100 protein-coding genes and 2 tRNA genes (2 of these 102 cut by a window edge) are annotated in these 115,343 nt (G+C 72.7%); 54 read left to right on the top strand and 48 right to left on the bottom strand.

What is annotated here, in order from left to right; all coding sequences use genetic code 11:
• A protein-coding gene (locus IRX98_RS23365) for a phosphodiester glycosidase family protein (RefSeq protein WP_224274815.1) crosses the window boundary here: on the bottom strand, positions 1–13 show its 5' end (the start). The gene continues 1,433 nt to the left of window position 1, outside the view; 13 of the gene's 1,446 nt are visible here — the first part of the coding sequence; its start codon is at positions 11–13; its stop codon lies beyond the left edge, outside the window.
• A gap of 91 nt (positions 14–104) precedes the next feature.
• Here IRX98_RS23365 and IRX98_RS06205 point away from each other — a divergent pair, with 91 nt between their 5' ends.
• On the top strand, positions 105–1,310 hold the full coding sequence (locus IRX98_RS06205; RefSeq protein ID WP_224274813.1) for a site-specific DNA-methyltransferase: 1,206 nt from the start codon (positions 105–107) through the stop codon (positions 1,308–1,310).
• A gap of 201 nt (positions 1,311–1,511) precedes the next feature.
• A complete protein-coding gene (locus tag IRX98_RS06200; protein ID WP_224274810.1) occupies positions 1,512–1,814 on the top strand; it encodes a GIY-YIG nuclease family protein in 303 nt (100 codons plus the stop codon).
• Positions 1,815–2,106: 292 nt separating this feature from the next.
• Here the strand turns inward: IRX98_RS06200 and IRX98_RS06195 are convergent, their stop codons facing one another.
• Together IRX98_RS06195 and IRX98_RS06190 are read right to left on the bottom strand one after the other, a co-directional pair.
• Positions 2,107–3,513 carry a WS/DGAT/MGAT family O-acyltransferase gene (locus IRX98_RS06195; protein ID WP_224274808.1) on the bottom strand — a complete coding sequence of 469 codons (1,407 nt, stop codon included), beginning with the start codon at positions 3,511–3,513 and terminating at the stop codon, positions 2,107–2,109.
• A gap of 124 nt (positions 3,514–3,637) precedes the next feature.
• Positions 3,638–4,771 carry a glutamate--cysteine ligase gene (locus IRX98_RS06190; protein WP_224274806.1) on the bottom strand — a complete coding sequence of 378 codons (1,134 nt, stop codon included), beginning with the start codon at positions 4,769–4,771 and terminating at the stop codon, positions 3,638–3,640.
• A gap of 79 nt (positions 4,772–4,850) precedes the next feature.
• Between IRX98_RS06190 and IRX98_RS06185 the strand changes: the two genes are divergently transcribed.
• The gene (locus IRX98_RS06185) at positions 4,851–6,266 is read left to right on the top strand and encodes a threonine/serine exporter family protein (protein WP_224274803.1); all 1,416 of its coding nucleotides are present in this window, start codon (positions 4,851–4,853) and stop codon (positions 6,264–6,266) included.
• Here IRX98_RS06185 and IRX98_RS06180 read toward each other — a convergent pair.
• The 5 genes from IRX98_RS06180 to IRX98_RS06160 form a co-directional block, all read right to left on the bottom strand.
• On the bottom strand, positions 6,244–6,813 hold the full coding sequence (locus IRX98_RS06180) for a ribonuclease FAU-1 family protein (RefSeq protein ID WP_224274801.1): 570 nt from the start codon (positions 6,811–6,813) through the stop codon (positions 6,244–6,246). The two genes, IRX98_RS06185 and IRX98_RS06180, sit on opposite strands and share 23 nt — an antisense overlap.
• Before the next feature lie 162 nt (positions 6,814–6,975).
• A complete protein-coding gene (locus IRX98_RS06175; protein ID WP_224274798.1) occupies positions 6,976–8,406 on the bottom strand; it encodes a sensor histidine kinase in 1,431 nt (476 codons plus the stop codon).
• A complete protein-coding gene (locus IRX98_RS06170) occupies positions 8,403–9,119 on the bottom strand; it encodes a response regulator transcription factor (protein ID WP_224274796.1) in 717 nt (238 codons plus the stop codon). The genes IRX98_RS06175 and IRX98_RS06170 overlap by 4 nt, the downstream gene beginning before the upstream one ends.
• Before the next feature lie 95 nt (positions 9,120–9,214).
• Positions 9,215–10,372 carry an RNA polymerase sigma factor gene (locus IRX98_RS06165; RefSeq protein WP_224274793.1) on the bottom strand — a complete coding sequence of 386 codons (1,158 nt, stop codon included), beginning with the start codon at positions 10,370–10,372 and terminating at the stop codon, positions 9,215–9,217.
• 12 nt (positions 10,373–10,384) lie between these two features.
• Positions 10,385–10,792, bottom strand: coding sequence for a YciI family protein (locus IRX98_RS06160; RefSeq protein WP_224274791.1), 408 nt, complete (start codon positions 10,790–10,792; stop codon positions 10,385–10,387).
• 159 nt (positions 10,793–10,951) lie between these two features.
• Here IRX98_RS06160 and IRX98_RS06155 point away from each other — a divergent pair, with 159 nt between their 5' ends.
• The 7 genes from IRX98_RS06155 to IRX98_RS06125 all read left to right on the top strand — a co-directional run bounded on the left by IRX98_RS06155 (position 10,952) and on the right by IRX98_RS06125 (position 19,744).
• Complete coding sequence (locus tag IRX98_RS06155; RefSeq protein WP_224274789.1) at positions 10,952–11,458, top strand: SigE family RNA polymerase sigma factor; 507 nt, start codon at positions 10,952–10,954, stop codon at positions 11,456–11,458.
• Positions 11,455–12,585 carry a hypothetical protein gene (locus tag IRX98_RS06150; protein ID WP_224274787.1) on the top strand — a complete coding sequence of 377 codons (1,131 nt, stop codon included), beginning with the start codon at positions 11,455–11,457 and terminating at the stop codon, positions 12,583–12,585. Before IRX98_RS06155 ends, IRX98_RS06150 begins: the two co-directional genes overlap by 4 nt.
• 67 nt (positions 12,586–12,652) lie before the next feature.
• Complete coding sequence (locus IRX98_RS06145) at positions 12,653–13,123, top strand: hypothetical protein (protein WP_224274785.1); 471 nt, start codon at positions 12,653–12,655, stop codon at positions 13,121–13,123.
• Positions 13,124–13,170: 47 nt separating this feature from the next.
• Entirely contained in the window at positions 13,171–17,067 is a 3,897-nt protein-coding gene (gene hrpA, locus IRX98_RS06140; protein ID WP_224274782.1) for an ATP-dependent RNA helicase HrpA, read from the top strand.
• Positions 17,068–17,093: 26 nt separating this feature from the next.
• Positions 17,094–17,687 carry a hypothetical protein gene (locus tag IRX98_RS06135; protein WP_224274780.1) on the top strand — a complete coding sequence of 198 codons (594 nt, stop codon included), beginning with the start codon at positions 17,094–17,096 and terminating at the stop codon, positions 17,685–17,687.
• A gap of 131 nt (positions 17,688–17,818) precedes the next feature.
• Positions 17,819–18,307 carry a type II toxin-antitoxin system PemK/MazF family toxin gene (locus tag IRX98_RS06130; protein ID WP_224274778.1) on the top strand — a complete coding sequence of 163 codons (489 nt, stop codon included), beginning with the start codon at positions 17,819–17,821 and terminating at the stop codon, positions 18,305–18,307.
• 9 nt (positions 18,308–18,316) lie between these two features.
• Entirely contained in the window at positions 18,317–19,744 is a 1,428-nt protein-coding gene (locus IRX98_RS06125; protein WP_224274775.1) for an extracellular solute-binding protein, read from the top strand.
• Positions 19,745–19,746: 2 nt separating this feature from the next.
• On the opposite strand, the gene IRX98_RS06120 is transcribed toward IRX98_RS06125, so the two are convergent.
• Positions 19,747–21,075, bottom strand: coding sequence for a ribonuclease D (locus IRX98_RS06120; protein ID WP_224274773.1), 1,329 nt, complete (start codon positions 21,073–21,075; stop codon positions 19,747–19,749).
• Positions 21,076–21,077: 2 nt separating this feature from the next.
• Positions 21,078–21,698, bottom strand: coding sequence for a DUF3000 domain-containing protein (locus IRX98_RS06115; protein WP_224274771.1), 621 nt, complete (start codon positions 21,696–21,698; stop codon positions 21,078–21,080).
• 71 nt (positions 21,699–21,769) lie between these two features.
• Between IRX98_RS06115 and hemE the strand changes: the two genes are divergently transcribed.
• Entirely contained in the window at positions 21,770–22,816 is a 1,047-nt protein-coding gene (gene hemE, locus IRX98_RS06110) for a uroporphyrinogen decarboxylase (protein WP_224274769.1), read from the top strand.
• A 15-nt stretch (positions 22,817–22,831) separates the two neighbouring features.
• On the opposite strand, the gene IRX98_RS06105 is transcribed toward hemE, so the two are convergent.
• Positions 22,832–23,911: an NYN domain-containing protein gene (locus IRX98_RS06105; RefSeq protein WP_224274766.1), complete on the bottom strand. Its 1,080-nt coding sequence runs from the start codon at positions 23,909–23,911 to the stop codon at positions 22,832–22,834.
• A gap of 40 nt (positions 23,912–23,951) precedes the next feature.
• On the opposite strand from IRX98_RS06105, the gene hemG reads away from it, so the two are divergent.
• Genes hemG through IRX98_RS06090 form a run of 3 tightly spaced genes read left to right on the top strand, consistent with a single transcriptional unit; the run spans position 23,952 to position 26,938 of the window.
• Positions 23,952–25,298 (top strand): protoporphyrinogen oxidase, encoded by a 1,347-nt coding sequence (gene hemG, locus IRX98_RS06100; protein ID WP_224274765.1) that lies wholly within the window; start codon positions 23,952–23,954, stop codon positions 25,296–25,298.
• A 4-nt stretch (positions 25,299–25,302) separates the two neighbouring features.
• Positions 25,303–26,022, top strand: coding sequence for a hydrogen peroxide-dependent heme synthase (gene hemQ, locus IRX98_RS06095; protein WP_224274764.1), 720 nt, complete (start codon positions 25,303–25,305; stop codon positions 26,020–26,022).
• Between the two features lie 52 nt (positions 26,023–26,074).
• Positions 26,075–26,938 (top strand): hypothetical protein, encoded by an 864-nt coding sequence (locus IRX98_RS06090; RefSeq protein ID WP_224274763.1) that lies wholly within the window; start codon positions 26,075–26,077, stop codon positions 26,936–26,938.
• Between the two features lie 6 nt (positions 26,939–26,944).
• On the opposite strand, the gene msrB is transcribed toward IRX98_RS06090, so the two are convergent.
• Positions 26,945–27,343, bottom strand: a complete 399-nt coding sequence (msrB, locus tag IRX98_RS06085) for a peptide-methionine (R)-S-oxide reductase MsrB (protein ID WP_056599125.1) — start codon at positions 27,341–27,343, stop codon at positions 26,945–26,947.
• A 59-nt stretch (positions 27,344–27,402) separates the two neighbouring features.
• On the opposite strand from msrB, the gene curA reads away from it, so the two are divergent.
• Complete coding sequence (gene curA / locus IRX98_RS06080; protein ID WP_224274762.1) at positions 27,403–28,419, top strand: NADPH-dependent curcumin/dihydrocurcumin reductase; 1,017 nt, start codon at positions 27,403–27,405, stop codon at positions 28,417–28,419.
• A 9-nt stretch (positions 28,420–28,428) separates the two neighbouring features.
• Positions 28,429–29,514, top strand: coding sequence for a DNA polymerase domain-containing protein (locus IRX98_RS06075; RefSeq protein ID WP_224274761.1), 1,086 nt, complete (start codon positions 28,429–28,431; stop codon positions 29,512–29,514).
• A gap of 45 nt (positions 29,515–29,559) precedes the next feature.
• On the opposite strand, the gene IRX98_RS06070 is transcribed toward IRX98_RS06075, so the two are convergent.
• On the bottom strand, positions 29,560–32,328 hold the full coding sequence (locus IRX98_RS06070; RefSeq protein ID WP_224274760.1) for a stealth family protein: 2,769 nt from the start codon (positions 32,326–32,328) through the stop codon (positions 29,560–29,562).
• A gap of 87 nt (positions 32,329–32,415) precedes the next feature.
• On the opposite strand from IRX98_RS06070, the gene IRX98_RS06065 reads away from it, so the two are divergent.
• The gene (locus IRX98_RS06065; RefSeq protein ID WP_224274759.1) at positions 32,416–33,546 is read left to right on the top strand and encodes a sulfotransferase family protein; all 1,131 of its coding nucleotides are present in this window, start codon (positions 32,416–32,418) and stop codon (positions 33,544–33,546) included.
• Positions 33,547–33,558: 12 nt separating this feature from the next.
• On the opposite strand, the gene IRX98_RS06060 is transcribed toward IRX98_RS06065, so the two are convergent.
• On the bottom strand, positions 33,559–34,152 hold the full coding sequence (locus tag IRX98_RS06060) for a hypothetical protein (protein ID WP_224274758.1): 594 nt from the start codon (positions 34,150–34,152) through the stop codon (positions 33,559–33,561).
• Positions 34,149–35,270: an ATP-dependent DNA ligase gene (locus IRX98_RS06055; RefSeq protein WP_224274757.1), complete on the bottom strand. Its 1,122-nt coding sequence runs from the start codon at positions 35,268–35,270 to the stop codon at positions 34,149–34,151. The genes IRX98_RS06060 and IRX98_RS06055 overlap by 4 nt, the downstream gene beginning before the upstream one ends.
• Positions 35,271–35,346: 76 nt before the next feature.
• Here IRX98_RS06055 and IRX98_RS06050 point away from each other — a divergent pair, with 76 nt between their 5' ends.
• Positions 35,347–36,084: a PH domain-containing protein gene (locus IRX98_RS06050; RefSeq protein ID WP_224274756.1), complete on the top strand. Its 738-nt coding sequence runs from the start codon at positions 35,347–35,349 to the stop codon at positions 36,082–36,084.
• Between the two features lie 88 nt (positions 36,085–36,172).
• On the opposite strand, the gene IRX98_RS23360 is transcribed toward IRX98_RS06050, so the two are convergent.
• The 8 genes from IRX98_RS23360 to IRX98_RS06010 all read right to left on the bottom strand — a co-directional run bounded on the left by IRX98_RS23360 (position 36,173) and on the right by IRX98_RS06010 (position 43,062).
• Positions 36,173–36,787, bottom strand: coding sequence for a response regulator (locus IRX98_RS23360; RefSeq protein WP_224274755.1), 615 nt, complete (start codon positions 36,785–36,787; stop codon positions 36,173–36,175).
• Complete coding sequence (locus tag IRX98_RS06040) at positions 36,784–38,487, bottom strand: sensor histidine kinase (RefSeq protein ID WP_224274754.1); 1,704 nt, start codon at positions 38,485–38,487, stop codon at positions 36,784–36,786. The genes IRX98_RS23360 and IRX98_RS06040 overlap by 4 nt, the downstream gene beginning before the upstream one ends.
• Before the next feature lie 12 nt (positions 38,488–38,499).
• Positions 38,500–39,207 carry a hypothetical protein gene (locus IRX98_RS06035; protein ID WP_224274753.1) on the bottom strand — a complete coding sequence of 236 codons (708 nt, stop codon included), beginning with the start codon at positions 39,205–39,207 and terminating at the stop codon, positions 38,500–38,502.
• Positions 39,208–39,298: 91 nt separating this feature from the next.
• A complete protein-coding gene (locus tag IRX98_RS06030) occupies positions 39,299–40,012 on the bottom strand; it encodes an ABC transporter permease (RefSeq protein WP_224274752.1) in 714 nt (237 codons plus the stop codon).
• A complete protein-coding gene (locus tag IRX98_RS06025; protein ID WP_224274751.1) occupies positions 40,009–40,920 on the bottom strand; it encodes an ABC transporter ATP-binding protein in 912 nt (303 codons plus the stop codon). The genes IRX98_RS06030 and IRX98_RS06025 overlap by 4 nt, the downstream gene beginning before the upstream one ends.
• Positions 40,917–41,810, bottom strand: coding sequence for an ABC transporter permease (locus tag IRX98_RS06020; RefSeq protein ID WP_224274750.1), 894 nt, complete (start codon positions 41,808–41,810; stop codon positions 40,917–40,919). Before IRX98_RS06020 ends, IRX98_RS06025 begins: the two co-directional genes overlap by 4 nt.
• On the bottom strand, positions 41,803–42,756 hold the full coding sequence (locus IRX98_RS06015; RefSeq protein ID WP_224274749.1) for an ABC transporter ATP-binding protein: 954 nt from the start codon (positions 42,754–42,756) through the stop codon (positions 41,803–41,805). The genes IRX98_RS06020 and IRX98_RS06015 overlap by 8 nt, the downstream gene beginning before the upstream one ends.
• Before the next feature lie 69 nt (positions 42,757–42,825).
• Positions 42,826–43,062: a hypothetical protein gene (locus IRX98_RS06010; protein ID WP_224274748.1), complete on the bottom strand. Its 237-nt coding sequence runs from the start codon at positions 43,060–43,062 to the stop codon at positions 42,826–42,828.
• A 198-nt stretch (positions 43,063–43,260) separates the two neighbouring features.
• On the opposite strand from IRX98_RS06010, the gene IRX98_RS06005 reads away from it, so the two are divergent.
• The 6 genes from IRX98_RS06005 (at position 43,261) to IRX98_RS05980 (ending at position 46,559) form a co-directional block, all read left to right on the top strand.
• Positions 43,261–43,342, top strand: a tRNA-Gln gene (locus tag IRX98_RS06005).
• 42 nt (positions 43,343–43,384) lie between these two features.
• Positions 43,385–43,762: a hypothetical protein gene (locus IRX98_RS06000; protein WP_224274747.1), complete on the top strand. Its 378-nt coding sequence runs from the start codon at positions 43,385–43,387 to the stop codon at positions 43,760–43,762.
• Positions 43,759–44,223, top strand: a complete 465-nt coding sequence (locus tag IRX98_RS05995) for a TspO/MBR family protein (protein ID WP_224274746.1) — start codon at positions 43,759–43,761, stop codon at positions 44,221–44,223. The genes IRX98_RS06000 and IRX98_RS05995 overlap by 4 nt, the downstream gene beginning before the upstream one ends.
• A gap of 12 nt (positions 44,224–44,235) precedes the next feature.
• Entirely contained in the window at positions 44,236–44,841 is a 606-nt protein-coding gene (locus tag IRX98_RS05990) for a nucleoside/nucleotide kinase family protein (RefSeq protein ID WP_224274743.1), read from the top strand.
• A 60-nt stretch (positions 44,842–44,901) separates the two neighbouring features.
• A complete protein-coding gene (locus IRX98_RS05985; RefSeq protein ID WP_224274742.1) occupies positions 44,902–45,186 on the top strand; it encodes a hypothetical protein in 285 nt (94 codons plus the stop codon).
• Positions 45,183–46,559 (top strand): glycosyltransferase, encoded by a 1,377-nt coding sequence (locus tag IRX98_RS05980; protein WP_224274741.1) that lies wholly within the window; start codon positions 45,183–45,185, stop codon positions 46,557–46,559. Before IRX98_RS05985 ends, IRX98_RS05980 begins: the two co-directional genes overlap by 4 nt.
• On the opposite strand, the gene IRX98_RS05975 is transcribed toward IRX98_RS05980, so the two are convergent.
• The 5 genes from IRX98_RS05975 to IRX98_RS05955 form a co-directional block, all read right to left on the bottom strand.
• Complete coding sequence (locus tag IRX98_RS05975) at positions 46,550–48,151, bottom strand: SulP family inorganic anion transporter (RefSeq protein WP_308044402.1); 1,602 nt, start codon at positions 48,149–48,151, stop codon at positions 46,550–46,552. The genes IRX98_RS05980 and IRX98_RS05975 overlap by 10 nt on opposite strands.
• Before the next feature lie 87 nt (positions 48,152–48,238).
• On the bottom strand, positions 48,239–49,147 hold the full coding sequence (locus IRX98_RS05970; RefSeq protein WP_224274739.1) for an alpha/beta fold hydrolase: 909 nt from the start codon (positions 49,145–49,147) through the stop codon (positions 48,239–48,241).
• Positions 49,144–49,983: an SDR family NAD(P)-dependent oxidoreductase gene (locus tag IRX98_RS05965; protein WP_224274738.1), complete on the bottom strand. Its 840-nt coding sequence runs from the start codon at positions 49,981–49,983 to the stop codon at positions 49,144–49,146. The genes IRX98_RS05970 and IRX98_RS05965 overlap by 4 nt, the downstream gene beginning before the upstream one ends.
• Entirely contained in the window at positions 49,980–51,473 is a 1,494-nt protein-coding gene (locus IRX98_RS05960; RefSeq protein WP_224274736.1) for a flavin-containing monooxygenase, read from the bottom strand. The genes IRX98_RS05965 and IRX98_RS05960 overlap by 4 nt, the downstream gene beginning before the upstream one ends.
• 52 nt (positions 51,474–51,525) lie before the next feature.
• Positions 51,526–52,164, bottom strand: coding sequence for a TetR/AcrR family transcriptional regulator (locus IRX98_RS05955; RefSeq protein WP_224274734.1), 639 nt, complete (start codon positions 52,162–52,164; stop codon positions 51,526–51,528).
• Between the two features lie 96 nt (positions 52,165–52,260).
• Here IRX98_RS05955 and glmU point away from each other — a divergent pair, with 96 nt between their 5' ends.
• A complete protein-coding gene (glmU, locus tag IRX98_RS05950) occupies positions 52,261–53,697 on the top strand; it encodes a bifunctional UDP-N-acetylglucosamine diphosphorylase/glucosamine-1-phosphate N-acetyltransferase GlmU (RefSeq protein WP_224274732.1) in 1,437 nt (478 codons plus the stop codon).
• Positions 53,698–53,809: 112 nt separating this feature from the next.
• On the top strand, positions 53,810–54,781 hold the full coding sequence (locus IRX98_RS05945) for a ribose-phosphate diphosphokinase (RefSeq protein ID WP_224274929.1): 972 nt from the start codon (positions 53,810–53,812) through the stop codon (positions 54,779–54,781).
• 191 nt (positions 54,782–54,972) lie between these two features.
• Here the strand turns inward: IRX98_RS05945 and pepN are convergent, their stop codons facing one another.
• Positions 54,973–57,408: an aminopeptidase N gene (gene pepN / locus IRX98_RS05940; protein ID WP_224274928.1), complete on the bottom strand. Its 2,436-nt coding sequence runs from the start codon at positions 57,406–57,408 to the stop codon at positions 54,973–54,975.
• Positions 57,409–57,661: 253 nt separating this feature from the next.
• On the opposite strand from pepN, the gene IRX98_RS05935 reads away from it, so the two are divergent.
• Positions 57,662–58,357 (top strand): 50S ribosomal protein L25/general stress protein Ctc, encoded by a 696-nt coding sequence (locus tag IRX98_RS05935; protein WP_224274730.1) that lies wholly within the window; start codon positions 57,662–57,664, stop codon positions 58,355–58,357.
• A 133-nt stretch (positions 58,358–58,490) separates the two neighbouring features.
• Positions 58,491–59,081, top strand: a complete 591-nt coding sequence (gene pth, locus IRX98_RS05930; RefSeq protein ID WP_372456029.1) for an aminoacyl-tRNA hydrolase — start codon at positions 58,491–58,493, stop codon at positions 59,079–59,081.
• A gap of 258 nt (positions 59,082–59,339) precedes the next feature.
• On the opposite strand, the gene IRX98_RS05925 is transcribed toward pth, so the two are convergent.
• The 3 genes from IRX98_RS05925 to IRX98_RS05910 are packed head-to-tail and all read right to left on the bottom strand — an operon-like array spanning position 59,340 to position 66,850.
• Positions 59,340–61,400: an RCC1 domain-containing protein gene (locus IRX98_RS05925; protein WP_224274725.1), complete on the bottom strand. Its 2,061-nt coding sequence runs from the start codon at positions 61,398–61,400 to the stop codon at positions 59,340–59,342.
• 1 nt (position 61,401) lies between these two features.
• On the bottom strand, positions 61,402–65,778 hold the full coding sequence (locus IRX98_RS23355) for a PKD domain-containing protein (RefSeq protein WP_308044401.1): 4,377 nt from the start codon (positions 65,776–65,778) through the stop codon (positions 61,402–61,404).
• A gap of 13 nt (positions 65,779–65,791) precedes the next feature.
• Positions 65,792–66,850, bottom strand: a complete 1,059-nt coding sequence (locus IRX98_RS05910; protein WP_224274723.1) for a sulfite exporter TauE/SafE family protein — start codon at positions 66,848–66,850, stop codon at positions 65,792–65,794.
• Positions 66,851–67,074: 224 nt separating this feature from the next.
• Between IRX98_RS05910 and IRX98_RS05905 the strand changes: the two genes are divergently transcribed.
• The 3 genes from IRX98_RS05905 to IRX98_RS05895 all read left to right on the top strand — a co-directional run bounded on the left by IRX98_RS05905 (position 67,075) and on the right by IRX98_RS05895 (position 76,362).
• Positions 67,075–73,503 (top strand): PKD domain-containing protein, encoded by a 6,429-nt coding sequence (locus tag IRX98_RS05905; protein ID WP_224274722.1) that lies wholly within the window; start codon positions 67,075–67,077, stop codon positions 73,501–73,503.
• A 266-nt stretch (positions 73,504–73,769) separates the two neighbouring features.
• Positions 73,770–74,942: a hypothetical protein gene (locus tag IRX98_RS05900; protein ID WP_224274721.1), complete on the top strand. Its 1,173-nt coding sequence runs from the start codon at positions 73,770–73,772 to the stop codon at positions 74,940–74,942.
• 247 nt (positions 74,943–75,189) lie between these two features.
• A complete protein-coding gene (locus IRX98_RS05895) occupies positions 75,190–76,362 on the top strand; it encodes a hypothetical protein (protein WP_224274720.1) in 1,173 nt (390 codons plus the stop codon).
• 9 nt (positions 76,363–76,371) lie between these two features.
• Here IRX98_RS05895 and IRX98_RS05890 read toward each other — a convergent pair whose 3' ends face one another.
• From IRX98_RS05890 to IRX98_RS05865, 6 genes are read right to left on the bottom strand one after another with little or no spacing between them, the layout of a single operon-like run.
• Positions 76,372–77,928 (bottom strand): lipopolysaccharide biosynthesis protein, encoded by a 1,557-nt coding sequence (locus IRX98_RS05890; RefSeq protein ID WP_224274719.1) that lies wholly within the window; start codon positions 77,926–77,928, stop codon positions 76,372–76,374.
• A gap of 5 nt (positions 77,929–77,933) precedes the next feature.
• Positions 77,934–79,496: a hypothetical protein gene (locus tag IRX98_RS05885; RefSeq protein WP_224274718.1), complete on the bottom strand. Its 1,563-nt coding sequence runs from the start codon at positions 79,494–79,496 to the stop codon at positions 77,934–77,936.
• 5 nt (positions 79,497–79,501) lie between these two features.
• Positions 79,502–80,350 carry a hypothetical protein gene (locus tag IRX98_RS05880; protein WP_224274717.1) on the bottom strand — a complete coding sequence of 283 codons (849 nt, stop codon included), beginning with the start codon at positions 80,348–80,350 and terminating at the stop codon, positions 79,502–79,504.
• Positions 80,338–81,207 (bottom strand): sulfotransferase family protein, encoded by an 870-nt coding sequence (locus tag IRX98_RS05875; RefSeq protein WP_224274715.1) that lies wholly within the window; start codon positions 81,205–81,207, stop codon positions 80,338–80,340. Before IRX98_RS05875 ends, IRX98_RS05880 begins: the two co-directional genes overlap by 13 nt.
• On the bottom strand, positions 81,204–82,448 hold the full coding sequence (locus IRX98_RS05870) for a hypothetical protein (RefSeq protein WP_224274713.1): 1,245 nt from the start codon (positions 82,446–82,448) through the stop codon (positions 81,204–81,206). The genes IRX98_RS05875 and IRX98_RS05870 overlap by 4 nt, the downstream gene beginning before the upstream one ends.
• Positions 82,445–83,794, bottom strand: coding sequence for an O-antigen ligase family protein (locus tag IRX98_RS05865; protein ID WP_224274711.1), 1,350 nt, complete (start codon positions 83,792–83,794; stop codon positions 82,445–82,447). The genes IRX98_RS05870 and IRX98_RS05865 overlap by 4 nt, the downstream gene beginning before the upstream one ends.
• Before the next feature lie 214 nt (positions 83,795–84,008).
• Here IRX98_RS05865 and IRX98_RS23350 point away from each other — a divergent pair, with 214 nt between their 5' ends.
• Positions 84,009–84,848, top strand: a complete 840-nt coding sequence (locus tag IRX98_RS23350) for a LamG-like jellyroll fold domain-containing protein (protein ID WP_224274709.1) — start codon at positions 84,009–84,011, stop codon at positions 84,846–84,848.
• Positions 84,849–84,851: 3 nt separating this feature from the next.
• Here the strand turns inward: IRX98_RS23350 and IRX98_RS05855 are convergent, their stop codons facing one another.
• Entirely contained in the window at positions 84,852–85,856 is a 1,005-nt protein-coding gene (locus IRX98_RS05855) for a hypothetical protein (protein ID WP_224274707.1), read from the bottom strand.
• 195 nt (positions 85,857–86,051) lie between these two features.
• On the opposite strand from IRX98_RS05855, the gene IRX98_RS05850 reads away from it, so the two are divergent.
• Genes IRX98_RS05850 through IRX98_RS05830 form a run of 5 tightly spaced genes read left to right on the top strand, consistent with a single transcriptional unit; the run spans position 86,052 to position 89,823 of the window.
• On the top strand, positions 86,052–86,486 hold the full coding sequence (locus IRX98_RS05850; protein ID WP_224274705.1) for a glycosyltransferase family protein: 435 nt from the start codon (positions 86,052–86,054) through the stop codon (positions 86,484–86,486).
• On the top strand, positions 86,483–87,040 hold the full coding sequence (locus IRX98_RS05845; protein WP_224274703.1) for a glycosyltransferase: 558 nt from the start codon (positions 86,483–86,485) through the stop codon (positions 87,038–87,040). The genes IRX98_RS05850 and IRX98_RS05845 overlap by 4 nt, the downstream gene beginning before the upstream one ends.
• 4 nt (positions 87,041–87,044) lie before the next feature.
• Positions 87,045–88,073: a sulfotransferase gene (locus IRX98_RS05840; protein ID WP_224274700.1), complete on the top strand. Its 1,029-nt coding sequence runs from the start codon at positions 87,045–87,047 to the stop codon at positions 88,071–88,073.
• Positions 88,070–88,993, top strand: coding sequence for a glycosyltransferase (locus IRX98_RS05835; RefSeq protein ID WP_224274698.1), 924 nt, complete (start codon positions 88,070–88,072; stop codon positions 88,991–88,993). The genes IRX98_RS05840 and IRX98_RS05835 overlap by 4 nt, the downstream gene beginning before the upstream one ends.
• Complete coding sequence (locus IRX98_RS05830; protein ID WP_224274696.1) at positions 88,990–89,823, top strand: sulfotransferase family protein; 834 nt, start codon at positions 88,990–88,992, stop codon at positions 89,821–89,823. Before IRX98_RS05835 ends, IRX98_RS05830 begins: the two co-directional genes overlap by 4 nt.
• Here IRX98_RS05830 and IRX98_RS05825 read toward each other — a convergent pair.
• The 5 genes from IRX98_RS05825 to IRX98_RS05805 form a co-directional block, all read right to left on the bottom strand.
• On the bottom strand, positions 89,795–90,595 hold the full coding sequence (locus tag IRX98_RS05825) for a hypothetical protein (RefSeq protein ID WP_224274694.1): 801 nt from the start codon (positions 90,593–90,595) through the stop codon (positions 89,795–89,797). The genes IRX98_RS05830 and IRX98_RS05825 overlap by 29 nt on opposite strands.
• A gap of 10 nt (positions 90,596–90,605) precedes the next feature.
• Positions 90,606–92,093: an exopolysaccharide biosynthesis polyprenyl glycosylphosphotransferase gene (locus IRX98_RS05820; RefSeq protein WP_224274926.1), complete on the bottom strand. Its 1,488-nt coding sequence runs from the start codon at positions 92,091–92,093 to the stop codon at positions 90,606–90,608.
• A gap of 352 nt (positions 92,094–92,445) precedes the next feature.
• Positions 92,446–94,224: an asparagine synthetase B family protein gene (locus tag IRX98_RS05815; RefSeq protein ID WP_224274692.1), complete on the bottom strand. Its 1,779-nt coding sequence runs from the start codon at positions 94,222–94,224 to the stop codon at positions 92,446–92,448.
• On the bottom strand, positions 94,221–94,904 hold the full coding sequence (locus IRX98_RS05810) for a response regulator transcription factor (protein ID WP_224274689.1): 684 nt from the start codon (positions 94,902–94,904) through the stop codon (positions 94,221–94,223). The genes IRX98_RS05815 and IRX98_RS05810 overlap by 4 nt, the downstream gene beginning before the upstream one ends.
• Complete coding sequence (locus IRX98_RS05805) at positions 94,888–96,366, bottom strand: sensor histidine kinase (protein WP_224274687.1); 1,479 nt, start codon at positions 96,364–96,366, stop codon at positions 94,888–94,890. The genes IRX98_RS05810 and IRX98_RS05805 overlap by 17 nt, the downstream gene beginning before the upstream one ends.
• A gap of 485 nt (positions 96,367–96,851) precedes the next feature.
• Here IRX98_RS05805 and IRX98_RS05800 point away from each other — a divergent pair, with 485 nt between their 5' ends.
• On the top strand, positions 96,852–97,637 hold the full coding sequence (locus IRX98_RS05800) for a helix-turn-helix transcriptional regulator (RefSeq protein WP_224274685.1): 786 nt from the start codon (positions 96,852–96,854) through the stop codon (positions 97,635–97,637).
• Positions 97,638–97,646: 9 nt separating this feature from the next.
• Positions 97,647–98,417: a 3'(2'),5'-bisphosphate nucleotidase CysQ gene (locus tag IRX98_RS05795; protein WP_224274682.1), complete on the top strand. Its 771-nt coding sequence runs from the start codon at positions 97,647–97,649 to the stop codon at positions 98,415–98,417.
• Between the two features lie 12 nt (positions 98,418–98,429).
• Here IRX98_RS05795 and IRX98_RS05790 read toward each other — a convergent pair whose 3' ends face one another.
• A complete protein-coding gene (locus tag IRX98_RS05790) occupies positions 98,430–98,825 on the bottom strand; it encodes a DMT family transporter (RefSeq protein ID WP_224274680.1) in 396 nt (131 codons plus the stop codon).
• A 70-nt stretch (positions 98,826–98,895) separates the two neighbouring features.
• Between IRX98_RS05790 and IRX98_RS05785 the strand changes: the two genes are divergently transcribed.
• Complete coding sequence (locus IRX98_RS05785; RefSeq protein ID WP_224274678.1) at positions 98,896–99,312, top strand: VOC family protein; 417 nt, start codon at positions 98,896–98,898, stop codon at positions 99,310–99,312.
• Positions 99,313–99,316: 4 nt separating this feature from the next.
• Here the strand turns inward: IRX98_RS05785 and IRX98_RS05780 are convergent, their stop codons facing one another.
• A complete protein-coding gene (locus IRX98_RS05780; protein ID WP_224274676.1) occupies positions 99,317–99,991 on the bottom strand; it encodes a hypothetical protein in 675 nt (224 codons plus the stop codon).
• 106 nt (positions 99,992–100,097) lie between these two features.
• On the bottom strand, positions 100,098–100,796 hold the full coding sequence (locus IRX98_RS05775) for a hypothetical protein (protein WP_224274675.1): 699 nt from the start codon (positions 100,794–100,796) through the stop codon (positions 100,098–100,100).
• 226 nt (positions 100,797–101,022) lie between these two features.
• Here IRX98_RS05775 and mfd point away from each other — a divergent pair, with 226 nt between their 5' ends.
• The 14 genes from mfd (at position 101,023) to IRX98_RS05705 (ending at position 114,946) form a co-directional block, all read left to right on the top strand.
• A complete protein-coding gene (mfd, locus tag IRX98_RS05770; RefSeq protein WP_224274674.1) occupies positions 101,023–104,580 on the top strand; it encodes a transcription-repair coupling factor in 3,558 nt (1,185 codons plus the stop codon).
• Positions 104,581–104,584: 4 nt separating this feature from the next.
• Complete coding sequence (locus IRX98_RS05765) at positions 104,585–105,277, top strand: hypothetical protein (protein WP_224274673.1); 693 nt, start codon at positions 104,585–104,587, stop codon at positions 105,275–105,277.
• Between the two features lie 13 nt (positions 105,278–105,290).
• Positions 105,291–105,731, top strand: coding sequence for a MazG nucleotide pyrophosphohydrolase domain-containing protein (locus IRX98_RS05760; RefSeq protein WP_224274672.1), 441 nt, complete (start codon positions 105,291–105,293; stop codon positions 105,729–105,731).
• 29 nt (positions 105,732–105,760) lie between these two features.
• Complete coding sequence (locus IRX98_RS05755; protein WP_224274671.1) at positions 105,761–107,077, top strand: zinc-dependent metalloprotease family protein; 1,317 nt, start codon at positions 105,761–105,763, stop codon at positions 107,075–107,077.
• Positions 107,078–107,157: 80 nt separating this feature from the next.
• On the top strand, positions 107,158–108,435 hold the full coding sequence (gene eno / locus IRX98_RS05750) for a phosphopyruvate hydratase (RefSeq protein WP_224274670.1): 1,278 nt from the start codon (positions 107,158–107,160) through the stop codon (positions 108,433–108,435).
• Between the two features lie 18 nt (positions 108,436–108,453).
• Positions 108,454–109,086, top strand: coding sequence for an FtsB family cell division protein (locus IRX98_RS05745; RefSeq protein ID WP_224274668.1), 633 nt, complete (start codon positions 108,454–108,456; stop codon positions 109,084–109,086).
• Positions 109,087–109,142: 56 nt separating this feature from the next.
• A complete protein-coding gene (locus IRX98_RS05740) occupies positions 109,143–109,658 on the top strand; it encodes a DUF501 domain-containing protein (protein ID WP_224274924.1) in 516 nt (171 codons plus the stop codon).
• A gap of 192 nt (positions 109,659–109,850) precedes the next feature.
• The gene (locus IRX98_RS05735) at positions 109,851–110,771 is read left to right on the top strand and encodes a Ppx/GppA phosphatase family protein (RefSeq protein WP_224274665.1); all 921 of its coding nucleotides are present in this window, start codon (positions 109,851–109,853) and stop codon (positions 110,769–110,771) included.
• Positions 110,768–111,580, top strand: a complete 813-nt coding sequence (locus IRX98_RS05730; protein WP_224274663.1) for a uracil-DNA glycosylase — start codon at positions 110,768–110,770, stop codon at positions 111,578–111,580. Before IRX98_RS05735 ends, IRX98_RS05730 begins: the two co-directional genes overlap by 4 nt.
• A 4-nt stretch (positions 111,581–111,584) precedes the next feature.
• The gene (locus tag IRX98_RS23345) at positions 111,585–112,103 is read left to right on the top strand and encodes a glycine cleavage system transcriptional repressor (protein ID WP_224274661.1); all 519 of its coding nucleotides are present in this window, start codon (positions 111,585–111,587) and stop codon (positions 112,101–112,103) included.
• 9 nt (positions 112,104–112,112) lie between these two features.
• Positions 112,113–112,670: a peptide deformylase gene (def, locus tag IRX98_RS05720; RefSeq protein ID WP_224274659.1), complete on the top strand. Its 558-nt coding sequence runs from the start codon at positions 112,113–112,115 to the stop codon at positions 112,668–112,670.
• An 18-nt stretch (positions 112,671–112,688) separates the two neighbouring features.
• A tRNA-Leu gene (locus IRX98_RS05715) sits at positions 112,689–112,762 on the top strand.
• 28 nt (positions 112,763–112,790) lie between these two features.
• Positions 112,791–113,513, top strand: a complete 723-nt coding sequence (locus tag IRX98_RS05710) for a transporter substrate-binding domain-containing protein (RefSeq protein WP_224274656.1) — start codon at positions 112,791–112,793, stop codon at positions 113,511–113,513.
• Between the two features lie 65 nt (positions 113,514–113,578).
• The gene (locus IRX98_RS05705) at positions 113,579–114,946 is read left to right on the top strand and encodes an HNH endonuclease (protein WP_224274654.1); all 1,368 of its coding nucleotides are present in this window, start codon (positions 113,579–113,581) and stop codon (positions 114,944–114,946) included.
• A gap of 6 nt (positions 114,947–114,952) precedes the next feature.
• On the opposite strand, the gene IRX98_RS05700 is transcribed toward IRX98_RS05705, so the two are convergent.
• Positions 114,953–115,343 carry the 3' end of an endonuclease/exonuclease/phosphatase family protein gene (locus IRX98_RS05700; RefSeq protein ID WP_224274652.1) on the bottom strand. The gene runs 506 nt beyond the window's last position, so the window shows 391 of its 897 coding nt (coding positions 507–897); its start codon lies off the right edge, out of view — the gene reads right to left on this strand; the stop codon is at positions 114,953–114,955.

The raw sequence follows: 115,343 nt of genomic DNA, 5'->3' as shown, positions 1-115,343 counted from the left end.
AGAAGACGGACACGCGTTCCAGAGTAAAGGACGTCGTGGGACTCGTGGGATTGTTGGGACGAAGCGTCCCGGAGCGGCGTACGTGTGCGCCTAGGCTGCGGCTCGTGCCCGTCGCGCCCGGACCCGTCGTGTGGAACACCCTCCACGCCGCCGACAACCTCGAGGTGCTGCCGCGGCTGGAGCCCGGTTCGGTCGACGTCGTCTACACCGACCCGCCCTACAACACCGGCAACGACTTCGCCTACGCCGACCGCTTCCGCGACGGCTCCCACGCCGATCCGTACGCCGGGCGCCACGCCGCGTGGACCGCGATGATGCGCCCGCGCCTCGAGGCCGTGCGCGAGGTCCTCGCCCCGCACGGCGCGGTCTTCGTCAGCATCGACGACAACGAGGCGGCGCACCTGCGGCTGCTGATGGACGAGGTGTTCGGCGAGGCCAACTTCCTCGCCCAGATCGTCGTCAACCTCAACCCCAAGGGCCGTCAGCTCGGCCGGGGCTTCGCGACCAGCCACGAGTACGTCCTGGCGTACGCCCGCCACCTGCCCGCGTGCGTCGTCGACGGCAGCACCACCGACTCGGTCGACGAGTCGGACTTCCCGCTCAGCACCGCCGACGGGCGGCGCTTCCGTTACCTGCCGCTGCGCAACACCAACAAGAAGTTCAACCCGATCACCGCGCCGACCCTGCACTTCGCGCTGTACGGCGATCCGACGACCGGTCGCGTGGCCACCACCGAGTTCCCCGGCAGCCTGGCGCTCACCCCCGTCTTCGGCGACGGCCGGCCGGCGGTGTGGCGGTGGTCGCGACCGCGCGTCGACGAGCGCCCCGACGACCTCGAGTGCCGGGTGATCCGCGGGCGCACCGGCGAACGGGCCGACATCTTCCAGCGCGACTGGCTGCACCGCGAGGGCGGACGGCGCAAGAAGCTGCGCACCATCTGGCTCGCCGAGGAGATCGGCTCCACCGACACCGCCGTCGCCGAGCTCAAGGCCCTCGTCGGCCACGTCTTCGAGTCACCGAAGCCCACCGGGCTCGTACGCCGCATCCTCGCCACCCTGCCGAGCGACGTCGTCGTGCTCGACCCCTTCGCCGGCAGCGGCACCACCGGCCACGCCGTCGCCCTCGCCAACGCCGCCGACGGCGGCACCCGCCGCTGCATCAGCATCAACTCCACCGAGCCGACCCGACCGGGGTCCAACGCCCACGTCGCGGGCCTGGCAACCGTCGCCGACATCACCCGCGCCCGCCTCACCGCTGTCGCCGAGCAGGTCGGCGGCGGCTTCTCGGTGGTCGAGCCTTTCGGTGGTTGAGGTGCGAGCGCAGCGAGCCTCGAAACCACGTGGCGGGTTCGCAGGTTTCGAGGCTCGTCGCTGGCGCTCCTCACACCTCAACCAGCGAGGGTGTCGCCCCTCCGGTGGTTGAGGTGCGAGCGCAGCGAGCCTCGAAACCGTGTTGTCCACAGATTGCGGGAGACCATCGAACGGGCGGTGCTCCGGCAGCATCATCAGAAGATGCCCTACGTCTACATGTTGCGCTGCGCGGACGGCTCCTACTACGTCGGCAGCACCCGCAACCTCGAGCTGCGGATGTTCCAGCACGACTCGGACCGGGACGGGGCCTCCTACACGCGGTCGCGCCGCCCCGTGACACTCGTCTGGCAAGCGGAGGTGGAACACGTGGGGGAGGCGTTCAGCCTCGAGAAGCAGATCCAGGGATGGGGTCGCAAGAAGCGCGAGGCGTTGATACGCGGCGACTTCGAGGTCCTGCCTGGATTGTCGTCCCGTCGCGGCGGCAAGCCCCCTTCCGGTGGTTGAGGTGCGAGCGCAGCGAGCCTCGAAACCACGTGGCGGGTTCGCAGGTTTCGAGGCTCGTCGCTGGCGCTCCTCGCACCTCAACCAGCGATGGGTTCGAGGCTCGTCGCTGGCGCTCCTCGCACCTCAACCAGCGATGGGTTCGAGGCTCGTCGCTGGCGCTCCTCGCACCTCAACCAGCGAGGGGTTTCGAGGCTCGTCGCTGGCGCTCCTCACACCTCAACCAGCGAGGGGTTTCGAGGCTCGTCGCTGGCGCTCGCGGGCTACTCGACCACCGATATGGAAGCGCTGGCTGTCAGCGGACGCCGGCAGCGCGCTCGAGGGCCTTCAGCTCGTCGTCGAGGTGGGTCAGCAGGACCTGCAGGTGCGGGACGGTGCGTCGGCAGCCCGTCAGGCCGAAGCACATCTTGCCGTCGTAGGAGGTGCAGGTGATGTTGAGCGCCATGCCGTTGATCGGGATGGACAGGGGATAGGTGCCGGTGAGCTTCGCGCCGTTCCAGTAGTGGGTGGTGCGCGGGCCGGGGACGTTGCTGACGATGAGGTTGTAGGGCGGGCGCACGATGCCCTGCATCCGGAAGACCGGGCCGAGGATCGCCGGCGCCTGGCCGAGCGCGCTCATCGCGAGGATCTGCGTCGGCGTCATCGCCGAGAGCCCGTCCTTGCCGTCCTTCATCGACCTGTTGATCGCCGTGAGCCGGTCGGCCGGGTCGGCGAGGTGGGTGCCGAGCTGCACCATCACCGCGCCCACGGCGTTGCCGCCGTCGGACGACGCGAGCTGTGACTGCTTGGCGTTCAGGCCCACCGGGACCATCGAGACGAGTGTCGTCTCGGGCAGCGCGTCCATGTCGAGCAGGTAGGTGCGCATCGCGCCGCTCACCATCGCGAGCACGACGTCGTTGATGGTGGTGCCGGTCGCCTTGCCGACGGCGCGCAGCCGCTCGACCGGCCAGTCCTGGGCAGCGAAGCGGCGCGAGCCGGTGATGTTCTGGTTGATCATCGTGCGGGGGGCGTAGAGCGAGAGCGCGGAGGTCTCGTTGCGCACGCTCTTGTTGAGGGTGCGCACCAGCGCGCCGGGCATCCCCGCCGCCTCGGACGCGATCGCGAGCGCCGTACGCACGGTGGCGGCCGAGACGTCGGCGAGCGACGCGCCGCCGTCGTCGCTCGGCTGCTGCTGGCGCGGCGCGCGCGGACGCATCGCCCACGGTGCGGGCATGTTGCGCTCGTCGGGGTCGGTCGAGAGCACGCTGGCCAGCAGGCGCATCGCGGAGACGCCGTCGACGAGTGCGTGGTGGGTCTTGGTGTACATCGCGACCCGGCCGTCACGCAGGCCCTCGATGATGGTCGCCTCCCACAGCGGGCGCTCCCACGCCAGCCTCGTGCTGTGCAGGCGCGAGCACAGCTCGAGCAGCTCGCGGATCCGGCCGGGCTTGGGCAGCGCGCTGTGGCGCACGTGGTGCTCGATGTCGAACTGCTCGTCGGGCTGCCACACCAGCTGGCCCGCCGTACGCACGGAGCGGTGCGGGTGCTTGAGGAAGAGGGGAGCGACCTGCTCGACGTCGCGCATCTGCTCGTACATCTCGCGGACGTAGCCGCGGCCCGCGCCCTCGGGCTTCTCGAAGAGCTGGAGCCCGCCGACGTGCATCGGCATGTTGCGGTTCTCCGCGAGCAGGAAGCCGGTCGCTGTCGGGTCGATCGGGTCCACCACTGGGTTCTCTCCTCCGCGTGCGCCTCGTCCCCCGGGCCGAGGTCGTCGGGGCATCCTCTCGTCCGGTGACGACAGCCACAAGGGCGCCGTCCAGCGACGGCTCGGTGCAGGGAGCTGCGGGTCAGGCCTCGAGCGAGTGGGCGAGCTCGGCGACCAGGGCGTCGACGACGGCGACCAGGTCGCCGCCGGACTCGTGCGCGACGGCCCGCTGACGCTGGTAGGACGCCCCGCGCCGCGGGATGTCGGCGACGGTGCGCAGCTCTGCCTCGCAGTCCAGGCGCTGCGCCACGGGTGTGAGCCGCTCGAGCAGGTCGTCGAGGTCGTCGGTGACCAGGCGCTCGCGGTTGGTGTCGTCGAGGATCACGATCGCGTCGAGGCCGTAGCGCGCGGCGCGCCACTTGTTCTCCTGGACCTGCCACGGCGGCAGCGTCGGGAGGGTCTCGCCGGCAGCGAGGCGGGTGTCGAGGTCGACGACGAGGCAGTGCATCAGGGCGGTGAGGGCGGCGACCTCGCCGAGGTCGGACATGCCGTCGCAGATGCGGTTCTCCAGCGTGCCGAGGTGCGGCGCGGGCCGCAGGTCCCAGCGCACGTCGGACATCGAGTCGATGATCCCGGTCGTCGTCTGGTCCGCGATGCAGGCCTCGAACTCGGCCCACGTGTCGAAGGTGAAGGGGAGCCCGGCGGTCGGCAGCTGCTGGAACATCAGCGCCCGGTTGGAGGCGTAGCCGGTGTCCTGCCCGGCCCAGATCGGCGAGCTGGCCGACAGCGCGAGGAGATGCGGGTACGTCGTCAGCAGCGAGGCGAGCACGGGCATCACCCGGTCGCGCTCGGGCATCCCCACGTGCACGTGCACGCCCCAGATGAGCATCTGGCGGCCCCACCACTGGGTCCGGTTGATGAGCTCGGCGTAGCGGTGGCCCTCGGTCAGCTGCTGGTCGGACCAGTCGGCGAAGGGGTGGGAGCCGGCGCCCAGCAGGTCCACGCCGAGCTCCGCGGCGGCGGGGACGACGACCGACAGGGTGTCGCGCAGGTCGACGACGGCCTCGCCGACCGTGTCGCAGATCCCGGTCACGACCTCGACGGTGTTGCGGAGCAGCTCCTTGTGCAGCCGGGTCGGGTCGTCGAGGCGCCCGCCGGCCAGCTCGTGGACCTCCGAGGCGACGCTGACCAGGTCGCGGGTGACCCGGTCGACGAGGGAGAGCTCCCACTCGACGCCGAGCGTGGGCCGCTGCGACGCGTGGAAGTCGATGCGCATGCGACCACTCTAGGGAGGGGGCCGCGGGCAGGGCTCACCCCTGTGACCGTGGGCCGGGCGGCGGTGCGAGCATGGCCCGGTGGACCAGCACGACCAGCTCTCCGGAGACAGCGAACCGACCGAGGAGGCCGAGGCCGCCGCGCGCGCCGACGCCACCCGCGAGGTGCACCTGACGATGGACCTGTGCCTGCGGATCGGGGAGATGCTGCTCTCCTCGGGAGCGGGCGCCGCCGACGTCACGGCGACGATGCGCTCGGTGGCCGACCACCTCGGGCTGCGTCAGGCCGAGATCGACGTGACCTTCACGGCGCTGTCGATGAGCTTCCAGCGCTCGCCCGACGACGTACCGATGCTGATGATGCGCCACGTCCAGCAGCGCGACATCGACTACGAGGACCTCACCGCCGTCGACCACCTCGTGCGCGACATCCTCACCGACCAGGCCGACCTCTACCTCGCGCGCTCGCGGATGGCCACGATCGTCTCGCTCGGTCACGCCTTCCCACGGTGGGCGGTGACCATCGCGTGGGCGGTGATGGCCGCGGCGGTCGGCGTCTTCCTCGGCGGCGGCCTGGTGGTGTCAGCGGTGGCGGCCGTCTCGGCCACGCTCATCGACCGGGTGCAGATCGTGCTGGCCCGACGCCGGCTGCCCTTCTTCTACCTCCAGGTCGCCGGTGGTGCGATCGCGACGCTGCTGGCCGCGGGGGTGGCCGCGACCCCGATCGAGGTCGATCCGTCGCTCGCGGTGACCGCCAACATCATCATGCTCCTCGCCGGCATCGGCCTGATGGGAGCGGTGCAGGACGCGCTCACCGGCTTCTACCTCACCTCGAGCGCGCGCCTCATCGAGGCGATGATGTCGACCGCGGGCATCATCGCCGGCGTCGCGCTGGGCATCTCGGTCGCCGACACGCTCGGCTTCGAGCTCGGCCGGCTGGTGCCCGGCAAGCTCGGCAGCATCTCCGAGCTCCCGTTCGTGCTGGCCGGCGCAGCGGTGTCGGCGGCTGCCTTCAGCGTCGCCTGCTACGCCCCGCGCCGTGCGGTGCTGCCGATCGCGGTGACCACCGCGCTGGCCGCGCTGGTCTCGCAGACCGTCGAGCTCAACGGCTTCGGCCGGGTGGCCGGCGCCGGGATGGCGGCGTTCTTCATCGGTCTCGTCGCCTATGCCGTCGCGGGCCGGGTGCGGGTGCCCCCGCTGGTCGTCGCGGTCCCCGCGATCGTGCCGTTCCTGCCCGGCCTGTCGATCTACCGCGGACTGACGTTCCTCGCCGACGGCGGCTACTTCGTCTCCCAGGGGATCCTGGCGCTGATGACCGCGATCTCGGTCGCGATCGCACTGGCGTCCGGCGTGATCCTGGGGGAGTACGTCGCCCAGCCGCTCAAGCGCGAGGCCCGCAAGCTCGAGAGCCGGCTCGCCGGGCCGCGCCTGGTCGGCCCGTTCCGGGCGATGACGCGCGCCGAGCGGCGGGCGCTCAGGAAGCAGTCAGACGGCTGAGCTCGGCGAGCCAGCGCTCGTGCATGCCGTCGTACGGCGCCTCGCCGGCGCGCACGGCCGCGAGGACCTCGTCGCAGCTGGCCTGCGCGGCCTCGATGACCTCGGCGGGATAGCCGAAGGCGACCTGGTGCTCGGCGAACTCGTCCTCGTCGTCGACGAAGATCTCCCCGGGGCCGGCCGAGAGGTTCTGCGGGGCCGAGCGACGGGAGACCGGTGGTTCCGACGACATCCGGATCACGTCGAGGTCGAGGTCGACCGCGCGGAGGACGTGGCCGTCCCACACGGCGGGGGTGGAGATGTCGACGTAGAGGTCGCACCAGATGCCCGGGGCGTGGAAGGTGGGCAGGCGCCAGCCGCCCTCGGGCACCAACGTCACGCACGCGGCCTCGGAGACGAGCTCGAGGCCGGGACGACGGTTGTGCGTGCCCACCGGGAACCCGATCCACTCACCGTGCTCGTCGGCGCCGAGGAAGATCCCTTCGAACTGCCAGTGCGGGCGCTCGCCCCACTTCGTCATCTCGCAGCGGATCTGGGTCCCGGGCTCCATGCCCGACAACCTAGCGACCGGGCGCTTCCTCGCGCTGAGGGTGGTGACCTCCCCCCTTCGTCGCGCTGGAGCTCGCGGCCCCGCGCAACGAAGTGCCCGCTCGGTGGGTTCCAGCGCAACGAAGTGCCCGCTCGGCGGGTTGCAGCGCGACGAAGCGCCCGGTCACCGGGGGAGGATGACGGTGACCGTCGTGTCGCCCGGCGCGCTCGTCAGCGCCACCGTCCCGCCGTGGGCGGCGACGATCGCCTCGACGAGGGAGAGCCCGAGACCGGCACCGCCGGCGCGCGTGCGGGCGACGTCGCCGCGCACGAAGCGCTCGAACGCGCGCGGGGCGAGCTCGGGGGAGAACCCCGGCCCGTCGTCGTGGACCGTGAAGCCGGACGGGTTCCCGGTGACGGTGACGGTGCTGCCGTCGGGGGTGTACTTCCGGGCGTTGGTGAGCAGGTTGGTGACCACCTGGTGCAGCCGGGCCGCATCCCCGGTGACGGTGAGCGGGGCGTCCGGCAGCGAGAGCCGCCACTGGTGGTCGGGGTCGACGACGCGGGCGTCGTTGACCGCCTCGAGCAGCAGCCGCGACAGGTCGACCGGCTCGCGCTCCAGCGGGCGACCGGAGTCGAGCCGGGCCAGCAGCAGCAGGTCCTCCACCAGGGCGGTCATCCGCGCGGACTCGGTCTCGACCTTGGCCAGCGCCGTGCCGGTGGTCTCGGGCCGGCGGCGGGCCAGCTCGGTGTAGCCGGCGATCGTCGCCAGCGGCGTACGCAGCTCGTGCGAGGCGTCCGCGACGAACTGCCGCACCTGCTGCTCGCTGCGGTGGCGCTGGGCGAGCGAGGACTCGACGTGGTCGAGCATCGCGTTGAGCGCGGAGCCGACCTGCCCGATCTCGGTGCGCTCGTCGGTGAGCCCGGCCGGCACCCGCTCGGCCATCTCGATCTCCCCGGACGCCAGCGGCAGCTCGGCGACGCGGTGTGCCGTGGCCGCGACCTCGCGCAGCGGCGCCAGTTGGCGGCGTACGACGACCACGGCGGCGACCGCCGCGAGCGCGATGCCGACGAGGGTGGCGAGCAGCTCGAGGCGCAGCAGGTCCGCGACGGTGTCCTCGACCTCGTCGAGCGGCAGCCCGGCGACGACCTGCCCGCCCTCGAGGTCGGCGACCGCCACGCGGTAGTCGCCGAGGCCGGGCAGCCGCACCGTGCGCAGGTCGCGGTCGGACTCCTCCAGCCCCGACAGCGCGGCGAGCTGCTCGTCGGTGAGGGCGGTGCCGGGGTCCCAGCCCCTGCCCCCGGACAGCACCATGCCCCGCGGGGTCGCGTCGTCGGGCAGCACGGCCGAGAGCGAGCCCAGCTCCTGGCCCGGACCGAAGTCGTCGTCGCGGGACCCGTCGGGCGCCTGGGGCCGGGGAGCGCTCGGGCCCTCCAGCGTGCGCGACAGCGCGGCGCGCACGTCCTGGTCGAGGCGTCGGTCGAGGTTCTCGCGCATCGCGATCGTGGTGGCCGTGCCGATCGCGAGGGCCGTGACCGCGACGAGCAGCACCACCACGGCGACGAGCCGGGTGGTGAGGGTCAGCGGCCGACCCGGGAGGCGGAGCTGCCTCACGGCGCCGGCTTGAGGACGTAGCCGGCGCCGCGCATGGTGTGAATCATCGGCTCGCGACCCGCGTCGACCTTCTTGCGGAGGTAGGAGATGTAGAGCTCGACGACGTTGGCCTGCCCGCCGAAGTCGTACTGCCAGACGCGGTCGAGGATCTGGGCCTTGCTCAGCACCCGGCGCGGGTTGCGCATGAGGAAGCGCAGCAGCTCGAACTCGGTCGCGGTCAGCGCGATCTCGTCGCCGCCGCGGTGCACCTCGTGGCTGTCCTCGTCGAGGGTGAGGTCGCCGACCACGAGCACGTTGCCCGCGTCGGCCTGCGCGGCAGTGCCGCCGCGACGGATCAGCCCGCGCAGCCTCGCCACGACCTCCTCCAGCGAGAACGGCTTGGTGACGTAGTCGTCGCCGCCGGCAGTCAGCCCGGCGACGCGGTCCTCGACGGCGTCCTTGGCGGTGAGGAAGAGGACCGGCACGTCGCTGCCGTCGGCGCGCATCCGGCGCAGCACCTCCAGGCCGTCGAAGTCCGGCAGCATGATGTCGAGGACGACCGCGTCGGGGCGGAAGTCGCGTGCCGCCGACACCGCGGCGGTGCCGGTGTGCGCCATCCGCAGGTCCCAGCCCTCGTAGCGCAGCGCCATCGCGAGGAGCTCGGCGATGTTGACCTCGTCGTCGACGACGAGCACGCGCACGGGGGAGCCGTCGGGTCGGGTGAGCTGCTGCATGGCAGCATCCTGCCGCCGATTCCTGTGTGGTTGCTGTGCGACTGCTGTCGAGTGCCGGTCAAGGTCTCGGTACGCCTCGCTCGTTCCCCGCTCGGCTACTCGACCACCGAGGAATGGCGCAGCCGGGCCGCCTGCTTGGTCAGGTGGGTCTTCTCGGCGACGTTCGTCGCGAGGGCGGCCGCCTCGGCGTACAGCCGCGCGGCCTCGGCGAGCGCACCGTCCTTCTCGTGGAGGTACGCCGCCACGGCCCGGTGGCGCGGCAGGGCGGGGTCGACCCCGGCGAGCGCCGCGAGGCCCGCGCGGGGGCCGTCCGCCTCGCCGACGGCGACGGCCCGGTTGAGGCGCACGACCGGGCTGCCGGTCAGCGCGAGCAGCTCGTCGTACCACTGCACGACCTGCACCCAGTCGGTCTCCGCCGCGGTCGCGGCGTCGGCGTGGAGGGCAGCGATCGCGGCCTGGAGCTGGAGCTCGCCGCGGCGCTCCTGCGCCAGTGCGGACTGCAGGACCGTCACGCCCTCCTCGATGAGCGCGCTGTCCCACAGCGAGCGGTCCTGCTCGGCGAGCGGGACCAGGGAACCGTCGGCACGGATCCGCGCCGGCCGCCGCGCGTGGTGGAGCAGCATCAGTGCCAGCAGTCCGTCGTTCTCGGGGTCGTCGACGAGCGCGGCCAGCTGCCGGGCCAGCCGGATCGCCTCGGCGGCGAGGTCGACGTCGCCGGAGTAGCCCTCGTTGAAGACGAGGTAGAGCACCCTGCGGACCGTGGCGGGGTCGCCCGGGCGGTCGAAGGACGCGTCAGCGACGGTGCGCTTGGCGCGGCTGATCCGCTGCCCCATCGTGGCCTCGGGCACGAGGTAGGCCTCGGCCACCTGCCGCGTCGTCAGGCCCGCGACCGCCCGCAGCGTCAGCGCCACGGCCGAAGCGGGAGTGAGCGCGGGGTGGGCGCAGAGGAAGAAGACCTCCAGCGTGTCGTCGGCGTCGCGGGCCGGGCCGGCGGCGGGCTCCACCTCGACGGCGACCTCGCGCCGCTCGCGCGCGGACTCGGAGCGCACGCCGTCGAGGAAGCGTCGCCAGGCGACCGTCACCAGCCAGCCCTTGGGGTCGCGGGGCGGGTCGGCGGGCCAGGTGCGCAGCGCCTCCACCAACGCCTCCTGAACCGCGTCCTCGGCCGCCGCGAAGCCTGCTCCGCGGCGGACGAGGACGCCGATGACCGCCGGGACCAGCTCCCGCAGCGGCACCTCATCGAACGGGTCCATCAGGTGCGGGCGTCAGTCCCCGGTGGCGGACGGGGCGCCGTAGAAGGGGCGCACCTCGAGCCACTCGTGGATCGGGCGGCCACCGGCGCCTGGCGCCAGCGACAGCTCGCCGGCCAGCTCGACCGCGCGGTCCCACCCGTCCACGTCGACGACGTACCACCCGGCGATCAGGTCCTTGGTCTCGGCGAAGGGACCGTCGGTGACCGGCCCACGGCCCTCGTCGTCGGCGCGCACGAAGGCGCCCTCGGGGGAGAGGGCCTGCGCGTCGACGAGCTCGCCGTCGGCCTCGAGGCGCTCGCCGAAGGCCTCCATGAAGGCCATGTGCGCGTCGACCTCCTCGGGGGTCCAGCGGTCCATCGGGACGTCGTTCACCGTCGCGGGGGTGCCGCGGTAGTGCTTGAGGATCAGGTACTTCGGCATCTCGTTCTCCTGGGTCAGGTGCAGCCCATCATGGCCGCGTCCACCCCGGGGTCGGAGCCGCCGGCGTGTTCTCGACATCGATCCGCAGGAAATCCCAACCGATCCGCTCCGGTCTCCGTCGGAGGAAGTGAGACTGGCCCATCGAGGGGGGACGCGCACATGGCTGATCACGACGCCGAGTTCACGGCGTACGTCGTGCAGCGGCGAGCGCAGCTCTACCGCCTCGCCTACCTGTTGTGCAGGGACACGCACCGCGCCGAGGGCATCGTGCAGATCGCACTCACCAAGCTCTACGCGGCCTGGGGCAGGGCCTCGCGCGTCGACGGGATCGACGCCTACGTGCGCCGGATCGTGGTCAACAGCCACCTCGACGACACCCGCCGGCCGTGGCGCCGGGAGCGGGTGCGCGAGACCGAGCACCTCGACGGTCCCGCTGCCACGCCCCTCGGCGTGGAGGAGGCTGACGCACTGTGGTCCGCGCTGCGCGACCTGCCCGTGGGTCAGCGCCGCGTGGTGGTGCTGCGCCACTACTGGGGCCTCTCGGTCGAGGAGACCGCCCGCGACCTGGGCATCAGCACCGGCACCGTCAAGAGCCAGAGCTCGCTCGCCGTCCACCAGCTCCGCCGGGTCCTCGACCCGGCCACCAGTACCGGAGAACGACCATGAGAGACCTCGAGGACCGTCTTCACGCGCTTGCCGCCTCGATCGACGTGCCGCCCACCTCGCCCCACGACGACCTCGTCCGCGGCCGCCGTCGCCGGCGTCGGCACCAGTGGACCGCCGCCGGCAGTGCCCTTGCCGCGGCCTCGGTGGTGGTGGCCCTGGCGTGGGGTGGTGGCGGCACGCGCGCGGAGCCGGTGGGGCCGGCCGACCGGTCGTCCAGCACGGAGGCCCCGACCGACCGAGCGCAGGACCCGGAGGTCGATGCCCTCTCGTCCGACAGGCAGTTGCACGACGTGCTCGTCGACCGGCTCGGGCTCGAGTCCACCTATCCCTACAGGTTCTCCTTCCAGCCGAGCTATGACCGGCTGGGGCGCGTCGACATGCTCGTGCCGACGGTGGTCGTCCGGGACGACCGCACCGGCGAGGTGGGGGAGGTCTCGGCGCGCGTGTCGCGCAGCTGGGGGGCGACGGAGTGGCGCGAGTTCTCCTGCCATCCCGGCTGCGCGACCTATGAGCTCGACGGCCGTGTCGTCGAGGTCGGCCGGTACGCCAACCAATGGGGCTGGGCCACCCAGCGCGAGGACGGGACCGTGGTCGTCCTCCTGCTGCCGCAGCCGGCCGCCGCGATGGGGATCGACCGGGTGCAGGTGGACGCCGTGCTCCGCGACGTCTGGCTGCCGGACGCGGTCGACGAGGACGCCGCGTGGCACGCTCGGATGCTCGAGCGCGGACTGTGGCACTTCATGGTGGGTCGTGACTCCGTGGTGACCGGAGACCTCGCCGACGCGACCGGGCCGACCGTCGTCGCGTCGTCGTCGATCGGCGGCATGGTCGCCGGCGAGGTGCGATGGGAGGGCGAGCTGCTCGCGACCGCCCCGACCGGCTGCCCGGCGGGATTCCGGTGCGAGGTCCGCGACATCGAGGACACGGCCTTCACCTTCAGGTGGATCGAGGGAGGCGAGCACGACGGCTGGGTGTGGGTCGAGCACGACGGGCCGCGGGTCCGCTCGCGCGTCCTTCTCGAGCCCTGGGGCGACGGTGTGTCCGTGCCCCTCGAGCGCGTGGCGGGCCTCCTGACGGACCCGTTCTGGCAGGACCTCGCGCCCTCCCAGAGCGTCACCACCGGCTGACCGGGGTCAGGGAGATCTCACGGCCCGCGCACAGGTCGCGCACAGCCTCGGCGCGCACGCTGCTCCCATGAGCGACGACGACCAGACCCAGCCCGTACGACCCGGCGCCCCGGCAGCGGCACCGACCCCTGCCCAGGCCCCGACCCCTGCCCAGGCCCCGACCCCTGCCCAGGCCCCGACCCCTGCCGCAGAGGTGCCGAGCGAGGCCGCGGACGAGCCCGTGGCCGCCTCGGCCGCCGAGCGCCGCGGTTTCCGGGAGCGGCTGCGGTCGCTGCGTCGCAGCGACGGGAACCGTACGTTCGGCCTGGCCGCACTGATCGCCTCGGCGCTGGCGGGGGTGATCGTGGGCGGCCTCGGGTTCGCTGCCGTTCACGCGGTGACCGACGACCGCGGGCGCGACGGTGACCGCGGCGCGTGGGTGGAGCGTCGCGGCGACGACGGCCCCGGCGACCGGGGCATGCACCGCGGCCCCCGCGGCGTACCCGGTCAGCTGCCCCCGACCACCGCGCCGGAGGACGACGACAGCTCCAGCTCCTGAGCCGGCGGGGCCGGTCGCCCGCAAACCCCTTGCCGCCGTGGGCGAGAATGTCGCCCGTTGTGAAGATCACCTATCCGCCGGAGCTCCCGGTCTCCGCGCGCCGCGACGACATCGCCGCGGCCATCCGCGACCACCAGGTCGTGATCGTGGCCGGCGAGACCGGCTCGGGCAAGACCACCCAGCTGCCGAAGATCTGCCTCGAGCTCGGCCGGGGCAAGGGTCGCGCCGACGGCGGCGGGCTGATCGGCCACACCCAGCCGCGCCGCATCGCCGCCCGCTCGGTGGCCGAGCGGATCGCCGAGGAGCTCGGCACCGAGCTCGGTGACGTCATCGGCTACCAGGTCCGCTTCACCGACCGCACGAGCAGGGCGAGCCGGGTCAAGCTGATGACCGACGGCATCCTGCTGGCCGAGCTGCAGCGCGACCGCGACCTGCGCAAGTACGACACGATCATCATCGACGAGGCCCACGAGCGCAGCCTCAACATCGACTTCCTGCTCGGCTACCTCAAGCGCCTGCTGCCGCGCCGGCCCGACCTCAAGGTGATCATCACCAGCGCCACGATCGACGTGGACCGCTTCGCCGAGCACTTCGGTGATGGGCAGAGTCGCGCGCCGGTGGTGGAGGTGTCGGGGCGCACGTATCCCGTCGAGGTCCGCTACCGCCCGCTGCTGGAGCTGCCGGAGGACGACGAGGAGGGCGAGCCGGTCCAGCGCGACCAGACCGAGGCGATCCTCGACGCCGTCCGCGAGCTGTCCGCGGAGGGGCCCGGCGACGTGCTGGTCTTCCTGCCCGGCGAGCGCGAGATCCGCGACACCGCCGACGCACTGGATGCCCTGCAGAGCGACCGGCTCGAGGTCGTGCCGCTCTACTCCCGCCTCAGCGCGGCCGACCAGCACAAGGTCTTCTCCAGCCATCCCTCGACCGTGCGCCGCGTCGTGCTCGCGACCAACGTCGCCGAGACCTCGCTGACCGTGCCCGGCATCCGCTACGTCATCGACACCGGCGTCGCGCGCATCAGCCGATACTCCGTGCGCACCAAGGTGCAGCGCCTGCCGATCGAGCCGATCAGCCAGGCCTCGGCCAACCAGCGCTCGGGCCGCTGCGGCCGCGTCGCGGAGGGCATCGCGATCCGCCTCTACTCGCAAGAAGACTTCGAGGCCCGCCCCGAGTTCACGGAACCGGAGATCCTGCGCACCAACCTCGCCAGCGTCATCCTCCAGATGGCCTCGCTGCGCCTGGGCGACATCGCGCGATTCCCCTTCGTCGAGCCGCCGGACCGCCGCAACATCAAGGCCGGCACCGACCTGCTCGAGGAGCTGGGCGCGATCCAGGCCGCAGGTTTCGAGGCTCGGCCGCAGGCGGCCTCGCACCTCAACCAGCGAGGGAAGGGCGTACGCCTCACGCAGGTCGGCAAGCGGCTCTCCCGCCTGCCGATCGACCCGCGGCTGGGGCGGATGATCCTCGAGGCCGAGCGGCTCGGCTGCGTGCGCGACGTGCTGGTCATCGCGGCCGCACTGTCCATCCAGGACCCGCGCGAGCGCCCGGAGGAGCAGCGCGCCCAGGCCGACCAGCTCCACGCCCGCTTCACCCACGAGTCCAGCGACTTCCTCACCTGGCTCAACCTCTGGCGCCACGTCAAGCAGCAGCAGAAGGAGCTGTCCTCGAGCGCCTTCCGCCGGATGTGCAAGCGCGAGCACCTCAACTACATGCGGATGCGCGAGTGGCAGGAGTACGAGTCCCAGCTGCGGCAGGTCGCCAAGGAGATGGGTCTCGAGATCGGCGGTTTCGAGGCTCGCTCCGCTCGCACCTCAACCACCGAAGGCGCTCCCTACGACGAGGACGGCATCCACCAGGCCCTGCTGTCCGGCCTGCTCAGCCACATCGGTGCGCTCGAGGAGCGCGACAAGGCCAAGCCGGGGGAGCGGCGTCCGATGCGGGAGTACGTCGGCGCCCGCAACGCGCGCTTCGCGATCTTCCCCGGCAGCGTGCTCAAGCGGCGCAACCCGGCCTTCCTGATGAGCGCCGAGCTCGTCGAGACCTCGCGGCTGTGGGCGCGGCAGAACGCCGCCATCCAGCCCGAGTGGGCCGAGCGGCTCGGTGCCCACCTGGTCAAGCGCACGTTCTCCGAGCCGCACTGGTCGCGCAAGCGCGCCGCGGTGATGGCGCGCGAGCGGGTCACGCTCTACGGCGTGCCGCTGGTGGCCGACCGCCTCGTGCAGTACGGCCGGATCGACGCGCCGCTCGCCCGCGAGCTCTTCATCCGCCACGCGCTGGTCCAGCGCGAGTGGGACTCCCGCCACACGTTCCTCGCCGAGAACGCCCGGCTGCTCGAGGAGGCCGAGGAGCTCGAGCACCGCGCCCGGCGCCGCGACATCGTCGTCGACGAGGAGACCCTCTTCGAGTTCTACGACGCCCGCGTGGGCGCCGACGTGGTCAGCGGCCAGCACTTCGACCAGTGGTGGAAGCGGGCGCGCCAGAAGCGGCCGGACCTGCTCACCTTCGACCCGGAGATGCTCACCCACGACACCGCCGACCAGGTGCGCGCGCACGACTTCCCGACCCAGTGGCTCTCGGAGGGACCCGGCACGCACGAGGCAGGGCTGACCTTCCCGATCAGCTACCACTTCGAGCCCGGGGCCGCCGATGACGGCCTCACCATCGACGTGCCCGTCGCCACCCTCAACCGGGTCGAGGCCGACGACTTCTCGTGGCTGGTCCCGGGCCTGCGCGAGGAGCTGGTCACCGAGCTGATCCGCTCGCTGCCGAAGAACCTGCGGGTCGCGATGGTGCCGGCCCCCAACACCGCGCGCGAGTTCCTCGCCGCCACCCCGCCCGGTGCCGAGCCGCTGCTCGACGCGCTCGAGCGCTTCGCCCGCAGCACCCGCAGCCTGGTGATCGACCGCGACGCGTGGGACTGGTCCAAGGTGCCCGAGCACCTGCGCCCGACCTACCGCGTCGTCACCGAGGAGGGCACCGAGGCCGGTCGCGGCAAGGACCTCGACGCCCTCAAGGAGCCGCTCCGGCCCACCTTCGAGCGGGCGATGGCCGACGTCGCCGCGGACTCCGGCGTCACGGCCACCGGTCAGGCGTCGTGGACCTTCGGCACGATCGAGGAGTCGTTCGTGCAGCGCCGCGCGGGCCACGAGGTGCGTGGCTTCCCCGCCCTGGTCGACGAGGGCGCCTCCGTCGGGCTCCGGGTGCTGGCCACGGCCGAGGAGGCCGCCGCCCACCACCGACTCGGCGTACGCCGCCTCGTGCTGCTCGCGCTCGGTCCCGCCGACCCGGTCGACGACGTGCTCGCCGCCGCGGGCCTCGACCAGCGCGCCAAGCTCGCGCTCGTCGGCTCGCCCTATCCGTCGGTCGCCGACCTCCTCGCGGACCTGCGCGCCGGGATCGTCGGCGAGGTCGTCGACTCCCGGCCGCCTGTGCGCGACGAGGCGGCGTACGACGCCCTGGTGGCCGCGGCACGCGACGCGGTCGCGGAGCGCACGAGCATCGCGGTGCACGACGTGATGCGGGTGCTCGAGGCCTGGCGCGCGTGCGACAAGGCGATCTCCGGGCGGGCCGACCTCGCCACCTTGCCGGCGCTCACCGACATGCGCGCCCAGGTCGGGCGGCTGATGGGTGCCGGGTTCGTGGGCGAGGCGGGTGTCAGCCGGCTGCGTGACTACCTCCGCTACCTCGCAGGCGTGGCGCACCGTCGCGATCGGCTCGACGCGCAGGTCGCCCGCGACCGGCAGCTGATGGACCAGCTCTCGGGCCTGCAGGAGGCCTGGCTGCACGCAGTGGCCGCGCTGCCCGAGGGCCAGCCGGTGCCGCAGCACCTGCGCGAGGCGCGGTGGCTGCTCGAGGAGTACCGCATCTCGCTCTTCGCCCAGCAGCTCGGCACCCGGGAGAAGGTCAGCGACCAGCGCATCCGCAAGGTCATGGGCACGACCTAGGCTGGCCACGACCTAGGCTGGGGCGGGTGAGCGACCGCACCCACCACCGTCCGATGACGCCCGGCGCCGGCTTCTTCGCCGAGATCGCCGGGGGTTCCGACCCGGCGATGCTGCGCGAGGCCGGCGACCTCGCCGCCACCGTGCTGGTGCGCGGGGCGCGCAGCTCCGACGACCCGGCCCTGGCCGAGCGCATCGTGCACCTCGCCGAGACCGAGGGCCTGGAGACGCTCGCCGAGGTGTGGTCCGGGGCCCCGGCCGACACCCTCGCGGGGAGCCTGTGGCGTCTGTTCCTGCTGCGCTCCTGGGTCCACGCGGACCCCGAGCGGGTGGCGAAGGAGTACGACGCCGGCCAGCGCCGCGTCGACGTGGCCCGGGTGGTCGCCGGGGTCGCCGACCCGCCCGGTCCCGAGGAGCTGCGGGCGATGGTCGACGAGGTGCTGCGCGGCATCGCCGGCGGTGACTTCGCCGTCACCCTGTTCCGGGCGGCGGCCTTCGCCCGGATCGTGGCCGCGGGCCGCGCTGCTCTCGGCGTCCCCCACGAGGAGATCACCCGGATGCTGGTGCTCTCCGAGCAGCTGGAGGCGGCCGGTCAGGGGGAAATGCGTGACGCGCTGGGATGAGCCGTTAAAATATCGGTGTGAGTGCGTCGGGCCGTGGCAGCCCCGGGTCCCACAATAAGCCGCTACGAGCGGCCACGCGCCGTGAGGCGCTCCCGGTCCGGCGCACTCGCACACCCCTCTAGTCTCGAGGCATGAGCCTTCTGCGCCGCGTTGCTGCCCTCATCTCCGGAGCCACCTCGGGCACCACGTCCGGAACGACCGCGACACCGTCGCCCGGCCCCGCGGGCGGCGCCTCCTCGCGCTACGCCCCGGAGATCGACGGCGAGCCCGACCCGGGCGAGGTCGTCTGGGCATGGGTGCCCTACGAGGACGACCCGAGCCAGGGCAAGGACCGCCCGGTCCTGGTGCTCGACACCGCTGGGAGCGGCGAGGCGGACGGCTGGGTCGGCCTCATGCTCAGCAGCCAGGACCACGACCGGGACGCTGCCGACGAGGCGCGCCACGGGCGCTACTGGATGGACGTCGGATCCGGCGGCTGGGACTCCCAGGGCCGGCCCAGCGAGGTGCGCCTGGACCGGCTCATCCACCTGGAGCGTGACGGCGTACGCCGGGAGGGCGCGGCGCTGGACGCCCGGATCTTCGACGAGGTGGTCGCGGCGGTCCGTGGGCTGCCCGGTTAGGGTTTCGCCGTGTCCGGTCGTCGCGCTGCCCGTCTGTTCCCCCGCGCCCGAGCGCGCCGTGCTGCCCTGGCGGGCACCGCCCTCGTGGTCGCGCTGACCACGGCCGCGTGCACCGGCGACGCCGAGCCGGGCCCGCAGCCCGACCCGTCGCCCACCCAGGGCCAGGGCGGTGGTGCGGACAAGCCGCGCAAGATCGTCTTCGGAGCCTACGGCAGCGAGGAGGAGGTGGCGGCGTTCCAGAGCGTCGTCGACTCCTTCAACGCCAGCTCGACCACGCGCCAGGTCAGCCTGCGGTCGTGGCCCGACCACGAGTCCGCGCTCGCGGACGTGCTCGCAGGCGACGCACCGGACGCCTTCCTCACCTCGCGCATCGACCTCGACCAGCTCGTGGAGGCCGAGGCGCTCCAGCCGGTGAGCCTGCTGCTCGACGAGCGCGGCGTCGACTTCGGCGACCGCTTCTCCCGCGATGCCGTCGACGCGTTCGCGATGGACGACGAGCTGCAGTGCATGGCCTACTCCGTGTCCCCGATGGTCGTCTACTACAACACCGACATCGTCGACTTCGACCGGATGGAGCGGCGCGAGCTCGACGTGCCCACGCCCAACGACGACGGCGTGCGCGAGCGGTGGACGCTCGCTGAGTTCGGTGCCGCCGCCACCTTCGCCTCGCGGCGCGGTGACCGCCGCGGCGTCTGGATCGACCCGACCCTCCAGGGCCTCGCCCCCTTCATCTACTCCGGCGGGGGCCAGGTCTTCGACGACGACAGTCAGCCCACCTCGCTCGCCTTCTCCGACGACGGCACCCGTGAGGCGCTGGAGCAGACGCTGGAGATCCTGCGCGACCCCACCCTCACCCCGACCAACGCCCAGCTCGCGCGGGCGACGCCGGTCCAGCTGTTCAAGCGCGGCGAGCTCGCCATGGTCGCCGGCTTCCGCAACCTCGTGCCGGAGCTGCGCGAGGCCGAGGACCTCGAGTTCGACGTGATGCCGATGCCGACCATCGAGGACCGCGCGACCGTCGGCGACATTGCCGGGCTGTGCATCTCCGCGGAGTCCGAGAACGTCGGTGACGCGGCCGACTTCATCGCCTACGCCGTCTCCGACGCCGCCATCGCCACGGTCGCCGAGACGGGCTACATCGTCCCGGCCAACACCCAGGTCGCCGCGTCCGACGACTTCCTGGCCCCTGACGAGGAGCCGGCCAACTCGGTCGCCTTCAACTCCAGCATCCGCTACATGGTGATCCCGCCGTTCATCGACCAGCGTGACGAGCTCGTCGACGCGGTCACGCCGCTGCTCGACCGGCTCGTCACCGCGCCGGGGATCCTCGACCTCGAGCAGGTGACCGAGGAGATCGACATCGCCTCGCGTGCGATCCTCTCCCCCGAGGAGGAGACCGAGGAGACCGAGTCGCCGAGCGAGAGCCCGACCGAGTAGGTCTACTCCCCGTCGGCGGGCTCGGCCTCGGGCCCGGCGGCGGGCTCGACGTCGGCGCCGAGGATGGCTCCGACGAGCGCCCCGGTGATCAGCTCGGCCTGCCACGGGCGCGCGCCGTACGACGCCAGCTGGGCGCGCACGGCCTCGGCCAGCCCGGCGGGGTCGCGGGTCTCCGGCGGCGTCCACATCAGCCGGCGGAGGTAGTCGGGGGTCAGCAGGTTCTCGACCGGCAGGTGGTGGACCTCGGCGAGGTTGAGCATCGCCTCGCGCGCCGCCTTGAAGCGGCGGTCCGCCACGGGCTCGCGCTCGGCCCAGGTGCGCGGGTGCGGAGGCCCGTCGCCGCGGGGTGCGCGGGTGGGGAGCTCGTCCTCGGACATCTCGCGCACCCGCTGGAGCGCGTCGACCCAGGTCGAGGAGTAGCGGCTGGCGCCGCGGCCGTGGAAGCCCGGCGTCGCGAGCAGCGCCCGGCGGTCGGTCGGCATGGCGGTGGCGGCGGCGACGATCGCGGAGTCGGGCAGGATCCGGCCCGGGGTGACGTCCCGCTCGGCGGCGATCGCGTCGCGCGCCTCCCACAGCGCCCGCGCCGCACCGAGGGCCCGGCGTCCGCGCAGCCGGTGCACGCCCGACGTACGCCGCCACGCATCGACCCGCACGGCCGGCTCGAAGCCGAGGAGGTTGTCGAACTCCTGGCGCGCCCACTCGGTCTTCCCGGCCTTCTCGAGCTCGGCGATCATGTGCTCGCGCAGCTCGAGGAGCACCTCGACGTCCAGCGCGGCGTAGTCGAGCCAGGCCTTGGGGAGCGGCCGCGTCGACCAGTCGGCGGCCGAGTGCTCCTTACGCATGCGCAGGCCGAGCACGGTCTCGACGAGCGTGGCCAGGCCCACCCGCGGGTAGCCGAGCAGCCGGCCGGCGAGCTCGGTGTCGAAGATGCTGGTGGGGGTGAGGCCGACCTCGCGCAGGCACGGCAGGTCCTGGGTGGCGGCGTGGAGGATCCACTCGGCGTCGCCGAGTGCCTCCTGGAGCGGGTCGAGGGTGGTCAGCGGGATCGGGTCGACCAGCCAGGTGCCAGCACCCTCGCGGCGCAGCTGGATGAGGTAGGCGCGGTTGGAGTAGCGGTAGCCCGAGGCGCGCTCGGCGTCGATGGCGATGGGACCGGTCCCGGCGGCGAGGGCCGCGCACGCCTCGGCCAGCCGGGCGTCGGTCTCGACGACCTCGGGCAGGCCGTCGCGCAGCTCGAGCAGGGGAGCGGGAGGAGCCTCGGGCTCAGCAGCCTCGGGCTCGACGGCCTGCGGATCGACGGCGTCGGGCTCGGTGTCGGGGGAGTCAGGCATCGTCAGGTGCCGCGCTGCCCGCGCCGGCTCGGGATGGCGATGACGCCCTCGGGCACCGGCGGTAGGCCGACGGCGGTGCACAGCAGCTCAGCCCAGGCCTCCACGTGCGCGGTCATGTCGAGCACGTCGTCCTCCCCGACGTCGGGCGTCCACGACGCGCGGATCTCGACCTGCGCGGTGCCAGCCTCGTCGGCCATGCCGCCGAAGCTCTCGGTGTTCACGCAGGTGACCGTGCCGGAGGCGGCGTGGTAGCCGGCGCCGTGCGCCTCGAGCGCCTCGGTCAGCCAGGACCAGCCGACGGCGGCCAGCATCGGGTCGGCGCCGAGCTCGGGATCGAGGTCGGCGCGGGCGTAGGCCACGCAGCGGTAGGTGCCGTCCCAGGCGTCGTTGCCGGCCGGGTCGTGCAGCAGGATCAGCCGGCCGGTGCCGAGGTCCTCGTCGTCGACGGTGACGTCGGCGCTCAACGCGGACGACCACGGCGCGATGCGCTGGGGCGCCGGCATCTCCTCGCAGAACACCTCGGGGCGCAGCGAGGCCCGACGCATGGTCTCCACCGCCGCGCGGAACTCCGCGGGTCCAGCCGCGGCAGCACTGCTCGGGTGGGTCTCGTGACGGGCCACCATGGGGCCAGAGTAGGCCAGTGCGGGCGTCTGCCGATGTGCCGCCACGCCGCCTGACCTGCGAAGATTCCCCGGTGACCGTCGCCGCTACCACTCCCCACCCCGGACTGTCCGAGAGCCCGTTCCTGCGGGCCGCACGCGGGGAGGAGCCGGCCCACACGCCGGTGTGGTTCATGCGGCAGGCCGGGCGCTCGCTCCCGGAGTACCTCAAGGTCCGCGAGGGCATCGGCATGCTCGAGTCCTGCATGGACGCCGACCTCGTCACCGAGATCACCCTCCAGCCCGTCCGCCGCTACGGCGTCGACGCCGCGATCTTCTTCTCCGACATCGTGCTGCCGCTGAAGGCGGTCGGGGTCGACCTCGACATCGTGCCCGGCGTCGGCCCGGTCGTCGCCTCGCCGGTGCGGACCCTCGCCGACGTGGACGCCATCCCCGACCTCACGCCCGACCACGTGCCCTTCATCTCGCAGGCGGTGCGCCAGCTGACCGCCGAGCTCGGCGCGACGCCGCTCATCGGCTTCGCCGGCGCCCCCTTCACGGTCGCGTCCTACCTCGTCGAGGGAGGTCCGTCCAAGGAGCACGCGAAGACGAAGGCGATGATGTTCGGCGCTCCCGACGTCTGGGACGCGCTGATGCGCAAGATCGCCGGCATCGCCGCCACCTACCTGCGCATCCAGGTCGAGGCCGGCGCCTCCGCCGTGCAGCTCTTCGACTCGTGGGCCGGCGCGCTGACCCCGGCCGACTACCGCGCCTCCGTCATGCCCCACTCCGAGCGGGTGCTGGCGGCCGCCGGCGAGCTCGGGGTGCCGCGGATCCACTTCGGGGTCGGCACCTCCAACCTCCTCGGCCTGATGGGGGAGGCCGGTGCCGACGTGGTCGGCGTCGACTGGCGTACGCCGATGGAGCAGGCGATCCCGCTCGTGGGGGACCGGGTGGTGCAGGGCAACCTCGACCCGACCCTGGTCTTCGCGCCGACCGAGGTGATGACCTCACGCGCGGCCGAGATCATCGAGGCCGGGAAGGCGGCCAAGGGCCACATCTTCAACCTCGGCCACGGCGTCATCCCCTCGACCGACCCCGACCAGCTGAAGCGGCTCACGGAGTTCGTGCACGCCCACTGATCGAGGTCACCGGCCTCAGTCCGGCGCGACGGCCTTCTTCGCCGCCCGGGTCGCGGCCGCCTTCGAGGCGGCGCGGGACGTACGCGTCGTGGTCGTGACCCGGGGCACTTGGGGCTCCTCCGCGGCCGGGGCAGCTGCCGGCTCCGGCGGCGGGGTCGCGGCGGCCGCCGTCTTCTTCGCGGCCCGCTTCCGGGGAGCGCGCTTCTTCGCTGGCGTCTCGCCCGCCGGCTGCTCCGGCGTCGTCTCCGGCGCGGTGTCAGGGGCCTTCGCAGTGGCCTTCGTGGTGGCCTTCGCAGGGGTCTTCTCGGGGGCCTTGGCCGATCCCGTGGCCGACCCCTTGGCCGGGGCCTTGGCGGTCGACTTGGCCTTGCCCTTGACCCGCACGAGCAGCACGCCGCCCTCGGTGGTGGTCTCGAGGTAGGGCTGCGCGGCCAGGAGGCCCTGGAGCCCGCGGTGCCCGTAGTTGCGGGGGTCCAGCGAGGGGTGGGTCCGGCTGAGGTGCTTGCCGATCGTGCCGGGGGCCGCCCAGCCGTCGTCGCCGCCCACCGCGTTGACGGCCTTGGTCAGCGCGCTCTGGAGGTTGACCTCGGGGACCTGGTCGGGCTCCTCGGTCGAGGTCTCGGCGTCGTCGGAGCCGGTCACCGAGGCCGGGTCGCCGAGCGACTCGAGCCGGATGAAGCGGTCGCAGGCGTTCTGCAGCGACGCCGGCGTCTTCTTCTCCCCGAGGCCGTAGACGACCTTGCCGGACTCGCGCAGCCGCAGCGCGAGGCTGGTGAAGTCGCTGTCGCTGGTGACGAGGGCGAAGGCCTCCACGTTGCCGGCGTAGAGCAGGTCCATCGCGTCGATGATCATCGCGGAGTCGGTCGAGTTCTTGCCCCGGGTGAAGGCGCCCTGGTGCATGCCGCGGATCGCACGGAGGTTGAGCTCGTTGCCCCAGCCCTTGAGCCGGTCCGACGACCAGTCGCCGTAGGCGCGCTTGATCGTCGGGTTGCCGAACTTCGCGACCTCGTCGAGCAGCGCCTCGGCGTAGGAGTGGGAGGTGTTGTCGGCGTCGATCAGCACGGCGATCCGGTCGGAGCTCACGTTGGGGTCCACAGGCCGCAGCCTAGGTGCACCCGGCGCCTAGGCTGTTCATGTGCGCGACGTGGTGGTCATCGGTGGGGGAGTCGCCGGACTGGTCGCCGCCCGCGACCTCGCCGCCACGGGGCGCGACGTGCTGCTGCTGGAGGGCTCACCCGTCCTCGGCGGGAAGCTGCGCAGCGCTGAGGTCGCCGGCCTCACCGTCGACGTGGGCGCGGAGGCGATGCTCGCGCGCCGCCCCGAGGGGGTCGCCCTCGCCGCCGCCCTCGGCGCCGACCTCGTCCACCCGACCGCGGCGAGCTCCGCCGTCTGGTCCCGCGGGGCGCTGCGGGCGATGCCGCGCTCACTCATGGGCGTGCCCTTCGACCTGGACCAGCTCGCCGCCAGCGGTGTCCTCAGCCCCGAGGGACTGGCCCGCGCGAGCCACGAGGCGGACACCCCCGTCGCCGACGACATGTCCGTCGGGGACCTGGTCGCCGCCCGCCTGGGCGACGAGCTCGTCGACCGGCTCGTCGAGCCCCTGCTCGGCGGGGTGTACGCCGGACACGCCCGCCGCATCTCGGCCGCCGCCGCGGTGCCCCAGCTGCTCGCGATGGCGCGGCGCGGCAGCCTGCTCGAGCAGGCCGCCGCTGTGCCGACCTCGACCGCACCGGTCTTCGCGTCGCTGCCCGGCGGGATGGGCCGACTGCCCGGCCTGCTGGCGCACGACGGCGCCTTCGAGGTGCGCACGTCGGCGACGGTGCGTGCGTTGCGGCGTACGGCGTCGGGCTGGGCGCTCACGGTCGGACCGACGACCCGATCCGAGACCTTCGAGGCGACCGACGTCGTCCTCGCCACGCCGCCCGCCCCGACGGCCCGGTTGCTCGCCGACGTCGCGCCCGACGCCGCCGCCGCGCTCGCGGGGATCGGGACCGCGAGCGTCGCGGTCGTCACGCTGGTGCTCCGCGCCCAGGACCTGCCCGACGCCCTCTTCGACCGCTCGGGCTTCCTCGTCCCGCCGCTGGAGCGGGCCACCATCAAGGCCTCCACCTTCTCCTTCGCCAAGTGGGCGTGGGTCCGCGACCTCGACCCCGACCTGGTCGTGCTGCGCACCTCGCTCGGGCGCCACGGCGAGGAGACGACGCTCCAGGCCGACGACGAGGGACTGGTCCGCGTCTCGCTGGCCGACCTCGCCGCCGTGGCGGGCATCACCGCCCGACCGGTCGACACGCACGTGCAGCGGTGGGGCGGGGCGCTTCCGCAGTACGCCGTGGGCCACCTCGCGCAGGTGGCGCGGATCCGCGCAGACGTCGCGCGCCAGCCCGGGCTCGCAGTCTGCGGGGCGGCGTACGACGGGGTGGGCATCCCGGCGGTCATCGGCTCGGCCCGCCGGGCTGTGGCCTCGGTCACCGGGGCAGAATGAGGTCATGGCCACCGACCCGACCGCAGAGAAGACCAACGCCGCCCGCACCCGGGAGCTCAACGACACCATCCGCTACACGATGTGGTCGGTCTTCAGGCTCCGCGACGTCCTCGGCGACGCCGACCGCGACGCCGAGGCCACCGACGTGGAGGCGCTGTTCGAGGTGCTCGAGGAGCAGGACGTCAAGATCCGCGGGCTCTACGACGTCAGCGGCCTGCGCGCCGACGCCGACCTGATGGTGTGGTGGCACGCTGCGGACTCCGAGCAGCTCCAAGCCGCCTACAACGCCTTCCGCCGCACCTCGTTCGGCCGCCGGCTCGACCCGGTCTGGTCGCAGATGGCGCTGCACCGTCCCGCCGAGTTCAACAAGTCGCACATCCCGGCCTTCCTCGCCGACGAGGAGGCGCGCGCCCACGTCTGCGTCTACCCGTTCGTGCGGTCCTACGAGTGGTACCTCCTCGAGGACGCCGAGCGCCGCGCGATGCTCGCCGAGCACGGCCAGATGGCCCGCGGCTACGCCGACGTGCGCGCCAACACCGTCGCGTCCTTCGCCCTCGGCGACTACGAGTGGCTGCTGGCCTTCGAGGCCGACGAGCTGCACCGCATCGTCGACCTGATGCGCGACCTGCGTGCCTCGACCGCGCGCCGCCACGTGCGCGAGGAGGTGCCGTTCTACACCGGTGCCCGGGTCTCGCCGGCCGAGCTTCTCGCTCGCCTGCCCTGAACCGATCGCGCTCGGGGTGGAACGCACGCGGCAGGCGGTGCGTCACACCACCATGAGCCTCCGACACGTCATCGCAGCCCTGGCCCTGACCCTCCCGCTCGCCGCGTGCTCCACCGAGGAGGAGATGAAGGCCGTGGACCCCGCCGACGCGGGCGGCACGTCAGCCGCGTCCTCGGGCGACGAGCCCGCGCGCGACACCGTCCCCGTCCCCGTGCCGGACGGCGAGGTCCGCACCAACGGCCTGGTCACCGTGCTCGACGACGGCGACGGCCCGGAGATGTGCCTGGGCGCCGTCGCGGAGTCCTACCCGCCCCAGTGCGGCGGTCCCGCGCTCGCGGACTTCGACTTCGGCGACGTCGGCGCTGAGCAGGCCGCCGGCGTGACGTGGGGCTCCTACGCCCTCACCGGCACCTTCGACGGCACCACCTTCACCGTCACCGACGCGATCCCGGCGGCGCTCTACGACGTGATGGCCGAGCCCGAGGCCGGCGGGCTCGAGCCCGCCTGCGAGACGCCCGCCACCACCGACACCACGATGGCGACGCCGCAGGACATGGACGCCACGCTCGCCGCGGCCTCCGCGCTGCCGACGTACGCCACCGCGTGGATGAGCGGCGGCACGATCAACGTCGCCGTCACCGAGGACGCCGCCGGCGCGGAGGCCGAGCTGCGCAAGACGTGGGGCGGGATGCTCTGCGTGACCACCGTGGAGCGCACCGAGGCCGACCTCAACCTGGTCAACCAGGAGCTCCAGGCCGCGCTCGGCGAGTCCCTGCTGACCAGCGGCTCCTACGCCCCCGACTCCCTCGACGCCCAGGTCGTCTTCGACGACGGGTCGATCCAGGCGTGGGCGGACCAGACCTGGGGCGAGGGGCTGGTGAAGGTCACCTCGGCGCTGCAGCCGGTCGAGGGCTGAGCCGGACTACTTCTTCTCGCTGAGCGTGATGCTGATCGAGTTGATGCAGTAGCGGTCACCGGTGGGCGTGCCGAAGCCGTCGGGGAAGACGTGGCCGAGGTGCGAGCCGCACTTCGCGCAACGGACCTCCACGCGCTTCATGCCGTGCGAGGTGTCCTCGATGTACTCCACGGTGTCGGTCATCGGCTGGTAGAAGCTCGGCCAGCCGCAGCCGGAGTGGAACTTGGTGTCGCTGGTGAACAGCTCCGAGCCGCACGCCTTGCACGAGTAGGTGCCCTCGGTCTCGGTGTCGGTGTACTCACCGGTGAAGGCACGCTCGGTGCCGGCCTGGCGCAGCACCGCGTACTCCTCGGGGCTGAGCTCCTCGCGCCACTGCTCATCGGTCTTCTGAACGTCGTAGGCCATGGCTCCAGAGTAGTCGGCCGGTGGCTGCCCGCCGTCGGCCGGCTGGCACTCTGGAGGGCATGGAAAGCACCCAGCTCCGCCTCGCCCGGCGCCCCGAGGGCGAGCCCGACGACACCACGTTCAGCACCACGACCGAGACCCTGCCCGCCCTGCAGGACGGCCAGGTCGCGCTCGCGATCCGCTACCTCTCGCTCGACCCCTACATGCGCGGACGGCTGAGCACCGCGAAGTCGTACGCCGCGCCCGTCGAGGTCGGCGACGTGATGGTCGGCGGCACCGTCGGCGAGGTCGTCGAGTCCCGCTCCGACGGCCTCGTGCCGGGCGACTTCGTGCTGTCCTACTCCGGCTGGCAGAGCGCCGCGGTGGTCGACGGCAGCCAGGTGCGCAAGCTCGACCCGTCGGCGGCTCCGGTGACGACCGCCCTCGGCGTGCTCGGCATGCCCGGCTTCACGGCGTACGCCGGCCTGCTGGAGATCGGCAGGCCGCAGGCAGGCGAGACGGTCGTCGTCGCCGCGGCCACCGGCCCGGTCGGCAGCGCGGTCGGCCAGATCGCGAACCTCAGGGGTGCGCGCTCGGTCGGCATCGCCGGGGGCCCCGACAAGGTGCGCGCGCTGACCGAGGAGTTCGGCTTCGACGCCGCTCTCGACCACCGCAGCCCCGACTTCCGCGACCAGCTCGCCGAGGCCACGCCAGACGGCATCGACGTCTACTTCGAGAACGTCGGCGGCGCGGTGTTCGACGCCGTGCGGCGCCGATTCAACACCTACGCCCGGATCCCGGTGTGCGGCCTGGTCGCCAACTACAACGCCGTCGGCCAGCCCGAGGGCCCCGACCGGATGCCCGGCCTGATGGGCCAGGTGCTGTCGCAGAGCCTCACCGTGCGCGGCTTCATCCAGAGCGAGTTCCAGAAATCGCACGGCCGCGACTTCGTGCGCGACATGGGCCAGTGGGTCGCCGAGGGCAAGGTCCGCTACCGCGAGGACCTCGTCGACGGCCTCGAGAACGCGCCGGCAGCCTTCGCCGGGATGCTGCGCGGCGAGAACTTCGGCAAGCTCGTGGTCCGCGTGGGCGGCTAGGGTCCACCTATGGCGAAGACGTCGGAGGCGTACGTCCAGGCGGGGGAGCGCGAGGTCAGGATCTCCTCGCCGGACCGGGTGATCTACGAGGCGACGGACCACACGCCCGCGGTGACCAAGCTGATGGTGGCGGAGTACTTCACGAGCGTCGAGGAGGGCCTGATGCGGGCCCTGCGGGACCGGCCCACGGCGCTCGAGCGCTGGACGTCCGGTGTCCGCCCCGGCATGAAGCTGGCCACCGGACCGCAGGACCGCAACGCCGACGCGTTCTACCAGAAGAGGGTGCCCAAGGGCGCTCCCGACTACCTCGAGTCCGTCCAGATCACCTTTCCCTCCGGGCGCACCGCCGAGGAGATCTGCCCGACCGAGATCGCGGTGCCCGTGTGGTGCGCACAGATGGGCACGCTGACCTTCCACCCGTGGCCGGTCCGGCGTGCTGACGTCGATCACCCCGACGAGCTGCGCATCGACCTCGACCCCCAGCCCGGCACGTCCTTCGCTGATGCCGTACGCGTCGCGGGCGTGGCGCGCGAGCTGCTGGCGGACCTCGGCATGACGGGCTTCGCGAAGACCTCGGGCAACCGCGGGATCCACGTCTACGTCCGGATCGAGCCGCGGTGGGAGTTCGCCGAGGTGCGGCACGCAGCCATTGCCTTCGGCCGCGAGCTGGAGAAGCGCGACGACGGCGTGACGACCGCGTGGTGGAAGGAGGAGCGCGGGGAGAGGATCTTCGTCGACTTCAACCAGAACACCCGCGACCGCACCATCGCCTCTGCCTACTCGCTGCGTCCCCTGCCCGGGGCGCCGGTCTCGACGCCGCTGGCGTGGGACGACCTCGCCGGCCTCACCGACCCCCACGAACTCAACCTGTTCTCGGTGCCGTCGCGCCTCGCCGTCGACGGCGACCCGTGGGCCAGCATCGACGACGAGCACCACTCCCTCCAGCCGCTGCTGGACCTGTGGGAGGAGCACCCGGTCGAGCTCAACTACCCGCCGGACCACCCGAAGATGCCGGGGGAGCCGCCGCGGGTGCAGCCCAGCAAGAAGGTCGCCGAGCACTGGGACGCCGAGGGCAACCGCATCGAGGGCACCTGACGGACCTGGGTCCGGGTCGCCGGCCGGCTGGGTCGGGACTCCCCCTCACGCACCGCTCGGCACGAGCTCCCACGGCGCCGCGATCGGGAAGTAGTCCCGGAGGAACTCCATCAGCAGCCCGTCGGCGCGCTCCTCGTCGAAGGCCGCGACGAGGTTGTCGGCGACGCAGAAGAAGTCACGGTCGCGCTTGAGCATCGCCTTCAGCTGCACCGGGAGCTGCTGGTGGCCGAGGTCGACGTAGCCGTGGTGCGCGCCCGCCCGGAAGGCCTGCCCGGTGATCAGCCCGTAGGTCTGGGCGAAGGACGACAGCAGCGACAGGTCGCTCGCCGAGCGGAACGGCGCGTCGGTGGTGCGGGCCACCTCCTCGGGGAAGCGGTCCGCGATCTCCTCCAGCGTCGTACGCCGCTGCGGGTGCGGGCTGTGCATCATCGTGTGGGTCAGCGTCACGCCGAAGGCGTCGGCCAGCACGCGGCGGTTGTTCTGCGCCGCCGAGAGGTAGGGGCGGTCGTCGGTGCCGGGCAGGCCGACGGCGCGGTGGTCGGCGACGAAGGCGGCGTAGTGCCCACCGGGGGTGAAGAAGTGCTCGGGGCGTCGCGGCCGGCCGAGGAAGACGTCGTCGTTGACGTAGACGAAGTGCTCGGACAGGTCGGGCACGGCGTGCAGCCGGGTCTCGATGGCGTGCGAGCTGAAGGTCGGCAGCGCGGACGCCGGGAGGATGTCGCGGTGGTCGACCATCGCGATCGCCGGGTGCGAGGTGTCGAGCCAGTCCGGCACCTGCCCGGCGGTGACCAGGTGGATGCGGCGCACCCACGGGGCGAAGAGGTGGATGCTGCGCATCGAGTAGCGCAGCTCGTCGCGGCTGCGGTAGCGCGAGGCGCCGCCTGCGCGCGCGCTCGGCGTGCCGCCGAGGCCGGTGATGCGGGCGTCACGCGCGGCCAGCCAGTCCTCGTCGTCGCCGTCGACCCAAGTGTAGACGACGTCGACGTCGAAGCGCACGTCGTCCACGGTGGGGAGCGCCATCACCTCGAGCGTCGGCACCTCGACGCCCTCCACCTCGATCGTGTTGCGGGGCGTGCCCGCGGGCACCCGGTCGCCGAAGCGGTTCATCGACGGTGCGAGGAGGTCGCCGTCGGGGGACTCCTCCCAGAACTGCACGCCGATCTCGGCGCCCTCGGTGAGCAGCCCGCCGTGCCCGCCGCGCATCGGCCAGGGCTCGAGGAAGAGCGAGGCGGTGCGGGTGCGGGCCAGGTCGTCGGTCATCGCCGCGACCGTGCCGCGGCGCTCGTGCCAGCCCCGCTCGGCAGGGTCGCGCACCGAGAGCCAGTCGGGCACCGACCCGGCCGCCAGTGCGACGAGGAAGGCCTGCCGGCGCGAGGACGGCACGACGACCACGGGGTGCGGGTCGAGCCCGCGCGCGGGCAGCACGAACCACCCGTCCCCGGTGGCCGCGGCTGCCGAGGTGAGGGCGGTGAGCGCCGTCGTACGCGCCTGGGCGGGCGTGACGCCGACCGCGCCGTCGGTCTCGGGCAGGTCGCCGAGCGGGCCGGGACGCAACCCGTGCAGCACCCGGCGCGGGGCCAGCGGGTCGGCCCGGCGGGCGGTCGCGCGGCGGAACACCTCGACCCACTCGCGGGCCAGGGTCGGGCCGTCCCAGCGCTGCGAACGGACCAGCGCGGCCTCCCCGAGGCGGGTGCGCAGGTCGTCGTCGGTGGCGATCCGCAGCATCGCGGCGGCCAGCGCGGCCTTGGAGGCCGGCGGGACGAGCAGGCCGTCGACGTCGTGGGTGATGATCTCGCGCGGGCCGGACGGGCAGTCGTACGACACGGCCGGGACGCCGGCCGACATGGCCTCCTGGAGCACGAGGGGGTAGCCCTCGCCCCGGGAGGCGAGCACGGCCACGCTGGTGCGGGCCCACTCCGCGGCCAGGTCGTCGGTGGAGCCGGGCAGCTCCACCCGGTCCTCGAGGCCGAGCTTGCGGACCTGGGCGGCGAGGTTGTCGGCGCGGGGGCCGTCGCCCCAGATCCGCAGCGTCCAGCCGGGGACCTGCTCGTGGATGCGCCAGAACGCATCGACGACGTGCTCGAACTGCTTCTCCGGCGCGAGTCGCCCGGCGGTGACGAAGGTCTTCTGGTCCAGCGGCGAGCGCGGCTGCGGGTGGGCCGGCAGCGGGTTGGGCATGACGATCAGCTCGGGCGCGGCACCGCCGAGGCGACCGGCCAGCCACCGCGACATCGACTCGGTCAGCGACACCACGATGTCGGCGCGCGGGGCGAACTCCAGCAGGGCGCCCATGTCGTTGACCCGGCTCGAGGAGGCGCGGTGCTCCTGGTGCACCAGCGCGACGTCGGCGGGGGCGAGCTGCGCCACGACGGCGAGCAGCTCGGGCGTGGTGGTGACCAGGACGTCGGCGTCGATCGCGGCGAGGGCCTCGCGCATCGTGGCGTCTGTGAGCCCGTTGTAGAGGGCGTCCCAGCTGCGCGGCACGATCACCGACTCGCGCTGCCCCAGCTCCTCGGGGTGGCGGCCGGAGACCGCGACGGGCCGCTCTCCGCGTACGTCGACGAGGTAGTCGACCGCGACACCGTCGGCGAGCGGGTAGTGGGTCGACGCGCCGCTGCGCGTCACGCTGAGGATGCGGACCCGGTGGCCCTCGCCGAGCCCGGCGAGGGCGTTGGCCTGCTCGATGCCCGAGCGCGCGGTGCCTCCCATGCCGTCGGCGTTGAAGAGGACGAGGACGACGTCGAGCGGGCCGTCGCGGCGCGCGCGGCGCACCGCGGCGCGCACCTTCCCGCCGAGCCGGTCGGTGAGTGCCACGTGTCGTCGGTCCTGTCCGGTGGTGGTGTCGCAGGGCGGGTCGGGACGATCTTAGGAGACGGGACCGTCACGGATAGGGTGACCCGCATGCCGACGTCCCCCGCCCAGCCGGTCGAGAAGCCGGGCACCCCGCTGGTCCTGGTCTCCGGTTCCGGCCGCAGTGGCACCAGCTCCCTGGCCGGCGCGCTGAAGCGGCTCGGCCTGCACGTGCCGCAGCCCGAGGTCGAGGCGTCGGAGACCAACCCGCGCGGCTTCTACGAGCCGCAGTGGGTCATCGACTTCCACAAGCGCCACCTCAAGGAGCTCGCGCTCTTCAACATCGACAGCCGCCCCGCGGCCGTCGACCTCGTGGCCCGCTACGTCGAGTCGGGCGTGCCCACCGCGGAGCTCCACGAGTGGCTGTCGGGCCAGCTCGCCCTGCCCGAGGTCGTGGGCGAGCAGGTCGTGGTGAAGGACCCGCACGCCTTCTGGTTCGCCCAGGTCTGGGAGCAGGTCACCGCCGAGCTCGACGTCGACCTGCGCTGGCTCACCGCGCTGCGCCACCCCGCCGAGGTCGTCGGCTCGCGCGACATCGCCTACCTCTCCAGCCAGTCCGACGACCTGCGGCTGACCAAGGAGACGTCCAACGTCGCCGGCTGGGTGCACGCCGCCCTGCTCACCGAGCAGGCCGGTCGCGGTTCGAAGCGGGCCTTCGTCCGCTACACCGACCTGCTCGCCGACTGGCGCGCCGCGCTCACGCCGGTGCAGCAGCAGCTCGACCTGGCCCTCAACACCGACCTCGCCGCTGCTCCCGACGAGCGTGAGCACCACCCGGTCGACGACTTCATCGAGCCCTCCATGCGCAAGTCGCAGCTCACCTGGGACGACGTCCGCACCCCCGACTGGCTGCGCGAGATGGCCGAGAACGTGTGGGAGCTGCTCGGCGTCCTCACCCAGGACCCCCACCGCGCCGACACGATGCACGCGCTCGACCGGGTCCACGAGGACTACGACGCCCGCTACGCCGAGGCCGTCGCGCTCACCTTCGACCACACCCGCGCCGAGTCGACGCTCGCCGCGCGCGAGGCCCGCGACGCCCAGCGCGCGACCCTGCAGCAGCTGCGCCGCGACCTCGACGCCGCGCGCCGGGACGGCTCGGCCGGGGCCCCTGCCGTCGGGGGGCGCGAGGCGGCCGCGATCCTGCGCCGCGCCGTCGTACGCCGTGTGACCCGGCGCTGAGCCTCCGGGGCGTCAGACCCCGGTGACGCCCTCGCCGGACCCGGAGGACTGCTCGTCGAAGTTCTCGTGCTCGATCAGGTGCAGCACGGGTACGCCGAGCTTGCGCCGCGCGCGCGAGGTCCAGTCGACGTGGAAGAACTCGGCCACGACGTGTGGCCGGGTCAGGATGATCGCCTCGCGGGCGTCGACCGCCGTGACCATCGCGGCGAGCGCGTCGACCGGCGGCTCGGAGGTGACCTTGCCGTGGGCGGTGCCGCCCGCTGCGGTCATCGCGGCGAGCGTCTGGCGCAGCTCGGCGGTCGAGGCCTCCTCGCACTCGCGGCGCAGTGCCTCGATGTCGACGTCGCTCATCGCGAGCGCGGGGGCGGCCATCAGGTCGCCGGCGCCGAGCGTGCCGAGCGATGCCTCGACCCGCGCCGCGGCGTCCTCGAGGGGGATCAGGACGTGGTAGACGACCGGGTCCTCGATCTCGGCGTGCAGCGAGCGCACCTGCTCGGCGTCCGCCGCGGTGAGGGCCTGCTCGACGAGCAGCACCACGTCGTAGGTGCCCTGCCCGTCGTGGATCGACTCGCTGCCCGGTCGGTCGGGGGTGGTGTGCTCGCTCATCGGGTGCCTCCGTGGTCGGTGCTGAGGATGCGGGTGAGGTCGTAGCCGGCCGGCTCGTCGAGCTGACCGTAGCCGCAGGTCTCGGGGTCGCGGTCGGTGCGCCAGCGCTTGAAGTGCGCGGTGTGGCGGAAGCGCCGACCCTCCATGTGGTCGTACTTCACCTCCAGCACCCGCTCGGGTCGCAGCGCGGTGAAGCCGAGGTCCTTGCCGGCGCTCCAGCGGCTCTGGGTGCCGGGGACACGATCCGGGTTGGCGGTCAGGAACTCCTGCCAGCGTCCCCACGGGTGGTCCGCGATGTCGCATACCAGCGGCTGGAGCTCCTGCCACAGCTCGGCACGGCGTGCGGCGGTGAAGCTGGCGGAGACGCCGATGTGCTGGAGGTCGCCGCTGTCGTCGTACAGGCCGAGCAGCAGCGAGCCGATCAGCGGCTGCTCGGGGGTGGAGGTCTTGTGCTCGCGGTAGCCGGCGAGCACCACGTCGGCGGTGCGCTCGTGCTTGATCTTGAGCATGGTGCGCTTGTTGGGCTCGTAGGCCGCGCCCAGCGGCTTCGCGACGACACCGTCGAGCCCGGCGCCCTCGAACTCCTCGAACCACCGCTCGGCCTCGGCCGGGTCCTCGGTGGTGCGGGTCAGGAAGCACGGGCCGGTGCCGTCGAGGTGGCCGAGCGCCTCGACCAGGGCCGTACGCCGCTCCGCGAAGGGCCGCTCGACGAAGGACTCGTCGCCGAGCGCCAGGAGGTCGAAGGCGACGAAGCCGGCCGGCGTCTCGGCGGCCAGCCTGTCGACGCGGCTCGCGGCGGGGTGGATCCGCTCCTGCAGCGTCTCGAACTCCAGTCGCCAGCCGTCGGGACCCTGGAGCCCGACGAAGATCTCGCCGTCGAGCACGATGCGCTCGGGCAGCTGCTCGCGGCAGGCCGCGACGACCTCGGGGAAGTAGCGCGTCAGCGGCTTGGTGTTGCGGCTGGCGAGCTCGACCTCGTCGCCGTCCTTGAAGACCAGGCAGCGGAAGCCGTCCCACTTGGGCTCGAAGCTCAGCCCGCCGTGCCTGGCCGGGTCCGGCACGCCGCTGACGCTCTTGGCGAGCATCGGCTGCACCGGCGGCATCACAGGGAGGTCCACGTCATCGAGCCTAGTCCCGTCGGGCCTCGCGGACTGCCTGCGCGGGGCAACCCCGCGTGGTGGATACGGTCAGGGGGTGGTTCAGCTGACATCGCCCGACTCGCCAGGTCCCGTCGGACGGTTCCTCGGCGTGCTCCTCGGCCTCGGAGTCGTGGCCGTCGGGGTCGCCCTCGTCCGGGACTCCGAGACCGCGTTCGGTGCCACGGGGGCGTCGATGTTCGTGGTGCTCGGCGCCATCGTGCTGCTGTCCTTCGTCGCGCTGCGGCCGGTGTCGGCGCGTCCGGCGCCTGCGGCCCAGCAGGTGACCTGGGAGGGTGAGCCCGCTCAGTTCCACCCACATCGCGCCGACCGGCGCCGGATCGTGGGGATGATCGTCCTGACCCTTCTCGGTGGATGGTTCGCCGTGATGGGGGTCGTGGGTGCGGTGGAGGAGACGTGGCTGTGGGCGGTGCTGGCCGCAGTGCCGGCGGTCTACTTCCTGGGCTTCCCCGTCCTGGGCGCCCTGGGCCGGTTCCGCGTGGGAGGGTGGTGGCTCACGCCGACCCGCGTCGTCGTCGAGCACCACGGCGTACGCAGCGAGCTGTCGCTGGGCGACGTGGGGACGGTGACGCCGTGGTCCCGGAGCGTGCACGTGGCGCCGAGTGGGTCGGCCACGACCAGCCGTCGCTCGCTCACGCCCATGCCGTGGCGCGCCCGGCCGCACCCCGTCGACCTGGTCATTCCCGTGGACGCGGGTGCAGCACCGGGGGCCAGCGAGGACCTGGCCGCGTTGCTGCGCGGGGCCGCCCGGTCGGCTCCGCGTCGATCCGGCTAGTCAGCCCTCGCCGCGCAGCGAGAACGACCGCAGCCGGTCGCCGGCGAACCACACGCGGTGGAGCCCGATCCGGGCCACGCGATCGACCTCAGTCCCGGCGGGCCTCGCGGACGACGGCTGCGGCCTCCTCGCGAGTGTCGACGCCGAGCTTGAGCAGCACGGCGCTGACGTAGTTGGCGACGGTCTTGCGCGAGAGGACCAGCCGGTCGGCGATCTGGCCGTTGGACAGGCCGCGACTGACGAGGTCGGCGACGTCGAGCTCGCGACGGGTCAGCCCGGGGAGCCGCTCCGCTGTCCGGCCGACGGGGGCCGGTCGGCCCACACCTGCACCGAGCCACTGCGCACCGGACACCACCGCGTGGATCGCGCCCAGGATCTGCTCGGGGTCGGCCTGCTTGGAGACGTAGCCCCGGGCGCCGGCGTCGAGGGCCCGCACCACCGACGGCTCGTCGTCGAAGAGGGTGATCACCACGACCCGGGTCGAGGGGTGCGCGGCGGTGATGTGGGCGGTGGCCTCGAAGCCGTCCTGCTCGGGCATGGACAGGTCCATCAGGACCACGTCGGGCTCCGTCGTCGCGACCACGGCCACCGCCTCACGGCCGTCGGCCGCCTCGCCGACGACCTCGTGCCCGGCCGCCCGCACCAGCGCGACGAGACCTTTGCGGAAGACGGGGTGGTCGTCGACCACGACGAGACGGCTCACGACGCCTCCAGCGGAAGGACGACGTCGAGCCTGGTACCGGCAGCGGTCCGGTCGTAGCGGGCGGTGCCGCCCACCTCGGCGGCGCGCTCGGCGATGGAGTGCATGCCGATGCCGGGGCGTACGTCCGGTGGCAGGCCGACCCCGTCGTCGGCCACCGTCACGTGGAGGTGGTCGGCGTCCACGCGGAGCGAGACCTCGACGCTGCTCGCCTCCGCGTGCCGCCGCACGTTGCTCACCGCCTCGCCGACGATGGTGAGGGCAGCGAGGTCGACCGCGGCCGGCAGGACCAGCGGGTCGGTCGCCACGACCCGGACCTCCAGGTCGTCGTGCGCCGAGGTGCGGTGGCGGATCGCGGCGACGAGGCCGTGGTCGTCGAGGACCGGCGGTCGCAGGCCGTAGGAGATCTCCCGCGACTGCGCGACCACCTCCTTGATGTCCTCGTGCAGCTCGGTCGCCTCCGGCAGCCCGGTGCGGCGTGCCAGCGCGGCCGCGCTCAGGGACAGCCCGGACAGCGTGGGGCCGAGGTGGTCGTGGAGGTCGCGACGCAGCCGACGGCGCTCCTCCTCCCGTGCCGCGACCACCCGCTGGCGCGACTCGGCGAGCTCGGCCAGGGCACGGTCGCCGTGCAGCGCCGGCGCCGCATGGACGCCGAGCGCCTCGACCACCCGTCGGTCGCGCGCGGTGAAGGTCGTCTCGCCGCGGCGGTGGGGGAGCGACAGGACCGCGAGCCGCTCGCCGCGGTAGGTGAGGGCGAAGTCGCTCCCGGTCAGGTCCCCGACCGGCTCGAACCACGATCCGGTGATGGTCCCGCCGTCGAGGTGGATGGCGCGGGTCGCGGCGTCGAGGACGATCGCGGGCACGGAGTCACCGTCGGCGCGCTCACCCAGCCGCCGCAGCATGTCCGTCACGGCCGTCCCCGCTGACGGCCGTCCGCGGTAGACCAGCCAGTCGGCCAGCCGACGGCCGAGCGCCAGGACGGGCACTGCGCCGACCCCCACCGCGGCGGCTCCGGCCCCGGGGCCGTGCCAGCCGTCGACGACGGCGTACGCCCCGGCGAGTACCGGCACCACCAGGAGGACGAGGACGGTCGCGTGGAGGGCACGGTCGACATCGAGGCCGACCGGGTTCACCACGGCGCCCACGAGGCAGACGGCGAGCGGCAGGACGGCCAGTCGAGCGCCGACGACCGAGCCGGCAGGGCCCTCGCCGATGGTGCCGTACGCGGCTGCGACCGCCGCGAAGCAGGCGACGGTCAGCAGGGTGCCGAGGATGACCCAGCGCACGGCCTGGCGCTCGCGGGTGGTCGACCGACGTCGATAGCGGTGGACCTGTGCCAGGAGGAGGACCATCTGCCCGGCGCCGACACCGGACCAGAGCGGGTGCTCGCTCCAGGCGCCGTCGCTCAGGATCTCGCCCGTGGTGAGCACGAAGCAGGCGGCGACCGGCACGACGAACCAGCGCGGCACGAAGCGACCGTCCGGGAAGACCGAGACCAGCAGCGGGAAGGTGAAGAACCATGCCGAGGCAGGGAGGACGGGGGTGAAGCCGAGCAGCACCAGGACCACCGAGACCCAGCCGAGCGCCTCCCGGGCGGGCCGGCGGACGGCGATCGCGTGTCCGACGACGACGAGCGCCAGGACGAGCGAGACCGCCGGCGGCACGATCTCGCTCGCCCGGATCAACGCGGCGGCGTCAGGCATGTCCGCATGCTGTCACCGTCGCGACGTCACGAGGAAGGTGCAACCGATGACCAGCAGGCTCAGGACGTACCCCATGAGCCACCACGGGGACCCGAAGGGCAGGGCCAGGCCGGCGACCGGCCCCAGCAGCGACAACCCGACCACCACCGCCAGGGGGGTGCCGATGGCGCCCACCCGTCGCGCGGTGGTGACCAGCAGGACCGACCAGAGCGTGAAGCCCACCGCGAACAGGATGATGGCCCCGGTGATGTCGAGGTAGGTCCCGTCGAGGGCCACCCGCTGGAGCTCCACGTCGTCGGTGACCTCGGGCAGACCGGCGCCGATCGAGGTGTAGATGCGGAACGACTCCGCGGCCACGACGAACCACGCGACCGCGCCGAGGACGCCGCCGGCGAGCCCCACCTGCTGGGCCACCGACGCCTCCCCGCCGCGCAACCTGATCAGCCCCCACGTGCCGAGGACGAAGAACAGGATCCCCAGCCCCATCCCGCTGAAGACCAGGACCTCGATCGACCCGTTCCAGCGCATGGCCTCGATGTCGGACCACGCAGGTGCGTCGGGCGCGTCCGAGGCGGCCATCACGCTGACCAGGATCGGTTGGCAGACCCAGGCCAGCACGGCGCCCACACCGCCCAGCCCGGCGATCCGGTGGAGCCTCCTTGCGGCGTCGGTCCGGTCGTCGTCAGTGGGCGTGGTGCCCAGCAGGTCGCTCGTGCTCATCGTCGTTCTCCTCGTGTGGAAGGGCGTACGACGAACCTCGCCCCTCACCGTCCCGGGAGGACAGTGAGAAGCGATCACGGATCCGGGAGGCTCAGTCCTCGCCGCGCAGCGAGAACGACCGCAGCCGGTCGCCGGCGAACCACACACCGACGAGGGTCACGACGACGCTGGCGCCGATCGCCCACGGCAGGTTGGCCGGGTCGGGCAGCTGGTCGGAGAGCTCGTGGCCGATCCGCAGGCCCCACTGGCCGATGCTGAGCCAGGCCACGCCCGTGAAGAGGTTGCCGAGCAGGCCCTCCCAGATCAGCACGAACATCAGCGAGGCGATCACCGCGTGGCGGGTGACGGCCGAGACGGCGAGGAAGAGGGCGGAGTACGCCGTCCCGGCGACGGCCGCGCCCACGAAGAGCGCGGTCGCCCGGGCACCGTCGCCCGTGATGAGCGCGGCGACGAAGATCGGCAGCGCGCCGGCCACCAGCGTCGCGGAGAGAGCGACGAGCCACTTGCTGATCGCGATGCCGTAGCGGTTCACTGGCTTGGACAGCAGGTAGGCGATCGAGCCGTCGTCGACCTCCGGGCCCAGCACCGAGGAGGCCGCGAGGATCGCGACGAGCGGCAGCACGAGGGGGTAGCCCAGCCCGGGCAGGATCTCGTAGGCCGCGTCGCCGTCGGTGAGGGCGGTGACCAGCGCGACGAGCCCGATCAGCAGGACCGGGAAGGCCAGCAGCAGGAAGAAGCGCCGCCGGCCCAGCAGGGCCTGGAGGGCGAGCTTGGCGATCGTGGGGTTGAACACTGCGGAGGTCATCGGGCCACCAGGTAGGCGAAGACGCTCTCCAGCGACTCGTCGCTGGGGGAGAGCTCGAAGATGGTCAGGTCGTGCTGCCGGGCCAGGCCGGGCAGCCCCACGGCGAAGCTGCCCAGGTCGTCGACCTGGACGTCGAGGTGCTCGCCGCGCAGGCTCACCGCGCGCACCGACGCCTGCGCCATGAGCAGGGTGGCAAGCGCACGGTTGTCGCTGGACTGGACGGCGTACTGCACGGGGCGGTCGGTCATCAGCCGGCGGATCGCACCGAAGTCGCCGGAGGCGGCGTGGCGTCCGGAGACGACCACCTCGATGTGGCGGGCCAGGCGCTCCACCTCCTCGAGGATGTGGGAGCTGAAGAGCACCGTGCGGCCCTCGTCGCCGAGACGACGCAGCAGGTCCATCAGGTGCATCCGCTGCCGTGGGTCGACGCCGTTGAACGGCTCGTCGAGCAGCAGCACCGACGGGTCGTGGACCAGCGCGGCGGCGATCTTGACGCGCTGGCGCATGCCCTTGGAGTAGGTGTCGAGGCGGCGCTGGGCCGGCTCGACCATGTCCACCACCTCGAGGATCCGCTCGGTCGCGCCGGCCGCGTCCGGCAGGCGGTGCAGGTCGGCGTTGGCGCGGACGAACTGGCGCCCGGTGAGGTAGCCGAAGCTGAGCTCGCGCTCGGGCACGAGCCCGATGCGGCGGTAGACCTCGGTGTTGCGCCACACGGGCTGGCCGTCGAGCGTCACGTGCCCCGACGACGGTGCCAGGAATCCCGACATCATCGCCATCAGCGTCGTCTTGCCGGCGCCGTTGGGGCCGAGCAGCCCGGTGACGCCGGGGCCGACCGAGAGCGAGACGTCGTTGACCGCCACGACGTTGCCGAACCAGCGCGAGGCCGAGTCGAGGACCAGGGTGCTCATCGCGACCCCACCTTCTGGAAGCGGGCGACCAGCCCGAGCAGGCAACCGGCGCCCAGCAGGAGCGCCACCAGGACGTAGACCGGGACCCAGGCGCCGTCGACGGGCACCTGGGTGGTGATCCCGGCGTCCCAGGCGTCGGCGAGCCCGCTGTAGAGCGACCAGGGGGAGGCCAGGCCGACCGCCACGGAGGCGGAGTCGGCGTCCTCGCTGGCCGAGATGGCCTGGACCGCGGTGACGACGCCGGTGAGGACGATGAGCGCCATCACCGAGCCGACGACGGCGAAGCCGCGGCGCAGCGACACCGAGGAGATGAGGCCGGTGATGCCGGCGACGAGCGCTGCGAGCCCGGCCTGGAGCACCACCGCCTTGAGCATCCCGGTGACCTGGTCGCTCGTGTCGAGTCCGGCCAGCAGCGCGCCGACGAAGAGCAGGAGCGTCGGCACCAGGGTGAAGGCCCACAGCGCGACGGTCATCGACAGCCACCGCACCAGCGCGAAGGCGGTCGCGCCGAGGGGGCGGGCGAGGTAGAGCACGATCGAGCGGTGGCGCAGGTCGCGCGAGAACAGCACCGGCGCCTGTGAGGCGGCGAAGAGGCTGACCAGCAGCTGGGTCTGGTTGGTGTAGTCGGCGTAGGAGACCGGCAGCGACGTGGCGGGGGTCAGGACCAGGACGCCGACGACGATCGTGGCCGGCAGCACCGACATGGCGAGCAGGAGGAACGGCATCACCTTCGACTTGCCCGAGCGCCCCAGGCCGTACGCGTGGCGCAGGCCGGTGGTGAACAGGGTGCGGGCGATCGTGGCGGAGCCCTCGCGCGGCCCGTCGTAGCGGCGGTAGCCGAGGTCGTGGATGACCCCGGTGCGGGGGCTCTCGGTCGGGATCTCAGGCACGGGTCGCACCCTCCTCCAGGAAGACGTCCTCGAGGTGGCCGCGGTCGGGCTGCAGCCGCATCAGGCCGAGGCCGAGCTCGGCGGCGACGTCGCGGATCAGGTCGTGCGCCGCGCCCTCGAGGGCGAGCTCCGGCGGGGGCGGGTCGATCGACACCATCGGGCCCCGCGGCCGGCAGGTGAGGCCACGCTGCGCGAGCGCCTCGCCGAGCCGGTCGCGCTCGGTCTCGGTGCCGATGACCTCCACCAGCAGGCTGCCGGTGCGCTGGAGGAAGTCGCCGGTGGCGCTGGAGCGCAGCAGGTGGCCACCGTCGAGCACGATCACGTGGTCGCTGACCTGCTCGAGCTCGCCGAGGAGGTGGGAGGTGACGAGGACCGCGATGCCGAAGTCGCTGCCGATGCGCTGCACCAGCCGCAGCATGTCGGTGCGGGCCGCCGGGTCCAGGCCGTTGGTGGGCTCGTCGAGGAACACCAGCTGCGGGTCGTGGGCGAGGGCCTGGGCGAGCTTGGCACGCTGCTTCATGCCGGTGGAGTAGCCGCCCATCGGCCGATAGCGCTCCTCGTCGAGGCCCACGTGGCGCAGCACGTCGGCGGCGCGCTCGCGGGCCGCGCTCGAGCCGAGGCCGGACATCCGGGCCATGTGGACCACGAAGTCGCTCGCGCTGACGTCGGGCGGCAGGCAGTCGTGCTCGGGCATGTAGCCCACCACCCGGCGGATCTCCTGCCCGCCGTGCTCGATGTCGTGGCCCAGCACGCTCGCGTGCCCGCCGGTCGGCTCGAGGAGCCCCAGCAGGATCTTGATGAGCGTCGACTTGCCCGCGCCGTTGGCGCCGACCAGACCCGTCACGCCCGCGCCGACCTCGACCGTGAGGTCGGTCAGCGCGTGGACCGTCCCGTAGTGCTTGGTGAGGCCCGCGGTCGTGATGACCGGCAGCCCCCCGGTGTGCACCGCTCCCGTGTGTCCTGCGTGTTCCCCCGTCACACCGGCCACGCTAGCGGTCGGGACCGACCCCCGGCATCAGGGATGGCCCCGAGACGTGTGGAGGTGTGGTGAAGATCGGCTCAACCGCCGAAGCGACCGTCCGCGCTCCACGCCACGCACGCGACCTGTCCACCGCGTCTCGTCGGTGCCCAGGTCCCGCATCCGCTCGATGCCGCCGTCCAGATAGGGGCGCAGCTCCACGCCCGAGCCCGCCGGCAGCGCGTCGACGTACGACTCGAAGCGCTCGCGGCACACGCCCTCGGCCTCGTCCACCGCCTCGGCGGCCCAGGCAACACCCCGGCGGTCGGGCTGTCCTCACACCTGCGGGGGGACGTCATGGGATCTGGCGGTTCGGACCGCCGGTTCTCATGACGTCCCGCCTGCGCCCTAGTCTTTTCCCATCATTCCCCGGTTGGTCTGCCGGGCACTTGGCAGCCCCGCCCGAGGCGGGCCCTAGGCTTGTCCGCACGATCCCCGGTTGGTCTGCCGGCAGGGCCCGCCTGACTTTGAATCAGGACTAGCGACGTAGGTTCGACTCCTACCCGGGGAGCCAGCTCGTCCGTGCCGCCTCGGCCCGCCCCGGTAGCGTCGTGACATGACCGTCTCCGAGCTCGTCGGCGTCTACGACGCGGACGGTGGGCTGCTCGGGGAGGCGGCGTACGTCTGGGGCAAGGTGCGCGGCACCCGCCACTGCGGGCTGTGCGACATCACCCACTCCACGGTGCGCCGCAAGGGCGAGTGGGACCGGATGGTGGCGCGCCTGCCGGTGCCGGTGCGGCTGCTGCACCTCAACGAGCTCGACGACGACCTGCGAGCGGTCGTCGCCGCGACGCGGGCACCGGTGGTGCTGGCGCGCGAGGTTGGGGCCTGGCGCGAGCTGATCGGGGTGGCCGAGCTCGACGAGATGGCCGGCTCGGTGGACGCCTTCGAGGCGGCCGTACGTCGCCGCCTCGACGAGGGGACCACCGCGTGACGACGTGGGCGCCGACCCTCTCCTGGTGCGCGCTGGTCGTGGTCTTCGCCGCAATGTCGAACGTCTGGAACGGCCACGAGCCGGGCTGGTACGCCTCGCTGGCGCGCCCGTCCTTCCAGCCGCCCGACATCGTCTTCGGCCTGATGTGGCCGCTGAACTTCCTGCTGCTCCTCGTCGTCGGCGTGACGACGGTCCGCACCGCACCGGCGGGTGCCGCCTGGACGGCCACCGGCGTGCTCGCGGTGTCGGTGGCCCTGGCGCTCGGGTGGGCCTACCTGTTCTACGTCCCGCACAGCCTCGTCGCTGCCGCTTCCTGCCTGGCCGGTGCCGCCGTACTCACGTGGGTGCTGCTGGTCGTGGTGGCCCGGATCGAGGTGTGGGGTGCCCTGGCACTGGCGCCGTACGCCCTCTGGCTCTCGGTGGCGACTGCGCTGTCGGTGGCCTACGCCAGGCTGAACTGAGCGGGCTCCGGGATGGCGACGTACGACGACCTGCTGGCGCGCGTGCGCGCCCTGGCCGAGACCTCCGAGGCCGTCCCCATCGTGGGGATCAGCGGCCACGGCGGGGCCGGCAAGTCGACCCTCGCGGCCAGGCTGGGGGCCGACCTCGGACTCCACGAGGACCAGGTCGTGCCGACCGACTGCTTCTACGCCCCGACCTGCGGCCCGGACGCCGGGTTGTGGGAGCAGCACGACTGGCCGGCGATCGAGGCGCTGGTCTCCCGCGCACGCCGGTTGCCGCGACCTGAGCGGCTGCGCTTCGACTACCGCTGGTGGACCGGGCAGACCGGCGTGGAGGACCACCCGATGCCACAGGTGCTTGTCGTCGAGGGCATCCGTCTCCTCGCCGACCGCACGCGCGACTGGTTCGACCTCGCCGTGTGGATCGACCTCGATCCCGACACCGCAGGTGCGCGCGCGAAGGCCCGCAATCTCGCCCAGGGCGACGACCGGGCCGAGCTCGACCTCTGGGACACCAAGTGGATCCCCGAGGGCCACGCCTACGCGCGGCTCGAGCACCCCGAGACCCGCGCGGACGTGGTGCTGCGGGCCGAGGGCCCGGACGTCGGCGGGACCTAGGACCCTGTCGACGTCCGCACGAGGCGGCGAGACTCGGGGGAGAGACCCGAGGAGCCTGCGATGGACCACGCGCCACCCCCACCCGCGCCTGCCACCGTGCGCGTCGTCGTCGAGGACGTCTGTGACCTCGAGGAGCGCGTCAGCGCCGCGGCGCGGCGGGCCCGCGAGTGCCACCGGGCCGTGGAGCTCGTCGAGCCGTTCGTCGCCGAGTGCGACCACGCGGGCCGGGCCGGGCTGATCCGGCGCATGGACGTCGCGCTGGCGGTGGCGCGTCGCGCCGCGCCCGGCGTCGAGATCCGGGTGGGCGGCGCGATCGAGCTCCCCCGACCCCGCGACCCGCGATGAGCGGGCTGGTCGAGGTGCCGGTCGTGCCGGTCGCCCTCGCACGTCTGGCCACGCTCCTCCCACCGGAGCGGGTGCGGCGCGTCGAGGAGCACGCCGCCACCGCACGCCGGCTGCTCGACGGCCGCACGCTGTGGAACGTCAGCTCGACCGCGCGCGGGGGCGGTGTGGCCGAGATGCTGCACACGCTCGTCGCCTACGCGGCCGGCACCGGCATCGACATCCGCTGGCTCGTCATCGGCGGGGACGCGGACTTCTTCGCCGTCACCAAGCGGATCCACAACCGGCTGCACGGCGTCCCCGGCGACGACGGTGCGCTCGACGCCGGCGCGCGGGCGGCGTACGACGCCACCCTGGCGCGCCAACGCGACGAGCTGCTCCGTCGCGTCCAGCCCGGCGACGTCGTGCTGCTCCACGACCCGCAGACCGCCGGCCTCGCCGGGGCGATGCGCGAGCGGGGGGCCCACGTCGTGTGGCGCTGCCACGTGGGGCTCGACGAGACCAACGCGTGGACCGACGATGCGTGGGACTTCCTGCGCCCGCTGGTCGAACCGGCGCACGCCTGCGTCTTCTCGCGGGAGGAGTTCGCGCCTGCGTGGGTCGACCGGCGCTGGCTGCGGATCATCCCGCCCTCGCTCGACCCCTTCAGCCCGAAGAACGCCGAGCTGTCCACCGCGGAGGTGGAGGATCTGGTGCACCGCCCCGGGATGGTGGTCGAGGGGACCGCGCTGCCGCACGATGCCCGCGTCGTCCTCCAGGTCAGCCGCTGGGACCGGCTCAAGGACATGGCCGGCGTGCTGGACGCCTTCGCCGCGCACCTCGACGACCTGCCGCCCGACGTCCACCTCGTGCTCGCCGGCCCGGAGGCACGTGGGGTGGCCGACGACCCCGAGGCCGCGGAGGTGCTCGCCGAGTGCCGCTCGCAGTGGCGCGCGCTGCCGGAGCGGGCACGTGCGCGCACGCACCTCGTCTCGGTCCCGATGGACGACCTGGTCGACAACGCGCGGGTCGTCAACGCCCTCCAGCGGTGGGCCACCGTCGTGGTGCAGAAGAGCCTCGCGGAGGGCTTCGGCCTCACGGTGACCGAGCCGATGTGGAAGGCCCGGCCGGTGGTCGCCTCCGCGGTCGGCGGCATCCGCGACCAGGTCGAGCACGACGTCACCGGCCTGCTGCTCGACGACCCGCGCGACGGCGTCGCGTTGGTCGCGGCGCTGGCGTCGCTGCTCGCCGACCCGGAGCGGTGCGGGGACCTGGGGCGGGCCGCCCACCTGCACGTGCGCGACCACTACCTCGCCGACCGCCACCTCATCCAGTACGTCGACCTCCTCGCGCAGCTGCTCGACGAGGAGGCCGCGCCGGTGGTCGTTCAGCGCTGACCGGTCGCGGCGCGGTAGGCGTCGAGCGCGGTCGGCAACGTCGGGAAGACGTGCTCGGGCCCGATGCGCTCCAGCAGCCCACTCGGTGCGAGGGTCTCGCGCTGCTCCTGCTTGAGCCGCGCCAGCGCCAGCACGACGCCGCGCGCCTCGAGCTCCGCGCGCAGCGTCTCGAGGGCGTCGGCGCCGGTGAGGTCGACCTCGCCGATGGCCTCGGTGTTGAGCACCACCCACTGCGGGGCGTACGCCTCCACCGACTCCCGGACGCGGCTGAGGAAGTTGTCGGCGTTGGCGAAGAACAGCGGCGCGTCGTAGCGGTAGACGAGCAGCCCGGGCACCGGCGCGGCGTCGGGGTAGTCGTCGACGTCGTGCATGCCCGCCAGGTCCGGGACCAGCCCCTCGACCGCGTCGTGCGGCCGCGCCACCCGCCGGAGCAGGTCGATGAGCGACAGGCTCACCGCCACCAGCACACCCTGGAGCACGCCGAGGACCAGCACGCCGGCCGTGGTGGCCAGCGCGATGAGCAGCTCGGTGCGTCGGTAGCGCGCGATCCGGACGAACTCCGCGACGTCGACCAGCCGCAGCCCGGCGTAGACCACGACCGCGGCGAGGGCGGCGTCCGGGAAGCGGGCCAGGACCGGTCGCAGCGCGACGACCAGGACGAGCGCGGCCGCCAGCGTCGACAGGCCCGCCCAGCGGGACCGCCCACCCACCGCGTCGACGATCGCCGTCCGGCTGCCCGAGCTGCTGACCGGGAAGCCGTGCACCACGCCCGCCGCCACGTTCGCCGCGCCCAGGGCCAGGAGCTCGCGGCGCGCGTCGATGCGGTCGCCGTGGCGTACGCCGAAGGCCCGGGCGGTGAGCACGTTGTCGGTGAAGCCGACGACGGCGATCGCCAGCGCGGTCGTCAGCAGCGCCCACGACCCCACCGACGCGACCGACGGCAGGCCGACCGACGGCAGGGCGAAGGGCAGCTCCCCGACCACGGCCACCCCGTCGTCGGGCAGCCCGGCCAGGGCCACCCCGAGGGTCGCCACGAGCATGCCGACCAACGGCACCGGGCCGGTGGGCCACAGCCGGGAGCCGGCGAGCAGCAGGGCGAGGGTGCCGAGGCACACCGCGAGGGTCGGGACGTGCACGGCTGCGGGGTGCTGGAGCAGCCACCACGTCTGGGCCAGCACGGTGCCGTCGGGGACGTCGGCGCCGCTCCCGCGCGCGGTCTGCGAGAGGACCATGAGCCCGGCGATGCCGGCCATGTAGCCGACGAGCACCGGCTTGGAGAGCAGGTCGGCGAGGAACGCGAGGCCTCCGGCCCACGCGATCAGGCACACCGCCCCGACCGCCAGGGCCAGCACGGCCGCCGCGTCCTGCGCCGACTCGCCGGTCACCGTGACGCTGGCCAGGGCGGCGCCCGTCATCAGCGCGGTGGTCGACTCCGGGCCGACGGACAGCTGCGGCGAGGAGCCGAGGAGGAAGTAGACGGCGAGGGCGACGAAGGCCGCCCAGAGCCCGGCCGCCGGGGGCACGCGCGCCAGCCCGGAGTAGGCCAGGACCTGCGGCACGAGGTAGGCAGCGACCGTGATCCCGGCCACCACGTCACCACGCAGTGCCCTCCGCCCCGGAGGACGGAGGCTCACCGACCACGACATGGCGACCAGTCGACCGCAGGCCGCCCCGACCCGCTAGGGCACTTCGTCCCGTCGTCGGTCCGCTGCCGCGACGCGGGCCAGGAAGGCGCGGTAGTCGGCCGCGCTGCGCCCCGGCGCCTCCAGCATCGGCATGTGCCCGATGCCGGGGTAGAGCACCGTCCGGGCACCAGCGATGCCCTCGGCCCACGCCCGCGCGGTGCTCGGGTGGACCAGGCGGTCCTCCTCGCCCCACATCACCAACGTGGGAGCGGTGATCTCGTCGAGCCGGTCGTCGAGGGTCGCGACGCCGTAGAAGTCGGCGAAGATCTCGGCGAGCTGGTCCCTCCGGGCGACGTAGTCAGCGGCGACCGCGGCCCGCAGCGCGGCGGGCAGGAAGGGCGGGCGCGCCATCGTCATGGCGTAGAAGTCGGGGAAGTCCGCGACGCTCTCGAGCAGGAACGGGTTGCGGCCCTGGCGGAAGAGCACGTCGGCCTCGCTCGGCTCGGGCGAGGCGACGCCCACCGCGTCGCTGAGCAGCAGCGAGGCGACCCGGTCGGGGTGCTCGACGGCGAGGGTGGCGGCCACGAAGCCGCCCATCGAGTTGCCGCCGACGTGGGCGGAGCCGATGCCGAGGCGGTCGAGCAGGGTCGCGAGCCGCGCCGCCTGCGCCGGGGCCGAGTGGCCGACGCCGCTGGTGAAGCCGGTCGCGCCGTGCCCGGCCAGCTCCGGCACGATCACCCGGTGGTCGCGCAGCAGGTGGCGCGCGAACCGCACCCACACGACCCGGTCGGCGGAGTAGCCGTGGACGAGCACGACCGCGGGCGCGTCGGCCGGCCCGCCCTCGAGGAGGGCGAGGGAGCAGTCCCCGACGTCGACGCGGCGCTCGCGCAGGCCGTACGCCCGCGCCTCCGCGGCGGTCGCGGCGGCGTACGCGCGTGCGGCGATCGCCGTGCGCCGGTTCACTTGGCACCCCGCGAGCGCACGACGCCGGTGATGAGGCGCTGGTAGCCGGCCGGGGCGATGCGGGCCATCGCGTCGAAGACCCGGGCGTCGGGGCCGACGAGCACCCGCCGCTTGTCCTTGCGGACCGCCTCGACGATCACCTCGGCCGCCTTGGCGGGGGTGGTGATGAAGGACCTCTCGAACTCCCTCGACGAGGCCTCCGCGGACTTGCCGGTCGCGCCCGCGACGCTGGCGTCCACCCGCGCGGCGCGGGCGATGTTGGTCTTGATGCCGCCGGGGTGCACGCACGTGGCGCTCACGCAGGACCGCGTCAGCGCGAGGTCCTGGCGCAGCGACTCGGTGAAGCCGCGTACGGCGTACTTGCTGGCGTTGTAGCCGCTCATCAGCGGCTGCGCGGTGAGGCCGAAGACGCTGGAGATGTTGACCACGTGGCCCTCGCCGGAGGCCTCGAGGTGGGGGAGGAACGCCTTGGTGCCGTGGACCACGCCCCAGAAGTTCACGCCCATGATCCAGCGGTAGTCCTCGGTCGAGAGCGACGCGACGGTGCCGGACAGGGCGACGCCGGCGTTGTTGACGACGAGGTTGACGCGGCCGTGGTCGGCGACGACCTCGTCGGCCCAGGCCAGCACCGCGGCCTCGTCGGCGACGTCGACCACCGAGGTCGTGACCGCACGTGCGCGGCCGGTGAGCAGGCGCTCGGTCTCGGCGAGCCCAGCGGCGTCGACGTCGGACAGGGCGAGCCGGCAGCCGCGGCCGGCCAGCTCGAGCCCCAGGGCGCGGCCGATGCCGGAGCCCGCCCCGGTGACGGCGGCGACCTTGTCGTCGAGGGTCTTCATGCGGTGGTGCTCCTGTCGGGAGTGACGTGGCTGGTGACGTGGCTGAGGACGTGGTGCTCGGGTCGGAAGCGCCGCGCGAGGCGGCGGAAGGAGAAGGAGAAGCCGGGGAACATCGCGATCACCCTGCCCGAGCGCGACTGGTACCACGAGGTGCACCCGCCGTCGTGCCACACGGTCTTCTCCATCTCACGGTGGACGTGCGTGGTGTAGGCGTCCTCGGCCTCGGGCAGCACCTCGATGCTCGCCGCCTCGGCGTCGACCACCGCGTCGATCGCACGCAGGAGGTACAGCATCTGCGACTCGATGACGAAGATCGCGCTGGTGTGGCCGATGCCGGTGTTGGGGCCGGTGACGACGAAGAAGTTGGGGAAGCCGGGGACCGTCGTGCCGAGGTAGGCGCGGGGGAACTCGTGCCAGACGTCCGCGAGGCGTACGCCGTCGCGCCCACGCACGTCGTAGGGGATCAGCCCGTCCGTGGCGTCGTAGCCGGTGGAGAAGACGACCACGTCGAGGTCGACGTGCTCGCCCGTGGCGGTGACGATGCCGGTCTCGTCGAAGCGGGCGATGCCGTCGGTGCGGTCGTGGAGCGTGGCGTTCGCGGCGCCCAGGGCCGGGTAGAGCGTGTCCGACAGGATGATCCGCTTGCAGCCGATGGTGTAGTCGGGCGTGACCTTGGCGCGCAGCTCCGGGTCCGGCACCTGGGTCTCGATGTGGCGCAGGGCCTCGCGCTGGGCGACCCGCTTGAGCAGCCGGCGGCTGTGCTTGAAGCCGATGACCCGGGTCTCGAGCTTCCAGTAGATCGCGGTGCGCAGCGCCCGCTGGAAGGGGCGCAGCCGCAGCAGCCGCCGCTGGAGCGGGGTGAAGACGCGGTCCGGGCGGGGGAGCACCCAGTGGGGGCTGCGCTGGAAGACGTGCAGCGCGGCCACCTCGGGCTGGATCGCAGGGATGACCTGCGCGGCGCTCGCGCCCGACCCGACGACCGCGACCCGCCTGCCGGCCAGGTCGACGTCGTGGTCCCAGCCGTTGGTGTGGAAGGCGTGCCCCGCGAAGTCGTCCAGGCCCGGGAACGGCGGCACGACCGGGGTGCTCAGCGGGCCGGAGGCGTTGACGACGAAGCGCGCGCGGTGGACGGTGCCGTCGGCGGTGCGCACGGCCCAGGCCTCGCCGTCCCACTCCGCCGACACGACCTCGGCGCCGAGGACGGTGCGCTCACGGAGGCGGTGCTTGTCGATGACGTGCTCGGTGTAGGCGCGCAGCTCCGCCTGCTCGGCGTACATCCGGGTCCAGGGGTAGGGCTCGGAGGCGATCGAGTAGAGCGGGGAGGGCACGTCGACGGCGGCACCGGGGTAGGAGTTCTGGCACCAGGTGCCGCCCATGAAGTCGCGGCGCTCGAGGATGCGCACGTCGGTGATGCCGCGGCGCAGCAGGTTGATGGCCGTGACCTGGCCGCCGAAGCCGCTACCGATGACGAGCACCGTCGTGATGTCCACCCCGGCACACTAAAGTGATGACGCTCGATTCCGAATCAGGGCGTGACGCAGGTCACGTCCCGGCGGTCGGCCTCGCCAGCGCCGTGGCGGCGCCCGCGAGGAACTGCGCCAGCGACTCGGTCACCACCGAACGCTCGGTCGTGAAGCCGGTGATCGACCACGTCACCACGGCGTTGCTCACCGCCCCGACGGCTGCGCTGGCCATCAGCTCGTGTGCGGCGTCGGGCAGGGCGGTGGTGTCGTCGCGGTCGGCCAGCACGCCGAGCATCAGGTGGCCGAAGCGCTGCATCCGGGACAGGTACGTCGACTCGACGCGCGCGCTGACGCCGAGCACCTCGAACCACACGACCCGCGCCAGCCGGGGGTCCTCCTCGACCAGGGCGAGGAAGGCGTCGAGTCCACGCCTGGCCAGGTCGCCGACCTCGCCGGCGCCGTCGCCCAGCGCGGTCAGCGCTGCCGCCTCGAGCCGGGCGGTGCACTCGTCGTACACCGCCACGAGGAGGTCCTCGGTGGAGTCGAACTGCTCGTAGAAGTAGCGGTCGCTGACCCGGGCCTCGCGGCACAGCAGCCGCACGGTCGTCGCGCGGTAGCCCGCGGTGCCGAAGAGCTCCAGCCCCGCGTCGAGCAGCTGGCGGCGCCGACGTCCGGCGCGGTCGCTCGCCGACTCCCCGGCATAGGTCCGCCCGCTCACGGTGTCATTCGACCACAGCGTCATTCGAGCACAGCGTCTTTCGAGCACTGGGACGCGAGTGGGCGACCAGCCCCGAGGCGGTGACAGACTGCGGGCATGGACAACCTCACCGTCATCGTGCTCGCCGCCGGCGGCGGCACCCGCATGAAGTCGAAGACCATGAAGGTGCTGCACCCCATCGCCGGGCGCTCCATGATCGGCCACGTGCTGCGCGCCGTGCAGGCCGTCGAGCCGACCAGCGTCGTCGCGGTCGTCGGCCACCAGCGCGAGCAGGTCGGTCCGCACATCACCGAGCTGCTGCCGGGCGCGGTGCTGGCGGTGCAGGAGACGCAGCAGGGCACCGGGCACGCCGTACGCGTCGCGATGGAGGCGTGCGGTGCGACCACCGGCACCGTCATCGTCGCCGCCGGCGACACCCCGCTGCTGGAGGGGGAGTCCCTCAAGGCCTTTGCCGAGGAGCACGAGGCCGCCCAGCGCGCGGTGAGCATCCTCAGCGGCCGGGTGGCGCGCCCGTTCGGCTACGGCCGGGTCGTGCGCAACGAGGAGGGTGACGTCGAGGCGGTCGTGGAGGAGAAGGACGCCACGCCCGAGCAGCGCGAGATCGACGAGATCAACTCCGGCATCCTGGCCTTCGACGCCGAGTTCCTGGTCTCGGCGCTGCCGCGGATCACCAACGACAACGCCAAGGGCGAGTACTACCTCACCGACGCCGTGGGCCTGGCCCGCGAGGACGGCCTCACCGTCGGCGCGCACCTCATCGAGGACGTCGCGCAGACCGAGGGCGCCAACGACCGCGCCCAGCTCGCCGAGCTCGGCAAGGAGCTCAACCGCCGCATCGTGACCCGCTGGATGAAGGACGGCGTCACCGTCATGGACCCCGCCACCACGTGGATCGAGGCCGACGTGGTCCTCGAGCCCGACGCCACGATCCTGCCCGGCACCCAGCTCCTCGGCGCGACCGTGGTCCGCGAGGACGCCGTGGTCGGGCCCGACACGACGCTGAAGGACTGCGAGGTCGGCGCCGGCGCGCGCGTCGTACGCACCCACGCCGAGCTCGCCGTCATCGGCGACCGCGCCAGCGTGGGGCCCTTCGCCTACCTCCGCCCCGGCACGCAGCTCGGCGTCGCGGGCAAGATCGGCACCTTCGTGGAGACCAAGAACTCCCAGATCGGCGACGGCGCCAAGGTGCCGCACCTGTCCTACGTCGGCGACGCCGAGATCGGCGAGGGCACCAACATCGGGGCCGGGACGATCTTCGCCAACTACGACGGGGTGGCCAAGCACCGCACCGTCATCGGCCGATTCGTCAAGACCGGCTCCAACAACACCTTCGTCGCGCCGGTCGCCGTCGGCGACGGGGCGGGCACGGCCGGCGGCACCGTCGTACGCCGCAGCGTGCCGGCCGGCGCCCTGGCGGTCAGCAGCTCCGCGCAGCGCAACCTCGAGGGCTGGGCGGAGTCCCGGCGGGCCGGGACCGCCCAGGCCGAGGCGGCGCGAACGGCGCGTGAACAGCAGGAGACGACCGAGGGGTGACCCCGGGGTTGGGGAAGGCCCGGTCCGTGGGCCAGACTCATCCCCAGCACCTCCGATGAGAGCCACCCCCAGGCTGACCAGCCCCAGCGAGGAGTCGCGTCGCGTGACCGGAATGAAGCGGACCACCGAGAAGAACCTGATGGTCTTCAGCGGCCGGGCGCACCCCGACCTCTCCCACGAGGTCGTCGACCTCCTCGAGTGCGGACTCGTCCCGCAGAGCGCCTACGCGTTCGCCAACGGTGAGCTCTACGTCCGCTACGAGGAGTCGGTGCGGGGGTGCGACGCCTTCGTGATCCAGAGCCACACCGCTCCGATCAACGAGTGGATCATGGAGCACCTGATCATGGTCGACGCCCTCAAGCGGGCCTCGGCGAAGCGGATCACCGTGGTCATGCCGTTCTACGGCTACGCCCGCCAGGACAAGAAGCACCGCGGCCGCGAGCCGATCTCGGCGCGCCTGGTGGCCGACCTGTTCAAGACCGCCGGCGCGGACCGCCTCATCACCGTCGACCTGCACGCCGACCAGATCCAGGGCTTCTTCGACGGCCCCGTCGACCACCTCATGGCGCTGCCGATCCTCACCGACTACGTCAAGGCCAAGTACGGCGACCAGCAGCTCGCCGTCGTCTCGCCCGACGCCGGCCGGATCAAGGTCGCCGAGCGCTGGTCGGCCCGCCTCGGCGGCGTACCCCTCGCCTTCATCCACAAGACGCGCCGCACCGACGTCGCCAACGAGGTCGTCGCCAACCGCGTGGTCGGTGAGGTCAAGGGCAAGATCTGCATCCTCACCGACGACATGATCGACACCGGCGGCACGATCGTGAAGGCCGCCGAGGCCTGCATGGCCGACGGCGCGGCCGGCGTGATCATCGCCGCCACCCACCCGATCCTGTCCGACCCCGCCGTCGACCGGCTGAAGAACTCCTCCGCCATGGAGGTCGTGGTCACCAACACGCTCCCGGTGCCGGCCGACAAGCAGTTCGACAAGCTCACCACGCTCTCGATCGCGCCGCTCATCGCGCGGGCGATCCGCGAGGTGTTCGAGGACGGCTCGGTGACGTCGATGTTCGACGGTCATGCCTAGGTCGACGGCGAGGAACGAGCCGGCTGCCGTCAAGGCATGAGATCGAGTAGCCCCACCGCTGAGCCTGCGAGGCGGTGACGGGCGTATCGAGATCCGCGTGACGGACGCAGGTCTCGATACGCCTCGCTCGGCTACTCGACCACCGAGACCGAGGTGCCCTCGCTCGGCTGCTCGACCACCGGGACTGAGCTTCAGAGCGTCCGGTCGAGGTCGTCGAGCGCGTCGTTCCACGCCCGGGCCAGGACCGTGGGGACGTCCCCGGTCGCGAGCGCGTCGGCGACCGTGGCGCGCAGCTGGCGGCGTACGGCGGGGGTGAGCGGCAGGCGCGGGAAGGCGTCGCCGATGCTGTCGGCCATCGCCTGGCCCGAGCGGAGCGCGAGGGCGAGGCCGTCGGTGACGTAGCGGGTGAGGTAGGGCTCGACCAGGTCGGCCTGTTCCCAGCCCCAGAACCCGGCGCCGACGGCGTCGAGCTCGTGGGTGCTGAGCTCGCCGCCCATGAAGCGCTGCCACATCTCGGCCTTGGCCTCGGCGGTCGGGACCGACGCGCGCGCCGAGAGCGCGGCGTGGTGACCGGCGACCGACTGGTCGCGCTCGGCCTCGGCGTCGATGTGCGAGGGGTCGCCGAGCTCGGCGAGGCGGTGGACCGCGGCCCAGCGCACGCTCGGGTCGACGTCGTCGCGCTCGAGCCACTGGACGAGGAAGCTCCGGTCGGCGCTGAGCCGCGCCAGCACCCGGGACGCGCCGGGCGCGAGGAGCGGGTCGCCGCCCTCCACGGCACCGCGGGCGATGTCGGCGATGACGGCGAGGTGTGCGCCGACCTCGGCGGGCTCGTCGTGCGCGCGGGTCACGAGCTGGAGCGCGCGCAGCACGCCCTCGACGACCAGCGGGTGCGACTCGGGCCGCAGGTGCCGGTCGGCCAGGGCGACCAGGTCGCCGACGGAGATGACCTGCGACTCGGCGAGGTCGACCGCGGTCCACCACAGCACCGCGCGGGTCAGCTGCGACTCGACCGACGACAGCCCGGCGGTGATCGCCGCCCACGACTGCTCGTCGGGCCGGATGACCGCGAAGGTCTCGTCGCCGGAGTTGGGCACCACGACCCGTCCGGCGAAGTCCTCGAGCCGCACCGGCTCCTCGCCGAGGTGAACGTCGCGGGAGCCCACGAGCTGCATCGCGTCGTCGTACGCCGACACGGTGAGGCGGTGCGGCCGCGAGCCCTCGCGGTGCAGCACCGGGACGCTCGGCCCGTCACCTGGGGCGTCGCGGGTGACGACGAGGGTGTCGAACCCGGTCGTGCGCAGCCACGCCGCCGCCCACGCGCGTACGTCGTGGTCGGTGGCGGAGTCGAGGGAGTCGAGGAACGCGGCCAGGTCGGCGTTGCCGAAGGCATGGGCGTTGAGGTGGGTGTTGACGCCGGCGAGGAAGTCCTCCTGGCCGAGCCAGTGGCCCAGCTGCTTGAGCGCGGCGTTGCCCTTGGCGTAGGTGATCATGTCGAAGTTGGCGAAGGCGGTGTCGACGTCGACGATCTTGTCGGTGTCCTCCGCGATCGGGTGGGTGGATCGGCGGCGGTCCGCGCGGTAGCCGGTGGGCTTGCGGGTGATCGCGGCCGAGGTCCAGGCGTCGGTGTAGCCCGCGGCGACGCCGGCGACGTCGTATCCCATGAAGTCGGCGAAGGACTCGTTGAGCCACGAGTCCTCCCACCACTTCATCGTGACGAGGTCGCCGAACCACATGTGCGCCATCTCGTGCGCGATCGTCGAGGCCAGCCACTGGCGCTGCAGCTCGGTCGGCGTGCCCTGGGTCAGGCCCTCGTCGCGGTAGACGACGCAGCCGGGGAACTCCATCGCGCCCCAGTTGAGCCCGGGGGCGAAGACCTGCTGGAAGTCGGCGTAGGGGTACTCCGGCTCGAAGATGCTCGTGTAGTGCTGGAAGCAGGTGCTGGTGATGCGGCGCAGCTCGTCGGCGTCACGGCGCAGCTCGCGCTCCTGCGAGGCCCGCGCGTGCCAGCCGAAGGGCAGCGTGCCGCCCGGCGCGGGGGCGTACGGCTCGTCCCACGTCACCGACACCCACGGGCCGCCGACGAGGGTGAAGAGGTAGGACGAGAACGGCGGGGTCGTGCCGAAGGTCCAGGTGTGCGGGGCCGCGTCGCCCTCGCCCGGCGTGCGCTGCTCGAGCGGGCCGTTGGCGAGGACGGTCCAGTGCGCGGGCGCGGTCACGGTGACGGCGAAGGTCGACTTGACGTCGGGCTGGTCGAAGCAGGGGATGACCTTCTGGGTGATGTCCATCGACGTGTGCGCGCAGACGTAGCGCTCGCCGTCGGCGGGGTCGATCGTCACGGTCATGCCGTCGCCGTCGGTGACGTAGGGCATCCGCGCGGTGACGCGGACCTCGTTGTGCGCCGCGAGGTCGGGCAGCGCGATCCGCCCGTCGGCGTACGCCGCCGGCTCGCCGTCGAGGGTGACGTCCGAGGCGCCGGTGAGCTCGAGGAACGTGGAGGCCCCCGGCTGCGTGCAGTCGAAGGTGATCCGTGCCTCGACCGTGAAGGCGTCGGTGGAGGTGAGGTCGAGGTGGACCTCGGTGTGGACGTCGGTCAGCAGGACGGCGCGCTCGCGCGCCTCGGGGAGCATCAGGGGCACCGGGTCACCCTAGTTGCGCGCACGGTGCGCGGATTCGACCCACCCCGGGGGGCGGGTCTAGAGTTCTGTGGTTGCCTCGGCGAGGGAGCCCGACGTACGACCCGGGACTCCGTGATCGACTGGGCCGGCCCGCACCGCTGCGCCGCGCTCACGATCCGGAGCGCGGCGTTCGTCGTCTCCGCACCCGCCGAGGACCCACGAGCCAGGGCCGCCAGGCCCGACCACCCGACTGATGGAGAACCCCATGTCTGCCCCCGAGAAGATCGTCGCCGAGGCCCGCACCGAGTTCGGCAAGGGCGCTGCCCGCCGCATCCGTCGCGACAACAAGATCCCCGCGGTCATCTACGGCCACGGCAACGAGCCGGTCCACGTGATCCTGCCCGGCCACCAGACGATGATGGCGCTCAAGCACGGTGGCGCCAACGCGCTCCTCGCGCTCGCCATCGACGGCAAGGAGCAGCTCGCGCTGACCAAGGACGTCCAGGTCGACCCGATCCGCCGCGTCATCGAGCACCTCGACTTCGTCGCCGTCATCCGCGGCGAGAAGGTCACCGTCGACGTCCCGATCCACGTCAAGGGTGAGGCCGGCCCCGACACGCTGGTCGTCAACGAGAACACGGTCGTCTCGGTCGAGGCCGAGGCCACGCACATCCCCGAGTTCTTCGAGGTCTCCGTCGAGGGCCTGCCCGCCGGCACCCAGATCCTCGCCAAGGACCTCGACCTCCCGTCGGGCACCACGCTGCTGGCCGACGAGGAGCTGCTCATCGTCAACGTGACCGAGCAGATGTCCGCCGAGGCCCTCGAGGCGGAGCTGGAGGAGGCCGAGGCCGACCTGGGCATCGAGCACGACCCGTCCAACGAGGAGATCGCCGAGGCGCAGACCGAGGCGAAGGCCGAGGACGCCGCGCAGGAGTCCGGCGAGGCCACCGACTCCGAGTGACCTGCTGAGCGGGCACTTCCTCGCGCACAGACACACTGACCGGGCGATTCCTCGCGCTGCACCGCGAGGAATCGCCCGGTCGGCGCATTTCAGCGCGACGAAGTGCCCGCTCGGCGATGAAAGGATGACGCGCATGAGTGACACGCAGGACGGGGTCTGGCTGGTCGTGGGCCTGGGCAACCCCGGACCCGCCTACGCCGGGCACCGCCACAACATCGGCTACCTCGTCACCGACGAGCTCGCGAGCCGGATGGGCAGTCCCTTCCGCAGCCACAAGTCGGGCCGGGCCGACGTCGTGGAGGGCCGGCTGTCGCTCGGCGGCCCCCGCGTCGTGCTGGCCCGTGGCCGCGGCTACATGAACGAGTCCGGTGGACCGGTCAAGGCGCTCGCGACCTTCTACAAGGTCGCGCCCGACCACGTCATTGCGATCCACGACGAGCTCGACATCGCCTTCGGCACGCTGCGCATCAAGCTCGGCGGTGGCGACAACGGCCACAACGGGCTGAAGTCGATGCGCTCCTCCCTCGGCACCGGCGACTTCTACCGCGTCCGGGCCGGCATCGGGCGCCCGCCCGGTCGCCAGCACGTGGCCGACTTCGTGCTGTCGAACTACTCCACCGTCGAGCGCAAGGAGCTGCCGTTCCAGGTCTCCGACGCCGCCGACGCGGTGGAGTCGCTGCTGACCGACGGCCTCGAGAAGACGCAGCAGCGCTTCAACTCCTGAGGGCCGGACGCGGGTCACCAATATCGACGAAAGCGCGCAGCTGCGCGGGGACCGACGCCGGCCGGACCCCACGATGGAGGCGTGCCGCCCCGCGGGGCGGCACACCAGCGTCAGACTCCAGACCGCCGCGCCGGGTCGTGGTCGGCCCAGGTTCCCGAAACCGCAGGGGCCGGCCCCGGGCGAGGAGGAGACCCGCAGGCCCTTCCCCCCGGGCCGCAGTCCCCGCCCAGCCTCGCCCCCCGGCGCGGTTCCCCGTGCTCAGGCAGGGGGGAGGACGACGGTCCACATGACCGCCTTGCCGGAGGCGAGGGACGACGTCGCGGACACGGCCGGCGCCGTTCCCGCCGCCACGCCCGCCTGGTCGCCGGCCGCCGCCGCGAGGAGCCCGGAACCGCTCCCGATCGTCGTCGCCCGCAGTGACAGCGGTGACGGCAAGGTCCAGGCGTGGACGTCGTTGGCCTTGTCGGCGAAGTAGCGCACGACCGTCGAGCCGGACTGCGTCACCGTCGCCGACGGAGCACTGTGCGTCGCGGTGGTGGTGGGCTCCGCCCGGCCCGTCGCCGTCGGGACGCCGGCACCGGAGTAGGCGAGCAGCACCATGCTGGTCTTCGAGGTCGCGTCGAGGACCACCTCGACGCTCGTCCCTGCCAGCCCTGCGCCCGCCGTACGGGTCAGGACCCACGACCGGACGTCGCTGCCGTCGGAGACCGTGCCCCGTGTGGTCCACCCGGCGGGCGGGGTGAGCGTCGCGGCCCGGTTGGTCGTGACCACCAGCACCAGGAGGTCTGTGGCGGCCACCGAGGAGGGAACGCCCACGCGGGGCCGGGTGGTGTTGGAGTCCGACGAGCTGCCGGCGCGCCACGCGGGGCCGGCCGGGGGCGGCGGGTCGTCTGCCACCACGACCTCGCGGGTCAGGGTCGCGGTGCTGCCCTCGTCGTCCGTCACGGTCAGCACGACCGGATAGCTCCCGGGCGAGGCGTAGACGTGGGACGTCGTCGCGCCGCTCCCCGTCGACTGGTCGCCGAACGTCCACGCGTGGGAGACCAGCGCGCCGCCGTCGGGGTCGCTCGACGCCCGGGCGTCGAAGGTGCACGTCAGCGCCTGGCAGGTCGAGGTGAACGACGCCAGCGGGTCGGCCGGGGGAGGGGGCTCGGAGCCGGAGACCAGGACGACGGTGTACTCCTGACCGCCTCCGGCGGCCAGCGTCGCGCCGGCCACGCCGGGGACGAGCACGGGCGTCGAGCGGTTGGTGGTCGTGCCGTCGCCGACCTGGCCGGCGCCGTTGGATCCCCAGGCCAGCACCCGGCCGTCGGCCCGTACGGCCACGCCGGTGTCGCGTCCGGAGCCGATCGACACGATCGACGTCAGGCTGCGGACGGCGACCGGACGGGTGCGCGTCGTGGTGGTGCCGTCGCCGAGGTTGGCGCGGTAGTTGCGACCCCAGGCGACGACGGTGCCGTCGGTGCGCAGGGCGTAGGAGTGGTGGGCGCCCGCGATCACCTGGGCGATGCCGCTGGCGACCTGGACCGGCGACGTACGGTCGGTCAGGCTGCCGTCGCCGACCTGGCCGTAGTCGTTCGATCCCCACGCCCACACGGTGCCGTCGCTGCGCAGGGCCAGTCCGTGGTCACGACCGCCGGCGATGCCGACGATGTCGGTGAGGGAGCCCACCCGCACCGGCGTGGTGCGTCGCACGGTGGTCCCGTCGCCGAGCTGCCCCTCGTCGTTGCGGCCCCACGCCACCACCGTGCCGTCGGCGCGCAGGGCGTACGACATGTTGCGACCTGCGGCCAGCGCGGTCGCGTCGCTCAGGCCGGTGACCCGCACGGGCGTACGCCGCAGCGTGGTCGTGCCGTCGCCCAGCTGGCCGTCGGCATTGAGGCCCCACGTGCGCACACTGCGGTCGGCGAGCAGCGCGAGCGAGTGGTTGTGCCCCGTCTCGACGGCGGTGGCCCCGGCGAGACCGGGCACCTGGCCCGGTGACGTCCGGTTGGTCGTGGTGCCGGTGCCGAGCTGCCCCTCCCGGTTGCTGCCCCACGTCCAGACGGTCCCGTCCGAGCGCAGGGAGGCGACGTGCTCCCGACCGCCGTGCATGTCGACCACGTCGGAGAGGCCGACCACCGGGCCCGGCGTGGGCCCGGCCTGGGTGGTGCCGTCGCCGAGCTGGCCGAAGGCGTTGCCGCCCCAGGTCCATGGCACCCCGGGAGGACTGGCCGCTGAAGCGGGAGCGGCGGGGCCCGTCGTCGTGCCGAGCGCTGCCAGCACGCTGGCCGCCAGGACGGCCGCTGCCCCTGCCCGGCCGGTCCGCCGCGCGCTCATGTCAACGGTCCAACCGCAGCAGGATCGTCCACGCCGTGGCGCTTCCGGAGGCGGCGTCGGCCGTGGCGGTCAGCCCGCCGTACGGTCCCTGGTCGACCGGTCCTCCGGAGTCGGCGAGGACGCTGCACACGCGCCCGGAGCTGGTGCCGCAGATCGCCTGTCGGCCCGTGGTCCCGGCTGGGAGGGTGAACCCGGTGGTCGCCGAGGACTTGTCGGCCCAGTAGGACACCGCCCAGTCGCCCGCCCCGGCCTTCACCGTCGGCGTGGTGTGGGCCGCTCGGACCACGGTCTCGGCCGCCGAGGCGACCTGCGGTGCGAGCATGTCGCCGCTGTAGCTGGCCAGCGTGAGCGTGTACTTCAGCGCGGCTTCCATCGAGAACCGCACGTGTCGACCCGCGTCGCCGGCCGCCGCGGTGCGTGTCCACACCAGGGTCTTCATGCTGCCCGAGCTCCCCGAGCCGAGCAGCGTCCACCCGGTGACGCCGCTGGTCGGGTCACCGGTGGTGCGGGACGCGTCGTTCACCGACAGCACCAGGACCATCCGGTCCCCGGCGGAGGTGGCGGCCGGGACCAGGGTGCTCGGGGTGGACGCGTTGCCCTGGGTGGCGGTGCTGCCGGCCAGCGTGATCTGCCGGATCGCGACCGGCGAGACGTCCCGGGTGGTGTCGCCGGTCCCGCCGTCGCCGTCGGTGACGTCGAGCCGCGCGGTCCGCGTGCCGGCCGCGTCGTAGACGTGGGTCGTCGTGGGGGAGGTCGTGGTGTCGCCTGTGCCGTCGCCGAAGTCCCACTCGTACGACGTCACCGTCCCGTCCGCGTCGGACGAGGCGCCCGCGTCGTAGCTGCAGACGAGGTAGCGGCACGTCACCGTGAACGCGGCGACGGGCGCAGCGTTGGTGCGGGTCACCTCCACCGGGACCACGACCGAGCCGGTCGTGCCCTCGTCGTCGGTGACGGTGAGCGTCACCTCGCGCGTCCCGGAGCTGAGAAAGTCGTGGTCCACCGTCCGTCCGGTCGCCGTGCCGCCGTCACCGAAGTCCCAGGCCCAGCCGGTCACCGAGCCGTCCGGGTCGCTCGACGCGGCCGCGTCGAAGGTGCAGGCGGTGCTGGTGCAGTCGTGGGTGAAGGCCGCGGTCGGTGCCTGGTTGGGCTCGACGGTGCGCAGCACGACCGAGGACATGGTGGCCGAGCCGCTGGTGGCGTCGGCGGTGGCGAGCAGGCCGCCGTACGCCCCCGAGGGCACCGCCGCGCCGGAGTCGGCCATCACGCTGCACACCCGTCCCGTGCCCGTGCTGCACACGGCCTGCCGGGAGGTCACGTCGCCGGGCAGGGTGAAGCCAGTCGTCGCTGAGGTCTTGTCCGCCCAGTAGGACACGACCCACGAGCCGGGGGGCGCCTCGACCACCGGGGTGGTGTGGCCGGCGCGGACGACGGTCTCGGCGAGGTGCGCCGAGACGAGTGCGCCCGTGCGCACGCCCGACCAGGCGCCGACGGTCATGGTGTACTTCGCGGCCGCGTCCAGCGTCACGGTGGTGCGCCGCCCGGCGTCCCCGGCCGCGGCCACCTTGCTGTAGACCACCGTCTGCATCGATCCCGAGGTCGTCGTGCCGAGCACCGTCCAGCCGGAGGTGCCCGTCGGAGCGCCGACCACGCGGTTCGACGCGTTGAGCGACAGCGTCATCACCAGTCGGTCACCCGCGGACACCGTCGCCGGGGGCGTGACGTTGGGCGAGCTCGCGTTGCCCTGGGTCGCGGCACCGCCGACGTACGACACGGTGCTGGACGAGGGCGCGGCGACCACGACCTGCACGGTGGAGGTCGTGTCGGCGGCCCCGTCGTCGTCGGTCACCTCCAGCGACACCGTGTAGGTGCCGGGTGCGGCGAAGGTGTGGTCGGTGGTCGCGCCCGAGCCGGTGCCACCGTCCCCGAAGTCCCAGGCGTACTCCGTCAGCACCCCGTCGCCGTCGCTCGAGTCGCCGGCGTCGAGCTCGCAGGCGAGGAAGTCGCAGAGGAGGGAGAACGCGGCGGTGGGGGGCACGTTGGGCTTCTCCACGGTGACCTGCTGGGTGGTGCTGTGGGTCAGCCCGCCGTCGTCGGTGACGGTGAGGGTGACCTCGTAGGTCCCGGAGTCCACGAAGTCCTTCTCCGGGGCGGGGCCGCCGGCCTGGTCGCCGTCGCTGAAGGTCCACTCGTACGACGACACGCTGCCGTCGTCGTCGGAGGAGCCCCCGGCGTCGAAGGTGCACGTGGTGCCGGTGCACGCGGAGGTGAAGGCGGCCGTGGGTGCGGTGTTGGGCAGCACGGAGGCGAGGAAGAGCGCACGGCCACGCCAGTCGATGCTCGCGTTCGCGACCGCGGAGGTGCCACTGGGGGCGCCGTTGGCGAAGGGGATCCGCAGCAGCTGGCCCGTCGTGCCGTTGACGACGTAGAGGGTCGCGCCGTCGACGAACATGCCCCGGGCGCTGCTCCAGGCGATGTTGCCGCCCGAGACGGTGTTCTCGACACCGCCGATGATGCCGCTGTCGGGGGAGAACCACCGCCAGTAGAGCGCGTTCTGCCCGCTGCGGGTGTAGTAGATGCGGCCGTCGGCGTAGAAGGTCCCGGTCAGGGAGCTGAGCTGGGCGTACCAGGTCGGCAGGACGCCGGCGTACGTCTGGCCGAGGGCGCCGCTTCCGGTCTCGACGCTGCTCCACAACGGGTCGAGGTAGGGGTTGACCCGAGCCGGGGGTCCGAAGGCGGTGCCGTCGAAGGACCGGCTGTAGAGGTATCCGTCGGTCTGGCCGTAGAAGAGGGTCCGGCCGACCATGACCGAGCCGCGCACGTTCGTCCAGTCGAAGGTGTCGGTGCTGACGGTGGCCTGGGACGTGACGGTGGTGCCGTCGAAGGCCAGCACGGAGGCGCGTGTCGCATTGGCGGTCGTCGACTGCGGTCCGCCGATGTAGACGTTTCCGGGCAGGGTGCCCGCGCTGGTCGAGGCGGTGTCGTAGCCCTCCGAGTAGGGGAAGTAGGCGATCCGCGCTCGCTGGTAGCGACGGTCGGCGATGTACTCGGTGTCGCTCACCACCCAGATGCCGCTGTCGGTCTCGTAGACCTCGTAGGCCGCCTCGCCACGGGGGTGTCGGCCCGGGTTCCACTTCAGCGGGATGCCGGTGAGCGGGTCGAGGGCCGCCAGGCCCGCGCGCGGGACGGCGCCCTGGGCGGCCCGGTCCGAGCCGTTCGGGTTGTTCATCCACCGCTGGTGCCCGCCGACGAACACCGCGGCCCGGGTCACCTCGACCCCCCACAGCGTGTCGCCGCCCGAGACGTTGGACCACGTGGGCTGGAGTGTCGTCCCACTGGCCCAGGTCTCCCAGCGCGACGCGGTGTCGCACAGGGTGCCGCTGACCGGACCGCCGGTGGTGGACACCACGAAGTAGGACCCGTCCGGGGACATCTCGACGTCGCGCATGTAGCTGTCGAAGGCGCGCGGCGAGCAGATGGGCGTGTACCGGGCGGTGTACCAGTCGGGCACGACCTGCGCGGTGGGGCCGGTGAGGTCGATCATGACGATCTGGTCACGGGCGATGCCGTCCACGGTGCGGAAGTTGCCGACGACGGCCAGGCGTCGGCCGTCCGGGGTCAGGGCCGTCTCCCGCGGACCCACCGGTGCCTTCGCGCCGGTCCCGGTGTTGTGGTTGCCGACGAAGGTGAGGTTCATGAAGGAGTCCCGCGCGCCCGTGGTCGCGTTCAGGGTGATCAGCTGGCCGGAGTCGAGGCCTGCGACCTTCCGGAAGTAGCCGCCGACCATCAGCCGGTTGCCGGGCAGCATCTCGAGGGAGGACACCCCGCCCGCCGTGCTGGGGGCCCTGAACGAGGTCACTGCCTGCCCGGTGCGTACGTCGAGGAGCTGCAGGTGGTTGGGCCCCTTGCCGTTGACCTTGGTGAAGTCGCCGGCGACGTAGACGGTGTCGGCGGTCGGCCCGGGGAGCAGCTGCTGCACGGCTCCGTCGAGGGTCGGGTTGAAGGTCTGGCTGACCTGGCCGGTGGCGGCGTCGAAGGCGAAGAGGTTCTGGCGGGAGTAGGGGGTGCCGTTCATCGGGTCGGCGACCCGGGTGAACGCACCGCCGGCGACCATCAGGTCGCCGACCTGGACGATCTTGAGGACCTGGCCGTCGAGGACCCAGGGGGTCTTCCGACTGGGGACGTCACCGGGCATCCGGTTCGCGCTCGGGCCGGCGGCGGTGACCGTCGCGGCGCCTGCCGGCGCCGTCCCTGCCAGGGCGGTGACGGCTCCGAGCGGCAGCGAGACCGCCAGGCTGACGAGGACGGTGACGAACCGGTGCATGCGCACGGGGACCTCCTGCGAGGTGGGCTGGGCCGCGTGGACGCCGAAGGTCGGCACGCCCTCAGCAGGGTCATTCGACCGGGTCGTGCTCCCGTGTCGCAGTCGTGTGCAGGGGTCTCGCCACCTTTGGGTAGGTGGTGTCGCGCCAGCCCCCCGGGCGGTAGTCGGGGTCCTCGACCTGGTCGACGGAGAGCGGCCCGAACGCGGGGAGCCCGGCGCTGTGCCGCACCAGTCCCCACACCAGCGGAAGGAGCACGAGCACGGCCACACCGACGAGCAGGACGGTCATCGGCTGCACGTCGTGCTCACCGGCGCCGAGCACCGACCAGCCCGCCTTGTCGAGGAGGGCGACCCCCGACATGGTTAGCACCACCACGATCCCGCGACGCACGAAGGACTGCCGCACCCGGGGCGCGGCGAGGCTGCCGAGCACGGTGCCGGGCACGGAGCCGAGGACGAGGGGGATGGTGATGCCCAGGTCGATGCCGTGCAGGGCGATGTTCGAGATCGCCGCCGCGAGCACGAGGGGGACGGCCTGCACCAGGTCGGTGCCGACGAGGCGCACCGCCGCGAGACCGGGGTAGAGCATCAGCAGGGCGATCATGATCACCGACCCCGAGCCGACGCTGGTGATGCCGACCAGGAGCCCGCCGAGCGCACCGACGAGGAGGGTGGGGAGCGGTCGCACCGTCGGGTGCGACACGGTCGTCGCCCCGGTGCGCATGCGCCGCAGGTTGAGGTAGAGGCGCAGGGCGTAGGTGAGGGCGGCGAAGAGCAGTGCGAAGCCGATGCACATCGTGAGCACGCGGTCGAGGTCGCCGGGAGGTGCCAGCCAGCTGATCAGGTGGGGGCCGAGCAGGGCCGTCGGCACCGAGCCGAGGACCAGCCACCCCGCGAGGCGGAGGTCGGGCGATCCCTCGCGCTCGTGCACCAGCGCACCGCCGGTCTTGTAGATCGCGGCCGCCGTCAGGTCGGCGGTCACCACCGTGGGGGCGTCACCCACGCCGAGGAAGATCAGCGCGGGCGTCATCAGCGCGCCACCGCCCATCCCGGTCAGGCCGACGACGATGCCGACGACGAAGCCGGCCAGCACGATCGCCACGAACGTCGTCGTGAGCACCTCTGTCATCTGCAGCGTCCCCGTCCCGTGCGCCGTTCGGTCGGCCCCATCTGAGCCCCGCCCGGGGGAAGGGGGCCGCGCTCGACAGGCAGGCTCACTCATTTCGGTGATAACTCCGCTGGGCCACTCGGCGCCGGAGCGTGCGTCCATACGTTCCGCATCGACAGATGTCCCGAATCGACACGTCGTGCCGCCAGCGGGCTCGCGACCGGACGGCACCTAGGGGTAGTGGCATGAACGCATCGCAGTCGGGGCAGCGCTCCCGCCGAGCAGTGGTGATGGCGGCGGTGGGGACACTCGTCTCGACCCTCCTGGGCGTGCTGGCCCTGGCCCCACCGTCGGCCGCGGCCGACGTGATCGCCTTCCGCGCCTCCGCGCAGGTGGCGGCCAACGTCTCCACCGCCCGCGTCACCATCCCCGCAGAGGTGCAGGAGTCCGACGGGATGCTCCTGTTCGTCACCACCAACGTCGCGAACGCGATCGCCACCCCACCGGACGGCTGGACCCTCGAGGGCACCCGGCAGGCGGGGAGCGACACCCAGACCACGCTCTACAGCAGGGTCGCGGCGGCGAACGACGCCGGGCGCAACGCGGCTGTCACGTTCACCGCTGCGACCAAGGCGACGCTCACCCTGCTCGCCTACGACGGCACCGCCGCGGACCCGGTGGCGCTGGTCGCCTCGGCCGCTGAGACCACGTCGCGCGCCACCCACACGACGCCGGGCGCCACCGTCGCCGAGGACGGGTCGATGGTGGTGTCCTACTGGGCCGAGAAGTCCGGGTCGAGCGACGTCGGCTGGGCGACCCCAGCCGGCCAGACCCGTCGCAGCATCGCCCTCGGCAGCGGCAACGGACGCATCACCTCCATGGCCACCGACCCCGGCGCCCCGTCGGCGGCCGGCGCCAGCGCGGGCGTCGCGGCCACCTCGGTCGTCGCGAGCCTGAAGGCCACGATGTGGACCGTCGTCCTCCAGGCCGACCAGTCCGAGGACACCAACGTCGCGCCGGTCGCGTCCTTCACGGTCAGCTGCGCGGGCGCCACCTGCACGGTCGACGGGTCCGGTTCGACCGACACCGCGCCGGGCACGGTCGCGTCCTACGCCTGGGACTTCGGCGACGGCACCACGGGCACCGGCCTGTCCGCCACCCGCACCTATGCGACCGGCGGGACCAAGACGATCACCCTCCGGGTGACCGACGACGAAGGTGCGGTCTCGGCCCCCGTGACGCGCGCCGCCGAGCCCGTCGTCGGCGGCGGAGGCACCGACGGCGACAGCATCGCGTTCCGCGCTGCCGCGGAGACGTCGTGGAACCAGACCACCGCCCGGGTGACCATCCCGGCCTCGGTGCGGGAGACGGACGGCATGCTGCTCTTCGTCACCAGCAACATCGCCGGAGCGCTGACGTCGCCGCCCGAGGGCTGGACGTTCGTCAGCCGGCGCGTCGACACGGACACCGAGACCACGCTTTACAGCCGGGTCGCGGCGGCCAACGACGCCGGACGCAACGCGGCCGTCACCTTCTCCGCCACGGCCAAGTCGACGCTCACCCTCCTCGCCTACGACGGGACGGCCGTCGACAACCCGGTCGGGACCTTCGCGTCCCTCGCCGAGTCGACCTTCCGCGCGACGCACACCACACCCGGTGCCCAGGTGAGCCAGGACGGGTCGTGGGTGGTCTCCTACTGGGCCGACAAGTCCTCGGGCACCACGTCGTGGGCGCTGCCCGCCGGCCAGACCGCGCGCAGCACCGCCGTCGGGACCGGAACCGGCAGGATCACGTCCGTCGCGTCCGACCAGGGCGCCCCGGCCACCGCCGGTGCCTCGCCGGCTCGCACGGCGACGGCGAACGCCTCGTCGGGCAAGGCCACCATGTGGACGGTCGTGCTGAGGCCCGACCCGCTGTCCAACCCCAACGTGTCGCCGGTGGCCTCGTTCACCGTGAGCTGCCCCGCGGCCACGTGCACGGTCGACGCCTCCGGCTCGAGCGACACAGCACCGGGCACCATCGCGTCGTACGCATGGGACTTCGGTGACGGCACGACCGGCACCGGCGTGTCGACGACCCACACGTACGCCACCGGCGGCGCGAAGACGATCACCCTCACCGTGACCGACGACCAGGGCGCGGTGTCCACGCCGGCCACCAGGACCGCGAACCCGGTGGTGGGCGGCAGCGTCGGTGGCCAGCCGGTCCCGGGGCACAACCGTCTGGTCCCGGACCGGCCGCGGACCAACACTCCGCGCATCAACAACGGCGAGATCTGGGACATCGAGGTCATCCCGTCGCTCAACCGGGTGTTCATCGCCGGCAACTTCACGTCCCTCGCCAACACCATCGCGCCGACGACGACGATCAACCAGGCGGGCCTGGCGAGCTACAACCTCCAGACCGGACTGATCGACACGAGCTTCCGCCCCACGTTCAACGGCGGGGTGAACGCGGTCGAGGCCTCGCCGGACGGCACCAAGCTGTTCGTCGGTGGCTCGTTCAACACCGTCAACGGAGTCACCAGGCAGAAGGTCGCCAGCCTCAACCTCACCACCGGTGCGCCGCTGTCGACGTTCGGGTTCACCAACAACACCAACAACCAGGTCCAGTCGCTGGCCGCCTCCAACAGCACGCTCTACGTCGGTGGCAGGTACACCCGCGTCAACGGGGTCCTGCGCACGGGGCTCGCGGCGGTCAATGCCGCGTCGGGCGTCGTCGACCAGGCCTTCGACAACCAGCTGGCGGGCGGCATCGGCACCAACGGACAGCTCGGCGTGCCGCAGCTGAAGCTGACCCACGACGGGACCAAGCTGCTGGTCGTCCACACCGGACGCCAGATCGACGGCCAGGACCGTCTGGGCATGGGCATCATCGACACCGCCACCAAGGAGCTGCTGCCCTGGCGCAGCACCCTGTGGGACGACTACCTGCCGGTCGTCGGTGGCGTCACCCGGATCTATGCCGGTGACATCGCGCCTGACGACTCCTACTTCGTGGTGACCAGCGGGTCGGGTGGCGACCGGCCGCCGATCCAGGACACCGCCGTCGCCTACCCGTTGGACGCCAGCTCGCTCCAGGACTCCGACGTGCAGCCGCTGTGGATCTCCCGGGCCTTCGACAGCATCTACTCGGTGGCCATCACCGAGACCGCGGTCTACCTCGGGGGCCACTTCAACTTTATCGAGTCGCCGACGGCCGACGACCCGTGGCCGGGGCTCGACAACGTCGGCTACGGCTGGGGTCAGGGACTGTCGGGCTACGGCCTCGGCGACCAGGTGGTCCGCCGCGAGCACATCGCCGCGATCAACCCCGTCGACGGCAAGTCGCTGGAGTGGAACCCGCTCGACGGCTCGAACTCGTTCGAGGGCGACAAGGCCATGGAGGCCACGTCCCGCGGCCTGTTCGTCGGTGGTGACGGGGCGTGGAAGGGAGGCGTGAACACCGGCCGGGTCGCGTTCTTCGACTTCAACAGCGTGCCGTTCCCGGTGCCGGCCCCGGACACGACGATCACCGCTCCGATCGAGGGCCGGGTCGTCGCCAACAGCACCGAGTTCGAGATCACGGGCACCGCGCGGGTGGCGACCGGCACCGTCGGGCGCGTGCAGGTGCAGGTCCAGGACCGGAACAACAACCAGTCGCTCCAGGACGCCGGAGGCGCGTTCACCACGTTCGGAAGCGCCGCCAACACCCTCAACGCCACGCTCGACCCGGGCACGGGAACCACCCGGACCTGGCGCGTGACCGTGCCCGCCACGAGCATCACCACGAACCGGAACCTGACGGTCTGGGCGCAGGCGTTCACGGCGGCAACCGGCGGCACGGGTGACTCCACCAGGGCCAGCAAGAGGATCGAGTCCTTCGGTCTCGACGACCAGACCCCGACGACCAGCATCAGCGGGCCGTCCGGGATCCAGTCCTCCACCACCTTCACCGTGACCGGGACCGCCAGCGACGACAACGGCGTCAACTCGATCACGCTCTTCTTCCAGGACGCGCAGGGCCGCTACCTGCAGAACGACGGCACGGTGGGTGCGATCTATAACACCTTCCGCGCCACCCCCGACGTCATCGGTGCCACGGCGGCGACCTGGTCCTACGAGCTGACGGTGCCCTCCGAGGGTGAGTGGCGCGGCAGTGCCACAGCCGTCGACAGCGCCGGTCAGTCCGACCTGCGAAGTGACGTCCGCACCTGGCTCGTCGACTCCAGCGCGGTGGCGCCCACGGTGACGGTCACGGACCCGGTCCCGATGACGCCGCCCTTCGCGGTACCCGCCATCACGGTCGAGCCCGGTGGACGCGTGACCTTCGCCGGCACCGCGTCGGACGACGAAGGGCTGAAGGACGTCACGATCACCCTGCGCAACAGCTCCACCGGGGAGGCCCTCCGCAACGACTGCACCTGGGGTGTCGGCCAGGCCGGCAACTGCCGGGTCTCACCGGTGAACATCGCCGGTGCCAACTACAACTGGACCTACACGACCCCGTTCGACCTCGCGGCAGGCACCTACAGCTTCACCGTGCGTGCCACCGACGACCAGGACCTGACCACGTCCTCGACCAACCAGGGCCGCCTGACGGTCAACGCCCAGTTCGCCGGGGACCTGCCGCCGAACGCCACCATGGCGTTCGTCGCGCCGACCGACAAGTCACTGACGGTCAACCTGGCAGGCACGGCCACCGACGACATCGGGGTCGAGAGCGTGCGGGTGTCGCTGCAGGACCGCGACACCGGACGCTACCTGCAAGCCAACGGCACGACCTCGGCCACCATCGCCTATCGCAACGCCGACCTCGCCCCGGCCAACGCGACGTCCACGGCCTGGTCGTTGCCGCCCATCACGCTCCCGACCGGAGGTGACTGGCGCTTCACGGCCATCGCGTTCGACACCAGGGGACAGCAGGACCCCAGCGCGGCCACGGCCGGCTACCGGGTCTACCCGGGCGACGGCCTGCCGACGCTGAACGAGACGCTGGCGCAGCCCTCGGACAACGCCACGTTCAGCGACGGGCGGATCGTGATCAACGGTCGAGCCGAGGACGCCGACGACGCGTTCGCCAGCATCGCGGCCGTCCAGGTCGCCGTCGTCAACGAGCAGGGTCAGTACATGAGCGGCTCCGGGACGTTCACCAGCACCAACCCGAGCTTCCGCAACGCGTTCCTCAACAGCCCCGGCAGCGTGGGGTCGAACTACTCCTACACGACGCCGGTCATCCCGCCCGGGACCTACAGCGTCATCGTCCGGTCGGTCGACGTCAACGACCAGGTCATGGACCCGCCAAAGACGTCGACGGGCATCGTCGTCACCTCACCCGCCAACAACCCGCCGGTGGCCAGCTTCACCTACACGTGCAACCAGAACGTCTGCACCTTCGACGGCCGGGGCTCCACCGACGAGAACGCCGCCTCGCTGACGTACTCGTGGAACCTGGGAGGCACGGGGTCCACCGTCAACGGCAGCGGCCCGCTGCCGACGAGGACCTACAGCTCGCCCGGGACGTTCCTGGTGACCCTGACGGTCCGCGACGAGTGGCAGGTCACGCACACGTCCGAGCCGCAGGAGGTCACGATCGCGGAGCCCGCGGGCAACAGCGCTCCGGTGCCGACGTTCGTCCAGAGCTGCACCGGCCTGACCTGCTCGGTGAGCAGCCAGGGCACAGCCGACCCCAACGCCGGGGACTCGATCAACTACTCGTGGAACTGGGGTGACGGCACGGCACTCAGCACGGGCGCCACTCCTTCGGCGCACGTCTACGCCGCGGCCGGCAGCTACACGATCACGCTGACCGCGACGGACGGCTGGGGCAGGGCGGCGTCGACCACTCGCACGGTCAACCTGTCCGAGCCGGCCGGCAACGCGGCGCCCACGGCCACCTTCACGGCGGCCTGCACCTCCTTCACGGTCTGTCAGATGAACAGCGCCGGCACCGCCGACCCGGATGGTGACTCCATCCGCTACGCGTGGACGTTCGGAGACGGCGGCACGAGCACGGCGACCAACCCCTCACGGACCTACGCCGCGGTCGGCACCTACACGGTGACCCTCACAGTGACCGACGTCTGGGGTCGATCGGCCACGGCCACCCGGATCATCACGATCGAGGAGCCGACGACCAACACCGCCCCGACGGCCGTCATCGCCTCGGGCACCTGCACCACGAGCAACACCACGTGCACGATGAGCGCTGCAGGCAGCAGTGACCCGGACACCGCGTCCGGCGACGCCATCCGCAACTACGTGTGGAGCTGGGGTGACGGGACCCCGGACACCACGGGCACGTCGGCCAATCAGTCCCACGTCTTCCCGACGTCGGGCACCTACACGGTGAGCCTGCGGGTGCTCGACAAGTGGGGGCGGGCCAGCAGCTCGGTCACGACCTCGGTGACCACGGCGGCGGAGCCGGGCGGCAACGCCGGACCGGTCGTGGTCTTCAACCAGCCCACGTGCGTTGTCCGGACCTGCTCGGTCAGCAGCGCCGGCACCGTCGACGCCGACGGCGGCATCCGCAGCTACACCTGGAAGTGGGGCGACGGGACGGGGGACACCGTCACCACGTCGACCAACACCCAGAGCCACGTGTACGCCGCCGCGGGCACCTACACCATCACGCTCGTCGCGACGGACAACTGGGGGCGGACCACCACGGTGACGCGGACGGTGACGCTCACCTGACGCCTGCCCCACGACGAGGGCCGCGGACCCGGAGGTCCGCGGCCCTCGTCGCGCTGCCATCCCTCAGGTTGGGTAACTCGGGGTCGATTCGGGGTCGGACCCGTGACATCCGTGGCAGGGCTCACCTACCGTCGCGGGGTCCGCCGGGGCTCGTCGGAGCCCCCGGGCACCCCGTCGCTGCCCCCCGTCGTGACGGTGGACCACCCCCGTTCGGGCGCGCGGCTCGTGAGACCCGGCTGCTGCGCGGCCCACCGAAAGGCCCACCCATGTCCACTTCGCTGTCTCGCCGCTCCGCCCTGCGCATCGCCGCCTCCGGAGGTGCCGCCGCACTGGTCGGGGCGGGCATCGGCCCCGCCCTCGCCTCACCCGGCCTGTCCGCCGTCCTCGACGCCCCCGTCGTCACCCTCGGGACGCCGCTCGTCCTGCGCATCACCCTCGACCCCGACACCGTGCGCCGCGTGAGCGTGTGGGACCTCAGTGGAACCACCTGGACCCGCATCGCGAGCACCTCGCGCACGCAGACCTGGACCGCGGCGCCGAGGGTCGGCGGTGGCCAGGTCGTGATCGGCTCGGTCCGCGTCGACGGCACCCGCTACCGCGACCGCGTCGACTACGAGGTCGCGGGCAGCACGACCGACGCCCCAGCGATCGGCAACGGTCCCCTCATCGGCATGAACGCCCCCGCCGACCTCTGGGACCGGCGGACTGCCGAGGTCGGGGTCGCGCTCGGGTCACGCCGCATCTTCGCCGACCTCGCCGCCGGTGCGTCCAACCAGATCCGCCTCGTCGAGGAGGCGCACGCCGACGGGATGCTCCCGGTGATCTCCTACAAGGTCGGTGGCGACGCCTCAGGTGCCGCCGCGGGCAGGTACGACGCGGTCGCGACGGCCGCGGCCGCACAGCTGGCGTCGTACGGCCTGCCCACGGCCGTCACGGTCTGGCACGAGCCCTACAAGGACATGACGGGCGCGCAGTACACGGCGATGAGCCGTCGCCTGCTGTCGATCTTCCGTCGCGACGAGGTCCGCGTGGGCCCGATCCTCAACGGGTGGCTGCTCGACAACCGGATCGACGAGTTCGAGCAGTTCTGCGACGAGGAGCTCTTCGAGCTCTGGCAGTACGTCGCGATCGACACCTACGAGGCCGGGACGATGGCCTCGCCCGGCGCCGCCAAGCCCGCCGCGCGGATCCCGGCGCTCGCCGACTACGTGCGCTCGCGCGGGTACGACCTCCCGCTGGGCGTCGGGGAGTACAACGGCTACTCCTACCGCACCCTGCTCGACGTCGGTGAGGCGATGTTCAGCACCCCGAACGTGTGGTTCGGCTGCGTGTGGAACAACTCGGCCGAGATCTCCGAGGTGCTGACCGCCGACCGCCTCAGGGCGTTCCGCGAGACCGCTGCCGACCCTCGTGCCGCCGAGCCCCTGACGGGGGCGTAGCGGCGCGGAGCGCCCGTTCGCGCGCACCTCTCGTCGCCGCCGCCTACCCCATTTGGGGGAGGCGGTGTCTGGCCGGATCACGTCATGTGGTAGGGCGTCGATTCGCGCCGGGCACAGGTGTCACGTACGGTGCGGCGCGTTCAACGAACACGGGCCTGGGGCCGCGCGCTGGACACGGGGGAAGTCGATGCGCGCGACGTCACCGGGCCGATCGCCCCCGCACCCCCTGCATCGAAGGAACACACTCGTGGACCCAGTCACCCGTCGCAACATGCTCCGACTCGCCGGTGGTGCGACCACCGCCGGCCTCGTCGGTGCCTCGGCCGTCGCGCCCGCCCACGCAGCCCGCACCAGGGTGCAGGCGCGCCTGAAGACCGACGTGGTGGAGGTGGGCGGACTGCTCACGCTCCACATCTCCGAGAATCTCCGCCAGGGGCGCCGGATCCGGGTGCGCGACCGCAGCGGTCTGGAGTGGAAGCGCGTCATCAAGCGTCGCCGCTACGAGATGTGGACCGCCCGCGCGACCACGGTCGGCGCCGGCACCGTCACCGCGGTGGTGAAGCGTGCCGACGGCAAGGTCTTCCGCAAGCAACTCGACTACAGCGTCGTCGGGTCGCAGTCGACCAACCCCACCGCTCTCGGTGCCGCCGCCCTCATCGGCATGAGCGCGATGCCGGACCAGTGGAGCCAGAAGATCTCCGAGGTCGGTCCGGGGGTGAGCGCGCGCCGCATCTTCGCTGACCTGGCGAGCGGCCCCACCACCCAGCTCAAGCTGGTGGAGGAGGCGCACGAGGCCGGCATGCTGCCCGTCATCTCCTACAAGGTGGGCGGCGACGTCAGCGGTGCCATCGCCGGCAGGTTCAACGCGGCCGCCGAGCAGGCGGCCGCCCGGCTGGCGTCGTACGGCAAGCCCACGGCGGTCACGATCTGGCACGAGCCCTACAAGGACATGAGCGGTGCGCAGTTCGCTGCGATGCACCAGCGGCTCATGCCGCTCTTCAAGCGCGACCAGCTGAAGGTCGGGCCGATCCTCAACGGGTGGCTGCTCGACAACCAGGTGGCAGCGTTCGAGTCCTTCTGCCCCGACCCGCTCTTCGACCTCTGGGACTACTTCGCGATCGACACCTACGAGTCCGGGACCATGGCGTCGCCGGGCGAGGCCAAGCCGGGGGACCGCATCCCGGCGCTCTCGAGCTACCTGCGCTCGCGCGGGCACGACCTGCCCATCGGCGTGGGTGAGTACAACGGCTACTCGGCTGCGACCATCCGCGCCGCAGGTGAAGCCCTGCTCAGCACGCCGAACGTGTGGTTCGGCTGCCTGTGGAACGTCACCGGTGGTGTGGGCCACGAGTTGACCGGTGACCGGCTCGAGGCGTTCCGCGGCACCCTGGCCGACCCGCGTGCGGGCCGGGTGGCCTGACCAGCAACCTTAGGAGTCGGGCGTGGGCCCACCGGCATGTCGTCGGCGGGCCGCCCGCACGAACACGTCGAGCCCCAGCACGTCCCGTCTCATCCAGACGGCCGCGCCGTAGGCCACCAGGCCGGTCGCGGTCAGCGTCAGCTCCGCGAGCACGGCGAGGTCCAGGACGTACGCCAGCAGTCCCGCAGCGCCGAAGCAGGCGAGTGCTGCGCCGGCGACCTGCCAGGTGGTCGTGGACAGCGGCCACATCGACAGGTGGCGCCGGACCTGCAGCAGCGGCAGCAGGTTGCGCACCACGATGCCGACCGCCCACGCCACGGCCGCTCCGCGGATGCCGTGGGTCGGGATCAGGAGCAGGTTGAGACCCACGTTGATCACGAGGGTCACCGTGCTGTTGGCCAGGCTGAGCCAGCTGTGCCCGGCCATGAGCAGCACCGAGTCGACCGGCCCGCACGCGGTCGCCACGAGCATGGTGAGCGACAGGATGACCACGACGTCGGCGGCGACGTCGTAGCCCTCGCCGAAGATGCCCATCAGGACCGGCGCCCAGGCTGCCGTGACGAGGTAGATCGGCCAGGCCGTGAGCACACTCCACATGGTGGCTGCCTGGAAGATCGAGCCGGCGGCGCGGTCCTCACCGCGGGCGAACAGCCTGCTGAGCTGCGGCGACAGGGCCTGCTGGACGGACTGGACGAACAGCTGGCCCAGCACGACGAAGCGCGTGGCTCCCGTGTAGAGGGCAGCGTCGGCGGGTGAGGCGAGCGCCGCGACGAGGACGATGTCGGAGCGCTTGAGGGCGGTCTGCGTCACCCGGGCCACGGCCCGGGGGCCTGTGTAGGACCAGAACTCGTGGACCAGGACCGACCACGTGCGAGCACCGGAGGCACGGCCCGGACCGCGACCAGTGGCGGGTGGGAGCAGCCGGTGCAGCCACGCGGCCGTCACGACCAGCCCGACCGCGTACGGAAGCCCCCACGCGAGGGCCAGCACGACGGGTCCGGCCCCGGCGGCCCAGGCCACCAGGACCGACGCGGCCTGCAGCCCGAGCCGTCCGACGTTGTCGACGAGCACCGTGGGGCGCATCGACCCGAGTCCTCGCGTGGCGGCCAGGGCGAGGTCGTGGAGTGCGGCCACCGGCAGCAGCAGCGCGAGGGCCTGCAACATGTCCGTCATCGTCGACGGAGCCTCCGGGCTGCTCAGGACGGGCGCGAGGGTCGGCGCGAGGAGGTGGAGGGCGAGTCCGCCGCTCGCCGCGAGGGCCACGACCGGGACTGCGGCCACCGCCAGCGTGCGTCGGGCGTCGACCGCGCGGTCCGAGGCGAGCTGGGTCGGCAGCACCTTGACCAGCCCGGTGTCGGTCCCGAGCAGCGCCACCGACTCCAGGATGAGGAACGTCGCGGTGGCGGCGAAGAGGGTGCCGGCGACCGTGGCGGAGAAGCCGTTCGTCACCACGACGACCAGCAGGACGCCGAAGACCGCGCTGGCGCCTGCGCCGACGACGCTGGCGGTGCCCCGGCGTGCCAGCTTCTCCAGCTGGACGCGGTGCAGTGCGCGCTCGGTCGCCACCGAGGTCATCGTGGTGACCGAGCCGCGGGTCGGCGATCGCCCTGGCCCCGGACCGCACGCCCGTCCGGGTCTCCCTCGGGCCCGGCAGCCAGGTCGACGGGTGCGTCCGCGATCCGCGCGTCCACCACGACCGCGGCCACCTGGGTGGTCAGCGTGTCGAGACGGGACGCCACCGCAGCGACCCACCGGGTCGGCGTACGCCCCACGGTCACCACCACGAGGCCGAGGTCCGCCGCGCCCAGGACCGCCTCGCCCTCGACGCTCGTGGCCTCGGGAGCAGCGAGGACGACGACGTGCCCGGCGTCGACGAGAGGAGCGAGCACCGAGCGCAGCGATCGAGCCGAGAGACGGTCCCGGCTCGTCTCGTCGAACCCCCACGGCAGCAACGTGAGCGCGGGCTCGAGACTCGGGTGCAGCAGCTCGCCGACCCGGGTGCGCTCGTGCAGCAGCACGTGCGCCAGGCCGCGCCCGTCCTGGTCGGGGGCACTTCCCGCACCCTGGTCGCTGACCAGCACGACACGGTGACCTGCCCGGGCCAGGGCGGTCGCGAGGGTGGCCGCGACGGCCTCGCCGTGCCCGCCGGGAGCCGCGGGCGCCACGGCCACGACCTCCGGGGTCGGGGTGCGGTGCAGCACCTCCGCGCGCACCCGTCGCGCCACGGTCGCGGCGGACTCCGAGTCGTGCGTGCGGAAGGGGTGCCGGCGTGGCCGGTGCGAGGCGACGAGCACGGGGATCCCGGCCGCAGCGACGTCACGGGCCGCACGGACGCGACCCGAGACGCGCTCGCGGACCGCGGCGACCGCCACGCCGAGCGCGAGCCCGAGGAGGGCGCCACCGGCGGCCATGGCGGGCAGCACGAGGCCGCCGGACCGGGCCGCGGCCGAAGCCGGGGCGATGACCGAGCCGGCCGGCGCCTCGCTGTTCTCGAGGTAGGAGCGCTGGGCCCGGAGGCTGACGAGCTGGTTGCGCAGGGCGGCGGCGAGCTCGGACTGGAACTGGCGTTCTGCCGCGGTGCCCCGTTGGGCTGCCGCCGTGGCGACACGCAGGTCGGCGACCACGCCCTCGGTCTGCTTCTCGACCTTCCCGATGCGGTCGACGTTGACCTGCTCGGCGCGACGGTCCCGGTTGTCGAGGTAGAGCCGTGCCCAGCTGTCGACGACCTGCTCGGCGGTGCGCGCGTCGTCCGCGGCGTAGGTCAGTGCGAGGACCTGGGTGTTGGGCGGGACGGTGATGGAGAGACCGCGCTGGATCTGCCCGACCGTCAGCGGGGGGTTGGCCGCGGCCACGGCCTCGAGCACCTCTGCCGACCCTGCCACCTGCGCCTCGGTCTCCAGGCTGGTCAGCTCGTCCTGGCGCACCGAGCTGGGCGCCGGGGCGAACGGGTTGCCCACCGTCGGGTTGATGAGCACGCGCGCCGTGCTCGACCAGGTGGTGGGCTGGCTGTCGCCGACTCGCCACCCGAGGCCGAGGCCGACCAGGAGGAGCACCAGCACGATCGTGCGATGACGTCGGGCGGCGTCGAGCGGCGACGAGCGGCGCGGGGCGTGCGCAGGGCGGGTGTGGTCCACGGTCATCATCCTGAGGTGGTGGGAGGGATCAGCCGGAGGGCGAGGGACGGTCGGGGCGTCGCCCGACGTGAGGAGTGCGTGGAGGTGGCGACGGCTCGGCGGTCGAGCCCCGCGCCGATCAGGCAACCGACGAGGGCGCCGAGCATGAGACCCGACACGAGCGGCACCTCGACGTTGGCCCGCACGGGTCGCTGCGGTGGGACGGCGGCGTCGACGACCTGCACGGGCAGGGCCCGCGCCTCCTCCAGCTCTCGCAGCGACGTCCGGAGCTCCAGCACGTGGGCGAAGAACTCGTCGCTGGCCGGGATGATCGCGCCGACCCCCTGTGCCCGGGCCAGGACGCCCTCCTGGTCGGTGGTCCACAGGCGCAGGAGGCGGAGCTGGTCGAGACGGAGCGACCCGAGGGTGTCGCGGCGCACCTGGGCGAGCCCGTCCACGGCTGCGTTGGCCGCGGCTGCGGCAAGCTCGGGCGAGGCGGCCGTGGCCGTGACGTGGAGGGCGTCGCTGTTGGCGGTGGCCGTGACGGACAGGTGGTCCATCGCGGCCGCGCGGCCCGTGCCGAGCGCGGTGCCGACCTTCCTCAGCACGACCGGGCTGTGGAGCAGCTGGGCGTCGGTGTCGATGCTCACCTGGGGCGGCAGCACGCCCTCCCCGGTGGGCAGCACGTACTTGGGCACGGGGGTCAGGACCACCGACGACGTCGCCGCGTAGCTGGTCGGCTGGGTCGCGGACCACGCCAGGCCGAGCAGCAGCCCGACCACGCCGAGCGAGCCCAGGAGAAGGGCGTGGACCCGGACGAAGCGCAGCTGGTCCGACCAGAGCGGGAGCGTGGGCCGCTCGGTCACGTGCGCCATGCGGGCGTCCGTCCGAGCAGGGGAGCCAGCGCCTCGTCGTGCGGCTCGAAGTGCTCGCGCAGCCGCGCGCGGGTGCTGTCGGTCATCGGCGAGCTGGGCCGGGCGTTCCAGCGGTCGAAGCTGTCGGGCATCGCCGCCGGGAGGCCGAGGAAGTCGAGCACCTGTCCGTACGTCCGCTCCGGCTGCTCGAAGAACGACTCGCTCTCCACGAGGTGCACCTGGGCGGCGGGGAAGTGCTCGAGCAGCCGGGTGACCTGCTCGGCGTAGTGCCCCCGTCGGGTGTAGGCGTGGTGCCGGTGGCTGTGGCTCTGGTAGGTCGGGTCGGCGACCATCCGGTCCTCCTGCCCCGCCAGCCGCTCCTCCTCGAGGTCGAGGGCACGCTCGAAGGGCTCGGTCTCGAACCCGCGCGCCAGCTCGTGCTTGTGGGCGGAGAACGCCCGCTCGATGGGGTCGCGGAGCATCGCGAGGATCTTCACCTCGGGGAGGTGGCGTGCCATACGCTCGGCGGCGCACGGGTGGAACATGTAGTAGCCGCTGGCCTCGAAGGTCACCGGCGAGCCGGCGTGCCCTCGGGTGCGCAGGGAGAGGGACGCCGCGGTCGGGAAGTGGCCGCGGTACCAGGCGAAGTCGCGGTGGTAGTTGATGTCGAAGTAGTTGACGCCCTTGTGGAAGTTCGCCTGGTGGATGAGCGGGTGCGACATCAGCGCCCGGTAGAGCGAGGTCGTGCCCGTGCGCTGGGCGCCGACGAGGATGAACGACGGGAGCTGGCGGAGCTCGGCCGTGGCCGATCCGACCTGCACCGACATCGTCCTGCCGGCGACCTTGAGGGGGTGGGGCACTGCGGAGCGGAGCGTCATGGCCGTCCTTTCGACGAGGTCGTGAGCGGCTGCTGGAGCAGCCGGGAGAGCAGCGACACGACCCACGCGGTCCGTCGCTCGAAGTCGGGTCGTGCCCCGTGGCGCAGCGCGTCCACGTAGCGCACCGCCATCTCGAGGAGGTAGAGGCGCACCGTCAGGTCGTGCAGTGCGGGGGCGACGCCGAAGGGCGCGAGCGCCGCGGGGACCGCGGCCAGGAAGTCGGCCTCCTGTGCGGGGTCGACGTGCTGCGCCGGCTGCACCTGCTGGGCGAGCAGGTGGACCGCGTCGAGGCCGAGGGGCACCGCGCGGTCGTGCCGCTCCCAGTCCCACAGCTGGAGTACCGCGCCCTGCATGCCCATGTTCCACGGCCCCCAGTCGCCGTGCCAGGAGCCGAAGGCCAGGTCGGTGGTCCCGTGGTGGTGCTCGAGCTCCGCGACGGCGCCGGCGAGCGAGCCGCCGTGCGGGAGGTCGGCCAGCCGAAGGCTCTCGGCGCGCAGGCGAGCGAGGAAGGGGCTGTCGGCGAGCGCGCAGGTGTGCGTCCCGGCCAGGCGCGCCAGCTCCACCATGGCGTCGACCCGGGTGCCGGCGTCGACGGCCCGGTCGGGCTCGATCGGCAGCGGCGACATCACCAGGACGTCGAGTCCCGACCAGGTGCCAGCGTGCAACAGCTCCGGTGCACGGAACCGGCGTGGCGCCAGCGCGTGCACGTCGGTGAGGGCACGTGCCTCCCGCCGGACCAGGTCGGAGGTCAGCGCGTTGTGGCCGACCTTGGCGAAGGCCAGGAGCCTGCCGTCGGTCGCAAAGACCTGCAGGACCGGCTTCTGGTTGACCCGGCGCGGTCCGAGCACCACCCCCACCCGCACCTCGGTGCCCAGCACGCCCGCGAGGTGATGCTCGATGGAGTCGGCGCCCGTGGCGGGGCCGACCACCCGTACGCGCGGCCAGCGGCTGGCCGCGAAGAACGATGATCCCACCGCCCTCCTCAGCACCCGGCGCAGCGGTGCGATGAAGGCTGCCTCGTCGTTGCCCAGCCGCTGGACCATCGTTGCCGCGGCCGGCAGTCCTGCCGGCACCAGCAGCCGCGGATTGCGGATGCTGGGGAAGACGTAGGCGTCGCGAAGGGCGCCCTCTGGCCGCCGTACCGATCGGGTGACGAGCGGCTCGTCCCACGGCGCGGGCCACAGCAGTCGGGTCACCTCGGTGGCGTACGACGCGCCGGCGTCCGGGGCAGGCGATGTCATGGCGTCGCCCCCTCGGGCTCCCAGTCGGCGCGGGCCATCAGGCCGATGGCGATGAAGGTGGTGAACAGGGCCGATCCCAACGAGTCGTAGAAGAAGAAGCAGAGGACCGAGACCAGCAGGACCGTGCACCCGGTGATGTCGAGCAGCGAGGGCCCGCGCGCCCGGTGCAGGAACTGCCGGCCCAGGAAGGTCAGGCACAGCGCCGTGCCGACGAAGCCGGTGGTCAGCAGCAGGCGCCACATGAAGCCCTGCGTACCGAGCGGGGGCGGGGCGCACTGGTGGCAGGAGGCCGTCTCGCCGCCCGCGAGGGAGCTGAAGCTGCCCTGCATGGTGCGGGTGGTGCCGTAGCCGACGACCGGTGATCCCTCCGCGGTGACGCTCGCGACCGTGAGCGCGGTCCCGGCGCGACGGTCGTTGCTGTGCGGTGTCTCCACCCGCAGGACGAGCGTGTCGTAGAGCGGTGAGGAGACGAACAGGATCCCGCCGAGCACCGCGCCGACGACGAGGACCTGCATCGCGCGCCAGCGGCCGTGGATCGCCAACCGCACCGCGGCGTACACCGCGGCCAGCACCAGCGAGACCCACAGCCCCCGGTTCAGCGAGAACACGATCGGGAAGACCGAGGCGAGCAGCACGAACGGCGCCACCCGGCGCCGCCAGCCGGCGTCGGGACCACACCACGCGAGCACGAAGAACGGGAGGTAGAGGGCGAGGTTGTTGCCCCAGTCGTTGGAGTAGGCGAACGGGGCCGTCGGGCGGGCCTGCACGTAGCCGAGGAAGTCGACCGAGGACGACAAGGAGGGATGGATCAGCGTGCGCACGAAGTTCTTCTGCGTCACGCCATCGGGCAGCACCAGCTCCATCGGCGAGGTGAACTCGAGCTCGGGAGCGAGGATGGCCAGCGCGCCGAACCCGGTCGTCACGACGAACATCCACGCCAGCAGTCGCACGATGCGCTGGGTCGTCACCTCGCGCACCGTGTTGAGGACGTAGAGCATGACGACGGTGATGGCGGCGTACCAGGCGAACCAGATCACGAAACCGGCCAGCCGTCCCAGCCCGCCGCCCGGCACGGTGCCCGGGGCGACCGCCTTGAGCAACAGCACCCCGGCAGCGGTCCAGGCGAGGAAGAGCAGCCACAGAGGGAAGCCACGAGGCACGCGGACGTTGCCCTGGCGCACGAGGATGACGGCCATCGCGGCGGCCGCGGCGAAGAAGATGAGACTGGCCAGGCCGAGGGCCCACCAGAGCGGGAAGCCGAGGTAGAGCCCGACCAGCGGCCAGCCCGGCACGAGAAACCGGCGGCCGTGGACCCCGGCAGGCGGCGCGTGGTGGACGACGGTCATGTCCTGGGCCTCCCACGCGAGTCGTCCGGGGCTGCCGGCCCGCGACGACCGCCACCCGCGGTTAGCATGTGGATCACCCGCACGCCGTCCCCCAGTCCCCAGTTGCTGCGGTTCGTGTGCCGAGCCGCGTCGTGGACGCTAATCCGCCCACGGTCCGGCCAGCTGCGATCCGCCCATCCATCCCCCTTTGTGGGTACGACCATGAGGAGACCCCGTGCTTCACGACCACCACCACGGTGAGGTGCCCGCCGCCCGCCTGATCGCACGCGCGATCGTCGGCGCGGCGCTGCTCCTCCTCGCCGCCTGCGGTGCTCCGTCGGACGGACCGACCGGGCAGGACGGTGGCAGCGACGGCCCGGCCGCGACCTCCACCGAAACCGCCTCCGTGGACCTCGCCTCTGCAGACCTCTGGCTGGCCTTCGAGGACAGCGAGGCCTCGTCCGAGGGAACGACGGAGTTCCCCGACGCCGTCGGGGGTGACGTGGTCGCCCGCGTCGTCAGTGCCAACGGCGGCCGCGTGGAGATCGTCGAGGGTGTCGGCGGGACCGGATCTGCGATCGCGTTCCCGCCGCTGTGCACCGGCGACGCAGGCTGCCCCCGCGCGATGGTCGAGGTCGAGTCGGACCCCGCGCTCGAACCGGGCGAGGACCCCTTCGCATTCGGCGCGACGGTGTGGCTCGCTCCCGAGGACACGACGACCGGGTCCAACATCGTGCAGAAGGGCCGTTTCGCCACCGACGGTGGACTCTGGAAGCTCCAGGTCGACGACGAGGAGGGGCACCCCAGCTGCGTGCTGAGGTCCGGGGACACCCTGCTGCGGGTGCGTTCGGAGGTCACCGTCGCCGACTCGAGCTGGCACCGTGTGGTCTGCAGCCGCGACGCGGACGGGATCAGCATCGACGTCGACGGGGTCGAGGACCGCGAGGACGGCACCCTCGGGTCGGTGGACAGCGAGTGGCCGATCCGGGTCGGGAGCCCGGGTGTGGGCGACGACGACGACCAGTTCCACGGGCGCGTCGACGACGTCTTCCTCCGCCTCCTGCCCCCGACCTGACGGTCAGGCCAGTCGGGCGACCCAGTCCGACGCCAGCAGTTCGGCGAACGTGGCCTCGGTGCGTCCGGCGAGCTCCCACGAGCCCTCGGGGGCGTTGAGGCGGGAGTTGTAGTAGGACAGCGACACGATCTTGTGCTCCCGGGCGTACTGCGCCGCGTCGCGCAGCCACTCCGCTGCGAGCCCGGGATTCTGCGGGTCCTCCCGGCAGCCGTACTCCCCGATCGCTATCGGGGTGTCGCCCAGCCAGGCGAGGGCCTCGTCGGCCTTGCTCCCGAAGCTGCGCCACGGCTGGCCGTTGCTCGGCGACCAGTGGTTGTAGACGTCGAGGCCCATCACCGTCGCCTCGGGCACCAGCCAGGCGGCGGGGTCGATGTCGTCGCGCACCGGGTCGAAGGTCCACTGCTGGAGCACCGGCACGACGACGACCTGCGAGTCATCCCCAGACGCCATCTCGATGAGGTGGCGCTGCATGGCGACGAAGTCAGCCGGCAGCATGCCCGGCGCCCCGACATCGTTCTCGGGCTCGTGGTGCATCGTGAACAGCACAGGGCTCCCTGCCTCTCGCAACGGGCCGAGCATGGCCTCGAGCCACTGGTCACGCCTGCCCGACGCCACGTCGTCCCACGTGCCGAGGGGCTTCATGGACACATGGGGGAGCCGTGCCTGGGCGATGTCCTCGAAGCAGCTGTCCACGAGCCGCCGCGGCGGGTGCCGTTGAGGCACGAAGAACGAGCGGTTGACCGCCAGGGGGCGTCCCAGACGGTCCTCCCAGTCCTCCAGCGAACGGTAGTGGGGGACGGACGCGCCGTAGTAGAGGTGACCCTCACCGGGAGTCAGCGCGAGCGCGTTGCGGGCGGGGACGCTGGCAGGGCCGGACGGTCGCGCAGTTGTGGTGGCCGGCGCCCGACGCGGCGCCTCCCGGGACGGCTTGGCGCTGCACGCTGAGCCCGCGACGGCAGCCGCGGCCGCCAGCCCGGCGCGCAGCACGTCGCGACGCCCGATCACCATGTGACGACCCTACGGAGGACGTGCGGCGGGGACCGGGGGTCGAACCCCGGGTCACCCAAAGTGGGGACGGCGCGCTCACGTGGCCACCACCCCCAAAATGGAGGATCCCAGTGCTGGTCCGTGCCCGGTCCGCCGTCGGCCGGACAGCCTGAGCACATGGGGACCGACACACGGACTGCAGGGCCGATCCTGCTGGTGAGCTCACAGGGGGGCCACCTCACGCACCTGCTCGCGCTGCGGCCGTGGTGGGAGGACCTCGAGCGGTTGTGGGTGTGCCCGGAGACTCCTGACGTGGTGGACCGGTTGGGCGACGAACGCCTTCTGCGCTCGCACCACCCCACCACCCGCAACATCCCCAACCTGCTGCGCAACACGGTGCTCGCGGCGCGGCTGATGCTGCGCGAGCGCCCCAGCCTCGTGGTGAGCGCCGGTGCCGGGGTGGCCGTCCCGTTCTTCGTGCTGGCCTGGCTGATGCGGATCCCGACGGTCTTCATCGAGGTCTACGACCGCGTGGACACGCCCACGATGACCGGACGGCTGTGCGGGCCCTTCACGACCCGGCGGCTCGTGCAGTGGCCGAGCCAGCTGGAGTTCTACCCCGACGCCCACCTCGTGGGACCGCTGCTGTGAGCGCCGTCGTCCTCGCCCTCGCCGGCACCGACCACCACCCCTTCGACCGGATGGTGTCGTGGATGGACGTCGCCGCGCAGCGCCGCCCGGACGTCAGGTTCGTGGTCCAGCACGGAGCGTCCGTCGCGCCGCAGGTCGCCGAGGGTCACGCCTTCCTCGCCCACGACCTGCTCGTCGCGCTGGTGGAGGAGGCCGCGGCCGTGGTCTGCCACGGCGGACCCGGCACGATCATGGACGCCAGGCAGGCCGGCCACGTGCCGTTGTGCATGCCGCGCGACCCGCGCTTGGGCGAGCACGTCGACGACCACCAGCAGCGGTTCGCCGCAGTGGTCGGCGAGGTCGGGCTCGTACGCCGGGTCACCACCCTCGAGGAGCTCCTGGCCGACATCGATGGCCGGCTCGCACTCGACCGCTCCGAGCGTGCCGACGACACCTTCGCGGAGGCTCGCCGCCTCGCCCTGCAGATGGCCTCGCGGGAGCTGGACCAGCTCGCCGCCGGCGGCCCCCGGATCCCACGGCCACGCCGCTCGCTGCTCCTGCCCGGGCGTCGGTGAGCACATGGCGAGCGATGGGAGGACGGCAGACGACGCCACGACGGTCGTCTACCTAGGCGGCTTCGGCCGCTCCGGCTCGACGCTCGTCGAGCGGGTCCTCGGGTCCGCGCCGGGCTGGGTGAACGTCGGGGAGCTGGTCGACCTCGCGCGCACGGTCGCGCCGCACGACGAACTGTGTGGGTGCGGCCGCGCCTTCTCGGCCTGCCCCGTGTGGACCGAGATCGGCGAGGTCGCGTTCGGCGGGTGGACCGAGGACGTCCTGGCGCGGATACGGTCTGCACACCGCGCAGCCGCTCGACAGCGGCACCTTCCCGGCCTGCTGCGTAGCGGACGGATGACGTCGCCGGCCCTGGCGTCGCTTCAGGACGACTACGCCGCCATCTACCGGGCGGTCGCGGAGGTCACCGGCGCGCGTGTCGTCGTCGACGCGTCCAAGGGTCCGGCCCTCGGCCAGGCCGTCGCCGGTGCGACCGGCATCGACCTCCGGGTCCTGAACGTGGTGCGCGACCCGCGCGCGGTCGCCTGGTCGTGGCAGCGGGAGGTGGTCCGCCCGCACGACGTGTCCGGCACCGACCACATGTGGCGCATCCCCGCGCACAGGGCCGCAGCGCAGTGGAGCGGGCTCCAGGTCGAGATGGAGCTCGTGACCCGCTTCGGCGGTAGCCCCAGCGCACGCCTGCGCTACGAGGACCTGGTCTCCGATCTCGCGGGCACGGTCGAGACGGCCACCGCGGCGATCGGCCTGCCCGTGCGGGCGAGCGACCTCCCGCTCCGCGACGACGGCGTGATCGACCTCGCGCCCAGCCACGGTCTGTCCGGCAATCCGTCGCGGTTCCGTTCCGGGCCGGTGCAGCTACGCCGTGACGCGGCCTGGGCCACGGAGATGCCGCGCGTCCCCCGCGCGGTGGTCACCGCGCTGACGCTGCCCCTGCTGCACGCCTACGACTACACCAGCGATCGCTCTGCCCGTCCCGGGCCCGGCGTCGCCCACGACGCGCCACCGGCCGCGTCCGACAGGAGGATCCTCACGTGAGCGCACCGCTCGTCACCGTCGTCATCCCGACCCACGGCCGTCCCGACCTGCTCCGCGAGACACTCGCCACGATCGTCGCGCAGGACTACTCCGGGCCGATGGAGGTCCTCGTCGTCCACGACGGTGAGGAGTCCGACCCCTCGCTCGAGCAGCTGTCCGGTCCCGGTCGCGCGGTCAGGGCCACGGTCAACACCCGCGCCCGCGGACTGTGCGGGGCACGCAACACCGGCGTGCTGGCCAGCGCGGGCACCTACGTGGCGAGCTGCGACGACGACGACCTCTGGGATCCGACGAAGGTGCGCAAGCAGGTCGAGCGCCTGGAGGCCGACCCCACCCTCGTCGTGGTGGGCACCGGCATCCGCCTCCTGATGGGTGGCGACCGCGGCGACGTGGAGTGGGTCGCGAGCGAGGCGATCGTCTCGCACGAGCGGCTGCTGCAGAACCGCGTCAAGGAGCTCCACAGCTCCAACCTGATGATGCGTCGCAGGGCCTTCGACAGCGTGGGCCTCTACGACGAGCAGCTGCCGCACGGCTACGGGGAGGACTACGACTGGCTGCTCCGGGCGAGCGCGGTCGGTCGTGTCGGGGTGGTCCAGGAGACGCTCGCCGACATCCGCAAGGACGTCCCGTCCTGGTTCCGCGACCGCTGGGTCAACACCGCCACGGCCCTGGAGTACCTGCTCGAGAAGCACCCCGACTTCGTCGACGACCGCCGAGGCCACGCGCGGATCCTCGGCCAGATCGCCTATGCCCGGGCGGCTGCGGGCGAGCGCAGGACCGCCACCCGGGTGGCCGGACGCGCGTTGAGCAGGCATCCCGCCGTGCCGTACGCCTGGCTCGCCCTGGCTGTCGCCGGGCCCGGGACCGACCATCAGCGCCTGCTCACGATGGCGCGCCGCTTCGGAAGGGGACTCTCATGAGCCGTCTGCCCAACTTCCTCTACGTCGGGCCGGACAAGGCCGGGTCGTCGTGGCTCCACGAGACGCTGATCAAGCACCCGGACTGCTACCTCACGCCGTCGAAGGACCTCTACTACTTCGACCGCTACTACGACCGCGGGACCGAGTGGTACGCCGCTCAGTTCAAGGACGCCCGCGACGAGCAGGTCGTCGGCGAGATCTGCCAGGACTACCTCTTCCACCCCGAGGCAGCCCGACGGATCCACGACACCCTCGGCAACGTGCGGGTGATGGTGTCGTTGCGGGACCCGGTCGACCGCGCCTGGTCCTCCTACCTCTACATGCGCAAGCACGGGATCGGGCCGGACACCTTCGCGGAGGCACTGCGCAGCCGGCCCGAGCTCCTCGAGCACGGCCGCTACGCGACGGGCCTGGACCGGTTCCTCGAGCTCTATCCTCGCGAGCACGTGCACGTCGGGCTCTTCGACGACCTCGAGGCCGATCCACAGGCCTTCCTCGACGGCGTCACCGACTTCCTCGGCATCGCCCACCAGCCGCTCGGTACCAAGGAGCGCGAGGCCCGCCTGCCCGCCGCGAGCGCACGGTCGGTGCGGGTCGCCGCTGCCGTACGTCGTGGGGCCGACTGGGTGCGCGAGCACGACGGGGCGCGGGTGGTGGGCATGGTCAAGCGCTCACCCCTCGTCCACCGCGCGCTCTACCGTCCGATCGACCGGGCCGCTGTGCGCCCCGACGCGCGCGACGTCCTCACCGTCCGCCGCGAGCTCGGCTCCGAGGTCGAGGCCCTCGAGGGCACCTTCGGGCTCAGGCTGCGGGAGTCCTGGGGCTGGTAGCGGCTCGCGTCGCCGCCGTTCCCAGGACGCCGACGCCCACCACGCCGACGACCCCGAGCACGAGCACCAGGGCCGCGCCCCAGGGCTGGCGCAGCTCGAGCATGGCGGCGCCCGCATGCGCCGCCACCGTGCTCAGCGCCACCGCGCCGAGCAGGGTGAGTGCGGCCCGAGTGCGCATCCATCCCGCGAGGGCGAGCGCCGCCGCGTAGGGGAGGGCGTAGGTCACGCCCCACGCCAGGAGGTCCCGCACGTCCGCGTTCGGGTCACCGTGCACGACCAGCAGTGGGCCGACCAAGGCTACGGTCGCCGCCCCTGCGACCGCTGCGGCGCCCATACCCTGAGGACCCGTGCTCCACGAGTGACGTGTCCTGACAAGTCTCCGTGCGCAGAGCAGTGCCGCGACCCCGCCCGCGCCCGCCAGCAGCAGCGCCAGGGCCCGCACGAGTGCCTGTTCGGTGATGCCCGACGGGGCGCAGCACCCCCAGTAGAGCGGCCAGCGTCGGAAGCCGACCAGACCGGTGCCGGCGATCTGGGCCGCCAGCAGCCCGGCGATCGCCAGGAGGACGGCCTCGTGCCGGATGTGGGGCAGGACCAGGAGGGCGCCGGTCAGCACGAGGGCGACGGCGAGAGCAGCCTGCCCGGGACCGTAGATCGTCAGCGATGACCCCGCGAAACCGCCGCCCCATGACCCGTCGCCGTCCACGGCGACGACGATGCAGGCCATCGCTCCCGCGAGCAGGGCGCCGACCCCGGTGAGTGGTGCCGGGAGCATCTCGGTGTGCTCAGTAGGCGCCACGGTGGCCGAGGACCGCGCGGACGGTGCGCGCCAGGATGCGGAGATCCAGCCCGAGGGACCAGTTCTCGACGTACTTGAGGTCGAGGCGCACCGATTCGGCCCAGCTGAGGTCGGAGCGTCCCGACACCTGCCACAGACCGGTCACGCCGGGCTTGACGACGAGACGCCGGCGCGGGTCGACGTCGTAGCGCGCGACCTCGCACGGCAGGGCCGGACGGGGACCCACGAGCGACATGTCGCCGCGCACGACGTTCCACAGCTGCGGGAGCTCGTCGAGGGAGTAGCGGCGCAGCCGGGCGCCCAGGGGCGTGATGCGGGGGTCTGCGCGGATCTTGAACAGCACGCCGTCGTGCTCGTTGACCTCGGTGAGCGCCTCGCGCGCGGTCTCCGCGTCGACGCCCATCGAGCGGAGCTTGAGCATCGTGAACGGCACGCCGTCGCGGCCGATGCGCTCCTGGCGGAACAGCGCGGGGCCGGGGGACTCCCGCCGGATCGCGATGCAGAGCGCGGCGAGCAGCGGTGCGGCGACGACGAGCGCGACGAGTGCGACGATGCGTTCGACGAGGTCCTTGAGCAGGCGCCGCGGACCGTCGAGCACGGGGTCCGTGACGTGCAGGACGTCGATCCCCGCCGTGGACACCACACGGGTCCGCTGGGGCTCGACGTCGAGGAGACCGGTGCCGAGGTAGAGCTCGGCACCCACGCCGGCGAGCGACCAGTGCAGCCGCCGCACCTCGACGTGGGGGAGGCGGGCGCCCGGGAGCACGACCACGGCATCGGCATCGTGGCGACTGGCGACCTCGGCGGCGTCGGCGAACCCGACGTACGTCGCCAGGTCCCCGAGGGGCACCTTGGGCGAGCGGGTCAGGCACGCTGCGACCACCTCGTGCGTGTTCGTGGTGATCAGCTCGGCCATGGCCTCGCGGACGTCGCGGGGGCGGCCTGCGAGCACCAGGCGCGGCCGGGGGCGGCGTACGACCACCAGCGCCGGCACGGTGCTGGCGACGCTGAGGATCGCCACCAGGGCACCGAGCGTGGTCAGGTCGGTCGAGGGGAGCCACGGCGACAGGGCCAGCGCGAGGACTCCGGCGCGGACGCCGGTCATCAGCACCACGCCCACGTGGGCGGCGCGGGTGCCGCCCAGGGTGCCGTGGCGGTAGTGGCCGGCGGCCAGCAGCAGCAGCGGCCAGGCGGCAGCACCCACGAGAGCGGCAGTCATGGGGAGAGCACCCACCGCCGCGGCGGTGACGCCGAGCACCAGCGCGAGGACAGCGTCGACACCGATCGTCCAGCGCGACCTCGCGCGGCGCGGGAAGGGACGTACGTCGAGCTCCGGGCCGGCGAGCACGGGCTGGGGGTCGGCCGGTGCCGGTGCCGGCACCGGTGCCGGAAGGAGCTCCCTGCCGTACTGCCGGGGTATCGAGATCGGCGTCGACCCGGCTTCGGACGTGATCTCACGGACCGTCTGCGACATGCTCACGACACACTTCCCTCGCTCCCCACCCGAGCGTGCCGCCCGGTCCTGTGAGCCTAGGAACGGTGGTCGGTCGCGGCATGCCGCAAATGAGCGAAAGCCCTGCACCGACCGGGGATTCAGAGCCGCCGGAGGAGATACCCATTCGGAGGGATGGGCTGCGAGGTCCGCTGCGGCCTACTCTTGAGGAGGTGCACCACCTGGTTCCACCTACCGTTTCCGTCCCGCTCGTGCTGTCCAGCCGCGGGGGTGACGAGCAACCCCACTGTACTCGTCCTCGGACCTGGCGAACCAGGAGAGGCGGTCGAGGTTCCCCCACCTCGACCGCCGTCGCCCGCCCCGCTTCCGCCTCTCAGGCGTGCGGGGCCGGCAGCGCGGTCTCGTCGGCAGCCCGGCGCTGGCCGGGCACCGTCGGGGTGGCGCCGAAGAAGGATCGGTGCCACGTCTCGAGCGCCAGCAACGTCCAAAGCCGTCCGTCCAGCCGGGCCCCGTGCTCGTGGCGCGTGATGAGCTCACGGACCGCGGTGCGGTCGAGCACCTGGGGGACCCACGAGCCCTCGCCGAGGAGGCGATCGCGGGCGACGTCGCGCAGGTGACCGCCGAACCAGTGGTCCAGGGCGACCGGTGTCGGCGGCCCGACCGGGCCCAGGAGCTCCTCGGGGAGCAGCGGACGCGCGGCCTCGCGCAGGACCCACTGGCCCGTCCCGCCCCGGGACTTGACCGCGGCGGGCAGGCGCAGGGCGAGCTCCACGAGGCGATGGTCGAGGAGCGCGGGACGCTGCTGGAGCATGGCCGCGGTCGCCCAGCGGTCCGCACCCTCGAGCACGTGGTCGGACAGCCGGTGACGCAGCTCCTCACGCAGGGCCCGGTCGGTCGCGTCGACCCCCAGCGCGGGGCTCGAACGCCGCGCCGCCGGCGCGGACGCCCCGAGCAGCCGCTCACGCTCGGTCACCGAGAACGACGAGCCGACCCGCTCGGAGGCGCCCGGCAGACGAGTACGCCAGCGTGCTCGTCGGTGCTCGGCACGCCCGCCGAAGAGCTCGTCGCCGCCGGCGTGGGTGAGCAGTGCGGCGACGTGCGGACGGGCGGCTCGTCCCAGGTGGAAGGCGGCGACGTCGGCCGGGTGCTGCAGGGGGCTGTCGTGGTGCCAGGTGAGCCGGCCCCAGTGATCGGCGAAGTCGGCCGGGGTCAGTGTCACCTCGTGGTGCCGTGTGCCGATCAGGGCCGCGAGCCGCCGTGCCCGGTCGCCCCCGTCCGACCCGGCGCCGGCAGCCAGCACCGCGAAGGTGTGGGCCGGCGGGCCGCTGCGCAGCTGCTGGACGTGGGCCGCGACGAGGTGGCTGGCGAGGTCGTCGGTGAGCTGCACGCCGAGGGGGCCGTCGACCAACGACAGCCGTACGGCCTCGCGCACGCCGTCCGTCACCGCCTCGACGGCGTCGGCGGCACTCCACGCGTCGGACGGGTCGCACTCCGGCGGGTCCCAGTAGTGCACGTCCTCGAGGTGGCCTCCCGGCATGATCGCGACCCGGTGTGCAGGTCGTACCTTCTTGACGCCCTCGAAGAGGGTGTCCGGCGCCGGCACCACGCGGTCGGTGAGGTAGTCGTGGAGGCTGCGGAGGTCGACCTCGGGCGCGGGTCCGACGGCCAGCACGGTCTTGGCCTCCGAGCCGAAGGCGATCCCACCCGGCAGGTGGCGGTAGTGGAGCGGCACCACGCCGTAGCGGTCCCGGACGAGGTGGGTCGTGTCGGTGTGCAGGTCGTGCGCGACGAGCGCGAAGTGGCCGCGGAGGCGCTCGACGAACGAGATCCCGTCGAGGGAGAGGCCGGCCACCACCACCTCGACGTCGTCGTCGGAGCGGAACGGGTAGTCCAGGTGCATGCGCAGGCCCGCGCCGTTGTGGACCACGCCGTCGACCACGACCACCCAGCGGCCGTCCGCGGAGTGCAGCGGCTGGGTGATCGTGCCGGGCCCGATCGGCTCCATCCGGGTGTGGGCCAGCCCGATGTCAGGACCGGTCCACCCCGACGTGGCGGACGGTCCACGATGGCGCAGGCTGGCGGCGATCCGGTGCAGGTCGTCCTCGATGACGGCGCCGCCGCGGAACACGCGCACCCCGCCGACGCCGCTCATGTGCCCTGCCTCCACCCGACCTGGTTGGCCATCCCGACCGCGGCGAGCTGTGAGGACACCTCCAGCTTGTTGAGGATCGACTTGACCTGCGTGCGGACCGTGGCCTCGGACACGACGCTCCCCTGGGAGATCGCGCGCACCGTACGGCCCTCGATCAACGCACCGAGGACCTCGCGCTCGCGCGGCGTCAGGAGGTCGAGTCGACGACGCAGGTCGTCGATCGTGCGACGATCGCGCGCCCACGCCTCCAGCAGGGACTCCAGCTCCTCGCGGCTGATCACCGGAAGGCCCTGGTGCAGGCGTCGCACGGTGGCGAGGGCGTGCTGCAGCGCACCGCTCTTCGGCAGCACCCGACGCGCGCCGAGTCGCATGCACCCACCCCACCGCCCGAGCTCATCGGACGCGGTGAGGATCACGACGTTGATCCCCGCCTTGGCCAGAGGTGCGATGAGGTTCGCCCCGTCGCCGAAGCGGCCGAGGTCGAGGTCGAGCAGCACGGTGCGGGGGTTGGCGCGCAGCGCGAGCGAGCGGACGGTGGCCATCGACCCGCCCTCGGCGGGCAGCTCGAGGCGGCGTACGTCGTAGCCCTCCAGCGACAGCGCGAGCTCCAGCGACTCCGCGAACAGCACGTGGTCGTCGATGATGAGGACGCGGTGGTCGGACCTAGAAGCTCCTTGCATGGCTGACCTCCAGGGCCCGCTCGACGGCGAGGTCGACGTCGTCGAGGGGTGGGCGCACCGCCGGCAGCGTGATCACGAAGGACGAACCGGGCCCGCGGTGCTCGGCGAGCCGGAGCGAACCCCCGTCCTCGGCGACGAGGCGCTGTGCCAGGTGCAGCCCGATGCCTTCCCCGGGCGAATCCGCGCCGTGCCTGCCCCACTCGAAGATGTGGGCGCGCTGGTCCTCCGGGATGCCGGTGCCCTCGTCGCTGACGAGGATGTCCACGGTGTCGTCGTGTCGGACGACGTCCACCCGGCTGTGGTCCACGCCGCCGTGCGTGGAGGCGTTGTCGACGAGGATGTTGAGCACCTCGGCCAGCGCGTCGTAGCGGGCCAGGACGACGTCCCCGCTCCCGTGGACCTCGATGTCGCGGCCCTTCAGGCGCTGGAGCTCGAGGATGGGCTCGAGGGCCGCATCGAGGTCGAGCGCGGTGGCCTCGCCGTTCTTCCCGGAGAGCAGACGATCCATCCGGTCCAGCTCGCGACGCACCGACTCGAGGAGTCGCTGGCGCGTCTCCGTCGGCACGTCCGGGTTGTCGAGCATCGCCGAGCCCGAGACCAGGCCCGCGATCGTGCTGCGCAGCTCGTGCATCCGCTCACGGTGCTCACGAGACGTGCTCGGGACTTCCTCCGAGGCGGCTCGGGCACGTTGCCGGTCCTGCTCGATGGTCGCGCGGACGCTCGACCAGGCCATCGCGAGCCAGGCGGCGCCGACCCCGGCCCGCGCGGCGTGGACCACGGCGTCCCACCCGCCCGCAGCGGGGGTGAGTGCCGTCGAGGCGAGCCCGGCGGCGACGACGCCCACGCTGAGCACGAGCAGCAGCTCCATCCGGGCCGGCAGTCGCGCCTCGCGCAGCACTAGCGCGACGGCGGCGACGTGCGTGAGGACGAGCACGGCCATGACGACGAGCACCGGTCGCGGCGTCGGCGTGGCCATCGGCAGCTGGAGGAGCAGGTAGGCCGAGGCCATCAACCCCAGGCCCAGCGCCAGTCCGCATCCCTCGTCACGATCGTGAGCCATGCGGCGCCGACCCACGAGGGGCAGCACCACCGCGACCAGCCCGGCGACCGCGGTTGCGAGCAGCAGGGCGAAGGCCGCTGTGCTGCGCGGCGGTGGCGCCGCGAGCGCCACCAGGGTCACGGTCAGGGACTGGCAGGCGATGAGCCCGCCGGTGGCCAACCGCCAGCCCGCCCACGTGCCCGAGTGCCGGCGCCAGTTGACGAACGAGGCGAATGCAGCGCCGCCGACGAAGACTCCTCCCACGAAGCCGCCGCCGAGCGACGGCAGCACGCCCAGGTCGGACGCGTCGCGCACGACGGGCGTCAGACCAGACCCCACGCTGATGAGCACTCCGAAGAGCGCCAGGCCCAGCAGGCCCGATGTTGCTCGGTGCCCCCGCACCTCTTTGCTGAAGACAAGCATCCCTCTGAAACCCCCAGTGCTGTGTTGCATGAACGCCATCGGCCCCCAGGCCATGACGTGCCTGCCGTTCTCGTTCGTTCCCCGATGACGCCGACCGAGCAGGTCTCCCAGGTGCACCTTCCGACCGCGGCGCCCGGGGTGTCCACCCCGCAGTGCGGCGTACCGATTTTTTGGTAGGTGCGGTCTGGTCCGGACCTTCTAGTCGTTCATCAAAAATGGTCAAGGACGTCCGCAGACCGAGGTCAGTGCGGCGGTAGCGCCGGACAAGATGTCGCCACGGCGCGCGTCCGGAGCGCGGCGAGCCGCGGCCGCACCCGCGGAGGCTCAATCCCCCTCGAGCGTCCCACCACGACCAGGCAGGCACACCCATGAGGACTCGGCCCTACGTGCTCCCTCCCCAATTCGGTGCACATTCCCCGGAGGCTGGACATCCCCCCGCGCCACGCCCGGCAGGCTCGGTCCTCCAGGACGCACGAGGAGTGTCGATGAGTGGTGCGGGAGGCGTGTGCGTCGTGTCGCCGCACCTGCTGGTGGCGCAGGCCGTGGCTGCCGCGCTCGAGTCCGTCGGCACCGCCGCGGACGCGCGGCAGTGGGACGACCTGGTCCCTCGGGGAGCCCGAGCGACGGCTCCCGAGGCCATGCCAGACCTGCTGGTGGTCGTGACGAACGGTCTTGACAACTCGGCGGTGTTGGGTGTGGTGGAGGACCTGTTGGTCACCACCGACGTCCGCGTGCTCGTCATCACGTCGGAGGAGGGTGCTGTCCGGTGGGGTGGCGTCCTCGATCGCGAAGCCCTGGACGTGATGACCTCCGCCACCTCGGTGGCCGAGCTCGCCCGGGCGGCGGCGACCCTCGCCGCCGGCGGCACGGTCATGGACCCCGACCAACGACGGGCCCTGCGAGCCGCGTGGGCGAGGAGCGTCGACCGGCGCCGCGAGCTCGAGATCCGCCTCGCGAGCCTGTCCCCGCAGCAGCACCGCGTCCTCGAGCTCCTCGCGTCCGGTCGCCGCGTCTCCGAGGTCGGGGCCGAGCTCGGGGTGTCCAGCGGAACGGTGCGCAGCCACGTGAAGTCGCTGCGCGCCCGGCTCGGCGTGCGCACCCAGCTCAAGGCGGTCGCGATCTACCAGCAGGTCCACGGTGGCGGCGTCCCGGTCCCCACGGTGCCGCGACCCCGCCGTGGGACCGGCGCGCTCCGCCCCGGAGCGACGAGGTTCGAGGTGTCGGAGGCCGATCCCGGCCTGCACCGCGTGAGCCCCGCCGCCCGCGGATAGGGTTCACCCATGATCGATCCCACCACGCTCGACGACCACGCCTTCGCCGTCTGGGCGGCCGAGCGAGCCGGCGCCGTGCTGCTCGACGTACGAGCCGGGGCGGCTGCGGACGGCCTGGAGGGCAAGGCCCTCAAGGACGCCGGCGACGCCGCCGCGCAGGCCGAGCTCGACCGCCTCCTCACCGCGCACCGTCCCGACGACGCGGTGCTGTCGGAGGAGGCTGCCGACGACAAGTCGCGGCTCACGGCCCCGCGGGTCTGGATCATCGACCCCCTCGACGGCACCCGTGAGTTCTCCGAGCCCCCGCGCGACGACTGGGCCGTCCACGTCGCGCTGTGGGCCGACGGCGACCTCGTCGCCGGGGCCGTCGCACAGCCGGCGCTCGGGGAGACCTTCAGCACCGGCCGTCCCAGCGTGGTGCCGCCGCGCACGTCGCAGCGCCCGCGCATCGCGGTCTCGCGCAGCCGCCCGCCGGCCTTCGTGGAGGCGCTGGCCGCCGAGCTGGACGCCGAGCTGGTCCCGATGGGCAGCGCCGGGGTGAAGGTGATGAGCGTGGTGCGCGACGTCGCCGACGCCTACGTCCACGCCGGTGGGCAGTACCAGTGGGACAACGCCGCACCGGTCGCGGTCGCCCGCGCCGCCGGCCTCCACTGCAGCCGGGTCGACGGCTCCCCGCTGGTCTACAACGCGGACGACACGTCGCTGCCCGACCTCATCGTGTGCCGCCCCGAGCTGGCCGAGCAGATCGTCGACTTCGTCCGCCGCAACGGCACGCAGTAGACGCCCGGGCTCTCAGTGCACGAGCTTGAGGCCCACGATGCACGCCACGAGCCCGGTCAGCAGCAGCGCCTTGACGACCGAGAACGACTCGGTGCCGGTGGCCATCGCGACCACCACCGTCAGCACGGCGCCGATCCCGACCCACACGGCGTACGACGTGCCGACCGGGAGCGTGCGCATGGCGTAGCCCAGGCCACCCATGCTCAGGACCAGCGCCACCAGGAAGGTGGCGGTCGGCACCGGACGGGTGAGGCCCTCGGAGCGACCGAGCGCGGTGGCCCACACCGCCTCCAGGACGCCTGAGAGCACGAGCACGAACCACGACATGGCCATCGTCAGTCGCCGCTGTCCTCCCTCCGGCTCCCTCGTCCGGTCGCCCACGTCGCGGGGCAGGGTCGACGGTGTCACGCGGGTGGGTCCCGGGCAACTCGGGGAGAAACCGCTTGCGGGGCGCCGTACGCCTTGCGAGCGTGGCGCCATGACCTCCTTCGTCGCCCACACCACCGTCGACTGCCACCACGCCTACGAGCTCTCCGAGTGGTGGAAGCAGGTGCTCGGCTACGTCGACGTCGAGGGGGACGCCAACGAGCCGGGGCACGAGGAGTGCATGGTCGTGGACCCGGGGACCGGCCACGCGATCCTGTTCATCGAGGTGCCGGACGCCGACCTGCCGGCCAAGAGGATCCACTTCGACGTACGCCCACGCGCCGGCACCCGCGACGAGGAGGTCGAGCGGGTGCGCGCCCTCGGCGCGGTGCAGCTGGACGACCAGCGCGACGTCCACGGGCCCGGCACCGGGTGGGTGGTCTTCGCCGACCCGGAGGGCAACCAGTTCTGCGTGCTGCGCTCGCAGGGGGAGATCGACGCGGCTGCGGCCGCGGCCACCACCACCTGAGGGATCAGAAGACGCTGGTCTCGTAGCCGAAGGCGGCGCCGCGGAAGCGCTTGTCGCCGCGCACGCTGATGATCCAGTACCACGTGCCGCTGCGCTGGGGGAGCCGGAACGAGTAGCGCCCGCGGCGGTCGGTGCGCACGACGCGGACCAGCTCGTAGCCCGTCTCCTGGTCGCGGCTGGCCCGGATGCGCACCGGCTTCCTGCGGTAGCGGGGCGTCACACGGCCCTCGAGGACGAAGCCGGCCGACGGGTGGGTGATGCGGCGCTTGACCGCGACGGTGAACGGGGCGGACTCGCTCGAGGCGTAGCGGTCGCCCTTGACGGTGTCGCTCTCGGTGCCGCCGCCGTAGACGACCTTGTAGGTGGTCGTCATCCGGGGGGCCACGTCGAGGAAGTCGGCGCCGGGGGAGGAGTTGGTGGCCACCGCGACCCAGTCCGCCGTGCCGGCGCGGCGGGCGTAGAGGGTGGAGGTGCCGACCACCGGCGAGGACCCGGTCGCGCTGTCGACCTCGAGGCCGATGTCGACCTGCTCGCCGAACTCGACGAGGTCCGCGCTCGGCTCCGCCGTCGTGGTCGTGGACCAGGTCTCGCGTGCCTCGGCGGGCGCGGCGAGGGCCAGCGGGGTGGCGCCGAGCAGGCTGGCGGCGACGACGCCGGTGACGAGACGACTGGTGCGCATGGGGTGATCCTCTCCCGGAGCGGGAGAGAAGTCGACCGGGCACCCGGTCGTCGGTGACGACCCGGTGCCCGGCCGGCTCAGTAGTGGAGCAGCGACCCGCTGGTGGTCAGCGGACCGTGACGCGCGGGGCCGCGGAGCGGTAGCGGATGGTCGAGCCCTCGAACGAGGCGGTCGCGAACTCGGCGTTGCCCTTGGCCAGGAAGCGCCAGTAGGTGCGCTTCCGGGTCGCGGGCAGCGTCGTCTGGAACTGGCTCTTCTTGTTGGTCTTGAGGGTGCGGAACTTCTTCCACTTCTTCCCGACCTTCTTCTGGATCAGGATCTTCTTCTTCTTGTAGTCCGGCGAGATCTTGCCCTTGACGAAGGTGCCGCGCGGGTTCTTGATCGTCATCTTGCGGGCGGTCGAGATCGCGAACTCGGGCGACTCGCTCGGCAGGTAGACGTCGCCGGTGCCGTCGGTGCCGCCCGGGTAGAGGACCTTGTAGGTCGCGTTGGCGACGGCGGTGAGGTCGGTGAAGTAGAGGTAGCTGACGCCCTCGTCGCTCGACACGGCCTCCCACGTCTCCGAGCCGCCGCGCTTCATGTAGAGCGTGGCGGCACCCGGCGCGTAGGCGTTGTTCGGGTCGTTGGTGGTGACGGCGGCGTCGAAGAAGATCCGGTCGCCGTAGGTGTACTCGACCTGGGTCGAGCTGAGCGAGGTCGCGGTGACGACCGTGACGGCGGCCTGGGCCGGAGCCGAGATCGCGATGGGCGTGATGCCGAGCAGGCCGGCGGTGACCGTGCCGGCCACGAGACGAGTGATGCGCATGTCCCCGTTGTTTCCCTTCAAGGTGGACGTTCGATGTCGTCCGACGCTCGGGCGCCGGACGCTGTGTGCCTGCTACCCCCGTGACGCGTGGGACAAACCCCCTGATCGAGGCCGTCGGTTCCCCTTGTTCCCCCGCGCACCCGTGTCGGGCAGCCCCCGTAGACTTTCACCCTCCCCCCACCCGCTCGTCCGTGGGGCTCTCACGCGCGCTCTCGAAGGGATCCCGGTGCCGTCCACGCCCCTGCTCGCCGTCGCCCGGCGGCTCATCGCCGCCCCCACCCTGGGTGGCGCTCTGGCCGACGCCGCGGTGCTGCCCGCCCTCGACCTCACCGGCCCCACCGCCGTGCGCCCCTACGTCGTCCACGGCCTGGTCGAGCGCGGCCGGACGGTCCTCGCGGTCACCGCCACCTCGCGCGAGGCCGAGGACCTGGTCGAGGAGCTGGGCGACCTCGTCGACCCCGACTCGGTGGCCTACTACCCCAGCTGGGAGACGCTCCCGCACGAGCGGCTGAGCCCGCGCAGCGACACCGTCGGGCGGCGCCTGGCGGTGCTGCGGCGGCTGCGCCACCCCGGCACCGACGCCGCCAACGGTCCGCTGAAGGTCGTCGTCGCGCCGATCCGCAGCCTGCTCCAGCCGCAGGTCCCCGGCCTGGCCGACATCGAGCCGGTCGAGCTGGCCCCGGGCGAGGCCCGGGCCATGGAGGACGTGGTCCGCGGCCTGGCCGAGGCGGCGTACACCCGCGTCGACATGGTCGAGCGGCGCGGCGAGTTCGCGGTGCGCGGCGGCATCGTCGACGTCTTCCCGCCGACCGAGGAGCACCCGCTCCGCGTGGAGTTCTGGGGCGACGACGTCGAGGAGATCCGCGCCTTCTCCGTCGCCGACCAGCGCACCCTGGAGACGGTGCCGCGGCTCTGGGCCCCGCCGTGCCGTGAGCTGCTGCTCACCGACGACGTACGCCGCCGCGCCGCCGAGCTCGGCCGGGCGCACCCGCAGCTGCTGGAGCTCACCGACAAGATGGCCGCCGGCATCGCGGTCGAGGGCATGGAGTCGCTCGCCCCGGTCCTGGTCGAGGGGATGGAGCTCCTCGTCGACCTCATGCCCGCCGGCACCACCGTGCTGGTGCTCGACCCCGAGCGTGCCCGCAGCCGCGCGCACGACCTGGTCGCGACGAGCGAAGAGTTCCTCGGTGCGTCGTGGGCCGCGGCGGCCGGTGGCGGCACCGCGCCGATCGACCTCGGCGCCGCGTCCTACCGCGAGATCGCCGACGTGCGCCAGCACGCCCTCGGACTGGGCCACGCGTGGTGGGCGGTGAGTCCCTTTGGAATCGGGCACAGCGGAATCGAGGCAGAGGACGACGCCGGCTCGCTCACGCTGCCGATCAACGGCGCCGAGGCCTACCGCGGCGACCTCGAGCAGGCGATCGCCGACATCCGCGGCTGGCTCGACGAGTCGCGGGACGTCGTCGTGGTCCACGCAGGCCACGGTCCCGCGCAGCGCTTCGTCGAGCTGCTCGGTGAGCACGACATCGCCGCCCGGCTGGTCGAGGAGGGCGACACCGCAGGCCCCGGCGTCGTCACGGTGACCTGCGGCCACGTCGTGCACGGCCTCGTCGACGACGAGGCACGCGTCTCAGTGGTGACCGGGGACGACCTGTCGGGCCAGAAGACCTCGACGCGCGACATGCGCCGGATGCCGACGCGGCGCAAGAAGCAGATCGACCCGCTCGAGCTCAAGGCCGGCGACTACGTCGTCCACGAGCAGCACGGCGTGGGTCGGTTCGTGGAGATGAAGCAGCGCGAGATCGGCGGCGCGGTGCGCGAGTACCTCGTCCTCGAGTACGGCCCCAGCAAGCGCGGCGGCCCCAACGACATGCTCTACGTCCCGGCCGACACCCTCGACCAGGTCACCCGCTACGTCGGCGGCGAGAACCCCAGCCTCGACCGCCTCGGTGGCGGCGACTGGACCAAGCGCAAGAACAAGGCGCGCCGCGCGGTCCGCGAGATCGCGGCCGAACTCATCAAGCTCTACGCCGCCCGCCAGGCCACCAAGGGCCACGCCTACGGGCCGGACACCCCGTGGCAGCGCGAGCTCGAGGACGCCTTCCCCTTCACCGAGACCGTCGACCAGCTCACCACCGTCGACGAGGTCAAGGCCGACATGCGCCAGGTCGTCCCGATGGACCGGCTGGTCTGCGGCGACGTCGGCTACGGCAAGACCGAGATCGCGGTCCGCGCGGCCTTCAAGGCGGTGCAGGACGGCAAGCAGGTGGCCCTGCTGGTGCCGACGACGCTGCTCGTCACGCAGCACATGTCGACCTTCGCCGAGCGGATGTCGGGCTTCCCGGTCGTCATCAAGGGCCTCTCGCGGTTCCAGACCGACAAGGAGGCCAAGGAGGTCATCGCCGGACTCGAGGACGGCTCGGTCGACATCGTCGTCGGCACCCACCGCCTGCTCAACCCCGACATCAAGATGAAGGACCTCGGCCTCATCATCGTCGACGAGGAGCAGCGCTTCGGTGTCGAGCACAAGGAGCAGATGAAGCGGATGCGCACCTCCGTCGACGTGCTGTCGATGAGTGCGACGCCGATCCCGCGCACCCTGGAGATGGCGGTCACCGGCATCCGGGAGATGTCGACGATCACCACGCCGCCGGAGGAGCGGCACCCCGTGCTGACCTACGTCGGCGCCTACGAGGACCGCCAGGTCGTCGCAGCCGTACGCCGTGAGCTGCTGCGCGAGGGCCAGGTCTTCTACATCCACAACCGGGTCCAGTCGATCGAGAAGGCCGCCGCGCGGATCCGCGAGCTGGTCCCCGAGGCCCGCGTGGCGACCGCCCACGGACAGATGGGCGAGCACGCCCTCGAGCAGGTCATGCTCGACTTCTGGGAGAAGCGCTTCGACGTCCTGGTCTGCACGACCATCGTCGAGAGCGGCCTCGACGTGTCCAACGCCAACACGATGATCATCGAGCGCTCCGACACCCTCGGGCTCTCCCAGCTCCACCAGCTGCGCGGTCGCGTTGGCCGGTCCCGCGAGCGCGCCTACGCCTACTTCCTCTACCCCTCGGAGAAGCCGCTCACCGAGACCGCCCACGAGCGCCTCGCGACTCTGGCCCAGCACTCCGACCTCGGCGGCGGCATGGCGATCGCGATGAAGGACCTCGAGATCCGCGGCGCCGGCAACCTGCTCGGCGGCGAGCAGTCCGGTCACATCGCCGACGTCGGCTTCGACCTCTACGTCCGCCTCGTGGGCGAGGCGGTCGCCGACTTCAAGGGTGGCGGCGAGGACGACCAGCTCCAGGAGGTGCGCATCGAGCTGCCCGTCGACGCCCACCTGCCCCACGACTACATCCCGAGCGAGCGCCTGCGCCTGGAGATCTACAAGCGCCTGGCGGAGGTGCGCACCGACGCCGACGTCGACGAGGTGCGCGCCGAGCTCCTCGACCGCTACGGCAACCCGCCCCCGGTGGTGGAGTCGCTGCTGGTCGTCGCCCGCTTCCGGGCACGCTGCCGCCAGGTCGGCGTCAAGGAGGTCACGGTGGCCGGCAAGTACGTCCGGTTCGCGCCGGTCGACCTGCCCGACTCCCGCGTCGTACGCCTCCAGCGGCTGCATCCGCGCAGCATCGTCAAGGCGCCGATCAGTACGATCCTGGTGCCGCGGCCGCAGACCAGCGGCTTCCCCGTGAACCCGGTGTCCGGTGTGGCCCTGCTTGAATGGGCCCGCGGCGTGATCGACGACGTGATCGACGTGCCGGCCCCGGTGAGCGCAACGACCAAGGAGTGACCCCGTGAGCAAGTCCCGCCTGATGACGGCCGTGCCGACCTGGCTGGCCGTGGGCCTGTCCGGCGTGCTGCTGACCGGCTGCGGCAGCGCCTCCCCGGGGGTGGCGGTCAAGGTCGGCGACGCGGAGCTCACGGTCCGCGAGGTCGACGCGGCCGCTGCGAAGATGTGCACCGCGCTCGGTGACCAGTTCGCCGCCCAGAACACCGTCCTGCCGATGAGCTTCGTGCGTCAGGGCACCGTCCAGCTGATGACGCTGCGCGCGCAGGCGATGGAGATCGCCGACGAGTACGGCGTCGAGCCGGGCTCGGGCTACGCCAACGACGTGGCCCAGCGCAGCCGCACGGCCGCCACCATGCCGGAGGAGGCGCAGGACACCTACGTCGAGCTCACCTCGGCCAACGCGCTCGCCACCGATATCGTGAACCAGATCGGCGAGATCGTCCTCGCCGACCGCGGCGTCACCGAGCCGACCACTGACGAGGTCACCCAGGCCGGGGTGGACGTGTTCAACCAGTGGCCGGACGCCAACGGCATCGAGATCGACCCGCGCTACGGCCTCGAGAGCGTGGACGGCGTGCTGACCCCGATCGACACCAACACCTCCGTCGCTGTCGGCGAGACGGCGAAGGCCGGCCTGTCGACCGAGCCCGACCCCGCCTTCGCGCGCACGCTCCCGCTCACCCACCGCTGCGGCTGAGCGGACCGTCGTCGTGACGGAGGTCGACGGGCAGGACTCGCCGATGGAGGCCTTCGCGGAACAGATGCGCCTCCTGCGGCGGGAGTGCGCCTGGAAGCGCGAGCAGACCCACACCTCGCTCGTCCCCTTTGTCCGCGAGGAGGCCGAGGAGGTGGTCGAGGCCATCGAGTCCGGTGACCCCGCGGCGCTGTGCGACGAGCTCGGCGACCTGCTCCTGCAGGTGGTCATCCACGCGGTGATCGCCGAGGAGGCGGGTCACTTCACGCTCGACGACGTGGCCCGCGGGGTCATCGCGAAGATGGAGCGCCGCAACCCGCACGTGTTCGGCGACGCGGTCGCGGTCGACGCGGCCGAGGTGCTGACGCTGTGGAACGCGGCCAAGGCCGCGGAGAAGGCGGAGAAGGCAGCGGCGGCCGAGAAGGCAGCGCACGCCCGGGAGCCCGGAGAGGTTTGAGTCGCGGGCCGGAGCGGTAGGTGCCCTGCATGAGTCGACTCGCCACTGCCCGACGCCGTCCTGCCCTCGCCCTCGGGCTGCTCGCGCTCGTCGCGTCAGCGCTCGCCGGCGCGGCCACCGCCACGCCGGCCGAGGCACGGGAGCGGTCGGGGGAGCGGTCCGGTGCCGCGGCGCCGGCGCGACCGCTGCTCTCCGAGGTGGCCATCACCGCCCGCGCGAGCGGCGAGCGGGCAGGTCTGTCGGGGCGCCACCAGCTCGTGGAGCTCGACACCGACGCGCTGCCGCGGGTGGCCGACGGGCAGCGCCTCGCCCTCCCGGGGACGTCGGGCAGCACCGTCGTACGCATCGGCGACGTCGCGAGCGCGCCGGGCTTCACCGCCTGGAGCGGACGGGTGCCCGGCGAGGACCTCGCCTCGTTCACGCTGGTCGAGGTCGACGGCACCTTCCGTGGCTCGCTCGTCTCGCCCGACGGGCTGTGGTCGCTCACCGGCGCGGGCGGCGGGCGCTACTGGTGGACCGAGCTGGCGGACCGCGAGGGCCTCGACGGCGACGACTCCGCGGGCGTCGTCGCGCGTACGCGTACGGCTGGGGTCGCCCCGCGCGCCGGCGCTGGCGCAGGCACGGCCGAGCGGCGTGCGCGGCGGGTGAGGATCGGCGTGATGTTCGGCTACACCGCCGGCGCCAAGGCCGAGGCCGGGAGCAAGGAGGCGCTGAAGGCGGCCGCCGTCCTCGTGGTCGCGCAGACCAACGAGGCGCTGTCGAACTCCGGGATCAAGGCGAGTGTCCGCTACCGCGGCCTGGTCAAGGCCCGCGGCAAGGAGAGCAAGGACGCGGTCAAGGACGCCTTCCGCGTCGGCCGCCCGCGCGACGGCCACTTCGACAACCTGCAGCGGGTGCGTCGCAAGAAGGGCGGCGACATCGTCCACCTCCTCACCACCGGCCCGACCACCGGGATCTGCGGCGGGGGCCTCATCCCGCTCACCCCGCGCCAGGCCTCGCCGCTCGCCGGCGCCTCGGTGACCCGCGTGGGGTGCCTGCCCTACCTCGTGGCCACCCACGAGATCGGCCACAACCTCGGCGCCGACCACTTCTCCTACCCCGGCGTCACGCGTGCCTCGCGCGTCCCCTACGCCCGTGGCTTCGCCAACCCGGCCGGCAACTACATCTCGGTGATGGGCTACTACGACCCGTGCGTCGACGCGGGCAACTACTCGTGCGTGCGGATCCCGTGGTTCTCCAGCCCCACCAACACCTACGGCGGCCAGCCGCTGGCCGACAACGACAACACCGACAACACCCGGGTGATCAAGCAGACCGCACCGCGGGTCGCGCGCTACGTGCGCTGACCCGGACACCCCACGACGCCGGGCGCCGACGTGGCTAGGCTGACGGCTGTCCCACGACGTCCCTCATCAGGAGCTCTCCCATGTCGATCATCGCTGCCGTAGGCGCCCGCGAGATTCTCGATTCGCGCGGCAACCCCACCGTCGAGGTGGAGGTGCTCCTCGAGGACGGCGCGTTCGGTCGCGCGGCGGTGCCCAGCGGTGCCTCCACCGGTGCCTTCGAGGCCGTCGAGCTGCGCGACGGTGGCAAGCGCTACCTCGGCAAGGGCGTGCAGAAGGCCGTGGACGCCGTCGGTGACACCATCGCCGGAGCCGTCGTGGGCCTCGACGCCGACGACCAGCGCCTGCTCGACCAGGTGATGCTCGACCTCGACGGCACCGACAACAAGGCCAAGCTCGGCGCCAACGCGATCCTGGGCGTCTCGCTCGCCACCGCGAAGGCCGCTGCCGAGTCCGCCGGACTGCCGCTCTTCCGCTACGTCGGCGGGCCCAACGCCCACCTGCTGCCGGTGCCGATGATGAACATCCTCAACGGCGGGTCGCACGCCGACTCCAACGTCGACGTCCAGGAGTTCATGATCGCGCCGATCGGCGCCCCGACCTTCCGCGAGGCGCTCCAGCAGGGCGCCGAGGTCTACCACGCGCTCAAGTCGGTGCTGAAGAAGAAGGGCCTGTCCACCGGCCTCGGCGACGAGGGCGGCTTCGCGCCGAACCTCGAGAGCAACCGCGCCGCGCTCGACCTGATCGCCGAGGCCGTCAAGGCCGCCGGCTTCACGCTCGGCAAGGACATCGCGCTCGCCATGGACGTCGCGGCCAGCGAGTTCCACGACAAGGGCAGCTACACCTTCGAGGGCAAGAAGCTGACGAGCGACGACATGGTCGCCTACTACACCGAGCTCGTCGCGGCCTACCCGATCGTCTCCATCGAGGACCCGCTCGACGAGGAGGACTGGGACGGCTGGAAGGCCATCACCGACGGCCTCGGCGCGAAGACCCAGATCGTGGGCGACGACCTGTTCGTCACCAACGTCGAGCGCCTCCAGCGCGGCATCGACGGCGGCCAGGCCAACGCCATGCTGGTCAAGGTCAACCAGATCGGCTCGCTCACCGAGACCCTCGACGCCGTCGAGCTCGCCCACCGCGCCGGCTTCCGCAACATGATGAGCCACCGCTCCGGCGAGACCGAGGACACCACCATCGCCGACCTCGCGGTCGCCACCAACTGCGGCCAGATCAAGACCGGCGCGCCGGCGCGCTCGGACCGCGTGGCGAAGTACAACCAGCTCCTCCGCATCGAGGACGAGCTCGGTGACGCAGCTCGCTACGCCGGTCGGGGTGCCTTCCCGCGATTCGGGGCCTGAGCAGGCAGACTGGGGCGCATGCCTTCCCAGCGCCGATCTCCGCGCAACGGGCCGGGCAGTGGACCTGGCAGCTCGCACCCCGGTGCCCGCGGCTCCCGGCCGCGGACCGGGGCGCGCACGCCCGGCAGCCGTACGCCCGACCCGCGGTCCGACTCCCGGTCCGACTCCACGTCCGACTCCACGTCCATGCAGGCGCGCCCTGTCGCGGGCCCGCGTCGACCCCGGTTCACCGGGCGGGCGGCGGTGCTGGTGCTGGTGCTGGCCGTGCTCACGGTGTCCTACGCCTCGTCGCTGCGGGCCTACCTCCAGCAGCGCTCCCACATCGGTGACCTGAAGGTGCAGATCGCCGAGCGCGAGGCCAGCATCGACCAGCTCGAGCGCGAGAAGCGGCGCTGGGACGACCCGGCGTACGTCAAGGCGCAGGCCCGGGCCCGCTTCGGCTACCTGATGCCCGGCGAGTCCGGCTTCGAGGTCATCGGCGTCGACGGCAGGCCGCTCGAGGCCCAGGCGAGCCTCAACGACCCCGACGAGGTGATCCGGACCGTGCCGAAGGCCTGGTGGACCGCCGCATGGGAGTCGGTCGAGCTCGCCGGCAACCCACCCCCGCCGGACCCGGAGCCGGCCGAGCTGATCGACGGGACCCAGCAGTGACCCACAAGGACGTTCCCCCGCACGAGCCGGGCGTGGTCCACCGCGACAACCCCCGCATCGACGCCGACGACGAGGCGGCCATCCAGGCCCAGCTCAAGCGTCGGCCCCGCGGCATCGACGCGGTCGGCCACCGTTGCCCCTGCGGCAACCCCGACGTCGTCACCACCGAGCCGCGCCTGCCCGACGGCACGCCGTTCCCCACCACCTTCTACCTCACCTGCCCGCGCGCAGCCTCGCGCATCGGCACGCTCGAGGGGTCGCACGTGATGAAGGAGATGGAGGAGCGCCTCGGCGCCGACGAGGAGCTCGCAGCGGCCTATCGTGCCGCGCACGAGCGCTACCTCGAGTTCCGCGCCGAGGTCGGCGAGCGCGCTGGCCTCGACGTCCCCGAGATCGAGGGCATCTCCGCCGGCGGCATGCCCGACCGGGTCAAGTGCCTCCACGTCCTGGCCGGCCAGTCGCTGGCCATGGGCCGCGGCGTGAACCCGCTCGGCGACGAGGTGCTCGACGCCCTCGGCGAGTGGTGGTCGTCCGGGCCATGTGTCGAGCGCCCGGACTCCTCCCCGCGCTGACCGGGCACTTCGTCGCGCTGCCAGGCGCTGACCGGGCACTTCGTCGCGCTGCGGGGCGCTGACCGGGCACTTCGTTTCGCTGCCAGGCGCTGACCGGGCACTTCGTTTCGTCGGGGCGTGCCCTCCAGCGCAAGAAAGTGCCCGGTCGAGCCTTCTGTGCGCCACGAAGTGCCCGGTCGGCACAATGGGCGCATGAGCACCGTCGCGGCCATCGACTGCGGGACCAACTCGATCAAGGTGTTGATCGGCCACGTGCGCGCCGACGGCACGCTCGACGTGGTGCTGCGCGACTCCCGCGTCGTACGCCTCGGGCAGGACGTCGACCGGACCGGCGTGCTGGCCGACGAGGCGCTCGAGCGCACGTTCGCCGCGGTCGACGAGTTCGCCGCGGTGATCCGCGAGCACGGCGTGGATCCCGCCCGGGTGCGTTTCTGCGCCACGTCGGCGAGCCGCGACGCGAGCAACGCCGACGTCTTCCGCGAGGGCGTACGCCGTCGCCTCGGCGTCGAGCCCGAGGTGCTGTCGGGCGACGAGGAGGCCGCACTGGTCTTCGCCGGGGCCATCGCCGCGCAGGACCCGACGCCGGCCGAGCCGGTGCTGGTGGTCGACATCGGCGGCGGCTCGACCGAGCTGGTGCTGGGGGAGGGGAGCGCGCGGCAGTCCGTCTCGATGGACATCGGGTCGGTCCGGCTCCACGAGCGCCACCTGCACAGCGACCCGCCCACCCGGGCCGAGGTCGCCGCCTGCGTCGCCGACATCGACCGCCACCTCGACGACTGCGGCGTCGACCTCGGGCGCACCCGCACCGCCATCGGCACCTCCGGCACCATCAAGACGATCGCCTGCGGTGTCCTCGCCCTCGGCTCCTACGACCGCGACGCCTTCGACGGCGCGGTGCTGTCCAACGACCGCACGATGGCCCACGTCGACCGCCTGCTGGCGATGACGGTCGAGGAGCGCCGCGCACTTCCCTTCATGCACCCCGGCCGCGCCGACGTGATCGGCGCCGGGGCACTGATCTGGAGCCGCATCCTGGCGCGGGTGCCGGTGCCGGAGCACCTGGTCTCCGAGGCTGACATCCTGCACGGCATGGCCGCGGCCATCGGCCGATGACGCTCCCGCACCCGGTCACGGGGGAGGAGTTCGGCAGTCCCGTCTCGCCCGGCACCGGCTGGCCCGACGACCCGGCGCGGCCCCGCACCCCGGTCGCGCGCGACGCCGACGACGTACGCCGTCTCGCGCGCACCGACGACCTCGGTGAGCTCGACGCGCGGGTGAGCGTGTGCGCGGCCTGCCCGCGGCTCGTGCAGTGGCGCGAGGACGTGGCCGTCGCCAAGCGGGCGTCGTTCGCCGACCAGCCCTACTGGGGCCGGCCGATCCCGGGCTGGGGCGACCCCGACCCGTCGCTCCTGATCGTCGGCCTCGCGCCCGCCGCCAACGGCGGCAACCGGACCGGCCGCATCTTCACCGGTGATCCGAGCGCCGACTGGCTCTTCGCCAGCCTGCACCGCACCGGCTGGGCGAGCCAGCCCACGAGCGAGCACGCCGGCGACGGCCAGCGCCTCCTGGACGCCCGGATGATCGCGACCGTGCGCTGCGCCCCGCCCGAGAACAAGCCGACCGCGATCGAGCGCGACACCTGCGCCCCCTGGATCGCCGCCGAGCTGGCGCTGCTGCCGAGCGTGCGCGCGGTCGTCGCGCTCGGCTCCTTCGGCTGGGACGGAGCCGTCCGCTCATTGGTCGCGGCAGGCGCCCCCGCGCCGGAGCGGCGGCCGAAGTTCGGGCACGGGGCCGAGGTCGTGCTGGGCGCGGTGACCCTCGTCGGCTGCTACCACCCCTCCCCGCACAACACCTACACCGGACGCCTCACCCGCGAGATGACGGACGAGGTCTTCGAGCGGGCGCGGGCGCTGACAGAATGACCGCGTGACCCTCCACGCCATCACCGTCCTCGGCCACGACCGTCCCGGCATCATCGCCGAGACCACCGACAGGCTCGCCGGCCTCGGCCTCAACCTCGAGGACTCGACGATGACGCTGCTGCGCGGCCACTTCGCGATGACGCTGATCTGTGCGGGCGAGGCCGGAGACGAGGCGATCGAGTCCGCCCTCGCGCCCCTGACCGCCGACGGCAGCCTCACGGTGACCGTGCGCGAGGTGCCTGCAGAGGAGGCCGCGAGCGCCGACGGCACGTCGTGGATCCTGTCCGTCCACGGTGGCGACCGGCCCGGCATCGTCTCCGCGGTCGTCGCGGTGATCGCCGGCGTCGGTGGCAACATCACCGACCTCACCACGCGCCTCGCCGGGGACCTCTACCTCCTCGTCGCCGAGGTCGACCTGCCGGCGGGCGCGGACGCCTCCGCCGTGGAGCGCGACCTCGCGACGGTCGCTGCGGACCTCGGCGTCGGCGTGACGCTGCGCGCCGCCGAGACCGACGAGCTCTGAGCCGCACCGATGACCACCAACCCCCGGGTCCGCGACTGGACCGAGGCCGAGCTCGACGTGCCCGGTGAGCTCCGCGAGGTCGTCCGTGCACCCGCGCCCGTGCTGTCCACCGTCGGCGAGCGCGTCGACCCCACCGCCCCCGAGGTCGTGCAGCTCGCCGCCGACCTCGTCGCCACGATGCGGGTCTCGCCGGGCTGCGTCGGCCTCGCCGCACCGCAGGTCGGGGTGGGCGTGAAGGTCTTCTGCGTCGACGTCTCCGAGCACCCGAAGACACGCGAGCACCACGGCACCTTCGTGCTCTGCAACGCCGAGGTCGTCTCGGGCAGCCGCAACGAGAAGGCCCGCGAGGGCTGCATGTCCGTCCCGGACTTCACCGGCGACGTCAAGCGCCCCAGCCGCATCGTCGTACGCGGCCAGCTGCCCGGCACCGGCGAGGAGGTCGAGCTCGAGGCGGAGGCCTTCGAGGCGCGAGCGCTCCAGCACGAGATCGACCACTGCGACGGCCTGCTCTTCCTCGACCGCGCGGCCGGGGCGCACGCGGTCTACGCTCGCAAGACCTACCTCTAGGGCGTCGCCCGGAGGCCAGCCCCGGTATCCCAACCGGTAGAGGAAGCGGTCTTAAAAACCGCGCAGTCTGGGTTCGAACCCCAGCCGGGGCACAGGATGGGCCCGACTAGGGTCGCTGGAATGGCCGCCACGACGCAGGACATCGCCCCCGACCTCGCCCCGACGGGCGTGCTCCGCGCCTCGATCAACCTGGGTAACCCGGTGCTGGCGCAGGGCACGGCCGCCGACCCGTCGGGCGTCACGGTCGACCTCGCGCGCGAGATCGGGCGGCGGCTGGGCTTGCCGGTCGAGCTCTCCTGCTTCGACGCGGCTCGCCGCTCCTTCGAGGCGATGGTCGCCGGCGACGCCGACATCTGCTTCCTCGCGATCGAGCCCGCCCGCGAGGCCGAGGTGGCGTTCACTCCTCCGTACGTCGTGATCGAAGGTGTCTTCGCGGTCCCCGAGGGCTCTCCCGTGCAGGCGCCGGCCGACGTCGACCGTCCGGGCGTGCGCATCGGCGTCAAGCGCGGCTCGGCGTACGACCTCTACCTCACCCGCACCCTCCAGCACGCCGAGATCGTGCGGGGCCAGGAGGGCACGACCGTGTTCCTCGACGAGGGCCTGGACGTCGCGGCCGGCATCCGGCAGCCCCTCACCGCCTTCGTGCAGGAGCGCTCGGGCATTCGCCTGGTCGACGAGCGCTTCATGGAGATCCGGCAGGCGGTGGGCACCACCCGGTCCCGCCGTCCCGAGACGGTGGACTTCCTGCGTGCGACCGTCGAGGAGCTCAAGGCGGGCGGGTTCGTGTCGTCCTCGTTGGCGCGGTCGGGTCAGGGTGACGCCGCGGTCGCTCCGCCTGCCTGAGGCGCATCAACAGGGTCGCCTCGCCCCCGGCACCGTTGTCGGACCCCGTCCCTAGGATCGAACGCATGATCGATGACGGGAAGGAGGCAGCGGTGGAAGCAGAGCGAGTGGGAGATGCGTGGCGGGCCCCCGACCTGCACGACCTCGCCGACCTCCTTGCGTCCCTCGTCCCCTCCGGCCATCCCGCCGACCTCCTCGACCAGCTCGAGGCCCTGGAGCGGATCAAGGCCGCGGCCGCTGCCTCCCAGGTGGCGTTGACCGCCGCCTTCGCCGACGTGGCCGACGCGGAGCACGTCCCGACGAGCGGCAGGCGTACGCCCCCGCGCGCGATGTCGATCGGTTCCGAGGTCGCGCTCGCGACGCTCGCCAGCCCGTGGGCCGGGGAGCAGCGGATCCTGATCTCGCGGCGTCTGCGTGATGACCTGCCGCTGACCCTCGCAGCGCTGGCTCGCGGCGAGCTCACCGAGGACCGTGCGTTCGCTGTCGCCCGCGAGGTCGCCCACCTCGATCCTGACGAGCGCCGCGTGGTGGACTGCGACCTCGAGCCCCGGCTCCCCGGGCTCGGCGACCACCGGCTGCGCGAGGCTGTTCGCCGCTCGTGCCTGACCACCGCCGCCGACGCCGAGGCCCGCCGCCACCGTCGGGCACGCGCCGACCGCAGGGTCACGACGCGGCGCCTCGACGACGGCACCGGCCAGCTCGTCGCCACCCTTCCCCTCGAGGTCCTCGCGGGCGTCCGCGCGAGCCTCGACGACGCCGCCGCGACGGCTCGGGCCGAGGGCGACCCACGGACTGGCGGACAGGTCCGCGCCGACGTCCTCGCCGCGCGGGTCACCGGCCTCGACCCGTCCGTGGAGCCCCCGCACGTGCAGGTCAACCTCGTCGTCGGCGTCGAGTCGCTCCTCGGCACCGGCACCGAGCCCGGCCTGATCCCGGGAGAGGGATTCCTGCCCGCCGCGCTGTGCACCGATCTCGTACGCCGTGCGAGCGCCGCCGCCAAGGCCACGCTCCGACGGCTCTTCGCCGCTCCCGACGATCGGTCGCTGGTCGCGATGGAGTCCTCCAGCCGTCGCTTCGACGGGCTCCTCGCCGAGCTCCTGCGACTGCGCGACGGTGGCAGCTGCCGCACGCCCGGCTGCGACGCACCCATCCGCCACCTCGACCACGTCCAGCGCGCCGCCGACGACGGGCGCACCAGTGCCGTCAACGGGCAGGGGCTCTGCGAGCGCTGCAACTACGTCAAGGAGACCCCCGGCTGGACCTCCTGGGTGCCGGCCGCGTCGCCTGGTGCCCGGCACGAGGTCCACGGCGTCACCGAGCACCTCCGGATCATCCGGTCGACCTCGCCACCCCTCCCGGGCGGGCCTGAGGGAGCCCCCGACTACTCACCGGCCGAGCGCCAGCTCGCCAGCAACTTCACGCTAGCTTGCTGACGGGGTTCAGCGGGCGATCCGGGCCACTGCAGTGATCAGGGGGTGGTCGGTCGCGCGCCGCGTGTCGTAGTCGTCCCTGAACCTGGAGAAGACGACGTCGGTCGAGCCCATGATCCAGTCGATGCCCTTCTTGAACGACGGCACCTCGCAGGAGCCGTTGACGTGGGTACCACCGGCTGCCGCGTGCATCTCGCCGGATGCGGTGAAGGGGCAGACGAACTTGGCCCTTGCATTCATGTCACCGAGGACGAGGAGGGGTACAGGGTCGGCGGTGCGGCGGTGGCGCAACGCCTCGGCCAGCTGTTGCCGGGTGGCTTCGTCGCGGAACGCTCCGGCGGGGCCTCGTGTGTCGGCCGGGTTGTGTACTGACATGACGACGACGTGTTGCCCGGTGGCG

The organism is Nocardioides lacusdianchii (assembly GCF_020102855.1).
GTDB lineage: Bacteria > Actinomycetota > Actinomycetes > Propionibacteriales > Nocardioidaceae > Nocardioides > Nocardioides lacusdianchii.
This window is presented reverse-complemented; position numbering and strand designations above follow the sequence as displayed.

Bases quoted from the DNA above. Each gene is read 5' to 3' on its own strand.
- IRX98_RS06200 (WP_224274810.1), top strand. From the start codon at position 1,512: ATGCCCTACGTCTACATGTTGCGCTGCGCGGACGGCTCCTACTACGTC.
- IRX98_RS06190 (WP_224274806.1), bottom strand. From the start codon at position 4,771: ATGCGCATCGACTTCCACGCGTCGCAGCGGCCCACGCTCGGCGTCGAG.
- IRX98_RS06180 (WP_224274801.1), bottom strand. From the start codon at position 6,813: ATGGAGCCCGGGACCCAGATCCGCTGCGAGATGACGAAGTGGGGCGAG.
- IRX98_RS06170 (WP_224274796.1), bottom strand. From the start codon at position 9,119: ATGCAGCAGCTCACCCGACCCGACGGCTCCCCCGTGCGCGTGCTCGTC.
- IRX98_RS06165 (WP_224274793.1), bottom strand. From the start codon at position 10,372: ATGGACCCGTTCGATGAGGTGCCGCTGCGGGAGCTGGTCCCGGCGGTC.
- IRX98_RS06160 (WP_224274791.1), bottom strand. From the start codon at position 10,792: ATGCCGAAGTACCTGATCCTCAAGCACTACCGCGGCACCCCCGCGACG.
- IRX98_RS06155 (WP_224274789.1), top strand. From the start codon at position 10,952: ATGGCTGATCACGACGCCGAGTTCACGGCGTACGTCGTGCAGCGGCGA.
- IRX98_RS06150 (WP_224274787.1), top strand. From the start codon at position 11,455: ATGAGAGACCTCGAGGACCGTCTTCACGCGCTTGCCGCCTCGATCGAC.
- IRX98_RS06145 (WP_224274785.1), top strand. From the start codon at position 12,653: ATGAGCGACGACGACCAGACCCAGCCCGTACGACCCGGCGCCCCGGCA.
- hrpA (WP_224274782.1), top strand. From the start codon at position 13,171: ATGTCGCCCGTTGTGAAGATCACCTATCCGCCGGAGCTCCCGGTCTCC.
- IRX98_RS06130 (WP_224274778.1), top strand. From the start codon at position 17,819: ATGAGCCTTCTGCGCCGCGTTGCTGCCCTCATCTCCGGAGCCACCTCG.
- IRX98_RS06120 (WP_224274773.1), bottom strand. From the start codon at position 21,075: ATGCCTGACTCCCCCGACACCGAGCCCGACGCCGTCGATCCGCAGGCC.
- IRX98_RS06115 (WP_224274771.1), bottom strand. From the start codon at position 21,698: ATGGTGGCCCGTCACGAGACCCACCCGAGCAGTGCTGCCGCGGCTGGA.
- hemQ (WP_224274764.1), top strand. From the start codon at position 25,303: ATGGCCACCGACCCGACCGCAGAGAAGACCAACGCCGCCCGCACCCGG.
- IRX98_RS06090 (WP_224274763.1), top strand. From the start codon at position 26,075: ATGAGCCTCCGACACGTCATCGCAGCCCTGGCCCTGACCCTCCCGCTC.
- msrB (WP_056599125.1), bottom strand. From the start codon at position 27,343: ATGGCCTACGACGTTCAGAAGACCGATGAGCAGTGGCGCGAGGAGCTC.
- curA (WP_224274762.1), top strand. From the start codon at position 27,403: ATGGAAAGCACCCAGCTCCGCCTCGCCCGGCGCCCCGAGGGCGAGCCC.
- IRX98_RS06075 (WP_224274761.1), top strand. From the start codon at position 28,429: ATGGCGAAGACGTCGGAGGCGTACGTCCAGGCGGGGGAGCGCGAGGTC.
- IRX98_RS06065 (WP_224274759.1), top strand. From the start codon at position 32,416: ATGCCGACGTCCCCCGCCCAGCCGGTCGAGAAGCCGGGCACCCCGCTG.
- IRX98_RS06060 (WP_224274758.1), bottom strand. From the start codon at position 34,152: ATGAGCGAGCACACCACCCCCGACCGACCGGGCAGCGAGTCGATCCAC.
- IRX98_RS06040 (WP_224274754.1), bottom strand. From the start codon at position 38,487: ATGCCTGACGCCGCCGCGTTGATCCGGGCGAGCGAGATCGTGCCGCCG.
- IRX98_RS06035 (WP_224274753.1), bottom strand. From the start codon at position 39,207: ATGAGCACGAGCGACCTGCTGGGCACCACGCCCACTGACGACGACCGG.
- IRX98_RS06030 (WP_224274752.1), bottom strand. From the start codon at position 40,012: ATGACCTCCGCAGTGTTCAACCCCACGATCGCCAAGCTCGCCCTCCAG.
- IRX98_RS06025 (WP_224274751.1), bottom strand. From the start codon at position 40,920: ATGAGCACCCTGGTCCTCGACTCGGCCTCGCGCTGGTTCGGCAACGTC.
- IRX98_RS06000 (WP_224274747.1), top strand. From the start codon at position 43,385: ATGACCGTCTCCGAGCTCGTCGGCGTCTACGACGCGGACGGTGGGCTG.
- IRX98_RS05990 (WP_224274743.1), top strand. From the start codon at position 44,236: ATGGCGACGTACGACGACCTGCTGGCGCGCGTGCGCGCCCTGGCCGAG.
- IRX98_RS05985 (WP_224274742.1), top strand. From the start codon at position 44,902: ATGGACCACGCGCCACCCCCACCCGCGCCTGCCACCGTGCGCGTCGTC.
- IRX98_RS05980 (WP_224274741.1), top strand. From the start codon at position 45,183: ATGAGCGGGCTGGTCGAGGTGCCGGTCGTGCCGGTCGCCCTCGCACGT.
- IRX98_RS05965 (WP_224274738.1), bottom strand. From the start codon at position 49,983: ATGAAGACCCTCGACGACAAGGTCGCCGCCGTCACCGGGGCGGGCTCC.
- glmU (WP_224274732.1), top strand. From the start codon at position 52,261: ATGGACAACCTCACCGTCATCGTGCTCGCCGCCGGCGGCGGCACCCGC.
- IRX98_RS05945 (WP_224274929.1), top strand. From the start codon at position 53,810: ATGAAGCGGACCACCGAGAAGAACCTGATGGTCTTCAGCGGCCGGGCG.
- pepN (WP_224274928.1), bottom strand. From the start codon at position 57,408: ATGCTCCCCGAGGCGCGCGAGCGCGCCGTCCTGCTGACCGACGTCCAC.
- IRX98_RS05935 (WP_224274730.1), top strand. From the start codon at position 57,662: ATGTCTGCCCCCGAGAAGATCGTCGCCGAGGCCCGCACCGAGTTCGGC.
- pth (WP_372456029.1), top strand. From the start codon at position 58,491: ATGAGTGACACGCAGGACGGGGTCTGGCTGGTCGTGGGCCTGGGCAAC.
- IRX98_RS05925 (WP_224274725.1), bottom strand. From the start codon at position 61,400: ATGAGCGCGCGGCGGACCGGCCGGGCAGGGGCAGCGGCCGTCCTGGCG.
- IRX98_RS05910 (WP_224274723.1), bottom strand. From the start codon at position 66,850: ATGACAGAGGTGCTCACGACGACGTTCGTGGCGATCGTGCTGGCCGGC.
- IRX98_RS05905 (WP_224274722.1), top strand. From the start codon at position 67,075: ATGAACGCATCGCAGTCGGGGCAGCGCTCCCGCCGAGCAGTGGTGATG.
- IRX98_RS05900 (WP_224274721.1), top strand. From the start codon at position 73,770: ATGTCCACTTCGCTGTCTCGCCGCTCCGCCCTGCGCATCGCCGCCTCC.
- IRX98_RS05880 (WP_224274717.1), bottom strand. From the start codon at position 80,350: ATGGCGCACGTGACCGAGCGGCCCACGCTCCCGCTCTGGTCGGACCAG.
- IRX98_RS05875 (WP_224274715.1), bottom strand. From the start codon at position 81,207: ATGACGCTCCGCTCCGCAGTGCCCCACCCCCTCAAGGTCGCCGGCAGG.
- IRX98_RS05870 (WP_224274713.1), bottom strand. From the start codon at position 82,448: ATGACATCGCCTGCCCCGGACGCCGGCGCGTCGTACGCCACCGAGGTG.
- IRX98_RS05865 (WP_224274711.1), bottom strand. From the start codon at position 83,794: ATGACCGTCGTCCACCACGCGCCGCCTGCCGGGGTCCACGGCCGCCGG.
- IRX98_RS05855 (WP_224274707.1), bottom strand. From the start codon at position 85,856: ATGGTGATCGGGCGTCGCGACGTGCTGCGCGCCGGGCTGGCGGCCGCG.
- IRX98_RS05840 (WP_224274700.1), top strand. From the start codon at position 87,045: ATGGCGAGCGATGGGAGGACGGCAGACGACGCCACGACGGTCGTCTAC.
- IRX98_RS05830 (WP_224274696.1), top strand. From the start codon at position 88,990: ATGAGCCGTCTGCCCAACTTCCTCTACGTCGGGCCGGACAAGGCCGGG.
- IRX98_RS05825 (WP_224274694.1), bottom strand. From the start codon at position 90,595: ATGCTCCCGGCACCACTCACCGGGGTCGGCGCCCTGCTCGCGGGAGCG.
- IRX98_RS05820 (WP_224274926.1), bottom strand. From the start codon at position 92,093: ATGTCGCAGACGGTCCGTGAGATCACGTCCGAAGCCGGGTCGACGCCG.
- IRX98_RS05815 (WP_224274692.1), bottom strand. From the start codon at position 94,224: ATGAGCGGCGTCGGCGGGGTGCGCGTGTTCCGCGGCGGCGCCGTCATC.
- IRX98_RS05810 (WP_224274689.1), bottom strand. From the start codon at position 94,904: ATGCAAGGAGCTTCTAGGTCCGACCACCGCGTCCTCATCATCGACGAC.
- IRX98_RS05805 (WP_224274687.1), bottom strand. From the start codon at position 96,366: ATGCTTGTCTTCAGCAAAGAGGTGCGGGGGCACCGAGCAACATCGGGC.
- IRX98_RS05800 (WP_224274685.1), top strand. From the start codon at position 96,852: ATGAGTGGTGCGGGAGGCGTGTGCGTCGTGTCGCCGCACCTGCTGGTG.
- IRX98_RS05795 (WP_224274682.1), top strand. From the start codon at position 97,647: ATGATCGATCCCACCACGCTCGACGACCACGCCTTCGCCGTCTGGGCG.
- IRX98_RS05785 (WP_224274678.1), top strand. From the start codon at position 98,896: ATGACCTCCTTCGTCGCCCACACCACCGTCGACTGCCACCACGCCTAC.
- IRX98_RS05780 (WP_224274676.1), bottom strand. From the start codon at position 99,991: ATGCGCACCAGTCGTCTCGTCACCGGCGTCGTCGCCGCCAGCCTGCTC.
- IRX98_RS05775 (WP_224274675.1), bottom strand. From the start codon at position 100,796: ATGCGCATCACTCGTCTCGTGGCCGGCACGGTCACCGCCGGCCTGCTC.
- IRX98_RS05755 (WP_224274671.1), top strand. From the start codon at position 105,761: ATGAGTCGACTCGCCACTGCCCGACGCCGTCCTGCCCTCGCCCTCGGG.
- eno (WP_224274670.1), top strand. From the start codon at position 107,158: ATGTCGATCATCGCTGCCGTAGGCGCCCGCGAGATTCTCGATTCGCGC.
- IRX98_RS05745 (WP_224274668.1), top strand. From the start codon at position 108,454: ATGCCTTCCCAGCGCCGATCTCCGCGCAACGGGCCGGGCAGTGGACCT.
- IRX98_RS05735 (WP_224274665.1), top strand. From the start codon at position 109,851: ATGAGCACCGTCGCGGCCATCGACTGCGGGACCAACTCGATCAAGGTG.
- IRX98_RS05730 (WP_224274663.1), top strand. From the start codon at position 110,768: ATGACGCTCCCGCACCCGGTCACGGGGGAGGAGTTCGGCAGTCCCGTC.
- def (WP_224274659.1), top strand. From the start codon at position 112,113: ATGACCACCAACCCCCGGGTCCGCGACTGGACCGAGGCCGAGCTCGAC.
- IRX98_RS05710 (WP_224274656.1), top strand. From the start codon at position 112,791: ATGGCCGCCACGACGCAGGACATCGCCCCCGACCTCGCCCCGACGGGC.
- IRX98_RS05705 (WP_224274654.1), top strand. From the start codon at position 113,579: ATGATCGATGACGGGAAGGAGGCAGCGGTGGAAGCAGAGCGAGTGGGA.